Raw genomic sequence first — 113,701 nt, forward strand, 5'->3', positions numbered from 1 at the left:
GCGCGCCGGCAACGGCATGCCGGTCATGGGCAACGGTGGCCCGATTGCCGTGCCGCCCGAGCAGAAAATCGAAGTCGGTCAGGACGGCACCATCAGCATTCGGTCAATGGGTGAAGGTCCGCGCGTCATCGCAGAAATCGACCGCATCAAGCTGGTCAACCCGGACATCAAGAACATGACCAAGGGGCTGGACGGTTCGATCAACACCGCAGACGGCAAGCCGGCACCGGTCGATGCCAACGTGCAGCTGGTGTCGGGCTTCCTTGAATCGAGCAACGTCAACGCCGTTGAAGAGATGACCTCGGTGTTGGCCTTGTCCAAGCAATTCGAGCTGCACATCAAGATGATGAACACCGCCAAAGACGACGACCAGGCCATGGCTCGGGTCTTGCAGATCAGCTAATTATCAGAACGTCGCGCCGTAAAACAGGCGCACGAGGAGAATTGAATGCTTCCGGCTCTATGGGTTGCCAAAACAGGTCTGTCCGCCCAGGACACCAACCTGACGACTATTTCCAACAACCTGGCAAACGTATCGACCACGGGTTTCAAGCGTGACCGTGCCGAGTTCCAGGACTTGTTGTACCAGATCAAGCGTCAGCCAGGCGCCCAGTCGACCCAGGACAGCGCGCTGCCGTCGGGTCTGCAATTGGGTACCGGTGTGCGTATTGTCGGCACTCAGAAAAACTTCACCGCCGGCAGCCTGCAAACTACCGACCAACCGCTGGACATGGCGGTCGACGGTCGCGGTTTCTTCCAGATCCTGCAGCCGGATGGCACTACCGCTTACACCCGTGACGGTACATTCCACCTGGACTCCAATGGCCAGATCGTCAACGCCAGCGGCTTTGCCCTGGAGCCGGCCATCGTCATTCCGAACAACGCACAGACTTTCACGGTCGGTCGTGACGGCACAGTATCGATCACCATTCCAGGCGCCGCTGCTGCGCAGGTAATCGGCAACCTGCAAACCGCCGACTTCATCAACCCAGCCGGTCTGCAAGCCATGGGTAACAACCTGTTCCAGGAAACCGCCGCCAGTGGTGCGCCGCAAATCGGTACTCCGGGCCTGAACGGTTTTGGTACCACGCTGCAGAACACCCTGGAAACGTCCAACGTCAGCACCGTTGAAGAGATGGTCAACATGATCACCACTCAACGCGCTTACGAGATGAACTCCAAGGTGATTTCCACCGCCGACCAGATGCTCTCGTTCGTAACGCAGAATCTGTAATCAAGTCTATGAGGTGGCGTGAAGCTGCCTGCAACACCGTGAGGTAGGGTCATGAATCGCTTTGTATCTGTTCTCGCACTGAGTGGGATCGCCGTGCTCGCGGGCTGTGTCGGCCCGACGCCGAAGCCCAATGACCCGTACTACGCGCCCGTGTTGCCTCGTACACCGCTGCCGGCAGCGGCAAACAACGGCTCGATCTATCAGGCCGGTTTCGAGCAGAACCTGTACGGCGACCGCAAGGCATTCCGGGTCGGTGACATCATCACCATCACCCTGAACGAGAAGACCCAAGCCAGTAAAAACGCCAACTCCCAGGTGGACAAAACCAGTAAGACCGGACTCGGTCTGACCTCGTTGTTCGGTGGCAGCCCGGCCACCAATAGTCCTCTGAGTCTGGGTGCCAATTACAGCGGTGACCGCGCAACCAAGGGTGACAGCAAGGCAGGGCAGGGCAACAGCCTGACCGGTTCGATCACCGTCACCGTTGCTGACGTGCTGCCTAACGGCATCATTGCCGTGCGTGGCGAGAAGTGGATGACCCTCAACACCGGTGATGAGCTGGTGCGCATTGCCGGACTGGTCCGGGCGGACGATATCGCTACCGATAACACGGTGTCGTCGACTCGTATCGCTGATGCGCGCATCACCTATTCGGGCACCGGTTCGTTTGCCGACGCGAGTCAGCCAGGCTGGTTCGACCGTTTCTTCTTAAGCCCGTTGTTCCCTTTCTAGGTGATGAAACGACTCATGTTTAATTTCAAGCACCTGATGGCGGCCATGTTATTGCTGTCAACCTCCCTCGGCGTTCAGGCCGAGCGGTTGAAGGACATCGCCAGTATTTCGGGCGTGCGTTCCAACCAATTGATCGGCTACGGCCTGGTCGTCGGGCTTAACGGTACGGGTGACCAGACCACGCAAACCCCGTTCACCCTGCAGACCTTCAACAACATGCTCTCGCAGTTCGGCATCAAGGTGCCGGCCGGCTCCGGCAACGTGCAGTTGAAGAACGTCGCGGCGGTCTCGGTCAGTGCCGACTTGCCGGCGTTCGCCAAGCCGGGTCAGCAGGTCGACATCACCGTGTCCTCGATCGGTAACTCCAAGAGCCTGCGTGGCGGCACCTTGCTGCTGACGCCGCTCAAGGGTATCGACGGTAACGTCTATGCGATCGCCCAGGGCAACCTGGTGGTCGGTGGTTTTGATGCTGAAGGTCGCGACGGTTCGAAGATCACCGTCAACGTTCCGTCGGCCGGTCGCATCCCGGGTGGTGCTTCGGTCGAGCGTTCGGTGCCGAGCGGTTTCAATCAGGGCAACAGCCTGACCCTGAACCTCAATCGCTCCGACTTCACCACCGCCAAGCGCGTCGTCGACAAGATCAACAACATGCTCGGCCCTGGTGTTGCACAGGCGATTGATGGCGGTTCGATCCGCGTTACCGCGCCGCTCGATCCGAGCCAGCGCGTCGACTACTTGTCGATCCTGGAAAACCTCGAAGTCGATCCGGGTCAGGCGGTGGCCAAGGTCATCATCAACTCGCGGACCGGCACTATCGTGATCGGCCAGAACGTCAAGGTTTCACCAGCCGCCGTGACTCACGGCAGCCTGACCGTGACCATCACCGAAGACCCGATCGTCAGTCAGCCAGGACCTTTGTCCAACGGTCAGACGGCCGTCGTGCCGCGTTCCCGGGTCAACGCTCAGCAAGAAGCCAAGCCGATGTTCAAGTTTGGCCCTGGCACCACGCTGGACGAGATTGTCCGTGCGGTGAATCAGGTTGGCGCGGCGCCGGGTGACTTGATGGCGATCCTTGAAGCGTTAAAGCAGGCTGGTGCACTGCAAGCCGACCTGATCGTGATTTGATATGGCGAACATGGATCTTCACAAGAGCGGGTTGGTCAGCAGCGGCGATTCGGGTTCGTACTCGGACCTGAACCGGCTTAACCAGCTCAAGGTCGGTGACAAGAACAGCGATGCGAACATGCGCAAGGTGGCGCAGGAGTTCGAGTCGCTGTTCCTCAGCGAGATGCTCAAGTCCATGCGCTCGGCCACTGAAACACTGGGCAAGGACAATCCGCTCAACACGCCTGCGGCCAAGCAGTACCAGGAAATGTACGACCAGCAGCTGGCGGTTTCCATGTCCCGTCAGGGTCATGGTATCGGTCTGGCCGACGTGCTGATGCGCCAGATGTCGAAGAACAAGCCGCTGGCACCGGGCGAGGCGGCGGCAATGTCTGCGGCCAAGCAGGAAGCGGCGAAAGCGGCAGTATCAACGCCGGTGGCTGCTGGTACGGTGGGTACCGATGGGCCGTTGTCGCGGCTTAATGGTCAGCGGCCGTTGTGGGCGTCGCGCGCGGTCAATCCGCCGCAGCAATCGCTCGATGGTCACCGCAATGACGTGGCGATGCTCAATCAGCGTCGTCTGGCGTTGCCACCGAAACTTGCGGATCGCTTGCTCGCCGGTCTGGTGCCGTCGGCATCGACGACCGCTGCGACCGCCTCGACGGCGCTCAACAAAACTCAATTGCCTCAGGGCGCGAAGAGCGCTTCCGATCCGTTGTTCAATGGTGATTGGCTGGCCTCGCAAACGGATTCGGCATCGAGCGGGCGGATGCAGATTTATGGTCGTGCCATGGCGCAAATTCCGCTGGCGCCGGCGAAGAAAGCCTTCAGCTCTGCCGACGAATTCGTCAATACGATGATGCCGATGGCCAAGGAAGCCGCCGACCGCATTGGCGTCGACCCGCGTTATCTGGTGGCCCAGGCAGCCCTGGAAACCGGTTGGGGTAAATCGGTCATGCGTGCCCAGGATGGCAGCAGCAGTCACAACCTGTTCGGCATCAAGGCCGGCAGCAGTTGGACGGGCGATTCGGCGCGGGCGATCACCAGCGAATTCAGGAATGGCGAGATGGTCAAGGAGACGGCCGAGTTCCGTTCCTACGCCTCTTACAAGGACAGCTTCCATGACCTTGTGACATTGCTGCAAACCAATAATCGCTATCAAGATGTTGTGAAGTCGGCCGATAACCCAGAACAGTTTGTACGCGAGTTGCAAAAGGCCGGGTATGCAACCGACCCGGGCTACGCCAGCAAGATTTCGCAGATAGCCAAGCAGATGAAGAGTTACCAGAACTACGCTGCGGCGGGCTCTTCCACGACGCCTTTATAGGCATAAGGTATAAGGTCTGAATCATGAGTTTGCTCAATATCGGGATGTCGGGGTTGAATGCGGCCTCATCGTCGTTGGCGGTGACCGGCAACAACATTGCCAACGTTGATACGGCCGGCTATTCGCGCCAGCAAACCGTGCAGACCAGCAAGTCCTCGATTCAGTACGGTAACAACGTCTTCATCGGCACGGGCACGACCCTGGCCGACGTGCGTCGAGTGTATAGCTCCTATCTCGACACCCAGTTGCAGACCAGCACTTCGCTCAACGGCCAGGCATCGTCCTACCTGGGGCAAGTCACGCCGGTTGACACGCTGCTGTCTGACAGCAACACCGGCCTCAGTGGCTCACTGCAGAAGTTCTTCACGTCCCTGCAGGCTGTAGCGACCACGCCTAGCGATGATGCGTCCCGCCAATCGGTGATGACCAATGCCAAGGCCCTGAGCGATCGCTTCAACTCGATTTCCAAGCAGTTGAGCGACCAAAACACCGGCATCAATTCCAACCTGTCGGACATGGCGTCCCAGGTGAATAAGCTGGCGAGCTCGATCGCCCAGTACAACCAGCAGATCTCGCAAACAGCGGGTAGCAACACCAGTAACAGCAGTGGGCCGAGCGACCTGCTCGACAAGCGTAACGAGGCGGTCCGCCAGCTTTCAGATCTGGTTGGTGCCCAGGTTGTCGAGCGCGGCACCAACTACGATGTCTACATCGGCAGCGGTCAGCCGCTGGTGATGGGCAGCACCACTAACACCCTGGAAACCGTACCGGGCAAGACTGATCCGACTCAGTCGACGCTCCAGTTGAATCGCGGTTCGAGCGTCATCGATATTACGTCGGTGGTGACGACCGGGCAGATGGGTGGCTTGCTGAGTTATCGCAGCGAAGTGCTCAACCCGGCAATGAACGAGCTGGGGCGAGTGGCACTGGTTGTCGCCGATCAGATGAACCAGCAGCAGGCCCAGGGCATCGACAGGAACGGTAACTTCGGTTCGGCGATCTTCAGCAACATCAACAGTGCCACGTTGATCTCGCAGCGCAGCATTGCCCAGGCAGGTAACAGCGCCGGTTCCGGTAACCTCAATGTCACCATCAATGACACGGGCAAGCTGACCACCAACGATTATCAGGTGACTTTCAGCAGCGCCACGAACTACAGCGTTACGCGCTCCGACGGCACCAACATGGGAGCCTTCAGCACCACCACCACACCGGCTCCGGTGATTGACGGCTTCAGCATGACGCTCAATGGCGGCGCGATGAGCGCCGGCGACACCTTCAAGGTGACGCCGACCCGCAGCGGTGCCAGTGATATCCAGACCGTGATCACCGATCCGAAAACGCTCGCCGCGGCCGCACCTCTGAGCGGTGTCGCCAGTGCCAACAACAAAGGCACCTACAGCCAGCCAACGTTGACCAGTACCCTGGATATCTACAACCCGGCGGCCAATGCCGACCTGCAAACCGGGCTCCAGTATTCGACACCGGTCAAAGTGGTGTTCGACCCCGCGGCTGCCGGGACCCAGGGTTATAAGCTTTACGATGCCAAGGGCGTCAGCATGGGGACGGGCAGCATCGTTCCCGGTCAAAGCAATACCCTGAACCTGCAAGTGAATATGGTCGATGGCACGGGTGCCCCGATCCTGGACGGCGCGGGCGTACAGAAGACGTTCTCGATTCAAACCACCGTCAGTGGTTCGCCTGCTTCGGGTGAAAGCTTCAGTATTTCGTTGACCGGTGCCAACTCTTCGGACAACCGCAACGGGACCGCGCTGGTCGGCTTGCAGAGCAAGCAGACGGTGGAAACCGGCTCGGCGAGCAAAGGCGTCAGCATCTCGGATGCTTACGGCAAACTGATTTCCAATGTCGGTGCCCAGGCTGCTCAGGCCAAGTCTGACGGCGACGCCGCCTCGGTGATTCTGACCGGCGCCAAGAGCGCGCGCGATGCCCTGTCAGGTGTCAACCTCGATGAAGAGTCCGGCAACCTGGTGAAATACCAGCAGTACTACACAGCCTCGTCGCAGATCATCAAGGCAGCGCAGGAAACCTTCAGCACGCTGATCAACAGTCTTTAAGGAGTCGTAATTCATGCGCATTTCTACCGCCCAGTATTACGAAACGACCGCTGCCAACTATCAGCGTAACTACAGCAACGCACTGCAGACCAGCGCCGAAGCGAGCAGTCTGACCAAGGTCAACACCGCAGCTGATGATCCGATTGGTGCTGCGCGTTTGATTCAGCTTGGGCAACAGAGTTCGATGCTGGATCAGTACGCCGGCAACATCAGCAACCTCAAGGGTTCGTACAGTCAGGCCGAAACCGCCTTGAGCGCCATTGGTACCGCCTTGCAGCGGGCCAAGGAGCTGACGTTGGGTGCCAGCAACGGCACGCAGACTGATGCCGATCGTGGGGCTGCGGCCCAGGAGTTGGGGCAGATCCAGGACCAGGTGTTGGGTCTCATGAACAGTCAGGACGCCAATGGCAACTACCTGTTCGGCGGCTCCAAAACCAGCACGCCTCCGTACACTGCAAACTCCGATGGCACCTACAGCTACAATGGTGATCAGTCCGATGTGAGCCTGGCCATAGGCGACTCCATGTCGGTTGCCAGCAACATCACCGGTTGGGATGCCTTCCAGAAGGCGGCCAACACCACTCGCTCTCTGACCACCATGACCGCACCTGCGGTGGATGACGGTCGCGTAACGCTGTCCGACGGTCAGATCAGCAATAGCGCAACGTTCGATTCCAAATTCGCCGCAGGTCAGCCTTACACCGTGAGCTTTGTCAGCAGCACACAGCTGAAGATCACTGATGCGCTGGGTACCGATGTCACCGCCGAGGCCAGCCAGAATGGTGTGATCAGCAATAAAGATGCGTCTAACCAGACGGTCAGTTTCCGCGGTGTGGACCTGACGCTGAACATCAATCTGAAGCCTGGCGATACCGTTCCGGACGCAGTCATTGCCGGCCATAGCTTCCAGTTGGCGGTCAAGCCGGACACTATCAACACTTCGCGCAGCCCGGGCAACCCGTCCGTGGCAGTGATCTCCGGTGCCACCCAGACCAACTCGACCGCCTATAACAGCACCTTCCCGACGGGTGGGGCGATCCTCAAGTTCACCAGCGCCACCGCTTACGATCTGTATGCATCACCGATCACGGCTACCAGCAAACCGGTTTCCTCGGGCGTCATGGCGGGCGCTACGGCGACAGCGGCCGGGGTCACTTTCACGCTCGCCGGTACTCCGGCTGCCGGCGATCAGTTTGTTGTCCAGCCCAATGATCACCAGACCCAGAACGTTCTGGACACCCTGAGCCAGTTGCGTACGGCGTTGAATACCCCGGCAGATAACAACGCAGTGGCCTTGCAAAAAATGCAGGCAGCTGTCGCGTCGGGCATTGGTAACCTGGACACTGCGCAGGCGCAGCTGGGTTCCGCCATCACTGCCGTGGGCGTGCGTGGTCAGGCCCTGGATGATCAGACGGCAACCAACCAGAGTCTGAGCCTTGCGAACACGGCCAGCCAGTCGGCTATCCGCGACTCTGACCCGGCGGCGGTCATGACCCGTCTGACGCTGCAGCAAACCATGTTGCAGGCCGCGCAACTGGCGTTCAGCAAAATCAGTCAGCTGGGTCTGTTTAACAAGATCTAAAGGGGCCTGGCGCGAAAGCGCCCGGCCGTAAACCGCCGAATACCAATCGCCTTTTTTCAGCGGTTTCAGGGGCTCACCCGACCGGGTGAGCGTCCGCCGCTTGAGAGCCCCGCCGTGAATCCAGTCCCGTTAGTCAGCCTCGTCATTCCCGCCTTCAATCCACGCTTCTTTGCTCAGGCCCTGCGCAGTGCCCTGATCCAGCATTACGCCAACCTTGAAATCATTGTGTGCGACGACAGTCGCGGTGATGAGATCCGGCAGGTTGTCGAGTCGCTGACGGGCGATGCAGCAGAACGCGTGCGGTATGTACGAAACCCGCAGACGCTGGGGTTTGTCGGCAATCTGCTGGCGTGCCTGGGCGAGGCGAAGGGCGAGTACATCAAGTTTCTCTGTGATGACGATCAGCTATCGCCTGCGTGTATCGAGCGCCAGGCGCAGGTCCTGACCGAGCAGGCGGACATCAATCTGGTGCTGGCCCAGCGCGTGTTCTGGGATGCGGACGATCACCCGCTGCCATCACGCCTGGAGAACAGCACGCTGTCGCCGGTGTGCGGGATATTCAAGGGCGATGACCTGCTGGCGATTTTCGAGAGCTTCCCGGTCAACTTCCTCGGTGGCTTCAGCAGTGCGCTGTTGCGCCGCAAGGATGTGCAGGAACTGATGCCGGCCTTGACTCAACCTGGCCATTGCTTTGTCGCGTCGCTCGATCTGGCCTTGTACATCTGCCTGATGCGCCGGGGCAACATGGCTCAGCTCAACTACGTGTTGAGCGTCGAGCGCTTGCATCCGGAGCGTTTGATTCGTCAGCAGCCGATGAAAGATGCGGCGCAGCTGGAAAAACACTGGCTGGTGCAAATGCTCAAGGTTCGTGGTGGCGAGGGTGCTCCGGCGGGCGGCTGGGTTCGTTTCCTGCCACTGAGCCGGGCCGAAGAGGCGCCGCGAGTCTGGGAGGAGTTGCCCCTGAGTCGGACGCTGGGGAATCGCCAGGCCAGCCAGGAATATCGGGTGGGTATCGCCAGCGAGAGTTTTTCCCAGCTGTACACGCAATGGCTGGCGTGTCGCACACTCAGTGAGACTCAGCGACATCTGTTGCCGGAAACCGTCGCCGGTTGGTCGCGACAACCGAAAATCGTCCCGATCATCATCGATGATCAGTCCAGTCGTGCCAGCCTGGATCTGACCCTTAAAAGCCTTGCCGGACAGCTCTATGCGCCAGAACTGATCCTGGTGTTGTCCAGCGCCTGTACCGAAGCGCAGCTCGATGAGCGGGTGTTCAACCTGCCGTTGCAGGAGGACTGGTGCGCGCAGCTCAACGCATTGCTGGCGCAACTCGACGGGGTTGACTGGTTCTATATGCTGCGTGCCGGCGATCGTCTGGTGGAGCCGGCGCTGTTGCTGCTGGCCGAGCGCGTCAGTGCGTCACCGAGCGCATTGTGTGTGTATGGCGACGAAGGCGGATTGCGCGACGGTGAGTCGTCAGACCCGGTCTTCAAGCCGGATTTCAACCTGGACCTGATGCGCAGTTATCCCTACGTCGGGCGATCCCTGGCGTTCCAGCGTGAGCGATTCCTGGCGCTGGGTGGATTCAATTCAAGCTATGGCGAGCTGGCGCCTCACGATGTGCTGTGGCGCATGGTCGAGGACGGTGGCGTGGAGGTCGTCGAACATATTGCCGAGGTGATGCTGGAGTCGACACTCGGCCTGGCACAGTGGCTGGCGCTGCCCGACGTCATTGAGCTCAATCCGCAAGTGTTGGAGGCGCATCTTCAGCGATTGGGCGTTGCCCATGAGATTCGCCAGGGCAGTTTTACCTTGCTCAATCGTGTCGATTACCTGCACGCCGAGCGGCCGCTGGTGTCGATCATCATTGTCTGCAAGGACCAGTTGGCAGTGCTGCAACGGTGTGTCGAAAGCCTGTTGGAGAAAACCGCCTACAGCGAGTACGAGTTGCTGCTGGTCGACAACGGCAGTGAGTCTGCGCAGACGCTTGAGTGGCTGAGTGCCATGGCCCAGTTGGGCAGTGACCGGTTGCGGGTGCTGACGTATCCACAGCAGGGGAATGTCGCGGCGACGCGCAATTTTGCGGCGCAACAGGCTCGCGGTGAATACCTGCTGATGCTCGACCCGTATGTGGTGGTCACCCGTGCGGACTGGCTGGGTGAGTTGCTCAATCATGCGCAGCGTCCGGAAGTCGGTGTCGTCGGGGCCAAGCTGTTCAATCCTGATGGTTGCGTGCTGCATGCCGGCTTGATACTCGGGCTGCAAGGGCCGGCCGGTTCGCCGTTTTTCGCTGACTCGCTGAACGCGGCGGGCTACATGCACCGCTTGCAGGTGGTTCAGGACCTAAGCGCTGTCGGTGCCGATTGCCTGATGGTGCGCAAGGCAATATTCGAGAGTGTCGGCGGGCTGCAGGCGCAGGATTTTGCCTTGACCCTCAACGAGGTGGACCTGTGTTTGCGGGTCCGTCAGAACGGCTATCTGGTGGTGTGGACGCCGTACGCCCAGTTGGCCCTCGGGACACAGCCTGCTGTCGTCCCGGACAAGGCCGAGTTGGCGCAACGCACGCAAGAGCAGGAAACCTTCTACCGGCGCTGGTTGCCCATTGTTGCTCGCGACCCGGCGTACAACCCGAACCTGATGCTCAATACGCTAGGGGGTTCCAGTTACAGCCTGGAGCCAGGCTTGCGCACCGGCTGGAGCCCGTTTTCCGTTCGCCAGTTACCGAACATCATGGCGCTGCCGGTCAACTCCTCGGCAGTCGGTCACTATCGGGCGATTCAGCCGCTGGTCGAACTGCAGAAGGCGGGTCGTGCGACCGGGCGGATCTACTACGACCTGCCGTCGATCATCGAGATCGAGCGTGAGTCGCCGGACGTCATCATCCTGCAAGGGCGTTACAGTGAAGGGCCGATCAACGAGGTTGCTGCCTTCAAGCCCTTTACCAACGCCCGACTGATTTACGAACTTGATGACTATGTCATCAAAGCGCCGAAGAAGAACGCGCACATTCGCAATATGCCGGACAACGTCGAGATGGAGCGTCTGGTCCGTCGCGGTATCGGCCTGTGCGATCGGGTGGTGGTTTCGACTCAACCACTGGCCGATGCGTTGTCGTCGATGCATCACGACATTCGGGTCGTGCCGAACATGCTCGCCACTCATCTTTGGGATGGCCTGCGCAGTCAGCGCCGAACCTCGAAAAAGCCACGGGTAGGCTGGGGTGGCGGTACCAGTCACTCGGGCGACCTGGCGATCATCGCCGACGTCGTTCGCGAGTTGGCCAACGAGGTGGATTGGGTGTTCTTCGGTATGTGTCCCGAAGAATTGCTGCCTTACATGCATGAGTTCCATGGCGTGATCGACCTCAGTGTCTACCCGGCGAAACTGGCCAGCCTGAACCTCGACCTGGCACTGGCACCGCTGGAGTTTCATATTTTCAACGACTGCAAGAGCAATCTGCGTCTGCTGGAATACGGCGCCTGCGGCTACCCGGTGGTGTGTACCGATACCGAGGCGTATCGGGGTTATCTGCCGTGCACTCGGGTTGTCAGCAACAGCACCGATGAGTGGTTGCAAGCCATCCGCATGCACCTGGCCGACCCGGACGCCAGCTACCGCATGGGTGATGAACTGCGCGAAGCGGTGCTGCGCGACTACATGCTGCGCGGAGATAACGTGCGGTACTGGGAAAATGGCTGGTTGGGCGACTGACACCCCCTGCCTTCGAAGCTGCCGAAGGCTGCGATCTTTTCAATAGCACAATCAAAAGATCGCAGCCTGCGGCAGCTCCTACGCCCGTTTCTGTTTCCGTTTTTGTGTCAGCGCTAGCTGGCGCGTTTCCTGCAAGTCCCCCTCAAAATCGCCATAAATCGAGCATGTGCGGTGCAGCCAGATAGTGATGGGTGCAGCCTCATACGATTTATCCAGACGGTCGCAAAGCCTTGCAGGGCTTGGGCTGGCCCTGTGACGAACAAGAGGGGACAAGATGAAGGCAGTTATTCTGGCGGGTGGCCTGGGCACGCGGATCAGCGAAGAGTCGCACCTCAAGCCCAAGCCGATGATCGAGATCGGCGGCAAGCCAATTCTCTGGCACATCATGAAGCAGTATTCCGCACACGGAATTCACGACTTCGTGATTTGCCTGGGCTACAAGGGCTACGCGATCAAGGACTTTTTCGCCAACTACTTTCTGCATACCTCTGACGTCACGTTCGACATGTCGAACAACCGCATGGACGTTCACCAGAACTACAGCGAGCCTTGGCGTGTCACCTTGATCGACACCGGCGAAGAGACCATGACCGGTGGCCGTTTGCGGCGTGCCAGCCGCTATCTGGAAGATCAGGAAGCGTTCTGCTTTACCTATGGCGACGGTGTTTCGGACCTGAATATTGGCGCGCTGGTGGATTTCCACTTGAGCAGCGGCAAGCTGGCCACGGTCACGGCGGTACAGCCACCCGGACGCTACGGCGCGCTGGAGCGCGACGGTGATCTGGTGCGCGGCTTCATCGAAAAACCTCGTGGCGATGGCGGCTGGATCAACGGCGGCTTCTTTGTCTTGTCGCCCAAGGTGCTGTCGCTGATCAAAGCCGACGAGACAGTTTGGGAATCCGAACCGCTGATGACCCTGGCGGCCGAGGGACAACTGAACGCCTTCCAGCACGATGGTTTCTGGCACCCGATGGATACCCTGCGTGACAAGAATCATCTGGAACACCTGTGGCAGAGCGGGGAGGCCCCATGGAAGCTGTGGGACTGAGCCCGCAATTCTGGCGCGGCAAGCGGGTACTGGTCACCGGGCACACAGGTTTCAAAGGCAGTTGGTTGACGCTGTGGCTGCAAAGCCTGGGGGCTGAGGTCACGGGCTTTGCCCTGGACCCGTCCACCGAACCAAGTCTGTTCGAACTGGCGCGCGTTGCTGAAGGCATCAATGACCAGCGCGGTGACTTGCGTGACTTGGGTGCGTTGCTGGAACTGATCGCCGAGGTTCAGCCAGAAATCGTCCTGCATCTGGCAGCGCAACCATTGGTGCGCGAAGGCTACCGTGACCCGCTCGGGACTTACTCGAGCAACGTCATGGGCACGCTCAATCTGCTGGAAGCGATTCGTCAGATCGGCGGGGTGCGCGCGTGCGTGCTGGTGACCACTGACAAGGTCTACGCCAATCAGGAATGGCTGTGGCCCTATCGCGAGAACGAAGCCCTTGGCGGCCATGATCCTTACAGCAGCAGCAAGGCCTGTTGCGAGTTGTTGGCGCAGTCTTACGCAGCCTCGTTTTTCCCTGCCGAGCGGCATGCCGAGCACGGTCTGGCATTGGCCACGGCGCGTGCCGGGAATGTGCTCGGTGGCGGTGATTTCGCCCCGGAACGGTTGATTCCCGATGTGCTCAAGGCGTGGTCGGCGAATGAGCCGGTGACCCTGCGTTATCCACAAGCCGTTCGCCCGTGGCAGCACGCGCTGGAACCGCTGGCCGGTTACCTGCAACTGGCGGCGGGTCTGTATGAGCACGGTCCGAAATTCGCCGGTGCGTGGAACTTCGGGCCGAGTGAAAGCGATATGTGCAGCGTCGGTGAAGTGGTCGAACTGCTCTCCAGGCGTTGGCCGCACGCGCGAGGTTTGCGCGTCGAACCGAGCGAGTTGCATGAGGCCGGCCTGTTGCGCCTGGACAGCAGTCGCGCCCGTCAGTTGTTGGCATGGCAGCCGCGCTGGTCGCTGCAAGACTGTCTGACGCACACTCTGGATTGGCACCTGGCCTGGGAAAATGGCGATGACATGCGTGCCATCACGCTGCACCAGCTGAACCTGTATCGGGGGCCGCTGTGAGTGAGTTTTGCATCAGTGCGTTGCCTCTCCAGGGCTTGTTCAGTGTTCAGCACAAGCGTCATGAAGATCAGCGCGGGCACTTCGCCCGGCTGTTCTGCGAGGGCAGCCTGAACGCCTTTGGCGAGCCGTTCCATATTCGTCAGATCAACCAGTCCTGCACCCGTGAGCGCGGCAGCGTGCGCGGTTTGCATTATCAGAATGCCCAGGCCCCGGAAGCCAAACTGATCACCTGCCTGCGCGGTGAAGTCTGGGATGTTGCGGTCGATCTGCGACCGGACTCGGCGACCTTTTTGCAATGGCACGCCGAGCACTTGCGCGCCGGTGATGGTCGCAGCCTGTTGATTCCAGCAGGTTTCGCCCATGGCTTTCAGACCTTGAGCGATGATGCCGAGCTGCTCTATTTGCACAGCGCCGATTACGCCCCGGATCACGAGGGCGGCCTGTCGGTACTCGATCCGCGTCTGGCGATTGCCTGGCCCGAGCCTGTCAAAAATCTGTCGACCCGGGATGCCGCCCATCCCTGGCTTGATGACCATTTCCCTGGAGTGCGTCTATGAATTGCCGAGGTTGCGGCACCCCGTTGGCGTTGCCATTGATCGACCTGGGCACTTCGCCGCCGTCCAACGCGTACCTTCGGGCCGAGCAGTTGGAGCAGGCCGAGCAATGGGTCCCGTTGAAAGTTGCGGTCTGCCAGGAATGCTGGCTGGTGCAGACCGAGGACTACACCAGTGCTGACAGTCTGTTCGATGCGGACTATGCGTATTTCAGTTCGTTTTCCAGCACCTGGCTGGCCCATGCCGATCGATATGTGGCCGAGATGGTCGAGCGTTTCGGGCTGACCGCTGACAGTCGTGTCGTGGAAATTGCCGCCAACGATGGCTACTTGCTGCAGTACGTTGCACAACGCGGTATCCATTGCCTCGGCGTCGAGCCGACCCGCAGCACGGCACAGGCCGCGCGGGAAAAAGGCCTGGACATACGCGAGCTGTTCTTCGGTCGCGACAGCGCCTCGCAGTTGCTGAGCGAAGGCTGGGGCGCGGACCTGATGGCCGCCAACAATGTGCTGGCGCATGTGCCGGACATCAATGATTTCCTCAGCGGTTTCGCGACGCTGCTCAAGCCCTCGGGCGTGGCGACGTTCGAGTTTCCGCAGTTGCTGACGCTGATGGCCGGGCAGCAGTTCGACACCCTTTACCACGAGCACTATTCCTATCTGTCGCTGACCGCCGTGCAGCGTTTGTGCGAGCGCAATGGCCTGGAAGTTTTCGATGTCAGCGAGCTGCCGACCCATGGCGGCTCACTGCGGGTGTTCGTGCAGCGTGCCGATGGTGTGCGCCGTGAAGTAACGCCTGCCGTGCAACAGCAGTTGCAGGTCGAGCAGGCGGCCGGGGTGAAAACCGCTGCCTACTACGCGACCCTGGCCCCGGCCGCGGAACAGATCAAACACGGACTGCTGCGTTTCCTGTTGCAGGCCAAGGCCGAGGGCAAGCGCGTAGTCGGCTATGGCGCCGCCGCCAAAGGCAACACCTTGCTCAACTATGCCGGGGTCAAGCCAGACCTCCTGGCCTGGGTGGCGGATGCCAGCCCGCACAAGCAAGGCAAGTTCTTGCCGGGCAGTCGCATTCCGGTGGTGTCTCCCGAGCGGATTGAAATCGAGAAGCCGGACTATGTCCTGGTGCTGCCATGGAACCTGTTGGACGAGATCACCCAGCAATACGCAGTTGTCCGCAGTTGGGGCGGGCGTTTTGTCGTTGCCATTCCGGAGTTGAGCTTCAGATGAGCCGAATTCACTACACCAAGCCCAGTGTGGGCGAGCTGGAAGCCAAGTACGTGCTGGACGCTGTGCAGCATGGCTGGGGCGAGCGTTGCTACGAATACATCACGCGTTTCGAGAAGTCCTTTGCACAGCACATGGGCGTGCCCTATGCCATCGCGACGTCCAGTTGCACTGGTGCCTTGCACATGGGCATGGCGGCACTGGGGATCGGCCCGGGCGATGAAGTGATCCTGGCCAACACCAACTGGATCGCCTCGGCGGCACCCATCGATTACCTGGGCGCGACGCCGGTTTTTGTCGATGTGTTGCCGGACAGCTGGTGTCTGGACCCGGAGCTGGTCCGGCAAGCCATTACGCCACGGACCAAAGCCATCGTGGCGGTGCATTTGTACGGCAACCTGTGCGATCTGGACGCGTTGCTTGCGATCGGCCGCGAGCACGGGATTGCGGTCATCGAAGACGCCGCCGAAGCCATCGGCTCGCAATGGCGTGGTAAAGCCGCGGGTTCGTTAGGGGCCTTCGGCGCTTTCTCCTTTCATGGCACCAAGACCATGACCACCGGGGAAGGCGGGATTTTCGTGACCTCGGACAAGGCGCTGTATGAACGAGTGCTGACACTCTCCAACCACGGTCGGGTCAGTGGTAGCACGCGTCAGTTCTGGCCGGATTTCATCGGCTTCAAATACAAGATGAGTAACCTGCAGGCCGCCGTCGGTTGTGCGCAGATCGAACGTGTCGATGAGCTGATCGCCCGCAAACGCGCGATCTTCGATCGGTATGCCCAAGGGCTGCTGGATATCCCGTTGCTGTCCATGAACCCGCAACCGGAGCATTCCAGGAACGGTTACTGGATGCCCACCGTGGTGTTCCATGAAAGCACCGGTATTACCCGAGAGCTGTTGATCGAAGCCTTTCAAGCGGCGGATATCGATGCCCGGGTATTTTTCTGGCCGTTGTCGGCGTTGCCGATGTTTGCCGATAAACCGGTGCACACGCCGACGGCTTTCTCGCTGTCGGAACGGGCGATCAATCTGCCGAGTTACCACGACATGACCGACGCCGATCAACAGCGGGTGATCGCGGTGATTCGCACGGTCTGCCAGCAAAGGAATGTGCTGTGAAGGTCTACCTGTTGGGCGCGGCGAACCCTGAAGCAGTGCGCATGATCGGCTCCGCCAAACGGGCCAACCCGGCTGTGGAGTTTGCCTTTCTCGACAACGATGCAGCCAAGCACGGCACGCTGTTTTACGGCGTGCCGGTGATCGGTGGGGTAGAACGTGTGGCCGACTTGAAAGGCCCCGACGCGCACTTCGTGAACCTGATCACCCGCGACACCAGAACCCGTTACGAGACGACGCGGCAGATCATCGAGGCCGGCGGAACGCTGGGCAACTTCCTGCACCCCGGTATCGATCTGAGCATGACGCGCATGGGCACCGGCAACTATCTCCAGGAAGGCGTGATCATTCAGGCCGAAGTGTCCCTGGGCGATAACAGCAGTATCAGTTACGGCAGCCTGATCGGGCACGAAGGCCGGATCGGGCACTCCGTGTTCATGGCGCCCGGCGTAGCCATCGCCGGCTGCGTCGAAGTGGGGGACGGGGCTTTCATCGGCACCAACGCCACCATTCTTCCGCGTTTGCGGATTGGCCGCTGGGCAACGGTCGGTGCCGGCGCCGTGGTCACCCGGGACGTTCCCGACTATGCAGTTGTCGTGGGCAATCCCGCACGAATTATCAAGACTCAGGCCGTCCCTTATCAGGACGGTCGGGTTTTCAACTAACAACACCCCGTATCGGAGCGTTTGCATGAATCCTCATGAGCAGTTTCGCGAAGAAGTAAGCCAGAACATCGAAGGCTTGCAGCAAGACAAAAAACTTCAGTCCGAGTCGCTGGACTGGGTCGGTGTCACGGCCAAACACAAATACACCTACAACTTCAGCTGGATGGGCCGGCCGATCATTCAGTTTCCTCAGGACATGGTTGCCATGCAGGAAATCATCTGGGACCTGCGCCCGGATGTGATCGTCGAAACGGGCATCGCTCACGGCGGCTCCCTGGTGTTTTACGCCTCGATGCTGGAACTGATCGGCCACGGCGAAGTGCTGGGCGTGGACATCGACATTCGCCAACACAACCGCGAAGCCATTGAAGCCCACCCGATGGCGCGCCGGATCAGCATGATCCAGGGTTCGAGCATCGATCCGGCCATCGTTGATGAAGTGCGTGCGCGGGTTGCCGGCAAGAAAGTGCTGGTAGTTCTGGACTCCAACCATACTCATGAACACGTGCTTGAAGAGTTACGCCTGTACGCGCCGCTGGTTTCGCTCGGCAGCTACTGCGTGGTGATGGACACCGTGGTCGAAGACATGCCGGAAGACGCTTTCCCGGATCGTCCGTGGGGCAAGGGCGATAACCCGAAAACTGCTGTCTGGGCCTACCTGGAAGAAAACCGCGACTTTGAAATCGATGCGCGGATTCACAGCAAGCTGCTGATCACCGTCGCGCCGGACGGCTATCTGCGTCGGGTTCGTTAAGCAACGACATCATTGTTGAGTTCATCGGGCGATACGCCGGTTGTGGGGAAAAATTATGCAAGGCAAGTGCGGTTCTGAAAGCGGATTACCATTGAACGAGTTGTTGACGGTGGTACTCATCACCCACAACCGACCGGCCTTTGCGCGCCGGGCGGTGAAGTTTTACAGCGCCTTGCCTTGCAGGATTCTGGTGCTGGACTCTTCGACCCAGGTCACCGATGGCATCGACGGCGTGTACCCCTCGGTCGACTATCAGCACCTGCCGCAGTACGGTTATTGGGGCATTCGGGCCAAGCTCGACTACGGCGTGCAGCAAGTCACCACGCCCTACATGGTGTTTGCCGCCGACGATGACTTCATCGTGCATGACGCCCTCGACGCTTCGGTGTCGTTCCTGGAAGCCAATCCGGATTACGGCATGTGCCATGGCTATTGCCTGATGTACCTGACCCTGGCCAACAGCGTGAGCTACTACCGTCGGGACAAGAAGGTCTGTGAAGACTATTCATCCGAGCGTGCGCAGGATCGGGTCATCGACTTCATGCATCAGTACATCCCGCCGTTCTATGCGGTTCACCGCACCGAGCTGTTGCGTGACTGGTACGCGGTCATGCCGGAGGACACCATCTTCGAATGGCAGGAAATCGGCCATGCGTACTACATGCTGGCAATGGCCAAGGCGCGAATTCTGCCGATCCCGTATGTGGTGCGAGAGGTCAATTACCTTGAGTCGGAGCACAACACCGAGATCTACAGCACCCTGACCCTCGCCGATGCTAAATCGGTAGCGGATCGTGAAACGTTCGCCCAATTGCTGGCGACGTTGCCAAGTACCCGCACCGGTCTTGATACGGAGCAGGCCAGGCAATTGGCACTGGACAGTTTCGAGGCGATGGCCGACAGCCTGCGCAACCGTCGGGCGTTGACTGCCGAGCCGATTTTCGAGTCGCGCTGGAACAATGTGCAGAAGGGGCCAGACCGCCAATTCGGGCTTTTGCAATACGTCGAAATGCCTTTCTACAATCAAAAGTTCTTCGACCTGTTGAGCCAGTTTGAATTTCTGCTGCATGCCATGCCGGCTGGCCGCGTTCAGCTTCAGGGGCTCGAAGGTATCTGGACGATGCAGGCTGACATGATGCGGCCCCGCAACAACGACACCCCAGAAAGCGTCGTCGAGCGCCTGGGGTACGCGTACGGCAGCAACCCGTTCAACCGTCAGGTGGTCAAGCGTCTGGCGCAGCAGTTGGAGCTTCTGGGCGAAGCGGACGATGCGCGGGACATGTTTGCCTGGGCCGAGCGTCTGGACGCGGTATCGACTCAAGGCAATGACGAGGTGTTCGGTGCCATGCGCTCCGGTCGCCTGCTCAAATGGCTGGCGGCGCGCAGCCCGGACGCTGACGAAATCGCTGCGACGTCGCGTTATCTGGTGGCCCACAATGGTGGTCCACAGTTCGGCATTCTGGTGCTGGATCTGGACAACGACGCGGCCAAGCTACAGATCACCCTCGACAGCCTGCTGGAAGGTCACAACCACGCCTTCAAGATCGTGGTGTTCACCACGGGCGAGCCGCTGGCGGCAACGACGGTGCACAACACCTTGCACTTCGTTTGCGTAACGCAGGCCAACTATGTCGACAAGCTTAATCAGATCGCGCGTCAATCGCCGTGCGACTGGTTGCTGCTGACCGAGGCGGGGGACGAGTTCACTGCTGGTGGCTTGTTGCGCGCAGGTCTGGAACTGCACGCCGCGCCTGACTGTCGAGCAGTGGCAGCGGACGAGATTCAGCGTGATACCAGTGGCGCGCTGATCGATGTGTTCCGCCCAGGCTTCAACCTCGACCTGCTGCAAAGCCTGCCAGCGCTGATGGCGCGGCATTGGCTGATCCGCAAGGATGTGTTGTTGGAAGCGGGCGGTTACCAGGCCGACTTCAGCAAGGCGCTGGAGTTCGACCTGCTGCTGCGCATCATCGAGCAGGGCGGCCTGGCCTGGCTGGCCCATCTGGACGAACCGTTGCTGATCACTCGCGCGCCAGTACTGGAAGACAATGCCCACGAACGTCAGGCGTTGATCCGTCACCTTGCGACCCGTGGCTACAAGGCGCAAGTCAGCTCGGCCGAGCCAGGCACGTATCAAATCGATTACCGTCACACCGAGCGTCCACTGGTGTCGATCATCCTGGCCAGCCAGGACAATCTGGAGCAGCTGCAACGGTGCCTGACCGGCATTGTGCAACGAACCCGCTACACCCGTTACGAGGTGCTGATCGCCGACAACGCGAGCCAGTCACCGGACATCCAGCAATGGCTGGACGGCCTCGGGCAGCCGGGCGACAAGGTCCGTGTCCTGCGGGCGCACGAGCGTCTCAGCCAGTCGGCGTTGTATAACGAGGCCAGCCAGCAGGCCCAGGGTGAATACCTGGTGCTGCTGGCGGCGGACAGTGAAGTGGTCAACCCGAACTGGCTCGAGTCCCTGCTCAACCAGGCCCAGCGCCCGGAAGTCGGTGTGGTCGGCGTCAAGCTGCTGGATCGCGACGGCAAAGTGACTCAGGCCGGGTTGATCCTGGGCATGAACGACGGTGTCGGTTCGGCGTTCGTCGGTGAGCCGAAGGATGCCAAGGGCTATCTGAATCGTCTGGTGCTGGAGCAGAACTACTCAGCCGTCTCGGCGGTGTGCCTGATGATTCGCAAGGCGCTGTTCGACGAGGTTGGCGGGCTGGACGAACACGCGTTTGCCAATGCCTACGGTGATGTCGACCTGTGCCTCAAGGCCGGTCAGGCTGGTTATCTGGTGGTGTGGACGCCGCAAGTACAGGTCATCCATCCAGGCACCTTGCCCGATGCACCGCAGGCGCTTGCGGCCTTGCGTGAAAAATGGGCCGGGCCGTTCCAGCACGATCTGGCGTACAACAAGAACCTCGCCCTGACCGGCAAGGGTTTCACCCTTGGCAATCCGACCAGCGTGAATTGGGCGCGGTTGCTGGTTTAAGTCTGGCGTAACGGTAGAGGGGCACTACACATGTTCAATGGCAAATTGATTTCCAGCTCCGGCAACCGTCGAGCATGCCTGGATAGGGTATGGATGATCGGGTTCCGGTCATGCTGACCTATCAGATTCCTTATGGTTGCCAGAGCATCGAACAAGCGGATATCGATGCGGTGGTACAGGTGCTCCAATCGCCCTGGCTGACCCAAGGGCCAACCATCGCGCGTTTCGAGAACGCGATGGCCGAGCATTGCCAGGCTGAATTCGCGGTCGCCGTGTGCAACGCCACGGCGGCGTTGCACATTGCCTGCCTGGCGGCAGGGTTGGGGCCGGGGGATCGGTTGTGGACCAGTCCGAATACCTTCGTCGCGTCTGCTAACTGTGGGCGCTACTGTGGAGCCGAGGTGGACTTTGTCGACATCGATCCGTTGACCTTGAACCTCGACGCCCGGTTGCTGGCAGTGAAACTTGAAGTTGCCGAGGCCACTGGACAATTACCCAAGGTCGTTGTGGCGGTGGCTTTTGCCGGTCAGAGCTGCGACATGCACACCCTGGCTGCGCTGGCCGAGCGTTATGCTTTCACCTTGATTGAGGATGCTTCCCATGCGGTGGGCGCGTCGTATCTCGGGCGGCCTGTGGGTTGTGGCGAGTTTGCGGCGATGACGATTTTCAGCTTTCATCCGGTGAAGATCATCACCTCGGCCGAAGGCGGCATGGTGCTGACCAATCGCCCGGAGCTTGCCGAGCGCATGCGGCGCTTGCGCAGTCACGGGATCACCGGCGATCAGGCGCAGATGGAGGTGCCCGATCATGGCCTGTGGTATTACCAGCAACTGGAGTTGGGCTTCAATTACCGAATGACCGACCTGCATGCGGCGCTGGGGCTGTCGCAGATGGCCAGGCTTGACAGTTTTGTCGCCAAGCGGCGTCAATTGGCCGCCCGTTATGATCGTTTGCTGGCGGATTTGCCGCTGGTATTGCCGGTCGCCCAGGCGGGTGCTGAATCAGCGTGGCATCTGTACGTGGTGCGTTTGCGGCTTGACGAGATCAGCGTCACGCAACGCGAAGTATTCGATACGCTGAGGGCTACCGGGATCGGTGTGAACCTGCACTATATTCCCGTGCACCTGCAGCCGTATTACCGCAAATTGGGCTTTGAAGAAGGTGATTTCCCAGAAGCCGAACGTTATTTCAGTGAGGCCGTCAGCTTGCCGTTGTTCCCGCTTCTGAGCGATGAGCAGCAGGATTATGTGGTTGAACAACTTCGAAGTATCGTCGGTTAAACGACGTTCTGTGACCCGATGATGAGTGAGAAACATGCGTGAGTTAAGCGAGCAAGAAGTCTTCTGGCAGGGCGAGTTTGGCGATGAGTACGTGGCTCGCAACCAGGGACAGGCATTGATCGCTGCCAACCTGACGTTGTTTTCCAAGGCGCTGGCGAGAACCACGCGCCTCGACAGTCTGCTGGAGTTGGGCACCAATACCGGCAACAACCTGCGCGCCTTGCATCAGCTGTTGCCTGGCTGTGCCTTGCAGGGCGTCGAGATCAACGCCAAGGCCTGCGAGCAGGCACGGGCCTTGGGAATTGCGGAAGTCTGGCAGGGGTCGCTGTTCGACTTTCCTCGCGAGCAGTCTTTCGAGTTGACCTTGAGCAAAGGCGTGTTGATTCATCTGGCGCCGGAGTTATTGCCGGCGGCCTATGCACAGCTCTATGAGCTGAGTCGGCGGTATATCCTGATTGCCGAGTATTACAACCCGGTACCGGTTGAAGTGTCGTATCGCGGTAATAGCGGCAAGTTGTTCAAGCGCGATTTTGCCGGTGAAATGCTTGATCGCTATGATGACTTGCAACTGGTGGATTACGGGTTTGGATACCACCGCGACCCGCAATTCCCGGTGGACGACATCACCTGGTTTCTTCTGGAAAAACGCCGTTGAGCAACGTCGCCATCATCCCGGCCCGCGGTGGCAGCAAACGCATACCGCGCAAGAACCTCAAGCCGTTCGACGGCGTGCCGATGATTGTCCGTTCGATTAAAACCGCTCTCGATTCGGGGTTGTTCGCCCAGGTGGTGGTCAGCACCGACGATGACGAAATTGCCGACCTGGCCCGCGCCAGTGGTGCGCAGGTGCCGTTCGTGCGCCCGGCGGCGCTGGCCGACGACTTCACCGGCACGGCGGCGGTGATTGTCCATGCACTGGAAGAACTGCATCGACAGGGCCGCGACTTTGATTACGCCTGTTGCATTTACGCCACCGCGCCACTGCTGCAAACGCGGTTTCTGCAACAGGGTTTGCAGCGACTGGAACTGCACCCGGACAAGTCGTTCGCGTTCTCGGTGTGCGACTTCGGTTTTCCGGTGCAACGTGCCCTGACCCTTGACGATCAGGGCGCCTTGAGCGCGCTGTACCCGGAGTTTGGTAATACTCGCTCCCAGGATTTGCCGCCGGCCTATCAGGACGCCGGGCAGTTCTATTGGGGCCGCAGCAGTGCCTGGTTGCGCGGCGATGTGTTGTATTCAACCCGGAGTCTGCCGGTGATCCTGCCGCGCTATCTGGTGCAAGACATCGACACCCTCGAAGACTGGAAGCGCGCCGAGTACCTGTACGCCGCACTGAAGGCTGGCGGTGAATTGCAATGAGAGTGCTGATCCGCGCCGATGCCTCGCCGACCATTGGTAGCGGCCACATCGCCCGCTGCCTGACCTTGGCCAGAGCCTTGCGCCGGATGGGCGCGCACGTGGCGTTCGCCTGTCGCCGGTTGCCGGGGCATCGGCTCGACAGTCTCGCCGCTGAAGGCTTTGAAACCTTTGCGCTGCCAGACGGCTATCCCGACGAAGACCCGCTGCAAGCCATCGAGAGCCTGCTGCCATGGCAGGCGGACATCGCCGCGCTGGGACAAGCGCTGGAGCAGCAGGCGGCTTTCGACTGGATCATTGCCGATCATTACGGGCTTGATCACCACTGGCAGACCGCCGCCCGTCGCTGGGCACCACGGATCGGCGCAGTGGATGATCTGGCGACGCGCACCTACAGTGTCGATCTGCTGCTCAACCAGAATCTTTCCGGCACGCCAGAGGCCTATGCTTCGCTGCTTGCCCCCGGATGCCAGACTTTGCTTGGCCCGCGTTTCGCCATGTTGCGCGATGAATTCTGCTGCCCGGCGATTGAAATCAAACCCCGGGCCAAACGCGTATTGGTGAACTTCGGGGGCTTCGATGCGGCGAAGCAGACTCACCATGCAATGCTCGCGTTGAGCGATTTCCCTGAGCTGGAAGTCGACTTCGTCGCCGGTGCCGACAACCCGGCGTGGGAGCAGATGCAGGCGCTGGCGAGCAGTCGCCCGAACTGGCGTTTACAGCGTTTTGTCAGCGATTTTTACCGGCTGATGACCGAAGCCGACCTGTTCATCGGTGCCGGTGGCGGTACCAGTTGGGAGCGGGCGGCCATGGGGCTGCCGACGATTTGTATTGCGGTGTCGAATAATCAGCAGGCCAATGGCGAGGTCATGGCGACTTCGGGCGCCCATGTGTTCCTGGGCGCGCGGGAGCAGGTCAGCGTCGAGCAACTGCGCCAGGCCATCGGTTTTGTCGCAGGTAATCAGGGTTTGCGCCAGAGTCTGGCCGAACGCTCCCGGCAATTGGTCGATGGCCGTGGCGCGCAGCGGGTCGCGGCAGCGCTGGTCGGTGCCGTGCTGCCGGTGCGCAAGGCGACGCAAAATGATGCGCGCCTGTTGTTTGATGGACGTAATGCCGAGGCGGTACGGCGCTGGTCGCTGGACAACCGCAGCATCGACTGGCAAGCACACCAGGCCTGGCTGGCCGCGAGTTTGAGCAATGAGCAGCGCTTGCTATTGATTGCCGAGGCCGGTGACGGCCCGGTTGGCGTGTTGCGCTACGACCTTCATGGGGTGAACGCCGAAGTCTCGATTTATTTGTTCGAAGGCCGTTTCGGTCTGGGCTGGGGCAGGGCGCTGCTGGCCCGCGGCGAAGCCTTTGTGACGGCCCATTGGCCGCAAGTACGCACCATCACCGCGCAGGTGTTGCCTGCCAACCGGCCGTCGCTGAGCCTGTTTCGCGAAGCCGGTTTTATCCAGAGCGCTTGCGCGTTCACGCGCGTATTGAAGGACCACAGAGATGACTAGCTTCAAGATTGGCGACCGCATGATCGGTGCCGAAGCGCCGCCATTCATCATCGCGGAGATGAGCGGCAACCATAATCAGTCGCTGGAAGTCGCATTGCAGATCGTCGAGGCGGCAGCCAGGGCCGGCGCGCATGCCTTGAAATTGCAAACCTATACCGCCGAGACCATGACCCTGGACCTGGATGAAGGCGAGTTCTTTATCAAGGACCCCAATAGCCTTTGGGCCGGCTCTTCGTTGTATGCACTGTATGAGAAGGCGCATACGCCGTGGGAATGGCATGCGCCGATCTTTGCCCGAGCCAAGGCGTTGGGCATGCTGGCGTTCTCGACGCCGTTCGATGACACCGCCGTGGACTTTCTCGAAAGTCTCGACGTGCCGGCCTACAAGATCGCCAGTTTCGAGAACACTGACCTGCCGTTGATTCGTCGGGTCGCCGCCACTGGCAAGCCGCTGATCATTTCCACCGGCATGGCCAGCATCGCCGAGCTGGATGAGACCGTGCGTGCGGCACGTGCGGCCGGCTGCAAGGACCTGGTGCTGCTCAAATGCACCAGCACCTACCCGGCTACGCCTGCCAACAGTAATGTGCGAACCATTCCACACCTGCGCGAGCTGTTCGGTTGCGAAGTGGGGCTGTCCGATCATTCGATGGGCGTCGGGGTTTCGGTGGCGGCCGTGGCCCTTGGGGCGACGGTGGTGGAAAAACACTTCACCCTGGAGCGGGCAGCCGGAGGCGTCGACGCGAGTTTTTCGCTGGAGCCGGCCGAACTGGCCAGCCTGGTGGTCGAGACCGAGCGCGCCTGGCAGGCCATGGGCCAGGTGCGTTATGGCGTCACGGATGCCGAGCAGAAGTCGCTGGTGTATCGTCGTTCGCTGTACGTTGCCCAGGACATGGCCGCCGGTGAGGTGTTCACGTCACAGAACCTGCGAGCCATTCGCCCGGGGCTGGGACTGGCCCCTAAACACGCTGAAAGCATTATCGGACGACGTGCACGCGGGCCTTTAAAGCGCGGCACAGCGCTGGCCTGGTCGCTGATCGAATGAGCGCTTGTGTGGCTGATTGCGCAAAATAGCGTGACCTGCGAGTCATAACGGGCATCTTCACTGTATTGTATTGATCGGGAAGATGGCGCCTGGCCGGTAATCGGTTCAGTGATAGTCCTTTAGGCTTTCCGTGGTTGCCCGTCGCGGGCAACGCAAAATCTATGTGTCGGCGCCCCTCGATTCGTGCGAACGGGGGTATTCAGCTGTTTATTATTGGGAAGCCGTAATGATTGGCATAAAGAGCATTGCGAGCTACGTACCTGTAGCCGGCGTGGACAATTACGCACAAGGTGCAAAATTCGAAAAGGATGAGGAATTCATCCTGGGCAAGATCGGTTCCGCTTTCCTGCCGCGTAAAGACGCCGGGCAGGAAACCTCGGACCTGTGTGTCGAAGCGGTCAATACGTTGTTTGCCAACAACCCGGCGCTCAAGCGCGAATCGATCGACGTGCTGATCGTCGTTACCCAGAACGGCGACGAAGAAGGTCTGCCGCACACCGCAGCGATCGTTCAGGACAAGCTCGGCCTGCCCACTACCGTTGCCGCCTTCGATATCTCCCTGGGCTGCTCTGGCTACGTGTACGGCATCTACGCGATCAAGGGTTTCATGGAAGCCGCGGGCCTGAAGAACGGCCTGTTGGTGACCGCCGACCCTTACTCGAAAATCGTCGACCCCGAAGACCGCAACACCACCATGCTGTTCGGTGATGCCGCCACCGCGACCTGGATGGGCGAAGATGCTCCGTGGCAGTTGGGCAAGGCCAAGTTCGGCACCGACGGTTCTGGTGCACCACATCTGAAAGTCACTGACGGGGTGTTCTTCATGAACGGTCGTCAAGTGTTCAACTTTGCATTGCTGAAAGTCCCGGCGCATTTGCACGAGTTGCTCGACGAGTCCGGTCTGCACGCCGACGATATCGATGCTTTCTGCATTCACCAAGGCAGTGCGGCGATTGTTGACGCCGTGGCGCGGCGTTTTGAAGGTGATCCGCAGAAATTCATCAAGGACATGGTCGAGACCGGTAATACCGTGTCGTCGAGCATTCCGTTGTTGCTGGAAAAACACGTACTTGATGCCAAATGGAAGCGCGTTGCGCTGAGCGGTTTTGGTGTGGGGCTCTCGTGGGGTTCGGCGATTATTTATCGTCCTTGAGCTAAATCCTGTGGCATAAAAATAGCGTCCAAGGTGTAACCTTGGACGCTATTTTTTTTGCCTGAATGACAGCCGAGGCAGCATGAGCGACAGCGTTGAAGACAATTTCCAGGTGATAGAGCGTCGCTGGCCGGCGTTGCATGTACGGTTGATGACTGAAGACAGTGCGGCGGTTCAGGCTGAGCTGGTGGAAGGTTTGGGGTCGACCCTGAGCATTGCCGGTATCCAGCTCACCAGTCGCCATGACCGTACGCGTGAAGCGCGGTTGCAAGCGGCCAGTCTGCCGCCGGCAAGCGAGGTGGTGCATGTCTACGGTACAGGGCTGGGTGACTTGCAGTCAGTACTGCTTGAAAACGCCGAGCTTCAGCGTTTGTACGTGCATATCCTCAATGGCGCGATTTTCTCGTTGACGTTGCAGTTGCTCGATCAGCGGCACTGGCTCAGTGATTCACGGGTCGAGTTGATCTATGCCGGCGACTTGCCGGACATCCACCTGCCGTTTTTTGCATTACCGTCCGAGATGCTGCTGGCAGATGATTTCAATGCCAAGATTCGGGATCGGCTGATCAGCGAAGTGCACCTTACCTTCAATAATCGTGAGTTCGATCCGCAGTCTCCAGCGATCATTGAGCGGCTGGAGGAGAGTCGTGAGCTCGTCAGCAGTGATCGCGATGTGGCCGAGTTGTTCGCGACGTGTCCCGGTCGGGAAGTCTATGTGATCGGCACAGGGCCAAGCCTCGAGCTGCATTTCGATCAGCTCCGGGCGATACGCGAGCGTGATCAGCGGCCGTTGTTCATCAGTGTCGATACGGCGTACCGCCCATTGCGCGAGCACGGCATCCGGCCGGATCTGGTGGTCAGTATCGACCGACGCATCAGCTTCAGGCACTTGCCGTCCGAGGATACCGGCAACATCCCTTTGGTGTACCTGCCAATGAGCGACCCACAGGTGTTGAAAGCCTGGCAGGGCACGCGTTACGTCGGGTATTCCGCCAGCCCGGTCTATGCCGCTATTCGCCAGGAGATCAGCAAGGCTGAACTGTATGTCGGTGGCAGCGTGATTCATCCTGCCGTGGATCTGGCGGTGAAGATGGGGGCGGACCGGATTACCCTGTTCGGTGCCGACTTTGCGTTCCCGATGAACAAAACCCACGCCGGCTGGAACGATGGTGATCTGGGGCCGGGGGTGAGCCAGGCCAAGCACTGGGTGCTTGATGGGCATGGGGTGCGAGTCAGGACGCAGTTGAACTTCCGCAGTTATCTGTGTGAACTGGAGCGCTACATCGCCGGGCATCCGCAGGTGCGCTTTTTTAACAGCAGCCGGGCAGGGGCGATGATCGTGGGGACGACGTTCAATCAGGAGTTCGTGCAATGAGCGAGCTTGCACAATGTGTCATCGATTCTCGGCAGTGCGCCGGGTTGTTTCGTCTCGGGCGCGACGTCGAGGCTGCGCTGACCATGGTCGATGTGTTCGATAAGGTGCAGGACCTGTTTTGTCAGGCCCCTGAAGATGTCCAGTTGCAGTGGGCGCAATTGCTCATGTCGATGCTGGCCTCTCAGGAAGCGCAGGACTGGCTGGGGTTGGCCGACACCATGGAGTATGAATTGATCGACTTGCTGGAGGCGAGTCACGCTCACTTCTGAACAGTACGCTGCTGGCCAAGGCGACCCTCTCGCTTCTCTGTTTTCGGCAATTTCCTGGCGTCATTTTTCTCTCGCGGGTCTTGTGCAGGCCTTTGTTTTCGCGGGGGTGGCAGTGTGATGGCAATTTTTTTCAAAAAAGCCCTCAAGCAACCTGCAATCGCGACGATAACTACTACGAAGGTTCTCTAGGCCACACCCGGCGGTTGCCAGGGCCGGAAGCCGCAGTACCCAACCAACGAGGAACTCACCATGTCTTTAGGCGTAAACACTAACGTCGCTTCTCTGTCTGTTCAGAAAAACCTGAACAATGCCGCTAACGCGCTGCAGACCTCCATGACTCGCCTGTCTTCCGGCCTGAAAATCAACAGCGCCAAAGACGACGCTGCCGGCCTGCAGATCGCTACTCGTATGAGCAGCCAGATCCGCGGTCAGACCGTCGCTATCAAAAACGCCAACGACGGTATCTCGATGGCTCAGACTGCTGAAGGCGCTCTGCAAGAGACCACCAACATTCTGCAACGTATGCGTGAACTGGCTGTCCAGGCACGTAACGGCACCAACGGCACAGCTGACCAGGCCGCGACCAACGCGGAATTCACTCAGATGTCCGACGAGCTGACCCGTATTTCCCAGGCCACCAACCTGAACGGCAAAAACCTGCTGGACGGTTCCGCTGGCAGCATGACCCTGCAAGTGGGCTCCAACACCGGTACTGCCAACCAGATCACCCTGACGCTGAGCACCAAGTTCGACGCCGTCAGCCTGTCGGTAGGTAGCGGTACTACTGTTCTGACCGGTGCTACCAGCGCTGCTGCCGGTTCCGCCATCGACGGCGCGATCACTGCAATCGACGCGGCAATCGCCTCCGTTGGTGCCGTTCGTGCAAACCTCGGTGCTGCACAGAACCGTCTGACCAGCACCATCTCCAACCTGCAGAACGTCAACGAAAACGCCACCGCTGCACTGGGTCGCGTACAAGACACCGACTTCGCAGCAGAAACTGCTCAACTGACCAAGCAGCAAACCCTGCAGCAAGCTTCCACCTCGGTTCTGGCTCAAGCCAACCAACTGCCTTCCGCTGTACTGAAGCTGCTTCAGTAATTTCGGAATGAGTTTTGGCGGGGGAGTGTGCTGGTCGCGCTCTCTCGCCTTTTTACGTTAAGAGGTGATGGATATGGACATGAGCGTGAAGCTGAACTTGTCTTACCCGACTGCTCAGCCGGCAAGTACGACGGTCGATAAAACGGCTGCAGCACCTCGTAGCAGTAATGACAGCGTTCAGGCTGTGGCTGGAAGCAAGGACGCGGACGCGGACGCGCAGAAGCTGAAACTGGCCGTGCAAGAGATCGAGAAGTTCGTACAGTCGATCAAGCGCAACCTGGAATTCTCTATCGATGAGGCTTCCGGCAGGGTGGTCGTGAAGGTGATTGCCACCGAATCAGGTGAAGTGGTGCGACAAATCCCTTCCGAAGAGGCGTTGAAGCTGGCGGACAGTTTGAATACGGCGAGCAACGTACTGTTCGACGCAAAAGCCTGACAACTGGCATGAATAGTGGTTGCACGTTCATTTGACGGCGTGAGTGGTCAAAAGACTGGCGACAGACAGAAAGGGAGATGCACATGGCAAGTCCAATTTTACCGGGGACAGGTCTGGGTTCCGGCCTGGATATCGGTTCGATCGTTACAGCGTTGGTCAACAGTGACAAGTCGGCCAAGCAGACTCAGATCACCACTCAAGGCACGCTCAATACCTCGAAAATTTCCGGTGTGGGTTCGCTCAAAAGTGCTTTGGCCGCTTATCAGGCTGCCATGGACAAACTGAACAGCTCGACAAGTCCGGCGTTTTCGGGTTTTTCGGCAACCTCGTCGACTCCGGCGACCTTGACCGTGACCTCTGATAACACTGCGGTCAACGGTACTTACAACATTAAAGTCAACAACCTGGCGACCGGTTCCAAAGTGGCCAGTGCTTCATTTGCAGGCGGTGCTACCAGTGCCATTCCGAGTGGTACTTTGAATATCAGTCAAAATGGCACTGCCTATAACGTCACTATCCCGTCTGGTGCGACGCTGCAGTCCACTCGCGATGCGATCAACACCACGCTGACAGCCCAGGGCATCACCGCCAACATCGTCACTGACAGTAGCGGTTCGCGTCTGGTGATCGGGTCGACCACAACGGGCGCAGGCTCGGATCTGACGGTCAGTGGTATTGCCGGTCTGGCAATCGACGGCACCCAGGTGATGGGCGCGAACCCTGGTCCGACCAGTTCCGGTACGATCAATGCGCTGGCTACTGATGCAAGCCTGACTGTTGATGGTCTGGCAGTGACCAGCAAAACCAACACCGTCAGCCAGGCTGTGGGCGGCTTGAGCATGACGCTGGTTGCAGCGGGCACCTCGACGGTGACTGTGGCGACCAACACCAGCGGTTTGCAGACGTCGATACAGTCATTCGTCGACGCCTATAACACGCTGGTGAAAACGGTCACCTCGCTGACCCAGGCCTCGGCCGATGCCAATGGCAAGCTGACCGTCTCTGCGGCACTGACCGGTGATTCGATGCCTCGTTCACTGATTGCCGATATTCGCAGTCAGTTGGTGACTCCCGGGCCTGGGGGGCAATTGGCGGTGTTGTCGCAATTGGGCATCACGACCGATCAGAAACTCGGTACGCTGAACTTTGACTCCACCAAGTTCACTGCTGCGATGACTACCCAGGGATTGAGTAGTCAGGTTCAGACGCTGTTCACCGGCACCAACAGCACCAATGGTCTGCTGGCCCGAATGGGTACGGCGATCAAGCCTTACTTGCAGACCGGTGGCATTCTTGATCAGCGCACCACCAGCCTGAACAAGCAGAAAAGCGATCTGACCAATCAGCAGGCGGCGCTGGATTTGCGGGTTACCACTCTGACCGCGACGTTGACTGCCAAGTACAACGCAATGGATCTGTTGGTCGGGCAGATGAAGGCGACGTCGACCAGTATCACCTCGTTCTTCACGTCCTTGAACGCGCAGAAGTCTGGCTAGTTTTTGAGCAGGCGCCAAAAACCCGGCTGTGTTTTTAACACGCCGGGTTTTTGCCTTTTGAATTTAAAGTTTTTTGACTCGTAGACGATACATTGGTTATACGAGCCCTTGAGTTGTGATGAGGTAGAGCATGAATCCGATGTTAGCCCTTCGGCAATATCAGAAAATTGGAGCACAGGCCCAAACCTCCGAAGCCAGTCCGCACCGGTTGGTGCAGATGTTGATGGAGGGTGGGCTGGATCGTATTGCTCAGGCCAAAGGCGCCATGGAGCGCAAGGATATTCCGGGCAAAGGTGTATTCATCAGCAAGGCCATCGGCATCATCGGCGGCCTGCGTGAAGGTCTGGACCTTGAGAACAAGGCGGATGAAGTAGGGGAGCTGGATAATCTCTACGTCTACATGATGAAGCGTCTGGCGGAGGCTAATATCAACAGCGATCCGAAGATCCTCGACGAAGTCGCCAGTTTGCTGGGGACGGTCAAGGAAGGCTGGGACGCCATCGCAGCGCCAGGTCCGCAGTTTTAAGGAGATCACCATGAGTCTTGTACTGCAGCGTATCGAACAAACCCGTGAAGCCCTGGTCGATGCACTGGCCGAGCGTAACTGGGAAGCTATCGGTCAACTTGACCTGGATTGCCGTTCCTGCATGGAAGACGTCTTGAGTGAGGCTTCGCTGGATGAGGTGGCGTTACGCGATAACCTCGAGGAACTGCTGGGGGTTTATCGGCAGTTGCTGGAGGCGGCGACGGGAGAGCGTCAGGCAATATTCGATGAGATGTCGCAGATCCATCAAGCACAGAGCGCGGCAAAGGTTTACCATCTGTTCGGTTAATCCTCAGTTAATCCGACCGTGATGCGTCATAAATTTGACTGTGCACGGTTTTTTGACTTAACTAGTGGCTGTTTGAAGATTTCAGGCGTCTATCAGGCTTAACGTGCCTGCAAGCGTCTAGCTTGCCCACTCATTTCGGGCATTGAGTTGACTAGGGAAGTTGCTATTGCATGTGGCGTGAAACCAAAATTCTGCTGATTGATGACGATAGCGTCCGCCGCCGCGATTTGGCGGTGATTTTAAATTTTCTTGGCGAAGAAAATTTACCCTGCGGTAGCCATGACTGGCAGCAGGCTGTCGGCTCTTTGTCATCAAGTCGTGAAGTCATTTGTGTCCTTATCGGGACAGTAAATGCACCTGGCTCTCTTCCGGGCCTGTTAAAGACACTCGCTACCTGGGATGAGTTCCTTCCGGTTTTGTTAATGGGCGATAATTCTTCCATTGACCTGCCGGAAGACCAGCGTCGCCGGGTGCTTTCCACACTGGAAATGCCGCCCAGCTACAGCAAGTTGCTCGACTCCCTGCATCGCGCCCAGGTTTATCGCGAGATGTACGACCAGGCCCGTGAGCGCGGTCGTCACCGTGAACCCAATCTTTTCCGTAGCCTTGTCGGCACCAGTCGGGCGATTCAGCATGTTCGCCAGATGATGCAGCAAGTGGCCGACACCGATGCCAGCGTGCTGATCCTCGGTGAGTCCGGTACGGGCAAGGAAGTGGTCGCGCGCAACCTGCACTATCACTCCAAGCGGCGCGACGCGCCGTTCGTTCCGGTCAACTGCGGTGCGATCCCGGCCGAGCTGCTGGAAAGCGAACTGTTCGGCCATGAGAAGGGCGCCTTTACCGGGGCCATCACCAGCCGTGCCGGGCGTTTTGAGCTGGCCAACGGCGGTACGCTGTTTCTCGACGAGATCGGCGACATGCCACTGCCGATGCAGGTCAAGCTGTTGCGAGTATTGCAGGAGCGCACCTTCGAGCGCGTGGGGAGCAACAAGACCCAGAGCGTCGACGTGCGAATCATTGCCGCGACCCACAAAAATCTCGAAAGCATGATCGAGGTCGGCAGCTTCCGTGAGGATCTGTACTACCGCCTCAATGTTTTCCCGATCGAGATGGCGCCGCTGCGTGAGCGTGTTGAAGATATTCCGTTGCTGATGAACGAGTTGATCTCGCGCATGGAGCACGAGAAGCGCGGTTCCATTCGCTTCAACTCGGCAGCGATCATGTCGCTGTGCCGTCATGGCTGGCCGGGCAACGTCCGTGAGCTGGCCAACCTGGTCGAGCGCATGGCGATCATGCACCCGTACGGCGTGATCGGTGTGGTCGAGTTGCCGAAGAAATTCCGTTATGTCGATGACGAAGACGAGCAACTGGTCGATAGCTTGCGCAGCGATCTTGAAGAACGGGTAGCCATCAATGGCCATACCCCGGACTTCAGCGCTAACGCCATGCTGCCGCCAGAAGGGCTGGATCTCAAAGACTACCTCGGTGGTCTGGAGCAGGGCCTGATTCAGCAGGCGCTGGATGATGCCAATGGCATCGTGGCGCGTGCTGCCGAACGCCTGCGCATTCGCCGTACCACCCTGGTCGAGAAGATGCGCAAGTACGGCATGAGCCGTCGCGAAGGTGATGAGCAGGCGGATGATTGACGCCTGTTTTTCAACTCGCTGAATAATGGGCGGTTTTTTTTAGGCACGGGTATTGCTACGTCCCTCGCAACGTTCCGTTTAACTGACGGTCAGCCAAGCGAGAGAGCACGATGCCCCACGCCGCCCAAATGTCTCCTGTCTCCGAAGTTTCGGGGCAATCGTTCTCTGTAGAGCAGGCAAGTCGGCTCGGCCTTGAGCAGGCGTTCGCGCTGTTCAGTCAGATGTCGAGCCAACTGACCGATTCCTACAGCATGCTTGAAGCCCGGGTCACCGAGCTCAAGGGCGAACTGGCGGTGGTCAGTGCTCAGCGCATGCAAGAGCTGGCTGAAAAAGAACGCCTGGCCAACCGGCTGCAGAACCTTCTCGACTTGTTGCCTGGTGGCGTCATCGTCATCGATGCCCAGGGGATTGTACGCGAAGCCAATCCGGCGGCCAGCGAGCTGCTGGGTCTGCCGCTCGAAGGCGAGTTGTGGCGTCATGTGATTGCCCGCTGCTTTGCTCCACGTGAAGACGACGGTCATGAAATTTCCCTGAAGGATGGTCGACGCCTGTCGATTGCCACGCGCTCGCTGGATGCCGAACCGGGCCAGTTGGTGCTGCTTAACGACCTGACCGAAACCCGGCACTTGCAGGACCAATTGGCTCGCCATGAGCGCTTGTCGTCCCTAGGCCGGATGGTCGCTTCCCTGGCGCATCAGATTCGCACGCCGCTGTCCGCGGCATTGCTGTACGCCAGTCATTTGACTGAGCAAGAGTTGCCGGTCGCTACCCAGCAACGGTTTGCCGGGCGTTTGAAAGAGCGCCTGCATGAGCTCGAACATCAGGTGCGGGACATGCTGGTGTTCGCTCGCGGCGAACTGCCGTTGACTGATCGCGTGACACCCGGGGCACTCCTGCAATCGCTGCAAGCGGCGGCATTGACGCATGTTCAGGATTATCCGGTGCGTTGGCAGTGCGACAGTCATGCCGGGGAATTGCTGTGTAATCGCGACACGCTGGTCGGCGCGCTGCTGAACCTGATTGAAAATGCGATTCAGGCAAGTGCTGGCGATGTCCGTCTGAAGGTCCATCTATACACCCGTGAAAACACCCTTCGGCTGTGCGTCAGCGATAACGGCGGCGGTATCGACCCCACTGTGCTGGCGCGCCTGGGTGAGCCGTTTTTTACGACTAAAACCACCGGCACCGGCCTTGGCCTGACCGTAGTCAAGGCGGTGGCCCGTGCTCATCAGGGAGAATTGCAGCTGCGCTCGCGGCCGGGCCGCGGCACGTGTGCGGTGGTGGTCTTGCCGTTGTTCTCCAGCGCTCAAGGAGTGGAAAGAGGCTGATGGCAATCAAGGTTTTACTGGTCGAAGATGACCGCTCGCTGCGCGAAGCATTGACGGATACGCTGCTGCTGGCCGGTCACGACTACACCGCAGTGGGCTCTGCCGAAGATGCGCTGGAAGCCGTGGCGAGCGAGTCATTCAATCTGGTGATCAGTGACGTCAACATGCCGGGCATGGATGGTCATCAGTTGTTGGGCTTGTTGCGAATTCGTCAGCCGCAGTTGCCGGTGTTACTGATGACCGCCCATGGCGCGGTCGAGCGCGCCGTCGATGCGATGCGTCAGGGGGCGGCAGACTATCTGGTCAAGCCGTTCGAGCCCAAGGCGTTGCTGGATCTGGTGTCGCGCCATGCCTTGGGTTGTCTCGGCGCCGCAGAGGGCGAAGGCCCGGTAGCGTTCGAGCCGGCCAGTGCGCAGCTGCTTGCGCTGGCAGCCCGTGTGGCGCGCAGTGATTCGACGGTGTTGATCTCGGGCGAGTCGGGCACCGGCAAAGAGGTGTTGGCGCGTTACATCCACCAGCACTCGCATCGCGCCAGTCAGCCGTTCATTGCGATCAATTGTGCGGCGATCCCGGACAACATGCTCGAGGCGACCTTGTTCGGCCATGAGAAGGGCTCATTCACCGGCGCTATTGCGGCTCAGGCCGGCAAGTTCGAGCAGGCCGATGGCGGGACCATTCTGCTCGACGAAATTTCCGAAATGCCCTTGGGGCTTCAGGCCAAACTGTTGCGCGTGTTGCAGGAGCGTGAAGTCGAGCGCGTGGGCGCACGCAAGCCGATTGTGCTGGATATCCGGGTGGTTGCGACCACTAACCGCGATCTGGCAGGTGAAGTGGCGGCGGGGCGTTTTCGCGAAGATCTTTACTATCGCCTGTCGGTGTTTCCGCTGGCCTGGCGTCCGTTGCGTGAACGCACTGCCGATATCTTGCCGCTGGCCGAGCGTCTGCTGGCCAAGCACGTCAATAAAATGAAGCATGCCGCTGCCAGGCTGTCGCCGGAAGCCCAGGCTTGCCTGATCGGTTATCCGTGGCCGGGCAACGTGCGTGAGCTGGACAACGCCATTCAGCGGGCGCTGATTTTGCAGCAGGGTGGTTTGATTCAGCCGCAGGACTTTTGCCTTGCGGGGCCGGTCGCTTGCGCGCCACTGCCGGCATTGGCGCCGGTTCCAATGCCGTCACGCATGCTCGAAGTCGAGGCACCACAAGGCGATTCAGCGGGCGCGCTGGGTGATGACCTGCGGCGTCGCGAGTTTCAGATGATCATCGATACCTTGCGTTCCGAGCGCGGGCGGCGCAAGGAAGCGGCCGAGCGCCTGGGTATCAGCCCGCGGACCTTGCGCTACAAGCTGGCGCAAATGCGCGATGCGGGAATGGACGTTGAAGGGTGCCTGTTCGCGACCTGAGCTCCTATACGCCGCATACCGTAGGAGCTGCCGCAGGCTGCGATCTTTTGATCTTCGGTGTCCTTGAATGCGCCAAAAGATCGCAGGCTTCGCCAGCTCCTACAGGTAAGGCGCCACCCAAGACTTTTATGAAAGGTCGCCATGGAGCTGGCACCCTTGTTGCTAACACCACTCTATCCGCCGAGTGAGTGTCAAAAAATTGCGGGTCGTCAGAGAGAGTAGACCATGAGCCAAGGTATTGAATTTAATCGGTTGATGTTAGACATGCGGTCCATGCAAATGGACGCCATGGCTCAGCCGAAAGCGGCAGTCGCGGTGCCGGAAATGGGCGGTAGCAGCTTTTCCGACATGCTCGGTCAGGCCGTCAACAAGGTCAATGACACCCAGCAGGCTTCGAACCAACTGGCCAATGCTTTCGAAATTGGCAAAAGCGGTGTCGACCTGACAGATGTAATGATTTCCTCGCAGAAGGCCAGCGTGTCTTTCCAGGCGTTGACCCAAGTGCGTAACAAGCTGGTTCAGGCATACCAAGACATCATGCAGATGCCGGTTTAAGGACGAGATTGAGTCATGGCAGAAGCAGTCGCCGATAACGTTCCGGCCAAGGTCACACCAGCAGACGGCAAACCGCCGTTGTTTGGTCTGTCCTTTCTGGAAAACCTCTCCGAGATGACCATGCTGCGTCAGGTGGGCCTGTTGGTTGGCCTGGCTGCGAGCGTGGCAATTGGTTTTGCCGTGGTGCTGTGGTCGCAGCAACCCGACTATCGGCCGCTGTACGGCAGCCTTGCCGGTATGGACGCCAAGCAGGTCATGGAAACCCTGGCCGCTGCCGACATTCCCTACACCGTTGAACCCAACTCCGGAGCCTTGCTGGTCAAGGCCGATGATGTGGCGCGTGCGCGGCTCAAGCTCGCCGCTGCTGGTGTCACTCCCAGCGACGGCAACATCGGTTTTGAAATCCTCGACAAGGACCAGGGTCTGGGGACCAGTCAGTTCATGGAGGCGACCCGTTACCGTCGCGGCCTTGAGGGTGAACTGGCGCGGACCATTTCCAGCCTGAACAACGTCAAGGGTGCCCGTGTGCACCTGGCCATTCCGAAAAGCTCGGTATTCGTGCGTGACGAACGCAAGCCCAGCGCATCGGTACTGGTCGAGCTTTATTCAGGTCGTTCGCTGGAACCAGGTCAGGTCATGGCCATCATCAACCTGGTGTCGACCGCCGTTCCTGAATTGAGCAAGTCGCAGATCACTGTCGTCGACCAGAAAGGTACCTTGCTCTCCGATCAGGCGGAAAACTCCGAGCTGACCATGGCCGGCAAGCAATTCGATTACAGCCGCCGCATGGAAAGCATGCTTACTCAGCGTGTGCACAATATTCTGCAGCCGGTGCTGGGTAACGATCGCTACAAGGCTGAAGTCTCCGCCGACGTGGACTTCAGTGCAGTCGAGTCGACTTCGGAGCAGTTCAACCCGGATCAGCCGGCCCTGCGCAGTGAGCAATCGACTACCGAGCAGCGCACGGCCAGCAACGGCCCGCAAGGCGTTCCCGGTGCTCTGAGCAATCAGCCGCCATCGCCGGCTTCAGCGCCACAAACCACCGGTGGCTCGAGCGCTTCCGCTGGCATGGTGCAGCCAGGTCAGCCGCTGCTGGATGCCAACGGCCAGCAAATCATGGACCCGGCAACTGGTCAGCCGATGCTGGCACCGTACCCGGCGGACAAGCGTCAACAATCCACCAAGAACTTCGAACTCGACCGTTCCATCAGTCACACCAAGCAACAGCAGGGCCGTTTGAATCGCCTGTCGGTTGCGGTCGTTGTGGATGATCAGGTCAAGGTCAATGCGGCCAACGGTGAAACTACCCGTGCGCCGTGGAGCGCCGATGAATTGGCGCGCTTCACGCGTCTGGTGCAGGACGCCGTCGGTTTTGACGCCAGCCGTGGCGACAGCGTCAGCGTGATCAACGTGCCGTTCTCGGCCGAGCGTGGCGAAGTCATCGCAGACATTCCGTTCTACTCGCAGCCCTGGTTCTGGGATGTGGTGAAACAGGTTCTCGGCGTGTTGTTCATTCTGGTGCTGGTGTTCGGCGTGCTGCGTCCGGTGCTCAACAACATCACCGGTGGCGGCAAAGGCAAGCAGTTGGCGGGTCTTGGCAGCGATGTCGAACTCGGTGGCATGGGCGGCCTGGACGGCGAACTGGCCAACGACCGCGTCAGCCTCGGTGGTCCGCAAAGTATTCTGCTGCCTAGCCCCAGCGAAGGCTATGACGCACAGTTGAACGCAATCAAGAGCCTGGTGGCCGAAGACCCGGGTCGTGTGGCTCAGGTCGTGAAAGAGTGGATTAACGCAGATGAGTGATAACCGAGCCGCTATCGCCAAACTCAGCCGGGTCGACAAAGCCGCGATTCTGCTGCTGTCCCTGGGTTCAACCGATGCTGCGCAAGTGCTGCGCCACATGGGGCCCAAAGAGGTCCAGCGTGTGGGTGTGGCCATGGCGCAAATGGGCAACGTGCACCGCGAGCAGGTCGAGCAGGTGATGAGCGAGTTCGTCGACATCGTCGGCGATCAGACCAGCCTCGGCGTCGGCTCCGATGACTATGTGCGCAAGATGCTCACCCAGGCGCTGGGCGAAGACAAGGCCAACGGCCTGATCGACCGTATTCTGCTGGGTGGCAATACCAGCGGTCTGGACAGCCTGAAATGGATGGAGCCGCGTGCGGTGGCGGACGTGATCCGTTACGAGCACCCGCAGATCCAGGCCATCGTCGTGGCGTATCTCGACCCGGATCAGGCCGGCGAAGTACTCGGTAACTTCGACCATAAAGTACGCCTTGATATTATTTTGCGCGTGTCTTCGCTGAACACCGTACAGCCTGCCGCGCTGAAAGAGCTGAACCAGATTCTCGAGAAGCAATTCTCCGGCAACTCCAACGCCGCACGCACCACCCTGGGTGGTATCAAGCGTGCAGCCGACATCATGAACTTCCTCGACAGCTCGATCGAAGGCCAGCTGATGGACTCGATCCGCGAAGTCGACGAAGACCTGTCCGGTCAGATCGAAGACCTCATGTTCGTGTTCAACAACCTGTCCGACGTCGACGATCGCGGAATTCAGGCGTTGCTGCGCGAAGTCTCCTCGGACGTGCTGGTGCTGGCCCTCAAGGGCTCGGACGAAGGCGTCAAGGAAAAGATCTTCAAGAACATGTCCAAGCGTGCGGCCGAATTGCTCCGCGACGACCTGGAGGCCAAGGGCCCGGTACGCGTCAGCGACGTCGAAACCGCACAAAAAGAAATCCTCACCATTGCCCGCCGTATGGCCGAAGCCGGAGAAATCGTTCTCGGCGGCAAGGGCGGCGAGGAAATGATTTAACGCCATGGCATCCAAGAGTGATGAGTCGCCCACCGACCTGATCCGTGCGCGTGATGTCAGGGGTTTTGATATCTGGTCGCTGCCCAGCTTCGACCCGCACGTCCCGGAGCCTGAACCCGAGCCTGAGCCCGAGCCGCCGGAGATGGAAGAAGTGCCGCTGGAGGAAGTCCAGCCACTGACCCTCGAAGAGCTCGAAAGCATTCGTCAGGAAGCCTACAACGAAGGCTTCGCTACCGGTGAGCGAGAAGGTTTTCACAGCACCACGCTCAAGGTTCGTCAGGAAGCTGACGTGGCCCTTAGCGCGAAGCTCGCCAGCCTTGAATTGCTGATGGGCAATCTGTTCGAACCGATTGTCGAGCAAGATACGCAGATCGAGAAATCTCTGGTCGGGCTGGTCCAGCACATTGCCAGGCAGGTGATTCAGCGCGAGCTGGCCATCGACTCGACGCAAATCGAACACGTCATGCGCGAAGCCCTGAAATTGCTGCCGCTAGGCGTCGGGAATGTGCGTCTGTACATCAATCCGCAGGACTTCGAGCAGGTCAAGGCATTGCGCGAGCGCCATGAAGAGACCTGGCGCATTGTTGAAGACGAAGTCATGTTGCCGGGTGGATGCCGGGTCGAGACCGAGCACAGCCGTATCGACGCGACTGTAGAAACCCGTATCACGCAAATCATGGCCAAGCTGTTCGATCAATTGCATGATCAGACCTTGCATCCGGCTGAGGCGGATTTGACGCTGGAGCTTCCCGTCAGCGAAAAACCGTCTGCCCCACTGCTTGAACCAGAGCCGGAAATCGCTGATGCGCCTTGATCGCACCAGCTTCGGCAAGCGCCTGAGCACTTATGCACAGGCCACCGAGTTGCCCGGCCAACCGATCCTTGAAGGGCGCTTGCTGCGCATGGTCGGCCTGACGCTTGAAGCTGAGGGCCTGCGCGCCGCCATGGGCAGCCGTTGCATGGTGATCAACGACGACAGTTATCACCCGGTACAGGTCGAAGCCGAAGTCATGGGCTTCTCTGGCGGCAAGGTGTTTTTGATGCCGGTGGGCAGTGTCGCCGGCATCGCCCCGGGCGCCAGGGTTGTGCCCTTGGCCGATGCCGGGCGCTTGCCGATGGGCATGAGCATGCTCGGGCGGGTGCTGGATGGCGCCGGCCGTGCGCTGGACGGCAAGGGCGGAATGAAAGCCGAAGACTGGGTGCCGATGGATGGTCCGACCATCAACCCGCTCAAGCGCGACCCCATCTGCCAGCCGCTGGACGTGGGCATTCGCTCCATCAACGGATTATTGACAGTCGGTCGCGGTCAGCGCCTCGGCCTCTTCGCCGGCACCGGCGTCGGCAAGAGTGTGCTGCTGGGCATGATGACGCGCTTTACCGAGGCCGACATCATCGTGGTCGGGCTGATTGGCGAACGGGGCCGCGAGGTCAAGGAATTCATCGAGCACATACTCGGTGAGGAGGGGCTCAAGCGCTCCGTGGTGGTGGCGTCGCCTGCGGACGATGCGCCGCTGATGCGTCTGCGCGCCGCGATGTATTGCACGCGAATCGCCGAGTACTTCCGCGACAAGGGCAAGAACGTCCTGTTGCTGATGGATTCGCTGACCCGTTTTGCCCAGGCGCAACGGGAAATTGCTCTGGCCATCGGCGAGCCGCCTGCGACCAAGGGTTATCCTCCATCGGTATTCGCCAAACTGCCGAAACTGGTGGAGCGTGCCGGTAATGCCGAGGCGGGCGGCGGTTCGATCACCGCGTTTTATACGGTGTTGTCCGAAGGCGACGACCAGCAGGATCCGATCGCCGATGCCGCACGGGGCGTGCTCGACGGGCACATCGTCCTGTCGCGACGCCTGGCGGAAGAGGGGCATTACCCGGCGATCGATATCGAAGCGTCCATCAGTCGGGTCATGCCGTCGGTGGTCAGCCCAGACCACATGACCCGCGCGCAGTACTTCAAGCAGTTGTGGTCGCGTTATCAGCAAAGTCGCGACCTGATCAGTGTCGGCGCCTACGTAGCGGGCGGCGATCGGGAAACCGATCTGGCGATCTCGTTGCAGCCGCAATTGGCCAAGTACCTGCGTCAGGGTCTGAACGACAGCATCAGCCTGGGTGAGAGCGAGGCGTACCTTGCCTCGATCTTCGCCCCGGCGGCTGGCGGCTAACACCTCATGGCCCAGAGCCGGTCGGCGCGCCTGGCGCCCGTGGTCGATATGGCTGAAAAGGCCGAAAAGACCGCCGCCCAGCGCCTGGGACACTTCCAGGGCCAGGTGCGATTGGCCGAAAGCAAGCTCGCCGACCTCGAAAGCTTCCGCCTCGAGTACCAGGAACAATGGATCGTACGCGGCAGCCATGGTGTCTCGGGGCAATGGTTGCTGGGGTATCAGGGCTTTCTCGCGCAATTGGGCACCGCGATCGATCAGCAGCGCCAAAGCCTGGCCTGGCACCAGAACAACCTGAACAAGGCGCGTGACACCTGGCAGCAGGCGTTTGCCCGGGTTGAAGGACTGCGCAAACTGGTGCAGCGTTACGTGGATGAAGCCCGCCAACTCGAAGACCGGCGCGAGCAGAGGCTGCTCGACGAGCTTTCCCAGCGTTTGCCGCGCCACGACCCCTATTGAGCGTTGGTTTGAAAAGATCGCATGTAAACGCGATCTCGTAGGAACTGCCGAAGGCTGCGATCTTTTGACCTTGCTCATGCCCCCTGCAAGTGCTAAACCTTCTACACGTTGCCAATGACAGGGAAGCCGCAGCATGTCAGTCGTTACAGAAGTATCGCCGGATGGGCAAAAACTCACGATTTCGGTCAAGGGGCGGTTCGATTTCGCCAAGCATCAGGAATTTCGTGAGTCCTACGAGCGCCCTGACGGGCAGATGCCAAGCTCGGTGGTGGTCGACTTGAAAGAAGCGACCTACCTCGATAGCTCGGCGTTGGGTATGTTGCTGCTGCTGCGTGATCACGCTGGTGGAGACAACTCCGATATTCGTGTGGTCAACAGCAGTACCGATGTGAAGAAAATCCTCGCCATCTCCAATTTCGACAAGTTGTTCGACATCAGTTGATCGTCATGTCGACGCTGCCCGAACCGCTGATCGTGCTGATCGCTGAAGACAGCGCGGCCGATCGCTTGCTGCTATCGAGTATTGTCCGTCGTCAGGGGCATGAGGTGTTGGCTGCGGCCAACGGCGCCGAGGCGGTTGAGCTGTACCAGCAGCAGCGCCCGCAACTGGTGTTGATGGATGCGATGATGCCGGTGATGGATGGTTTCGAAGCGGCACGACAGATCAAGCTGCTGGCTGGCGAAACGCTGGTGCCGATCATCTTCCTGACCTCGCTGACGGAAAGCGAGGCCCTGGCGCGTTGCCTGGAGGCGGGTGGCGACGATTTTCTGGCAAAACCTTATAACCAGGTGATCCTCGGCGCCAAGATCAAGGCGATGGATCGTTTGCGGCGCTTGCAGGCGACGGTCCTGGAGCAGCGTGATCTGATCGCCAGGCACCATGAGTACCTGCTCAATGAGCAGCGGGTGGCCAAGGCGGTATTCGACAAGGTTGCTCACTCCGGTTGCCTGAGCGCTCCCAATATCCGTTATTCACAATCCCCCTATGCACTGTTCAATGGCGACCTGTTGCTGGCGGCATTTACGCCTGCCGGTGACATGCATGTACTGCTGGGAGATTTCACCGGTCATGGCCTGCCGGCAGCGGTTGGCGCCATGCCGCTGGCGGAAGTGTTCTACGGCATGACCGCCAAGGGTTACGGTCTGGCGGAAATGCTGTGCGAGATGAACGCCAAGCTCAAACGTATCCTGCCGGTGGATATGTTCTGTTGCGCGACCCTGTTGTGCCTGAGTTTTCAGCGTCGTTCGGTGGAGGTCTGGAACGGCGGTATGCCGGATGGTTATCTGCATGATATCGCCAACGACAAGCGCACCGTATTGCCGGCGCGGCATCTGCCGCTGGGAGTGTTGAGTTCGCAAGCCTTTGATGATCGCACCGAGGTGTTCCCGATGGCCCTCGGCGATCGGGTGTTCCTGTTGTCAGACGGCGTGATCGATACCTGTGATGCCAACGACCAGTTGTTTGGTGTCGAGCGGTTGCAGCAGGTGTTTGCCGACAATCGCCAGCCAGACCGACTGTTCGAGGAGATCGAGCAGGCGCTGCAGGATTTCCGTGGCGAGGCGCGTGACGATGTCAGCATGCTGGAGGTTCGCCTGCTCGAGGCCTCGCAACTCACGCCTCCGGCCATGGTGTATTCCGACAGCAGTGTGTCTTGCCCACTGGATTGGTCGGTGAGTTTTGAGTTTCGTGCAGACTCGCTCAGGCGCTTCAATCCGTTGCCTTATCTGATGCAATTGTTGCTTGAGGTGCATGGGTTGCGGGCGCAAAGCGGGGCGCTTTACAGTGTGCTGGCCGAGCTCTATTCCAATGCACTGGAGCATGGTGTGCTGGGCCTGGATTCGAGTATCAAGCGCGATGCCTCCGGGTTTTCGCGGTATTACGAGCAGCGCAATGCGCGTCTGGAGGCGCTTGAGGATGGCTACCTGCGGGTGCATATGCAGCTGTCGCCGCAAGGTGCGGGAGGCTGTCTGGTGGTGGAAGTCGAAGACAGTGGCGCGGGGTTCGACGTGCAACGGGTCATGGCTCGGCCTGTCGACAGCGGCCGCTTGTCGGGTCGTGGTGTGAGTCTGATTCGTCAGTTGAGCCACAACGCCAGTTGGTCGGACAATGGTCGACGTGCCCGCGTGGAGTTTTCCTGGGAGGCTCAGGCATAATCCGCACATTCTTGATCAAGGAGCGAACAAGTGACTGACATTCATCTGGATCACGACGTGTTGAGTGCGCTGCAAGAAGTCATGGAGGATGAGTACCCGATACTTCTGGATACTTTTCTTCAGGACTCTGAAGAGCGTTTGACTCAGCTGCGTAAAACCCACGACCCTGATCAACTGCTCAGTACCGCCCACAGCTTCAAGGGCAGTAGCAGCAACATGGGCGCCACGCGCCTGGCCGAGTTGTGCAGTGAGCTGGAGCTGCGGGCCAAACAAAAAAGCCTCGCGGGAATCGAAGAGCTGGTCGGAGAAATCGATGGCGAATTCGCTATTATCCGGCCGCTTTACGAAGCAGAGCGCCAGCGTTCCGTCGGTGGCAACACGACCGCCCGGCGTTATTAGTCGCTGTCGAGCAAACCTGGCTCGACCTTTGCATTTCAGTTGATCAACTGTACCTACGATCCCAGTGCAGCGGAGACCGTTATGCCCCTTGCCCCGAATTCGCTTCTTCAGGCCGCCTCGCAGGCCAAGACACAGTCCGTGTCTGCCAGCGTGCCTGTCAATGCGCCGGCAGCGCCTGCAGAGCCCCGGGATAAGGCCGCAAGCTTTTCTCAGGTCTATGCCAAACAGGCGCAAGCTGCCCCGGCGTCTAGTGCTACCGCGGCCGGTAAAAGCGTGCGTGACAAAGTGGCGGACAGCACCGGCAAAAAAGTGGCGCCTGACAACAAGTCTGCCGCCCCGCAGGCGACCGTTGCCGATAGCGGCAAGTCCTTGCCCGCCGACAAGCCGGCGGATACCAGCGATAAGGCCGCTAGCGACACAAGCGCTGCAAGCGACACAAGCGATTCTGCAGCGGCCAAGAATGCCCCGGTAGCTGATAGTGCTCCGCTCGACCCTGCTCTCGATCCGGCACTGGCGCAGGCGGTGCAATCGGCTCCAGCGCCAGTGCCGGTACCCGATCCACAAACACCGCCAGTGGTTGCTCAGGATCAGGTTCAGACCCTGCCTCAGGTCGATGCGGCTCTTGTGGCGACGGTGGCGCCTGCGCCGGCTCAGCCTGCGGTCGCGACGGATCCCTCGTTCGATCCTGCATCCGATCCTTTGGACGCGATGCCGGCCTTGCGTCTGGCACTGGAGCAAAGTGGTCACGTGTCGGCCTCCAGCCAGTCCCCGACAAAAGCGACACCGGATCAGACCGATAGCGAGCCCACCGCGGCGCAGAACTTTGCCAATGGCATGGCGAGCATGCTTGACGTGCAAATCAGCAAGGACAGCACTAGCCAGGGGGGCGAAAAGTCCTTCAGTGGGTTGATCGACGACGGGCTCAAGGACTTGAAATCGGCGACCAGTGACACGCGCGTTGACGATTTTGCCAATCGCCTGGCAGCGCTGACCCAGGCCGCCACGCCAAAGACCGCGAATGCGTTGCCGGTGAATCAACCGATCGCCATGCATCAGAGCGGCTGGACCGAGGAAGTGGTCAATCGGGTCATGTACCTGTCGAGTGCCAACCTCAAGGCGGCCGATATACAGCTTCAGCCGGCAGAATTGGGTCGCCTGGATATCCGGGTGAACATGGTTCCCGATCAGCAGACTCAAGTGACCTTCATGAGTGCTCACGTTGGTGTGCGTGAGGCGTTGGACAGCCAGATGCATCGTCTGCGCGACATGTTTGCCCAGCAAGGCATGGGGCAAGTCGATGTCAACGTGTCCGACCAGTCTCGCGGCTGGCAAGGGCACGGGCAGCAGCAGGCCCAGCAAGGCCAGGGCGCAGGCACGACTGCCAGCGGTGGTCGTCTGGGCTCGGCGGATGAAGAGCTGCCGGCAAGCGTGGCTGAAGCAGCCGCCAGCACGACCAGCGTCGTAGGCTCCAGCGCGGTCGACTATTACGCCTGATTGCCGCTGATCGTTCCCACGCTCCCGCGTGGGAATGCATCCCGAGACGCTCTGCGTCTCAAGATCGGACGCCGAGCGTCCGTGGCGACATTCCCACGCAGAGCGTGGGAACGATCGTAAATTCAGATCCCCCTCACTACCGACACTTCTGGCATAACACTTGCTCTTGCCTTGCCGTGCACCTGTGAAAACTCGAATAGTGACGGATTATTGGCATGGCGAAGAGCGAAGCAGCAGTGAAAGACCCTGCCGGGAAAGGCAAACTCAAGCTTATTCTCGTGATAGTGCTGGCTGTGCTGCTGGCGATCGGTCTGTCCGTGGGGGCGACCTGGTACTTCATGCACAGCGCTCAGAGCAAGCCTGCGCCTGCGGCCGAAGCCGCCAGTAACACCAAGCCAGCGGCAATTTATGAACCCATGGCTCCGGCCTTCGTGGCCAACTACAACCAGAATGGCCGTCAGCGCTACATGCAGGTGAGCATTACCCTGCAGGCGCGTAACCAGGCCGACCTGGATGCGCTGAAAGTGCATATGCCGGTGATCCGCAACAATCTGGTCATGCTGTTCTCCGGGCAGAATTTCGACACCCTGGCGACTCCGGTCGGTCAGGAAATGCTGCGCCAGAAAGCCACTGCCAGTGTGCAGGAAGTGGCGCAAAAAGAAGTCGGCAAAGTCGTTATCGACCAGTTGCTGTTCACCAATTTCGTACTGCAGTAGGAACACGACATGGCCGTGCAGGACCTGCTGTCCCAGGATGAGATCGATGCGCTGTTGCATGGCGTCGACGACGGTCTGGTACAGACCGACAATGCTGCTGAACCGGGCGGAGCTAAAAGCTACGACCTGACCAGCCAGGATCGCATCGTTCGCGGACGCATGCCGACCCTGGAAATGATCAACGAGCGTTTTGCCCGCTACACGCGCATCAGCATGTTCAACATGTTGCGTCGCTCGGCAGACGTTGCCGTCGGTGGTGTACAGGTGATGAAGTTCGGCGAGTACGTGCACTCACTGTATGTACCGACCAGCCTCAACCTGGTCAAGATCAAGCCGTTGCGCGGCACTGGGCTGTTCATTCTGGATGCCAAGCTGGTGTTCAAGCTCGTGGACAATTTTTTTGGCGGTGACGGTCGTCACGCCAAGATCGAAGGTCGTGAATTCACCCCGACCGAATTGCGCGTCGTGCGCATGGTGCTGGAGCAGGCCTTCATCGATCTGAAGGAAGCCTGGCAAGCGATCATGGAAGTCAACTTCGAGTACATCAACTCGGAAGTGAACCCGGCCATGGCCAACATCGTCGGGCCGAGCGAAGCGGTGGTGGTCTCGACCTTCCACATCGAACTCGATGGCGGTGGCGGCGATCTGCACGTGACCATGCCGTACTCGATGATCGAGCCGGTCCGCGAAATGCTCGATGCCGGCTTCCAGTCGGACCTCGACGATCAGGACGAGCGCTGGGTCAATGCCTTGCGCCAGGACTTGCTCGACGTCGACGTACCGATCGGTGCCACGGTTGCCCGTCGCCAATTGCGCCTGCGGGACATCCTGCACATGCAGCCGGGCGATGTGATCCCGGTGGAACTACCGGAAGAAATGGTCATGCGCGCCAACGGCGTGCCGGCCTTCAAGGTCAAGATGGGCTCCCATAGGGGCAACCTGGCGTTGCAAGTGATCGAGCCGATCGAGCGACGCTGATCTGCGTTCGCACACATTCGCTTTTAATTGACGGCGTCCAATTGATTGGTTGCCCGCTGAGGACAAATGATGGCTGACGAAATGAATACCCAGGACGACCAGGCGCTGGCCGATGAATGGGCTGCGGCGCTCGAAGAAACGGGTGATGCCGGGCAGGACGATATTGACGCCTTGCTGGCCGCTGATGCGGCGAGTTCGTCGTCCTCCAGTCGTATGGCAATGGAAGAGTTCGGCAGCGTGCCGAAGAACAACGAGCCAGTGACCCTCGACGGTCCTAACCTGGACGTGATTCTGGACATCCCGGTGTCGATTTCCATGGAAGTCGGCAGCACCGATATCAACATTCGTAACCTGCTGCAGCTCAACCAGGGCTCGGTGATCGAACTTGACCGTTTGGCCGGCGAACCGCTGGACGTGCTGGTCAATGGCACGCTCATCGCTCACGGCGAAGTGGTGGTGGTCAACGAGAAGTTCGGCATCCGCCTGACCGACGTGATCAGCCCAAGCGAACGCATCAAGAAGCTGCGCTGAGTGAAGGCGTTTCTCGGCGTATTGCTGGCCTTGCCGCTCAGTGCATGGGCGGCGGAACCGGTAGCGGCGGTCGCGACCCCAGCGATCGGCAGCGGCGTGGCCGGGCAGTTGACTCAGTTGGTGCTGGGTTTGCTGCTGGTGCTGGGCCTGATCTTCTTCCTCGCCTGGTTGTTGCGCCGCGTCCAGCAGGCGGGTCCTGCCGGCAAAGGGCAGGTGATCGAGCTGATCGGCTCGCGCGCCCTCGGGCCGCGTGATCGCCTGGTGCTGGTGCAAGTCGGTAACGAGCAGATTCTGCTTGGGCTGACCCCGGGCACCATTACCCCGTTGCATGTGCTCAAGGAGCCGGTGCAAGTACCGAGCACCGAGCAGGCGACCCCCGAGTTTGCCCAGCGCCTGATGGAGTTGCTGGGTAAAGATAAGGATAAGAAGTAATGCCGTTGCGCATCCTGTTGGCACTGGTCCTGATGCTGGCCGCGCCGTTGGTGTTCGCTGCCGACCCGTTGTCGATCCCGGCGATCACCCTGGGCACGAACGCCAATGGCGCTCAGGAATACTCGGTCAGTCTGCAAATCCTGCTGATCATGACCGCGCTGAGCTTCATTCCGGCGTTCGTCATGCTGATGACCAGCTTCACCCGGATCATCATCGTGTTCTCGATCCTGCGTCAGGCCCTGGGTTTGCAGCAGACGCCGTCGAACCAGATCCTCACCGGCATGGCGCTGTTTCTGACCATGTTCATCATGGCGCCAGTCTTTGATCGGGTGAATCAGGATGCCTTGCAGCCTTATCTGGCCGAGAAGCTGACGGCTCAGGATGCGGTGGCCAAGGCGCAAGTACCGATCAAGGACTTCATGCTGGCGCAGACCCGCAGCAGCGACCTTGAGTTGTTCATGCGACTGTCCAAGCGCACCGACATCGCGACGCCGGACCAGGCGCCGCTGACCATTCTGGTGCCGGCCTTCGTGACCTCGGAACTGAAAACCGCGTTCCAGATCGGCTTCATGATCTTCATTCCGTTCCTGATCATCGACCTGGTCGTTGCCAGTGTGCTGATGGCCATGGGCATGATGATGCTCTCGCCACTGATCATTTCGCTGCCGTTCAAGATCATGCTGTTTGTGCTGGTGGATGGCTGGGCGTTGATCATCGGTACGCTGGCGAGCAGTTTCGGCGGTGTTTAGACAGAGTGGGCGGGTAGAGCGATATGACTCCTGAAGTTGCGGTAGACCTGTTTCGTGAAGCGCTCTGGCTGACCACCATGATGGTCGCCATATTGGTCGTTCCGAGTTTGCTGGTGGGGCTGCTGGTGGCGATGTTTCAGGCGGCCACGCAGATCAACGAACAGACCCTGAGTTTTCTGCCGCGTTTGCTGGTGATGCTGATCACGCTGATCGTTGCCGGTCCGTGGCTGATACAAACCTTCATGGAATACATACTGCGCTTGTACACCAGTATTCCGCAGTTGATCGGCTAAACCATGTCATTGCTGGCGCTGACCGATGCGCAAATCAGTACCTGGGTGGCCAGCTTCATGCTGCCGCTATTTCGGGTTGGCGCGGTGCTGACAACCATGCCGGTCTTCGGCACGACCCTGGTGCCCAGGCGTATCCGACTGTATTTCGCAGTGGCGATAACGGTGGTTATCGCGCCAGGACTGCCGCCGATGCCGCAGGTCAATCCGCTGGACTTGAGTGGTCTGCTGCTGATTGCCGAACAGATACTGATTGGCGCGTTGCTGGGGTTCTCCTTGCAGCTGTTCTTTCAGGCGTTCGTGGTGGCCGGGCAGATTATTTCGATTCAGATGGGCATGGGCTTCGCGTCCATGGTCGACCCCACCAACGGCGTGTCGGCGGCCGTCATCGGGCAGTTTTTGACGATGCTGGTGACGTTGCTGTTTCTGGGCATGAATGGCCATCTGGTGGTGTTTGAAGTCCTCACGGAAAGCTTCACGACCCTACCGGTAGGCAGCGGCATGCTGGTCAATCATTTCTGGGAAATGGCCGGCAAGATGGGCTGGGTGCTGGGAGCGGCCATGCTGCTGGTATTGCCGGCAATCACCGCATTGCTGGTCGTCAACATTGCCTTCGGGGTCATGACCCGCGCGGCGCCGCAACTGAATATCTTCTCTATCGGTTTTCCGCTGACCCTGGTGCTGGGCCTGGTGATTTTCTGGGTCAGCCTGGGGGACATTCTCAACCAGTATCAACCGTTGGCTGTCGAGGCCTTGCAGTTGTTGCGTGATATGGCACAGGCGCGCTGAATCATGGCTGAAAGCGAGAGTGGTCAGGACAAGACAGAAGACCCCACGGACAAGCGCAAGAAAGACTCCCGTGAAAAGGGTGAGATCGCTCGCTCCAAAGAGCTCAATACCCTGGTGGTGATGCTGGCCGGGGCGGGTGGGTTGTTGATCTACGGCGGCGGTCTGGCGCTGGACCTGCTGGAAATCATGCGCCTGAACTTCTCCTTGCCGCGTGAAGTGGTGCTGACTCCGGACGCCATGGGCCTGTACTTGCTGAAGTCGGGCAAGATCGCGATTATCGCGGTGCAACCGGTGCTGCTGACCTTGTTGTTGGCGGCGATCATTGGTCCGATTTCCCTGGGTGGCTGGTTGTTCGCCGGCAGTAGCCTGGCACCCAAGTTCAGTCGAATGAATCCGGCCAACGGCCTCAAGCGGATGTTTTCGTCCACGGCGTTGATCGAGCTGCTCAAGGCCCTGGCAAAATTCCTGCTGGTGCTGTTCGTCGCGCTGAGCGTGCTGCGCTCGGACATCGACGACTTTTTGCGAATCGCCCATGAGCCGCTGGAGCAGGCGATTATTCACAGTGTGCAACTGGTGGGCTGGAGCACTTTGTGGATGGCGTGCGGGTTGATTCTGATCGCGGCAGTCGATGTGCCAGTTCAGCTCTACCAGAGTCACAAAAAACTGCTGATGACCAAGCAGGAAGTGCGCGACGAGCACAAGGATCAAGAAGGTCGCCCCGAGGTCAAACAGCGGATTCGCCAGTTGCAGCGCGAGATGTCCCAGCGGCGGATGATGGCGGCCATTCCCGAGGCCGATGTGGTCATTACCAACCCGACCCACTACGCGGTGGCGCTCAAGTACGATCCGGAGAAGGGCGGGGCGCCGATGCTGGTCGCCAAGGGCAGCGACTTCCTGGCGCTGAAGATTCGTGAAATCGCGGTGGCCAATGAGGTCTTGTTGCTCGAGTCGCCGGCCCTGGCGCGTTCGATCTATTACTCCACCGAGCTCGATCAGGAAATTCCTGGTGGGCTTTATCTGGCGGTTGCTCAGGTGCTGGCTTACGTTTATCAGATCCGCCAGTACCGCGCCGGCAAGGGCAAGCGTCCGGATCCGCTCAAGGACGATTTGCCGATTCCACCGGATCTGCGCCGCGATTCCTGACCGGTTCATCTCTTGGCGGTGTACGCCGATCAAAAATGTGGGAGCTGGCTTGCCTGCGAAGGCGGCCTGACAGCCGGCCAATCTCCCGCAGGTGTACATATCCATTCCTGCGGTAACGGCCACTTATGGTTCCGCTCTTACAGCGTGTCACTTTGGCAAACGCCCCAAAGTAACCAAAGGTCTCGCCCCAAGCGTACGGCGCCTCGCCTAGGCTCGGCGTTCCCTCGCTCCGGCATTCATCAGGGGGCATCGCCTACGGTCGGCTTCGCTTCGACCTCCTCTCGATGTGTTCGACTGCGTCGAACGGCGCTGCGCGCCTTCCCCCTGATGAACGCCTCCACTCGGCCTCCCGACGGGGCGGGTGGATCAAGATCAAGAGCTGCAGGCGAGCTAACGCTCGGCCTGTTGAGTGGGGTGGTGGTGGTGATCGTTCCCGCGCAGGCGCGTGGGAGCGATCCGTGGTGGGTGAGTTAATGCTCGGCTTTTTGATGGTTGTTCGATGCGGCTATGACTTTCACCACGTCATCGATGACGGCTTTGCTCATCTCCTGCAAATAGTGGGAGGCCCAGGCATAGCGGTCGGTTTTGCGCTCCATCGCTGCATCTTCGGCCAGCATCCTGGAGAGGTGGAGCAGGTCGGAGACGTGGGACAAGGCAGTGAGCAGAGGGACGCCACTGTTGACGCGGAACAGGGCTTGATCGTTGTGGATGGAGAAGGGGGTGAGGCCGGCGGTTTTCAGGTCTTGAGTGGAGATGGCTTTGTGCATGGCGTAGCTCCTCGATTACAGGCTGGAGCTGTCCCATTCGTTTCCAGGCGAAGGGTGGCAGCTGTGAGCGGGCTGGAAAACCGAGGAGGAAACCAAAACTCGGCAGACCCGAAGGTCTCCCGCACACAGCCGCCATAACAAAGAACTGCTGGAGAAAAAGCGCTCGGCAGTATGTCATGTGGCACATCGTTAGGTCTTACTCAATCGGGTTTCCAGGCCCGGTCGCTGATTTGGCAGCGACCACCGAAGACTAGTGATGCGATTTCCGAGGGGCAACCTTGAAAACCTGTCGGACGTTTCCCGCTGTTTTGCAGGTTTGTGGTCGCATTCTTAGGACGGGCGTTGAATATTCCGGCCTCTTCGCGGGTAAGCCTGCTCCCACAGGTTGAACACCATCACTGGCCTCTATTACCTGTCCCCGCAAAAGTTGGAAGGCTTCTTGCAATAGCCGGCCTGCGCCTGCTTCAGGCGTCAAAAGTTTGCTTCAAGGAACGGGGAATACCGGTGGATCGCTCTCAGTTAATCAACAGTGCCCGCAGCAACCTGGCAGACCTCAGTCGAGGCAATCTGGGTGTGCCGCTGTTGCTGTTGGTCATGCTGGCGATGATGATGTTGCCGGTCCCGCCGTTCCTGCTCGATGTGTTCTTCACCTTCAACATTGCGCTGTCGATTGTTGTGCTGCTGGTTTGCGTCTACGCCTTGCGGCCGCTGGATTTTGCGGTGTTTCCGACCATTCTGCTGGTCGCCACGTTGTTGCGACTGGCGTTGAACGTGGCCTCGACCCGGGTGGTAATGCTCCACGGTCAGGACGGCCATGCCGCCGCCGGCAGGGTGATCCAGGCCTTCGGCGAGGTGGTGATCGGCGGTAACTACGTGGTCGGTATCGTGGTCTTCGCGATTTTGATGATCATCAACTTCGTCGTGGTGACCAAAGGTGCCGGACGGATTTCCGAGGTCAGTGCACGTTTCACCCTCGATGCGATGCCGGGCAAGCAGATGGCCATCGACGCCGACCTGAACGCCGGCCTGATCGACCAGCCCGCAGCCAAGCTGCGCCGTATGGAGGTGGCTCAAGAGGCCGAGTTCTACGGTTCGATGGACGGTGCCAGCAAATTCGTGCGCGGTGACGCCATCGCCGGTCTGCTGATTCTGTTCATCAACCTGATTGGTGGCATGGCGGTCGGGATCTTCCAGCATGGCATGAGCTTCGGCGATGCTGGCAAAGTCTACGCATTGTTGACCATCGGTGACGGTTTGGTGGCGCAATTGCCATCACTGCTGCTGTCCACCGCGGCGGCGATCATGGTGACCCGTGCTTCCGGTTCGGAAGACATGGGCAAGCAGATCAATCGGCAGATGTTCGCGTCACCCAAGGCGTTGGCGGTGGCGGCCGGTTTGATGGCGGTCATGGGCCTGGTGCCAGGCATGCCGCACTTCTCCTTTCTCAGCATGGCAGCCGTCGCAGCAGGCGGCGCGTATCTGTTCTGGAAAAAACAGAACATCGTCAAGGTTCAGGCTCTGGAGGAGGTCAAGCGCCAGCAGGACCTGCTGCCGTCGCCGGCGCGGGCCATGGAAACCAAAGAGCTGGGCTGGGATGACGTGACCCCGATCGACATGATTGGTCTGGAAGTCGGCTACCGGCTGATTCCGCTGGTGGATCGCAACCAGGGTGGTCAGTTGCTGGCGCGGATCAAGGGCGTGCGCAAAAAGCTTTCCCAGGATCTGGGCTTCCTGATGCCGACCGTGCACATTCGCGACAACCTCGACCTGGCGCCAAGTGCCTACCGCCTGACCCTGATGGGGGTGATCCTTGCCGAGGCGGAGATTTATCCGGATCGCGAACTGGCGATCAACCCCGGGCAGGTCTACGGCACGCTCAATGGCATCACCGCCAAAGATCCGGCCTTTGGTCTGGAGGCGGTCTGGATCGAAATCAGTCAGCGTCCGCAGGCGCAGTCCCTGGGGTACACCGTGGTCGATGCCAGTACGGTGGTGGCGACTCACCTCAACCAGATTTTGTACAAACACTCCAGCGAGCTGATCGGCCACGAAGAAGTTCAGCAGCTCATGCAATTGCTGGCCAAAAGCTCGCCAAAACTGGCCGAGGAGCTGGTGCCGGGCGTCGTTTCGCTGTCGCAGCTGCTCAAAGTGCTGCAAGCCTTGTTGGCCGAACAGGTTCCGGTTCGCGACATTCGCAGCATTGCCGAGGCCATCGCGAACAATGCCTCCAAGAGTCAAGATACTGCCGCTCTGGTGGCGGCCGTCCGGGTTGGTGTATCGCGCGCTATCGTCCAAAGCATTGTAGGCACTGAGTCCGAGCTGCCTGTGATCACCTTGGAGCCAAGGTTGGAACAAATATTGCTCAATAGTCTTCAGAAGGCAGGACAAGGCTCGGAAGAGGGCGTTCTGCTGGAGCCAAGCATGGCAGAGAAGCTGCAGCGTTCGTTGATCGACGCCGCGCAGCGTCAGGAAATGCAAGGTCAACCAGTGATTCTGCTGGTAGCAGGTCCGGTACGCGCGATGCTCTCGCGGTTCGGACGTTTGGCAGTGCCGGGGTTGCATGTGTTGGCGTATCAGGAAATCCCTGACAACAAGCAAGTGACCATCGTTGCGACAGTAGGGCCCAACGGCTGAGGTAGTGGTTTATGCAAGTTAAGCGTTTTTTCGCCGCCGATATGCGTCAGGCCATGAAGCTGGTTCGCGATGAGCTGGGCGCTGATGCCGCCATTATCGGTAATCGCCGGATCGCCGGTGGTGTCGAGCTGACGGCGGCCCTGGATTACAAGCTGTCGGCGCTGGCCCCGCGTGTACCGAACATTGAACTCGAAGACGAGTTGCGCAAGACCCAGTCGCGGATCGTCACGGCTCAGGCTGAATTGAGCCTGCGTGGCGATGGTGAAGGTGATGCGAGCGCCAGCACCAATCGCCAGTTGTTTGCCGGCCTGCCGCTGACCGCTGCGGAACCGTTGATCGAGCCGACCTATGCTGAGCGGCCGCGTCCTGCTCCAGCGTCTGCACCGTCTGCCGGGGTTGACCCGCGGGCTTTCGACTCGATGCGTTTCGAACTCAATGGCCTGCGTGAATTACTCGAAGTGCAGTTGGGTTCGCTGGCCTGGAACCAGCTGCAAGGCAGTCGCCCGCAGCAAGCCAACCTGTGGCGTCGCCTGCAACGCATTGGCCTGTCCGGTCCGCTGTCGCGCGATCTGCTGGAACTGATTACTGAAATTGAAGAACCCCGTCAGGCCTGGCGCATGCTGTTGGCGCACCTGGCGCGGATGATCGTGACTCCGGAGATCGAGCCACTGGAAGAGGGTGGCGTGATCGCCATGGTCGGCCCTGCCGGCATGGGCAAAACCACGACGCTGGCCAAGCTGGCCGCGCGTTACGTGCTCAAGTACGGCGCGCAGAACATCGCGCTGGTCAGCATGGACAGCTTTCGCATTGGAGCCCAGGAACAGCTCAAGACCCTGGGGCGTATCCTCAATGTCTCGGTGACTCACGTCGATCCGGGCCAGTCGCTGGCGCAAGCCCTTGATCCACTGTTGCGCAAGCGTGTGGTGTTGATCGACACCGCCGGTCTGCAGGCCAGTGATCCGGCGTTGCGCATGCAGCTGGAAAGCCTGGCCGGTCGCGGGATCAAGTCGAAGAATTATCTGGTGCTGGCCACTACCAGCCAGAAGCAGGTGCTGACTGCCGCTTATCACAGTTACAAGCGGTGCGGGCTGGCAGGCTGCATCCTGACTAAACTGGATGAAACAGCGAGTCTGGGCGAGGTGTTGAGCCTGGCAATCAGCCACGAATTACCTGTCGCTTATCTGACTGACGGGCCAAGGATCCCGGATGATCTACATTTACCGCGCCGGCATCAGTTGGTCAGTCGCGCTGTAAGCGTGCAGATGCAGGAAGAACCCAGCGAAGAAGCCATGGCTGATATGTTCGCTGACCTCTACCACAGCCCGGCCAAGCGCGTCGGCTGAGGTAATAATGAATAGATTTGTATCTACATCGATGGCCTGCCATGCATTGTTCCCAAGTGAGCGCGCAGCCAGTCATGTAGTCCGCGTCTAAGCAAGACAAGGTAAAGAACGAACATGGGCAGCATGCATCCCGTACAGGTGATCGCAGTGACCGGCGGCAAAGGTGGCGTCGGGAAGACTAATGTGTCAGTGAACTTGTCCCTGGCTCTTGCTGAGCTCGGCCGGCGCGTCATGCTGCTGGACGCCGATCTGGGACTGGCGAACGTCGACGTCCTGCTGGGGCTCACGCCCAAGCGTACGCTGGCCGACGTCATCGAAGGCCGCTGTGAACTGCGCGATGTATTACTTCAGGGGCCGGGCGGAATTCGTATTGTTCCAGCAGCGTCCGGTACCCAGAGCATGGTTCACCTGAGCCCGGCCCAGCATGCTGGCCTGATTCAGGCATTCAGCGACATTGGCGACAACCTCGACGTATTGGTGATCGACACGGCGGCGGGTATTGGTGAGTCGGTCGTCAGTTTTGTTCGCGCCGCCCAGGAAGTGTTGCTGGTGGTTTGCGACGAGCCGACGTCGATCACTGACGCCTACGCGCTGATCAAGCTGCTCAACCGCGATTACGGCATGAACCGCTTCCGCGTGCTGGCCAACATGGCACAAAGCCCGCAGGAAGGACGAAATCTGTTCGCCAAGTTGACCAAGGTCACGGATCGCTTCCTCGACGTCGCCTTACAATACGTCGGTGCGGTGCCTTACGACGAATGCGTGCGCAAGGCCGTGCAGAAGCAGCGCGCCGTGTATGAAGCGTTTCCTCGCTCCAAGTGTGCGCTGGCATTCAAGGCCATCGCGCAGAAAGTCGATACCTGGCCGTTGCCTGCCAACCCGCGTGGGCACCTGGAGTTTTTCGTCGAGCGTCTGGTGCAGCAAACTGCGGGTCCGGTTCTATGACAGCCAGCGGTTACAACCTGTACAAGAAGTCGGCGCGTGACGCGCAGTACGAACTGATCGAGCGTTACGCGCCACTGGTAAAACGTATTGCCTATCACCTGTTGGCGCGCTTGCCGGCCAGTGTTCAGGTCGAAGACCTGATCCAGGCAGGCATGATCGGCTTGCTTGAAGTGTCGACCAAATATGACGCGAGCAAAGGCGCGAGTTTCGAGACGTACGCGGGGATCCGTATCCGTGGTGCGATGCTCGATGAAGTCCGCAAGGGTGACTGGGCGCCACGCTCGGTACACCGCAATACCCGGATGGTGAGTGACGCGATTCGCTCAATTGAAGCTAAAACCGGGCGTGACGCTAAAGATCACGAGGTTGCGGCCGAACTCCAATTGAGTCTCGACGATTATTACGGGATTTTGAATGACACCTTGGGCAGTCGCCTGTTCAGCTTCGACGATCTGTTGCAGGACGGCGAGCATGAAGGGCTGCACGAGGATGGCGCGAGTGCTCATCTCGAACCGTCGCGCGACCTGGAAGATGAACGCTTCCAGGCTGCACTGGCGGATGCGATTGCCAATTTGCCGGAGCGTGAGCGACTGGTGTTGGCGCTGTACTACGACGAAGAGCTGAATCTCAAGGAAATCGGTGAGGTCCTGGGGGTCAGTGAATCGCGGGTCAGCCAGTTACACAGCCAGTGCGCGGCCCGTTTGCGGGGGCGTTTGGGGGAGTGGCGAGCGCGCTGACAGCAGTGTGGGGACACTGCGAACGAAACAGGCAGGGCGTAACGCTGTGCCGGTCTTCATCCGTTGTGCTCCAGACAGTCGTCGAGTGCTCTGCCTGATTGATTGAATGGCGTGTTCAGGTGCTGAACGCGTTTAAGACTGCTTGGAGGTCGAATTGGACAAGAACATGAAAATCCTCATCGTTGATGACTTCTCAACGATGCGGCGGATCATAAAAAACCTGTTGCGTGACCTTGGGTTCACCAACACGGTCGAGGCGGACGACGGTATTACCGCCATTCCCGTCCTCAACAGCGGGAGCATCGACTTTCTGGTAACGGACTGGAACATGCCTGGCATGACCGGTATCGATTTGCTGCGCCACGTGCGCGCCGATGAAAAGCTCAAGCACCTGCCGGTGCTGATGGTCACTGCCGAAGCCAAGCGCGAGCAGATCATCGAAGCCGCTCAAGCCGGTGTAAACGGCTATGTGGTCAAACCCTTCACGGCCCAGGCGTTGAAAGAGAAGATCGAAAAAATATTCGAACGCATCGGTTGATGTGCAGAGCCACTGCGCCACGGGGGGAGCTATGGAGCAAAGAGAATCTTCACAGGGCGATTTCGAGTCGACCCTGAAAAAACACGCTAACGAACTGGTCGAAAGCCTTGAAAAGGGCAGGTTCGGTGACGCTGTGCAACTGATCCATGAGCTCAATCAGACCCGTGATCGCGGCCTGTACCGGGAGGTGGGCAAGCTCACTCGCGAGCTGCATAGCGCGATCGTCAATTTTCAGATTGACCCGAACATGCCGCAAGCCGAGGAAGTCTCACAGATTACGGACGCCACCGAGCGCCTGTCCTATGTGGTCAAACTGACCGAAGCGGCCGCGAACCGCACCATGGATCTGGTCGAGAACAGTACTCCGCTGGTCAATGGCCTGAGCACTGACGCCCAGGCCTTGAGCGCGGACTGGGGGCGTTTCATGCGCCGCGAAGTCGGTGCCGAAGAGTTCCGCGAACTGGCCCGGCGTGTCGACGGTTTCCTGACGCGTAGCGTCGAGCAGAGCCAGGTCGTCTCGGGCAACCTCAACGATATTCTGCTGGCACAGGATTACCAGGATCTAACCGGTCAGGTGATCAAGCGCGTGACTCAACTGGTCACCGAAGTCGAAAGCAACCTGCTCAAGCTCGTGCTCATGGCCAGTCAGGTAGACCGCTTTGCGGGCATCGAACATGACCATGAAGCGATGCTGGCTGAAAAAGATCCGCAAAAACATCTCTCTCAGGGTGAAGGTCCGCAGATTCATGCCGATAAAAGAGAAGACGTTGTGTCCGGTCAGGACGATGTGGACGATTTGTTATCCAGCCTAGGATTTTAGAGTTTTAGCATTTTAGGTTTTTTAGGTTTTTAGACCTCAGGAGCACCCCCTTAATGAGCTTCGGCGCCGATGAAGAGATCCTTCAGGATTTCCTGGTTGAGGCCGGCGAGATTCTAGAGCAACTGTCCGAACAGCTGGTCGAGCTGGAAAGCCGACCAGATGATGCGGATTTGCTCAATGCAATTTTTCGCGGTTTTCACACTGTAAAAGGGGGCGCCGGCTTCCTCCAGCTCAACGAGCTGGTGGAGTGCTGTCACATCGCCGAGAACGTGTTCGACATCCTGCGCAAGGGTGAGCGTCGCGTCGACTCGGAACTGATGGACGTGGTTCTCGAAGCGCTGGACGCGGTGAACGGCATGTTCAGCGAAGTCCGCGAGCGTGCACCGATCACTGCGGCTACACCGGAACTGCTGGCGGCTCTGGCCCGTCTGGCCGAGCCTCAAACGGCCGATGTGGCGCAACCGGTTGCTGAAGTGGTCGAAACACCTGCCGCTGAAAGCGAATCGGGCGACATCACCGACAATGAATTCGAACTGCTGCTGGATTCGCTGAACGCGGTCAAGGCGCAAGCCGAAGCGGGGACGCCTGTCGCCCCGGCACCTGAAGTGGCTGCCGGCAGCGATGAAATTACCGATGCCGAGTTCGAGTCGTTGCTCGATCAATTGCACGGCAAGGGTCAGTTCGCTGTCGATGCGGTGGCAGCGCCAGCCGCGCCGGCTGCCCCGAAAGCGGCAGGCGACAGCTCCGACATTACCGACGACGAATTCGAAGCACTGCTCGATCAGTTGCATGGCAAAGGCAACTTCGCCGTTGATGCTCTGGAATCGGCAATTGCTGCCGTTCCGGCACCTGCGGCACCTACGGCTGCAGCCGCAGGTAGCGATCTGATCTCCGATCACGAGTTCGAATCGCTGCTCGACGAACTGCATGGCAAAGGCAAGTTCACGGAGGTCGGCACAGGTTCTGCTGCTTCGGTGGCGGCGCCAGTTGCCAAGGCTGCAGCGCCAGCACCTGTGGCTAAAGCGCCCGAGCCAAAAGCCGAAGCGCCGAAGCCTGCTGCCGCTGCTGCACCGGCTCCAGCTCGTGCACCGGCTTCACCGCCACCGGAAAAACCGGCCAGTGAAGCCGAGACCACCGTACGGGTGGATACCGCACGTCTCGACGAAATCATGAACATGGTCGGCGAACTGGTACTGGTGCGTAACCGTCTGGTTCGTCTGGGGCTCAACAGCGGCGACGAAGCCATGTCCAAGGCCGTGTCGAACCTCGACGTGGTCACGGCCGACTTGCAGACCGCGGTGATGAAGACCCGGATGCAGCCGATCAAGAAAGTCTTCGGGCGCTTCCCGCGTCTGGTTCGCGACCTCGCGCGCCAGCTCAAGAAAGAGATCAACCTGGAACTGGTCGGCGAAGAAACCGACCTCGACAAGAACCTCGTCGAGGCCCTGGCCGACCCGCTGGTCCACTTGGTGCGTAACTCGGTCGACCACGGTATCGAAGAACCGACTGATCGTGAGGCGATGGGCAAGCCTCGCAGCGGCAAAGTGATTCTGTCCGCAGAACAGGAAGGCGATCACATCCTGCTGTCCATCTCTGATGACGGCAAGGGCATGGACGCTGATGTCTTGCGCAGTATCGCCGTGAAGAAAGGGCTGATGGACAAGGATGCGGCGGACCGTCTCAGCGAGTCCGACTGCTTCAACCTGATCTTTGCGCCGGGTTTCTCGACCAAAACCGAGATCTCCGACGTGTCCGGTCGTGGCGTGGGCATGGACGTGGTGAAAACCAAGATCGCCCAGCTCAACGGCACCATCAATATCTACTCGACCAAGGGCAAAGGCTCGAAGATCGTCATCAAGGTCCCGTTGACCCTGGCGATCATGCCGACGCTGATGGTCATGCTCGGCAACCAGGCCTTTGCTTTCCCGCTGGTCAACGTCAACGAGATTTTCCATCTCGACCTGTCGCGCACCAACGTGGTCGACGGTCAGGAAGTGGTGATCGTGCGGGACAAGGCGCTGCCACTGTTCTACCTCAAACGCTGGCTGGTCAGCTCCGCCGCTCACGAAGAGCAGCGTGAAGGCCACGTGGTGATCCTTTCGGTGGGCACTCAGCGGATCGGCTTTGTCGTCGATCAGCTGGTGGGCCAGGAAGAAGTGGTCATCAAGCCATTGGGCAAAATGCTTCAGGGAACCCCGGGCATGTCCGGCGCCACCATTACCGGTGACGGCCGCATCGCCCTGATTCTCGATGTTCCGAGCATGCTCAAGCGTTACGCCGCACGGCGTATTTGATTCTGGCGGAGCGGGGCGACTGAGCCTCGCTCCGTCTAACGGAGTGTTTATGGCAGTCAAAGTCCTGGTGGTGGATGATTCTGGTTTTTTCCGCCGCCGCGTCTCGGAAATTCTTTCAGCGGATCCGAGTATCCAGGTTGTCGGTACGGCGACCAACGGTAAAGAGGCGATCGATCAGGCCCTGGCCCTCAAGCCAGACGTGATCACCATGGACTACGAGATGCCGATGATGGATGGCATCACGGCGGTGCGGCACATCATGCAGCGCTGTCCTACCCCGGTTTTGATGTTCTCCTCGCTGACGCACGAAGGCGCTCGGGTCACTCTCGATGCACTGGATGCCGGCGCGGTGGACTTCCTGCCGAAGAATTTCGAAGACATCTCGCGCAACCCCGAGAAGGTCAAGCAACTGCTGTGCGAAAAGGTCCACAGCATTTCGCGCAGTAACCGTCGTTTCAGCGCCTACAGCGCCCCGGCTCCAGCCGCCGCGCCAGCCCCGACACCGGCACCTTCGAGTTTCGGCAGCAGTGCAGCTGCGCCCGCGCGTCCGGCCCCGACGCCGACTCCCGCGCGTGCGCCGGTTGCCAGCGCCTCGTCGCCGGCCCCGAAACGCAAAGCCTACAAACTGGTTGCCATTGGTACGTCAACCGGCGGCCCGGTTGCGTTGCAACGGGTGCTGACACAGCTGCCGGCAAACTTCCCGGCGCCGATCGTGCTGATCCAGCACATGCCGGCGGCCTTCACCAAGGCTTTCGCCGAGCGTTTGGACAAGCTCTGCCGGATCAGCGTCAAGGAAGCTGAGGATGGTGACATCCTGCGTCCGGGCCTGGCCTTGCTGGCGCCGGGTGGCAAGCAAATGATGATCGACGGCCGTGGTGCGGTGAAAATCCTCCCGGGCGACGAGCGTCTGAACTACAAACCGTGCGTGGACATCACCTTCGGTTCAGCGGCCAAGTCCTACGGCGACAAAGTTCTGGCGGTAGTCCTTACCGGCATGGGCGCCGACGGTCGCGAAGGTGCGCGTCTGCTCAAGCAGGGCGGCAGTGCGGTCTGGGCTCAGGATGAAGCCAGTTGCGTGATCTACGGCATGCCGATGGCGATCGTCAAAGCCGATCTGGCAGACGCGATCTACGGCCTCGACGATATCGGCAAGCACCTGGCCGAGGCGTGCATCTGATGGATGTTTTAAGCCTCATCGGGATCATCATGGCGTTCATCGCCATTATTGGTGGCAACTACCTGGAAGGTGGGCATCTCGGTGCCTTGGCCAACGGCCCGGCGGCATTGATCGTGCTCGGCGGGACCATTGGTGCTGCGTTGTTACAGTCGCCGATGAGTGCCTTCAAGCGCGCCATGCAGATTCTTCGCTGGATCCTCTTTCCGCCTCGCGTCGACCTCGCCGGTGGTATCGACCGTGTGGTCAACTGGAGCCTCACCGCGCGCAAGGAAGGTTTGCTCGGGCTCGAAGGGGTAGCGGACAGCGAACCCGACAGCTACTCGCGCAAAGGCTTGCAACTGCTGGTCGACGGCGCCGAGCCCGAGTCGATTCGCAGCATCCTCGAAGTGGATTTCTACACCCAGGAAAGCCGTGACATCGAAGCCGCCAAAGTCTTTGAAAGCATGGGCGGCTATGCGCCGACCATCGGTATCATCGGTGCGGTCATGGGCCTGATTCATGTCATGGGCAACCTGGGTGATCCGTCGCAGCTGGGCAGCGGCATTGCCGTGGCCTTCGTCGCGACCATCTACGGCGTGGCCAGCGCCAACCTGGTGCTGTTGCCGATTGCCAGCAAGCTCAAGTCCATCGCGTTGCGGCAGTCGCGTTATCGCGAAATGTTGCTGGAAGGCATTCTGTCGATTGCCGAAGGTGAAAACCCTCGCTCCATCGAGTTGAAGCTTCAGGGCTTCATGGACTGATGGGGGTAATGGACTATGGCACGCCGCCGTCAGCACGATGAACACGTCAACCACGAGCGCTGGCTGGTGTCCTACGCGGACTTCATCACACTGCTGTTCGCCTTTTTCGTGGTGATGTACTCCATCTCTTCGATCAACGAAGGCAAGTACAAGGAAATTTCCGAAGCGCTGGTCGGGGTCTTTACCAACTCTGACCGTGCCCTCAAGCCGATCCCCATCGGCGAAGAGCGTCCGAAGACGGTTACCCCGGCCAAGCCGCTGGTCAAGGACAGCGAGCAGATCGATGCCGGCATTGCCCAGGCCAGCAAGGATCCGCTCAAGAGTATTGCCGATGACATCAGTGCGGCGTTTGGCGATTTGATCAGTTCCAATCAGATGACCGTGCGTGGCAACGAGTTGTGGGTCGAGATCGAACTCAACTCGAGCCTGTTGTTCGGCAGCGGCGATGCCATGCCCAGCGATATCGCATTCAACATCATCGACAAGGTCGCGGCGATTCTGAAGCCGTTCGACAACCCGATTCACGTTGAAGGCTTCACCGACGATCAACCGATCCGCACGGCGCAGTACCCGACCAACTGGGAACTGTCCTCGGCCCGCTCGGCGAGCATTGTGCGCATGCTCGCCATGCAAGGTGTCAACCCCGGGCGTCTGGCCTCGGTGGGTTACGGCGAGTTCCAGCCTGTGGCCAATAACGCGACTGCCGAAGGGCGTGCACGTAACCGGCGCGTGGTGTTGGTGGTGTCGCGCAATCTCGATGTACGTCGCAGCCTGACCGGTACCGGAACCGCTAATGCAAAACCGGACGCCGCGTTGAAGCGTGCTGGCACACAAACTGCACCGACGACTGTCAAGTCGCCGGGACACGTGAGTGCCGTCAATTCTCCGTCACCCGGCTTATAACGTTGAGCTATTTCTCGGTTGTATTGATTCGACCGGGAGGAACAATCTGAATGAGAGTCTGGGCAGTCGCCAATCAAAAGGGTGGTGTCGGTAAAACCACTTCCTCCATCGCTTTAGCCGGTTTGCTGGCTGAGGCGGGCAAGCGCGTGGTTGTGGTCGATCTCGACCCGCACGGCTCCATGACCAGCTACTTCGGTTACGACCCCGACAGCCTGGAACACAGCAGCTACGACCTGTTTCTGCACAAGGGCAGCGTGCCACAAGGCTTGCCCGGGCAGCTGTTGCTGCCGACCAGCGACGAACGTATTTCCCTGTTGCCGTCGAGCACCGCGCTCGCCACCCTCGAGCGCCAGTCGCCGGGGCAGAGTGGCCTGGGCCTGGTGATCGCCAAGAGCCTGGCGCAATTGTGGCAGGACTTCGATTACGCGTTGATCGACAGCCCACCGTTGCTGGGTGTGTTGATGGTCAATGCCTTGGCGGCCAGCCAGCAGTTGGTGATTCCGGTGCAGACCGAGCATCTTGCAGTGAAAGGTCTGGAGCGCATGGTCAACACCTTGGCGATGATCAACCGTTCGCGTAAACAAGCACTGCCGTTCAGCATCGTACCGACCCTGTTCGACCGTCGCACCCAAGCCTCGCTGGGAACCTTGCGGGTGCTGCGCGACATGTACCCGGAAGAGATCTGGCAAGGCTACATCCCGGTCGATACCCGACTGCGTGATGCCAGCCGTGCCGGCCTGACCCCTTCGCAGTTCGACGGCAAGAGCCGTGGTGTGCTGGCGTACCGCGCACTGCTCAAGCATTTGCTGGCGCAGCAACTTGTTCCGCAGGTGGCTTGAGATGAAGCCGATTTCTGCCGGGGGAGTGTGCCAATGAACCGGCCAGTAAAAATCACCAGTCGACCACAACTGGCGTTGCAGTCCTATCTGGATGCGTTGTTGCAAGACGCGACCGAGGAGTGGCCGTCAGAAGTCGAGGTATTACCCGAGGTTGTAGAAGTCGCCGAGGTCGTCGAAGCCATTGAGGCTGAAGCCTCACTGGACGAGTTCCAGGCTGCGGTGCTCGAAGAGCAGGCTCGCGATGCACAAAAGCCAGTGGTTGCGCCTCCCGTTGTAGCTCCGGTTGCCGAGGCGCCCGTTGTCGTGCCGGTACTGGAAGCACCTGCACCCATTCTGGCGCCGGTTTCAACGGTCGCTCCCTTGCTCAAAGCGCTGGTCGAGCCGGTCGTCGACATCCATCTGCCGCCGAGCAACACCCCACCGCCGGTGGTTGGTGATGACCGGCCAAGCTGGGCTGCCGAACCGTTTGAATGCCTGTTGTTCGACGTCGCCGGTTTGACTCTGGCCGTGCCGCTGGTGTGCCTCGGTTCGATTTACTCGTTGGCCGGTCATGAGCTGACGCCATTGTTCGGTCAGCCGGAATGGTTTCTCGGGATTCTGCCAAGCCAGGCCGGCAACCTGAAGGTGCTGGATACCGCGCGCTGGGTCATGCCTGATCGTTATCGCGATGACTTCCGCCAGGGCCTGCAATACGTGATCTCGGTTCAGGGCTATGAGTGGGGGCTGGCAGTGCATCAGGTCAGCCGCTCGTTGCGCCTGGACCCGAACGAAATCAAATGGCGCAGCCATCGGGGTCAACGGCCATGGCTGGCCGGGACGGTGATCGAGCACATGTGTGCGTTGCTGGATGTCTCGGAGCTGGCGGAGTTGATCGCCAGCGGTGGTGCCAAGCACATGGGTGGCGCTAAGCCGGCCCACAAACCTACATAACAAGCAGCTGGCCGCATACACAGTGCGGCCGGGCAGAACACACACCGCCACAGGCGGTTTTTCGAGGGGTCAGGGTATGAATGATAAGGCGTCGTCTGCAAAGGGTTCCGAAGATCCGATCCTGCAATGGGTAACCTTCAAACTGGACAATGAAACCTACGGCATCAACGTGATGCGCGTTCAGGAAGTCCTGCGCTACACCGAAATCGCTCCGGTTCCGGGTGCGCCAAGCTACGTGCTGGGCATCATCAACCTGCGCGGCAACGTGGTGACCGTGATCGACACCCGTCAGCGCTTCGGCCTGGGCACTGTCGAAGTCAGCGACAACACCCGTATCGTGATCATCGAAGCCGACAAGCAAGTGGTCGGGATCATGGTCGACAGCGTGGCTGAAGTGGTTTACCTGCGTCAGTCCGAGATCGAAACCGCGCCTAACGTCGGTAACGAAGAATCGGCCAAGTTCATCCAGGGCGTGTGCAACAAGAACAACGAGTTGCTGATCCTGGTCGAGCTGGACAAAATGATGAGCGAAGAAGAGTGGTCGGAACTGGAGAGTATCTGATTGATTCTCGAGGTTGCTGTCATAGTACTGGGGCTCCTGTGGGTAGGGACCCTGGCGATGTTCCTGGCTTACACGCGTAAACAGCGAGAGCTGGCAGCGCTGCAAGCCCAGGGCGATGCGTTGCGAGATCAGCGCATCAAGGACCTGGCCAAGCGTGTCGACGACTACCAGAACGGTAACGTGCGCATGGGTGAAGACCTGCATGAACTGCGTGCGGTGGTCGGCCCCTTGCCGGACAAGCTGGCCCAGCTTGAGCAGCGCGACCCGTCGAGCCTGTCATTCGCTCAGGCAGCCCGCCTGGTGGGGATGGGCGCCAGCGTCGACGAATTGACCCAGTCCTGCGGCCTGACCCAGGCAGAGGCGGAGTTGATGAGCAAGTTGCACAAGAACTGATTGCTGCATGGGATCGTTCCCACGCTCCGCGTGGGAATGCCTCTCTGGACGCTCTGCGTCCGCCCTTGAATGTGACGCAGAGCGTCACGGGCTTCGTTACCACGCAGAGCGTGGGAACGATCAACTTCAGTAATCCTCTCCTCGATCTGTCACATCCCGCTCCACCATTGCTGCCTCTGAACCGTGCCCTTGCGGAAACTTGCCCTTGAGTTTCCAGGCAAACGCAATGATCTCGGCAATCGTGCGGTAGAGCTCTTCAGGGATGCTTTCACCCAGCTCCATCCTCGCCAGCAACTTCACGAGTTCGGCGTTCTCATAAATCGGCACTTGATAGTCGCGGGCGATCTTCAGAATCGCTTCGGCCAGTTCGTCATCGCCTTTGGCGGTGAGCGTCGGGGCGTGGCTGCCGTCGTACTTGAGGGCGATAGCTTGGCGCGGTGGCGTGGGGTTGTTCATGCGGTTTCGTCGACCCAGCGTTGTTCGAGGCGGGTTTGATTGCCTTGGGGTGGTGTGCCGAGGTGGCAATTCAGGTCGCCAACATTCAGGCCCGATGCCAGCAACTGCGCGCGCAAGCCATCCAGGTTGCTTTCGATCAGGCTGGCGGTATAAGGCCGCTCGGCCCAGAGCTGGCTGGAGAGTTTGCCTTGGGCTAACTGCGCCTGGATCTGCAGTGGCCCGAGCGGTTCCATGTCGAACGCCAGCTCGACTCGCCAGAGCCGTTGTTTCGGCTCGCGCTCGACAGGTTTTTCGTGTTGTTCCTTTTCGGGGGTGTCCTCGCGTTGAAACTTGACCTGCAACGGCACGATGTCTTGCAGGTTACGCATGGGGATTTCCAACTGCCAGGTGGTTTGCAGCTTGCCATCCTCGGTCATGCCGGTCTGTTCCAGGCTCGACAGTTGATGGCTCTGCAGGCGGGAAACGGCCGCTGCGGCTAAGCGCAGCAAGTGTTCCAGGTCGCCTTCACCCTCCAGGCTTTGCAGCAGACGCGAGGGCAGGGGGAAGCTGCTTGGCTGGGGTTTGGCGCTGACCTGCCCGAGGGTGCCGAGGGCGCTGCGGACAAAGCTTGGAAGCGCCTGCGCCAAGGTGTTGGCAGCGATGACCGCGTTGAAACTGGTATTGGCCGGCAGGCCGGGGGCCAATTGTGCGATCAATCGCAGCAAGTTGCCTTTCATGTCCGGCGTCAGTGCCGGGTTCTGTCCGGCGAGCAGTTTGCTTTCCAGAAACAACCCACTGTTGGCCAGCGTCTGCGCCAAGCCTTTGGGGGTGCTCAGTTGCTGAACGTCTGGCAGGTCGGCGAGCAGTTTGTCGACGGCGGCGCGCAGGTCGTCGGAGGTGGTGTCGGAGTCTGGCAGGTTTTGCAGGGCATCGATCAGCCCGCTCAACGAACCTTGGCGACTTTGCTGGGTCAGCAGCTGCTGGGTTACTGCCAGTTGATCCTGACGGCTGGCCAGTGGCACGAAACTCAGGCTTTGCGCGCCCTGGACCAAGGCGCTGAGCAGGCTGCCGATGCGCAATGGTTGTGGGCTGTCGATACTCAAGGTGCTGCCGCTGAGCGCGGTATTGAGCAAACTCACCAACGAGCGATACACCGCCGGCTGCCCCGGTGTTTGCGGCATTAGCTGGGTGGTCAGGACTTTACCTTGCAGCAAGGTGCCGACCGGCAGTTGTGAGGTGTCGAGACGGGTGAGGGTGGCGATGTTGGACGCGATGGCCTGTTGCACCGTGATCGCCAGGCTCCCGGCCGAAGGTTGGCTGACCGTCAGGTTGGTGCCTTGAGGCAGGGGCTGGTTGCTGGTGGCTTGCACGGTGGTCTGACGGCCACCGTCCAGAGTGACCTTGAGCAGCAGCTGAAAAGTCTGGTCGTTCTGTTTGAGCGACAGCACTTCAGCGCTTGCGCTCTGGCCAGCGGCGATTAAGCCTTCCACCGGGGTCTGCAGCTTGAGCAACTCACCACCGACCACGAGCGGGCGCGAGGTGGCCGGCGTCATAGCGGGCAGTGGAAGGATGTTCATGTCGCCGGTCATCAGGTCACACCCTGTCGAAATTGCCCTCTTTGGAGTAGGACATGACATGTATAATGCCGCCCCGTTGTTGTCGGGGTGCGGAAAACATCGCAAATGTTTGACGCAGCTCTCTAGAACAGGCCGTCAATGCATCTATGCTGCATCACTTTAACGGCCGCTCCATTGCCGACTTGAACCGTAAAGGCCCGCGATCTCTTGACCAGCCCTCTACTAGAAGCCGTAGCGCTCGCCTGTGAGCGAGACTGGCGGATGCTCTTCGAAAACCTCGAGTTGCGTCTGGGCCGCGGTGACATGTTGCAGATCAGCGGCCCTAACGGTAGCGGCAAGACCAGCCTGCTGCGCCTGCTCGCCGGCTTGATGCAGCCGACCAGTGGCCAGGTATTGCTCAACGGCCAGCCCTTGAACACGCAACGCCCGGAACTGGCCCACAACCTGTTATGGATCGGCCATGCCGCCGGAATCAAGGACCTGCTGACTCCCGAAGAGAATCTCAGCTGGCTGTGCGCGTTGCACCAGCCCGCCACTCATGAGGCGATCTGGCAGGCGCTGGCAGCGGTAGGACTGCGCGGTTTCGAAGATGTTCCTTGTCACACCCTGTCCGCCGGCCAGCAACGCCGCGTGGCTCTGGCCCGCTTGTATCTGGACAGTCCGGCGTTGTGGATTCTCGACGAGCCGTTTACCGCACTGGATAAACAAGGCGTCGCCCAGCTGGAAGAACACCTGGCCGTACACTGCGAGCGAGGTGGCATGGTGATTCTGACCACTCACCACACGTTGACCCGGATGCCGGCCGGTTACCGCGACATCGATTTGGGGCAGTGGGCCGTATGAGTGTTTTTGCACTGTTGGTCGCCCGTGAGGCGCGTTTGCTGTGTCGTCGTCCTGCCGAGCTGGCCAACCCCCTCGTATTCTTCGCCATTGTTGTCTCAATGTTTCCATTGGCGGTCGGACCTGAGACACAATTGTTGCAAACCTTGTCACCGGGGCTGGTCTGGGTAGCGGCCCTTTTATCGGTTTTGCTCTCGCTGGACGGGCTTTTCCGCAGTGATTTCGAGGACGGATCCCTTGAACAGTGGGTCCTTTCGTCGCACCCCCTGCCTCTTCTGGTTTTGGCAAAGGTGCTGGCACACTGGGCGTTTTCCGGCTTGGCACTGGTGTTGCTTGCCCCGTTACTGGCGTTGATGCTCGGTTTGCCTGCCGCCTGTCTGCCGGTTTTGCTCTTGTCGCTATTGCTCGGTACACCGGTACTGAGCTTGCTCGGTGCGGTGGGCGCGGCGCTGACGGTCGGATTGAAGCGCGGCGGCTTGCTGCTGGCATTATTGATTCTGCCGCTTTACATCCCGGTGTTGATTCTCGGCAGTGGCGCTTTACAGGCTGCCTTGCAGGGCATGCCGGCAACCGGTTATTTGCTGTGGCTTGGTAGCCTGACCGCCCTGGCGATAACCCTGACACCCTTTGCAATAGCTGCTGGCCTGAAGATCAGCGTCGGCGAATAATAATGAGGTCTGGTTGTTTTTTGACCGCTTTTTTTAAAAAAGGCAGACCCTGACTTTTCGTGACAACGGAAAGCAACCGTGATGGAAACAGCAATGAACTGGACCTGGTTTCATAAGCTCGGCTCGCCCAAATGGTTTTACGGCATCAGCGGCAAGCTGCTGCCCTGGCTGAGCGTCGCGGCGTTGCTGCTGATCGGCGTCGGCGTGGTCTGGGGCCTGGCCTTCGCGCCACCGGACTACCAGCAAGGCAACAGCTTTCGAATCATCTACATTCATGTACCGGCCGCCATGCTGGCGCAGTCCTGCTACGTGATGCTGGCGGTCTGCGGCATTGTCGGGCTGGTGTGGAAGATGAAACTGGCGGACGTCGCCCTGCAATGCGCAGCGCCGATCGGTGCCTGGATGACCGCCGTGGCGCTGGTCACCGGGGCAATCTGGGGCAAACCGACCTGGGGCTCGTGGTGGGTCTGGGATGCACGACTTACGTCCATGTTGATTCTGCTGTTTCTGTACTTCGGTCTCATTGCGCTGGGCAACGCCATCAGCAATCGTGACAGCGCGGCCAAGGCCTGCGCGGTGCTGGCGATTGTCGGCGTGATCAATATCCCGATCATCAAGTACTCGGTGGAGTGGTGGAACACCCTGCACCAGGGCGCAACCTTCACCCTCACCGAAAAACCGGCAATGCCGGCCGAAATGTGGCTGCCGTTGCTGCTGACGGTGCTGGGTTTCTACTGTTTCTTCGGCGCCGTGCTGTTGCTGCGCATGCGCCTTGAAGTGCTCAAGCGCGAAGCCCGTGCAAGCTGGGTCAAGGCCGAAGTGCAAAACAGCCTGGAGGCCGCGTAATGAGTTTTGCTTCATTCGGCGACTTCCTCGCCATGGGCCATCACGGTCTTTATGTCTGGTCGGCTTATGGCATCTGCCTGGCGGTACTGGCTCTCAACGTGGCTGCGCCGATCCTGGCCCGCAAGCGTTACCTGCAACAAGAGGCGCGTCGTCTGCGCCGGGAGAACAGCAAGTGAATCCGCTGCGTAAAAAGCGTCTTGTCATTATTTTCGCGATTCTGGTGGGTGTTGGTGCAGCTGTCGGCCTGGCCCTTAGTGCCTTGCAACAGAACATCAACCTCTTTTACACACCGACCCAAATCGCCAGTGGCGAAGCCCCGCAAGACACGCGCATTCGTGCTGGCGGCATGGTCGAGAAGGGCTCGCTGCAACGCTCCGGCGATTCGCTGGACGTGAAATTCATCGTCACCGACTTCAACAAATCCGTGACCATCACCTACCGCGGCATCCTCCCGGACCTGTTCCGCGAAGGGCAGGGCATCGTTGCACTGGGCAAACTGAATGCGGACGGCGTGGTGGTGGCTGATGAAGTGCTGGCCAAGCACGACGAGAAATACATGCCGCCAGAAGTGACAAAAGCGCTCAAAGACAGTGGTCAATCTGCTCCAACACCCGCGAAGGAGGGTTGATCCATGACCTCAGGCATCTTCATTCCCGAGTTGGGCCATCTGGCGATGATTCTCGCCCTGTGCTTTGCCATCGTTCAGGCCACCGTGCCATTGCTCGGTGCCTGGCGCGGTGACCGCATGTGGATGGGCCTGGCCCAGCCAGCGGCATGGGGCCAGTTCACTTTTCTGCTGTTCGCCTTCGGCTGCCTGACCTACGCCTTCATGACCGATGACTTTTCGGTGGGTTATGTCGCCAACAACTCCAACAGCGCCTTGCCGTGGTACTACAAGTTCAGCGCGGTGTGGGGTGCCCACGAAGGTTCCTTGCTGCTCTGGGCGTTGATTCTCGGCGGCTGGACCTTCGCCGTGTCGATCTTTTCCCGGCAGTTGCCGCAGGTCATGCTGGCTCGCGTGCTGGCGGTGATGGGCATGATCAGCACCGGTTTCCTGCTGTTTCTGATTCTCACCTCGAACCCGTTCGCACGGATTCTGCCGCAGATTCCCACTGACGGTCATGACCTCAACCCGTTGCTGCAAGACATTGGCCTGATCGTTCACCCACCGATGCTCTATATGGGTTATGTCGGTTTCTCGGTGGCCTTCGCCTTCGCGATTGCTGCCTTGCTCGGCGGTCGTCTGGATGCGGCATGGGCACGTTGGTCGCGACCTTGGACGATCGTCGCCTGGGCGTTCCTGGGTATCGGCATCACGCTTGGCTCCTGGTGGGCCTACTACGAACTCGGCTGGGGCGGCTGGTGGTTCTGGGACCCGGTGGAAAACGCCTCGTTCATGCCATGGCTGGTCGGTACGGCGCTGATTCACTCGTTGGCGGTGACTGAAAAACGCGGTGTGTTCAAAAGCTGGACCGTGTTGCTGGCCATTGCCGCGTTCTCGCTGAGCCTGCTGGGAACCTTCCTGGTACGTTCCGGCGTGCTGACCTCGGTGCACGCGTTTGCCTCGGACCCCGCGCGGGGCGTGTTCATCCTGATCTTCCTGTTGTTTGTGGTCGGCGGTTCGCTGACGCTGTTCGCCCTGCGCGCGCCGGTGGTCAAGAGCCATGTCGGCTTCAACCTGTGGTCGCGTGAAACCCTGCTGCTGGGCAACAACCTGGTGCTGGTGGTCGCGGCTTCGATGATTCTGCTCGGCACCTTGTATCCGCTGGTGCTCGATGCCCTGAGCGGCGCCAAGATGTCGGTCGGCCCGCCGTATTTCAACGCGTTATTCATTCCGTTGATGGCGTTGCTGATGGTGGTGATGGCCGTCGGTGTGCTGGTGCGCTGGAAAGACACACCGGTGAAATGGCTGATGAACATGCTGACCCCGGTGTTGCTCGGCAGCACTGCTTTGGCGGTCGTGGCCGGGATCGCTTATGGCGACTTCAACTGGGCCGTGCTGGCGACCTTCATGCTCGCGGCCTGGGTATTGCTGGCCGGTGTGCGTGACATTTTCGACAAGACGCGCAACAAGGGCCTGATCAAAGGCCTGCCGAGCCTGACCCGCAGCTATTGGGGCATGCAGGTTGCGCACCTGGGTATCGCCGTGTGCGCCTTGGGCGTGGTGCTTTCGAGCCAGAACAGCGCCGAGCGCGATCTGCGCCTGGCACCGGGCGAGTCGATGGATCTTGCCGGTTATCACTTCATTTTCGAAGGCGCCAAGCACTTCGAAGGACCGAACTTCACCTCCGACAAAGGCACTATCCGGGTGATCCGGTCGGGCAAGGAAGTCGCGGTGCTGCACCCGGAAAAACGTCTATACACCGTACAAAACTCAATGATGACCGAAGCCGGCATCGACGCCGGTTTCACCCGCGACCTCTACGTGGCGCTCGGCGAGCCGCTGGAGAATGGTGCCTGGGCCGTACGCGTGCACGTCAAGCCGTTCGTGCGCTGGATCTGGTTCGGCGGTTTGCTGACAGGTTTCGGTGGGTTGCTGGCGGCGCTGGATCGTCGTTATCGGGTCAAGGTGAAAAGTCGCGTGCGTGAAGCGCTGGGCATGACGGGAGCCACTGCATGAGACGTTGGTTAATGGTGTTGCCACTGGCGCTGTTTCTGGTGGTGGCGGTGTTTCTTTACCGGGGTCTCTACCTGGACCCGGCCGAGCTGCCCTCGGCGATGATTGGCAAGCCGTTCCCCGAGTTTTCCCTGCCGGCTGTGCAAGGCGACAAGACCTTGACCCGCGCTGATCTGCTGGGCAAACCGGCACTGGTCAATGTCTGGGGCACCTGGTGCATTTCCTGCCGGGTCGAGCATCCGGTGCTGAACAAACTGGCCCAGCAGGGCGTGGTGATTTATGGCGTCAACTACAAGGACATCAACACCGATGCCTTGAAGTGGCTGGTCGAGTTCCACAACCCGTACCTGCTGGACATCCGTGACGAGGCCGGTTCCCTGGGCTTGAATCTCGGCGTTTACGGCGCTCCGGAAACCTTTTTCATCGACGCCAAAGGCATCATCCGCGACAAGTACGTCGGGGTGATCGATGAAGTGGTCTGGCGCGAAAAACTGGCGGCCAAGTATCAGGCGCTGGTCGATGAGGCCAAGCTATGAAGCGCTGGATTGCTGCCGCCGTACTCGGCCTGAGTATTGCCGGTGTCGCTCACGCGGCGATCGACACTTACGTGTTCGCCAATGACGCCGAGCGCGAGCGTTTTCACGAACTGACCAAGGAACTGCGTTGCCCCAAGTGCCAGAATCAGGACATTGCCGATTCCAACGCACCGATCGCCGCTGACCTGCGCAAAGAGATTTTCCGCATGCTCGGCGAGGGCAAGGACAACCAGCAGATCATCGACTTCATGGTCGACCGCTATGGCGATTTCGTGCGCTACAAGCCAGCCCTGAACAGCAAGACGGCATTGCTGTGGTTTGGCCCGGCCGGGTTGTTGCTCGGTGGCGTGCTGGTGATCGCCGTAATCGTCCGTCGCCGTCGTGCCGAGCGCACGGCAGGTACAGACACGCTTTCTGTTGATGAGCGCAAGCGCCTCGACCAACTGTTGGATAACACCAAGAATGATTGATTTCTGGCTCGCTGCAGGTCTGCTTCTACTGGTTGCCCTGAGTTTTTTGTTGATTCCGATTCTGCGTGGCCGTCGCGCCCAGCGTGAAGAGGATCGTACCGCGCTGAACGTGGCGCTTTACCAGGAGCGCGTGGCTGAGTTACAGGCTCAACAGGCCGAAGGCGTGCTTGATGCGACGCAAATGAGCGCCGGCCGTGACGAAGCGGCTCGTGAGCTTCTGGCCGATACCGAAGGTGCCGACACGGGCCGGGTTTCCCGTCTGGGCAAGCCATTGCCACTGCTCGCAGCGATCCTGGTGCCGGTGTTGGGCCTGGGGCTGTACCTGAATTTCGGCGCCAGCGACAAGGTTGAACTGACCCGCGAATTCGCCCAGGCACCGCAATCGATGGAAGAGATGACCCGTCGTCTTGAACGCGCTGTTGCGGCTCAACCGGATTCGGCCGAAGGCCTGTATTTCCTGGGTCGTACCTACATGGCTCAGGACCGTCCAGCTGATGCAGCGAAGATCTTCGAACGCACCGTGGCGTTGGCTGGCCGTCAGCCTGAATTGCTCGGCCAGTGGGCCCAGGCGCAGTACTTTGCCGACAACAAAAAGTGGTCGGACAAGATCCAGGCGCTGACCGACGAAGCACTGAAAGCCGATCCTAAAGAAGTCACCAGCCTTGGACTGTTGGGCATCGCGGCTTTCGAAGGCGAGCGTTATCAGGAGGCCATCGACTACTGGAGTCGTCTGCTGGCGCAACTGCCGCCAGAGGATAACTCGCGCAGCGCACTGGAAGGTGGTATTGCACGGGCAACCGAAAAACTGCAAGCGAACGGTGGTACTGTCGCCAAGGCGCCAGTCGTAGCGGCCAAGCCAGCAGCGCTGCTGAAAGTGACGGTTGATCTGGCGGCAAACGTGAAAGCCAAGGTACAGCCAGGTGACAGCGTGTTCATCTTCGCTCGCGCAACCTCAGGTCCTCCGGCTCCGTTGGCGGCCAAGCGCCTGACCGTTGCCGACCTGCCTGTGACCGTCGAGCTGGGCGATGCCGACGCAATGATGCCGCAATTGAAACTGTCGAACTTTCCTGAAGTCCAACTGGTCGCGCGCGTATCCCGTGCCGGCCAGCCGACTGCCGGTGAGTGGGTCGGTCGCAGCGAGCCTTTGGCCAGCAGCACTACCGCGCCGCAACAATTGACCATCGACAGCCCAGACAAATAATCAGGAATCCGCTATGACCGCCATCGCTCGTATCACCCTGCTCGGTCTTGTCTTGGGGTTAAGTGCATGTGCGGTCCAGCCGCCGTCACATGAAGAGCGGTTGCCGCCGATTCCGTCATCGTACCCGGGCAGCAAACCGACGACCGCCCCTGGCAAACCGGTGACCCCAAACAAGCCCGGCAAGCCACAGCCGCGTACCTCGGCAAGCTTCGCACCACCACCGGGCGGCAACAGCCACTGGGATGCGAAACTCGGTGTTTACGTCCTCGACAACCAGACCGACACCTTCTACCGCCAGCGCACCTACTACCGCTGGAACAACGGCTGGAGTCGTTCGATCAGCCCGAACGGGCCGTGGGAAGAGATCGATATCCATGGTGTACCACCGGGATTGGGCAAACAATACAGTCAGTAACGAAAACGGCGACCCAAGGGTCGCCGTTTTGCATTGCGCGCCAGGCATGGCGTGCAGGTTGAAACTGGCATGAATAGTGACTACTCATTGACTGACGATTGTTGAACAATCCTGAGGCGATGAGTATGAGTAGCGGACTGTCCCTGGCTGACCACATCACACTGGAGTTGCGCGCCGACATCATTGGCGGTCGTTTGCTGCCGGGGCGGGCGTTGGTGGAAGGCGATCTGGTGGTTGCCTACAACGCCTCGCGCAATACCATCCGCGAAGCGCTGCACCGCTTGGGGCAGGAGGGCCTGACCCTTTATGTCCGAAATAAAGGCGTGATGGTTCGTCAGCTCGGCGCCGATCAGCTGCGCGACCTGTTCCAGGTCAGACGCACGCTCGAGTTACAGGCCATCAGTGCCAGCCGACCGCTGCGCGAATACCAATCCGATCACATGATCGAAGCCATTGAAGCCGCGCAACTGGCCCGCGAGCGTGAAGACTGGCGGGCTGTCGGCACCCACAGCCTGCGTTTTCATCAACACATTGTCGGTTTGTTACGCAGCCCGCTGTTCGATGAATTCTTTACCAATGTCGTTGCGCAACTGCGTCTGGTGTTCAGTGCGGCGCCTGACGAGTCCCGCTTCCAGGCACCCTGGCTTGAGCGCGACCGGCTCATTCACGCTTTGCTGGTCGAAGGCGACAAGCCCGGCGCTTACGACGCCTTGAGCGATTATCTCGACGACTCCGAACAGCAACTGCTTGAGTTGTTCAACCATCCTTCCCGTCACTGATCGAGGACTCATGCCATGTACAAAGACTATCCCGCGGCTTATCAGGTCAGTAAGGGTTCGGCGTTGCAGGTCGATAAAGCCTTCTACGAGCGGATCCGCGATACACCGGCCGGGCGCACGCTGATCGAGCAATTCGAAGTGCCGATCCGCACCGGCCGCGCCTGGCACGTTCCGGCGGGGCATGTGTTCCGTGTGACCACACCGGTGGGCCCGCAAGTGGGGGACTTCAACGTCTGGAATGCCAACGACCCGCGCGAACGGCTGTGGGCTGCACGGACCCGGCAATTGCAGGGGGCTCACGTCAGCACCCATGATCGGCTCTGGTCGAACCTGCCCTTTCTGCGCCCGCTGGTGACCATCACTGACGACAGCCTGGCCAACTATGGCATCGACGAACACGGCGGACGTTTGCACGATCTGCTGGGCACGCGCTGTGATCCCTATGTGAACAAAATGCTCACCGGCGAGGATTTCCATCACCACTGCCATTCGAACCTGACCCGCGCCGTGTTACCTCACGGTCTGACCGAGTTCGACGTGCATGACGTGCTGAACATCTTTCAGTGCACGGGGCTCAACCACGACGATATGTACTTCATGAAGGCCTGTCCGGCGCAGAAGGGCGACTACCTGGAGTTCTTCGCCGAGATCGATCTGCTGTGTGCATTGTCGACCTGCCCGGGGGGCGATTTGTCGCTGCCGATGTGGGGGCCGAATGCGCAGGACCCGTTAAGTGTCTGCCGGCCGCTGGGAGTAGAGATTTACCGGTTGGAGGATTCATTACTTGAGGGCTGGAGCCAGCCGGAGCGTGCGGCTTATAAAGGACTGCACGGATTGCACATCGCCAAGGCGGCTTGGGAAAAATAAGAGCAAAAGCAAAAAGATCGCAGCCTTTGGCAGCTCCTACAGGGGAAACGCATATTCCGCGTAGGAGCTGCCGAAGGCTGCGATCTTTTGATCTTTTGATCTTTTGATCTTTTGATCTAACGGTCCTGCGCATCCTTGGAGTCCGCTTCGGCGTTGCGCTCAGCGACGCGTTTACGTTGCTCATCGGTCAATTCCACTTTGTTCGCGGTGTCGCGCAGCATCATCAAGCCACCGACGATCGATCCGATAGCAACCACCAGAATCAACCAGGCATACCAAGGCATAGGGTTCTCCTTAAGGACAGGTGTTGGCGCGAATGGTTTCGCGTCAACGCCGTGCCTATCCATTTTGAGTCACGGCGTTTCTCTATGGTTCCATTCTAGGCCTGTTCTGCCTGGGGCACCTCATCAAAGACCGGTCAGCATTGCATCGGCAGGGGCGTCGGCACGCAGCTGCGCGGTGAGCAGGAAGTAGACAAAACCGACCGCCATGAAACCGAGGAAGATCGCCCCGATCAGCGCGTTGAACCAGGCCATCGCCACCAGGCAGACCACCGCCAATACCAGGGCAGTCGCCGGTACCAGTGGGTAGCCGGGCGCACGGAAAGTCCGTTCCAGGTTCGGTTCGGTTTTACGCAGTTTGAACAGGCTCAGCATGCTCATGATGTACATCACGATAGCGCCGAATACCGCCATGGTGATCATCGCGGCGGTCAGGGTCATGCCGCCGAGGTTGATCAGCCCGTCGCTGTAAATAGCCGCGATGCCGATCAGGCCGCCTGCGATGATTGCCCGATGCGGCGTCTGGAAGCGTGACAGTTTGGCCAGATAGGTCGGCAGGTATCCTGCGCGGGCAAGGGCGAAGAACTGTCGTGAGTAGCCGAGGATGATCCCGTGGAAACTCGCCACCAGCCCGAACAGCCCAATCCACACAAGCATGTGCAGCCAGCCGGAGCTTTCACCGACCACGGCTTTCATCGCTTGCGGCAATGGGTCGTTGATGTTCGACAGGTTCCGCCAGTCTCCGACGCCGCCAGCAAAGAACATCACGCCCATGGCCAGCAATGCCAGGGTCAGAATGCCGCTGATATAGGCTTTGGGAATCGTCCGTTTCGGGTCCTTGGCTTCTTCGGCGGCCATGGCCGCGCCTTCGATGGCGAGGAAGAACCAGATTGCGAAGGGGATCGCCGCAAACATCCCGGCGATGGCCGGTGCACCGAACGCATCTGAGCCGGCCCAACCATTGAGGGCGAAATTGCTGAAGCTGAACGCCGGGGCGACCACGCCCATGAATACCAGCAACTCGATGACTGCCAGCACACACACCACCAGTTCGAAGGTCGCCGCCAGTTTTACGCCGAGGATGTTCAGGCCCATGAATACGATGTACGCGCCGACCGCTGCATGTTTCGGGTCGAGGGCGGGGAACTGCACGTTGAGATAAGCGCCAATGGCCAGGGCGATGGCTGGAGGTGCGAAGACGAACTCGATCAACGTCGCCAGGCCGGCGATCAGTCCGCCTTTTTCACCGAAGGCGCGGCGACTGTAGGCGAAAGGCCCGCCTGCGTGCGGAATCGCCGTAGTCAGTTCGGTGAAACTGAAAATGAAGCAGGTGTACATGGTCGCGACCATGAACGAGGTCACCAGAAAGCCGAGCGTTCCGGCTACGCCCCAGCCGTAACTCCAGCCGAAGTACTCGCCGGAAATCACCAGCCCGACCGCGATCCCCCACAAATGCAGCGTGCCCAACGTCGGTTTGAGTTGTGTGTTCATGCGTTTCTCCCGCTGCGAATTGGAAAAGCCCGGGAGGGCGTGTGCAGTGGGCGTGCCATGTCGGTTCGTTACGTCGTAAAGCGCAGAAAGCTGTCGTATCGAGGATGTTCGCTGCGGAATGTACGCTTTTTGTGCGCCAGTTGAGGGCGGTGGTGATTCATATGACGCCATCGCGGGCAAGCCACGCTCCCACAAGGATTGTGTGAAACCTGTGGGAGCAAGGCTTGCCCGCGATGGGGCCGTTCCTGACACCACTGAAATCTGGCCTGTAACCCCCACGTAAAGCCACTCTTTACGCTTTCTTTATGCCACACCCAACCCCTCGGTCTCGTTCCTTTACAGCCTTCCTGCGGACAATTGCGCCACACGCGGCAGTTGCCGTACGACGGAGAAATTCCATGAGTGTTCTGGACGGGGTGTCCCTGCTGTTGGCGGTGGGACTGTTCATTTATCTACTGGTTGCGCTGTTGCGCGCGGATCAGCACTAGGAGCGGCTATGCACAGTTATGACTATTGGCTGATCCTCGCGTTCTTCGCCGTGGTGCTGATTCCGGCACCGTTCCTGGGACGGTTCTACTACAAGGTGATGGAAGGCCAGCGCACCTGGCTGACGCCGATCCTCGGGCCCGTTGAGCGCGGTTGTTATCGCGTGGCCGGGGTCGATCCGCAGAGTGAACAGAGTTGGCAGAAATACACCCTGGCGTTGCTCGCGTTTAACCTCGCGGGCTTTTTGCTGTTGTTCGCGATCCTGTTGTTTCAGGACTACTTGCCACTCAACCCGCAGAACCTGCCGGGGCAGGAGTGGACGCAGGCGTTCAACACCGCCGTCAGCTTCATGACCAACACCAACTGGCAGTCCTACAGCGGTGAAGCGTCCCTGAGCTACCTGAGCCAGATGATCGGCCTCACGGTGCAGAACTTCGTCAGCGCCGCCACCGGCCTGGCTGTTCTGGTTGCCTTGTGTCGCGGCATCGGTCGCAAATCGGCGCAAACCCTCGGTAACTTCTGGGTCGACATGACCCGCGCCACCCTCTACGGACTGCTGCCGCTGTGCCTGCTGCTGGCGCTGTTCCTGGTCTGGCAGGGCGTGCCGCAAACCTTCGCGCACTATGTGAATGCGCTGACGATGCAGGGCGTGGATCAAGTGATCCCACTGGGTCCTGCCGCCAGCCAGATTGCGATCAAGCAATTGGGCACCAACGGCGGTGGCTTCTTCGGCGTCAACTCGGCGCACCCGTTCGAGAATCCGACGGCCTGGAGCAACCTGTTCGAAGTCACGTCGATCATCCTGATCCCGGTGGCACTGGTGTTTACCTTCGGCCATTACGTCAAGGACCTGCGTCAGAGCCGGGCGATCATCGCCTGCATGCTCGCGCTGTTCCTGATCGGTGGTGCGGTATCGCTGTGGGCTGAGTACCAGCCGAACCCGACCTTGAACAACGTCGCGGTCGAACAGGCAGCACCGCTGGAAGGCAAGGAAGCACGTTTCGGCACCACGGCGACCGTACTCTGGTCGGTGACCACCACCGCGGCCTCCAACGGCTCGGTCAACGGTATGCACGACAGCCTCAACCCGCTGAGCGGCATGGTCGCGCTGATCAACATGATGGTCGGCGAAGTGATCTTCGGCGGCGTCGGCGCCGGCCTCTACGGCATGTTGCTCAACGTGCTGATCGCGGTGTTCCTCGCCGGTCTGATGATCGGACGTACACCGGAATACCTCGGCAAGAAACTGCAAGCCAAGGAAGTACAACTGTTGGTCGTCACCTTGCTGGTGATGCCGGTCGGCGTACTGGTGCTGGGTGCCATTGCGGCGAGCCTGCCTGGCCCTGCGGGAACGATCAGCAACCCCGGCCCCCACGGTTTCAGCCAGTTGCTGTACGCCTACACCTCCGCCAGCGCCAACAACGGCTCGGCATTCGGCGGCCTGAACGCCAACACGCCATTCCATAACCTGATGCTGGGCCTGGGCATGCTGATCGGGCGCTTCGGCTACATCCTCCCGGTATTGGCCCTGGCCGGCAGCCTGGCGATGAAGAAAACCGCACCGATAGGCCAGAACAGCTTCCCGACCCATGGCCCGCTGTTCGTCACTTTGCTGACCGTGACCATTTTGCTGGTGGGTGGCCTGACCTTCCTGCCGACCCTGGCGTTGGGTCCTATCGCTGAACACTTGAGCATAGGCTTCTGAGGGATTTGATGATGAATATGCCCGTTCGTGTATCGAAAAAAGCCGCACCACACGTTGTGCCGGCGCAACCTGTCGAGCAACCGAAAACCGCGATCTCGGCCCTGTGGCGGCCGGCGCTGGTGCAAGCCTTCGTCAAGCTCGACCCACGGCAGTTGAAGCGCTCGCCGGTGATGCTGGTGGTCGAGCTGACTGCGATCCTCACCACTGTGTTGTGCGTGATTCCAGATCCGGCAGTGCCGACGTTTGTCGCGGCGCAAATCGCCCTGTGGCTGTGGTTCACCGTGTTGTTCGCGAACTTCGCCGAAGCCCTGGCCGAAGGTCGCGGCAAGGCCCGCGCCGACAGCCTCAAGGCCGGCAGCGAAGGCTTGAGCGCTCGGCGTAAAAAAGCCGATGGCAGCTTTCAGGTAGTGCCAGCGGTCAGCCTGCGCAAAGGCGATGTGGTTCGCGTTGAAGCCGGCGAGATGATTCCCGGTGACGGCGAGGTGATCGAAGGTATTGCCGCGGTCAACGAAGCGGCGATTACCGGTGAGTCCGCGCCAGTGATTCGCGAATCCGGCGGTGACCGCTCAGCGGTCACCGGCAACACTCGACTGGTGTCCGACTGGTTGCTGGTACGCATTACCGCCAACCCCGGTGAGTCGACGCTGGATCGCATGATTGCACTGGTTGAAGGTGCCAAACGCCAGAAAACCCCGAACGAAGTGGCGCTGGATATTCTGCTGATCGGCCTGACCATGATCTTCCTGGTGGTGGTCGTGACCTTGCAGCCGTTCGCCCACTTCGCCAACGGCAACCTGCCACTGGTGTTCCTGGTGGCGCTGTTGGTAACGCTGATCCCCACCACCATTGGCGGTTTGTTGTCGGCCATCGGTATCGCTGGCATGGACCGTCTGGTGCGGCTGAACGTGATCGCCAAATCCGGCCGTGCGGTAGAAGCGGCGGGTGACGTGCATGTGTTGCTGCTGGACAAGACCGGCACCATCACCTTCGGTAACCGTCGCTGCACCGCGATTTATGCAGCACCCGGCGTCAGTGCCAAGGAGCTGGCCGAAGGTGCGCTGTTCGCTTCGCTGGCCGACGACACCGCCGAAGGCAAGTCGATCGTCGAGTACCTGCGTGGACTTTATCCACAGGCTGAACCGTCCGCCGAGGTGCTGACGGTTGTACCGTTCAGTGCTGAAACCCGCTTGTCCGGCGTTGACTATCAGGGCCGTGTCTACCGCAAGGGTGCGGTCGACTCGGTGTTGGCCTTCATCGGTCTGACTCGTGCCGAGATAATGCCGGCGATGTCCCGGGAAATCGACAAGATCGCCCAAAGCGGCGGTACGCCATTGCTGGTGTGTGCCGAGGGCAAGTTGCTCGGGGCGATCCACCTCAAGGATGTGGTCAAACCGGGTATTCGTGAGCGTTTCGCCGAGCTGCGCAAGCTGGGGATTCGCACCGTCATGGTGACCGGCGATAACCCGCTGACCGCGGCGGCGATTGCCGCTGAAGCCGGTGTCGATGACGTGTTGGCCGAAGCGACGCCGGAGAAAAAACTCGCCCGCATTCGCCATGAGCAGAACGACGGTCGTCTGGTCGCCATGTGTGGTGATGGCGCCAACGACGCGCCAGCACTGGCTCAGGCTGACGTCGGCATGGCAATGAACGACGGGACGCAGGCCGCGCGCGAAGCGGCGAACATGGTCGACCTCGACAGCGATCCGACCAAGCTGCTGGACGTGGTGCAGATCGGTAAAGAGTTGCTGGTGACTCGCGGTGCGTTGACGACGTTTTCCATCGCCAACGACGTGGCCAAGTACTTCGCCATCCTGCCGGCGCTGTTTGCCTCGATCTACCCGCAACTGGGCGTGCTGAACATCATGCACCTGACCAGTCCGCAGAGCGCGATTCTCTCGGCCATCGTCTTCAACGCCTTGATCATCGTCGGGCTGATTCCGCTGGCGTTGCGCGGGGTACGCGTCCAGGCCGCGAGCGCTGCACACCTGCTGCGTCGCAACCTGTTGATCTACGGCGTGGGCGGCATCGTGGTGCCGTTCGTGGGTATCAAGCTGATCGACATGCTGCTGACTGCGCTGCACTTGGTGTAACTGCTGCACGCCGCGCCCTGGGCGCGGCGTTTTACCTGAATTGAGGATTTGATGATGTCCACAATGATTCGTCCGGCGTTGAGCCTGCTTGTTCTGATGACCCTGATCACCGGCGTCGCTTATCCACTGGTGGTCACCGGTGTCGCCCAGGTTGCGTTCCCTGATCAGGCCAATGGCAGCCTGGTGCGTGACGCCGATGGCAAGGTGCGCGGTTCGTCCCTGATTGCCCAGGATTTTGTCGGTGATGCGTGGTTCCATCCACGGCCATCGGCGGGCGCATTTGCAACCGTATCGAGCAGTGCGAGCAACCTGGCACCGAGTAATCCGGCACTCGCGACCCGGGTGATCGACGATGCCAATAAACTGCTGGTGCCAGGCCAGGGGCCGGTGCCCTTGGCGTTACTGACCACCTCTGGCAGCGGCCTCGATCCACACTTGCCTCCGGCGGCAATTGCCTATCAACTGTCGCGGGTTGCGGCGGCGCGTAACCTGCCGATATCGACGGTCGAGCAGTTGATGAATGCACACATCGAGCAGCCGCTAGTAGGACCGCCGGTGGTGAATGTTCTGGAGCTGAACATCGCGCTGGAAAAGCTGTAGAAACACAAGATCGTTCCCACGCTCTGCGTGGGAATGTATCACTGGACGCTCTGCGTCCGCTTTGGCTGGGACGCGGAGCGTCCCGGGCTGCATTCCCACGCAGAGCGTGGGAACGATCAATCTGAAAAAAGAGGCCCCAATGAGCGACTCCGGCCGCGCCGACGCACTGTTAGCTGATTTACCCCGCGATGGTCGTGGCCGGCTCAAGGTTTTTCTCGGCGCCGCTCCTGGCGTCGGTAAAACCTACGCCATGTTGCAAGCCGCCCACACCCAGCTACGCCAAGGCGTGAAAGTCATCGCCGGGGTGGTGGAAACCCATGGTCGGGCGGAAACCGAAGCGCTGCTCGGCGGATTGCCGCAGCAGCCGTTGGTGCGCTCGGAATACCGTGGCGTGATGCTTGAGGAAATGGACCTCGATGGCCTGCTCAAGGCCAAGCCAAAACTGGTGCTGGTCGATGAACTAGCTCACAGCAATGCCCCCGGCAGCCGCCACGCCAAGCGCTGGCAGGATATCCAGGAGTTGTTGTCAGCAGGCATCGACGTGTTCACCACGGTCAACGTCCAGCATCTGGAAAGTCTTAACGATCAGGTGCGCGGGATTACCGGCGTGCAAGTGCGCGAAACCCTGCCAGACTGGGTGCTGCAAGAAGCCTACGAGCTGCTGTTGATCGACCTGCCGCCGCGCGAGCTGCTCGAGCGGCTGCGTGATGGCAAGGTTTATGTGCCAGAGCAAGCGCGAGCGGCGATCGATGCGTTCTTCACCCAAACCAACCTCACGGCACTGCGCGAACTGGCGATGCAAACCGCGGCGGCGCAGGTCGATGATGACCTGAGCCGCGGCTATCGACAGTTGGGGCAGGCGGCACCGGCCGTGCGCGGTCGCTTGCTGGTGGGCGTCGATGGCGACGCCCAGGCTGAGCGTCTGGTACGGCATGCCAGTCGGGTCGCGCAGCGTCGGCATTTGCCGTGGAGCCTGGTGCATGTGGACAACGGCAGCGTGCGCGACGAGCAATCGCGTTTGCGCCTGCAAAGTGCTCAGCAATTGGCTGAACGGCTGGGCGGCGAAGTGGTGCTGCTGCGCGCTGGCGAAGTAGCGAAAACCCTGATTCAACACGCCACCGAACGCCGTGCCAGCCTGGTGCTGGTCGGTCAGTCGCGTCAGCGCTGGCGTCGTCGACTGTTCGGCGGCGGGTTGGCCTCACGCTTGTTGCGCAATGCCCGAGGGCTGGAAATCAACGTTCTCGACAGCGATGAACAGCAACATCAACCGCGTCAGCGTTCGGTGCATTCGTTGATCTGGTTCGACTATGCGCTGGCGCTGTTGGCGACGGTGCTGGCCAGCGCTTTGGCGTGGGCGGTGTCGAGTATTTTGCCGCTGCCGAATATCTCGCTGGTGTTCCTCGCGGCGGTGCTGCTGGTGGCGGTACGCAGTAGCCTCGGGCCGGCGCTGGCGTGTGCGGCGTTGTCATTTCTGACCTACGATTTCCTGTTCATTCCGCCGACCTTCTCCTTTGCGATTCAGCGTGAGGAGGACGTGTTGACGCTGCTGTTTTTCCTGCTGATGGCTGCGCTCACCGGCAACCTCGCGGCGCGTCAGCGGCGACAGCTGGAAGCCTTGCGCGACACTCAGCAAGAGACCAGCGAACTGCTCGACCTGTCGCGAAAACTCACCGCCGCCACCGACCGGCAAGCAGTGATCAGCGCGGCGGCGGCGCATCTGGTCGGCTGGAACGATCTGCAATTGTGTCTGGTTAACCGTGACGGGCAGGGGGGCTGGAAGGTCGAAACCGGTGGCCCGCTGCAGTTTTCCGAAGCCGAGCGCGCTGCCGCCGACTGGGCCTGGCAGCACGATCAACCGGCCGGCATGGGCACCGGCACGTTACCGTTCGGTCGCTGGTGGTGGTGGCCGTTGTCGGTCGATGATGGGCCGTTGGGCTTGCTCGGCGTTTGCCCGAAAGAGGGTCAGCAGCTCAGTGGTCAGCGGCGGCGCTTACTGACTGCATTGAGTCAGCCACTGGCTCAAGCGCTGGCCCGTGCGCAGTTGGCCGACGACCTTGAGGCGGCACGTTTGCACGGTGAAACCGAACAATTGCGCAGCGCTTTGCTGGCGTCGGTGTCCCATGATTTGCGTACACCGCTGACGTCAATGCGCGGCAGCATCGACAGTTTGCTGGCGCTGGGCGAGGCGATCCCGCTGGAGGATCGCCGTGAGTTGCTGGAAGGCACCCGCGATGAAGCCGAACGGCTCGACCGCTATATTCAGAACCTGCTGGACATGACGCGCCTGGGCCACGGCGCCTTGAAGCTGGCGCGCGATTGGGTGTCGCCGGCGGATATCGTCGGCAGTTCGCTCAACCGTTTGCGTGCAGTGCTGGCGCCGTTGCAGGTGAGCACCGATGTGCCGGGCGAGTTGCCGTTGCTCTATGTGCACGCCGCATTGATCGAGCAGGCGCTGGTGAATGTGCTGGAAAACGCCGCACGCTTTTCGCCGGCCCATGGCCGTTTGCAGCTGAGTGCCGGCGCCAATGATAGCGAGCTGTTTTTTTCCGTGAGTGACGAGGGGCCGGGCATTCCCGAAGAAGAACGGGCGAAGATCTTCGACATGTTCTACACCGCCGCCCGTGGTGATCGGGGCGGGCAGGGCACCGGGCTGGGGCTGGCGATCTGTCAGGGCATGGTCGGCGCCCATGGCGGACGGATCAGCGTCGCTGATGGCATCGAAGGGCGCGGCACCTGCATCACCATTCACTTACCATTGCAGGAGCAGCCGGGGTTTGAAAGTGAAGCCTGACGCTGCCTGCGCTACTCTTCTGCCACCTCCTTTGCCTGATTTGAAGCCATGAGCCAGACCACGACCATTTTGGTCATTGACGATGAACCGCAGATCCGCAAATTCCTGCGCATCAGCCTGGCCTCCCAGGGCTACAAAGTGCTTGAGGCCGGCACCGGCACCGAAGGCCTGGCCCAGGCCGCGCTGAACAAGCCGGACTTGCTGGTGCTCGACCTCGGCCTGCCTGACATGGACGGCCAGCAAGTGCTGCGCGAATTCCGTGAATGGTCGACAGTGCCGGTGCTGGTCCTGTCAGTGCGAGCCAGCGAAGGGCAGAAAGTCGAAGCGCTGGATGGCGGCGCCAATGACTACGTGACCAAGCCGTTCGGCATTCAGGAGTTTTTGGCGCGGATCCGCGCCTTGTTGCGGCAGGCTCCAGTCGGGGAAGCCCAGGAAGCGGCGCTCAAGTTCGGCCCGTTGACGGTCGATCTGGCATACCGGCGGGTATTGCTGGACGGTACTGAAGTGGCGCTGACCCGCAAGGAGTACTCGGTGCTGGCGCAACTGGCGCGCCACGCCGGGCGGGTCATCACCCAGCAGCAGTTACTCAAGGACATCTGGGGCCCGACCCACACCGAAGACAGTCACTACCTGCGGATTGTGGTCGGGCATTTGCGCCAGAAACTGGCGGATGACCCGACCCGGCCGAGGTTTATCCTGACCGAGGCTGGGGTGGGGTATCGGTTGCTTGATGCCTGATCGTTCCCACGCTCTGCGTGGGAATGCCGCTATGGCCGCTCTGCGGCGGCTGTTGATGTCGTGACGCGGAGCGTCACTGGATGCATTCCCACGCGGAGCATGGGAACGAGAAGGGTGTTCAATCCCGCTCATTCTCATACCGATCCAGCGTATCCCGGGCAATCTCCTGTCCCAGCGCGATCAGCTCCGGCGCCTTGTAGAACTCGAAAAACCGGCAAACCCGCTTTGGCACGTTGATCAGGATGTCCGGTGGATAACCGGCGATCTTGTACTGCGCCAATGACGTTTGCATCACTTCGAAGCTCTGGTTGATCAAGTCCAGCAACGAGGCTGGGCCAACGTTGTCGATGATGAATGAGCCCGTGGCGGATTTCGGCGCCCCGTCGCCTTCCGGGGCGGCAGCGGGTTGTTGCGCTTCGGGCTCGGCGGATTCGATCCAGGGGTTGATTTCGGCGGCTTCACTGCGCAGTGCCTCCTGTTCCAGAAGCAGCAATTGTTCGGCCTGTTTGCGGCGGAACGGCAGGCGTGAACCGAGCGAGTTGATCAGGTTGTCGAAGCGGCTTTTGAATGCGGCGGGACGCTGGATCACCGGCAACTGATAGTGCCGCTGGTTGGTCGAGTTGAGGTTGACCGCAATGATCAGGTCGCAATGGCTCGAGACCACCGGAACAATCGGCAGAGGATTGAGCAGGCCGCCGTCGACCAGCATGCGATTGCCTTGCATGACCGGTGTGAACAGGCTGGGGATCGCCGCCGAGGCGCGCATCGCCTGGTGCAGGCAGCCTTCCTGGAACCAGATTTCCTGCTGGTTGGTCAGGTCGGTGGCGACGGCCGTGTAGGGGATGCGCAGGTCTTCGATGTTGACCTCGCCAACGATCTTGCGAATCTGCCCGAACACTTTCTCACCGCGTATCGCCCCAAGACGAAAGCTCACGTCCACCAGACGCAGCACATCAAGGTAATCCAGGCTCTCGATCCAGTCGCGGTAATCGTTGAGTTTGCCGGCGGCGTAGATACCGCCGACCACGGCGCCCATGGAGCAACCGGCGATACAGGCAATGTCATAACCGCGTCTTTCGATTTCCTGGATAACTCCGATATGGGCATAGCCTCGGGCGCCACCTGAGCCCAGTACCAATGCGACACGCTTTTTCATGACTCGCCCCTTCATCAATCAGGCTTCAACAATGCACCCAATGAGGGGCGTGCTTCAATCATGTTGACTCTGAGTCAAGCCGTTAGCGTCGTTTTTTCGATACTCAATAACGGCACATGAGTATTCTTGCGGGCGCTATAGTTTCCATGGGTGGACCAAGGCACTTTTTGCGGCATTGGCCGTCTTACCTGCACGATTGTTTTTTATACCTTGAGGAATCATTGATGAAAGCCTGGATCTGTCTGCCATTGATCGCGTTGGTGCTTGCCGGTTGCGCAGGAAAATCTGCTTACCGCGACAGTTGCGGTAGTCAACTGGACGCCGCCTGGCAGGAGCTGGACATAGCCAAGGCCGAAGGTTTCGCGGGTACCGTGAGTTACTCCAAGGCGCTTTCGCTGCTGACCGGGGCCAAGACCCAGCAGCAGTTCGAGGCCTATGAGGGCTGCACTAAAAAAGCCGAGAAGGCACGCTTCTATATTCGCGAATCCCGCGCAGGGCGTTGAATCCACCTTGACCTCGCGCAATGTCGGCACCCGGTTTTACCGACAGCATGGGCGTAAACTTGCGATCTGATGTTGGTTGTCGACTTGGGAGAGAGCGATGTCTGCGTTGGTGAATCGGTTGGTGGCCAAGGTATTGGGGCTGGAAGTGCGTTTGCTGGCCTGCCAGGCGCGCTTGAGCGCCAGCACCGACGCGGAAGCGCTGCATGACTTGCGCACGACGGTTCGCCGTCTGCGCAGCTTGTTGCGGCCACTGCGCGGTTTGCCCGGTGTCGAACAACTCGAAGCGGCAGCGGCGGGTGTCGGAAGCCTGACCACGCCGCTGCGCGACCGTGAAGTGCTGGCGGCGTATTTGCTGGCGCACGGTCAAGCAGACGCGGCCAAACGCCGGATGGTGCAAATGGCGCAGGCCTATCCGGCTGTGGCCGACAGCCCGGAATTGGCGCAACTATTGATGATTCTCGACGCATTTCCACGCTTTTTGCGTGCCTCCCAGCGTCAAGACTTGCTCAAGGGTTTGTGTACGCGCATCGAAAAACGCCTGGCCAAACAATGGAAAGCACTGGATGTGGCCCTGCATGATCCCGCGCATGACCGCCATCGCCTGCGGCTGTTGATCAAACGTGTGCGCTATGCGATCGAAGCCTACCCGGAACTGGATCGCTTGCCCAAAGCTGCCATACCGCGTCTTAAATCGGCACAGGAAGCGCTCGGCGACTGGCACGATTGCTGGCAATGGTTGGCCCGTGCCGAGCACGAGCCCGACTTGCTGCCTTGCGTGGCCGTCTGGCGGGCAACCATGACCAAGGCTGAAGGTCGCGCCGATAGGGTGCTCGACAAACTCATATCGGCTTGCTTCAAAGCCTGACGCGGATCGCCTTTCGTCGCCGTTGGCGGCCTATCTGTCAGCCTCTTTGGCCGGAATAGGCGCTGTACAGGCGCTGCTGGCTGGTTAAGATCCTTCAATCCTTTCCCGGCCTTGAGGTTTCCATGCGTTTTTCCGATTTGCTCGACGCTGTGCGCAGTTCGCCGAATGAGCTGTCTATTCCGGCGGAGTGGGCTCAGGGTCGCGCCAGTTTCGGCGGCCTGGTCGCTGCTTTGCAGTACGAAGCCATGCGCGCCAAAGTCCCGGCGGATCGCCCGGTGCGTTCATTGGCGATCACCTTTGTCGGTCCGGTCGAGCCCGGTGTGCCCGTGAGTTTTGAAGTGGATGTATTGCGCGAAGGCAAAGCGGTCAGCCAGGTGCTGGGGCGAGCCGTGCAGAACGGCCAGGTGGTGACCCTGGTTCAGGGCAGCTTTGGCGCTTCGCGTCCCTCCGAAGTCGAGGTGGTGGCTGCGCCTGCACCCGAGATGAAACACTGGGACGATTGCCAGGAACTGCCCTACATCAAAGGCGTAACGCCTGAGTTCATGCGCCACCTGGCGATGCGTTGGAGTGTCGGCGGTTTGCCGTTCACCGGTAATAAATCCCGGGAGATGGGCGGCTGGGTTCGCTTGCGTGGCGACGTCAAGGACGAGCCGGTTACCGAGGCGCACATTCTGGCGCTGGTGGATGCCTGGCCTCCGGCATTGTTGCCGCACCTGAAGAAGCCGGCGGCGGGCAGCACCCTGACCTGGACCATCGAATTCATTCAGCCGTTGCTGGCGTTGAGCACGCTGGACTGGTGCAAATATCTCGTGGAAATCGAACATGCCCGTGACGGATATGGCCACGCCGCCGCAGCGCTGTGGAGCGCTGAAGGGCAATTGATTGCGTTGAGCCGGCAGACGGTGACTATTTTCGCGTAAGACTTTTAGCGGTGATGGCGTTTACGCCATGCGCGCCACCAGCCACCGCTGAGTACAAAGCGTGGGAACGTCAGGAATTGCTCGACCAGTAAGCGCGACACAGCATCTTTGCGGTCACTGAACGGCTCGGAAGCTTTCGCTTCCAGGCTGTGACCGTGGCGTTGCAAGCCAAGTGCGGCGAGCAGGCCGACGACTCCAATGGCAACGTTCAGAACACTCAGGCCGAACACCCCGGAAACGATCAGCAGAAACGCCACGATGAACAGCGGCACGGCAATCAGGTGCAACACCAGATTGGTCGGGTGCTGGTGGTTTTGCGGGTATGCACGCCATTGCCAGGCGGGAAGGTTGGGGTGACGTTTGCCCATGTGGGTAATCCTCTATCCGTGTTGAACACATGATTGAAGGATAGGTGGGGCAATTGCAGGCGGCGAATCAAGGTTGGCTATCGGTGCGATAGGTGTCATGGCCAACATTGATGTTGACTGGTCTGGCGCTATCGCGAGCAGGCTCGCTCCTACATTCGATCGCATTCCTCTGTGGGAGCGAGCCTGCTCGCGATGGGGCCCTCAAAGCTTCAATTGCCCGATCGCCTTGCTCAACTCTCCAGCCAGCGTCGCCAGTTCATTGCTGGTGGTGGCCGAATCCACGGTCTGCTGCACGGTGTTCACGGTGACGTCACGGATGCTCACCACTGCGCGATTCATCTCTTCTGCCACCTGGCTCTGCTGTTCCGCCGCCACGGCAATCTGGGTGTTGCTTTCGCGCATCTGCGCCACTGCGCCGGTGATCTCTGCCAGTGCGGCGCCAGCTTCTTGAGCCTGCTGCACACAGTCATCGGCCTTGAATGAGCTTTCCTGCATGAAGTCCACCGCATCCCGTGTACCGGCTTGCAGCGCCGAGATCATGCTGGTGATTTCATCAGTAGAAGTCTGGACCCGCTTGGCCAGATTGCGCACTTCATCGGCGACCACCGCAAAGCCCCGGCCCATTTCCCCGGCGCGTGCGGCTTCAATGGCGGCGTTCAGGGCTAGCAAGTTGGTTTGCTCGGCGATACTGTGAATCACACTGACCACGCCGTTGATTTTCTGGCTGTCTTCGGCGAGACGCTGAATCATTTCGGCGGTTTGCTGTACCCCGGTGGACAGTCCGGCGATGGATTGTTGTACCCGGCTGACCACTTCCTGGCCACTGCCGGCGAGGGTGTCGGCGGTTTGCGAGAGGTCGCGAGTGGCGCCGGCATGTTGGGCGATGTGATAGACCGTGGCTGACATCTCATTGATCGCGGTGGCGGCCTGATCGGTTTCGCTTTGTTGGCCGAGCATGCCGTGGCGTACGTCGTTCATGCTGGCGGCCAGACGCGCCGCGCCGAGATCCAGTTGGCGGGCAGTATTGGCCACGGTGTTGACTACGCGCTGGTAGCCGGCCTGCATGGCGTTGAAGGCGCTGGCCATCTGCCCCACCTCATCGGTACAGGACAGTGGCACGCGAGCCGACAGGTCGCCGGTTTTTTCGACGTGCAGCATCACGTCCTTGAGGGTGTTGAGTTGGGCGAGCAGAAAACGGATCAACAGTTGCGAGGCACCGAGCATCGCCAACATCAGGATGAACACGGCTGCCGCGTAGTTGGCGAATCGTTCGCCGAACACCTGACTCAAACTCGGGCCATAGGCCAGAATGGCGATCTGCTCGCCGTTGGCGCGCGAAAGCACCTCGGCACCGATCAACGGGTTCTCGCCAAACAGAGGCATGTCATTGATTTCAACCCAGCCGTTGGCGTTGTTCAACTCGGGCAATGGCTGTTGGTTCAGCAGGGGAATCTGGCCTTTGCCGAAGCTCAGGAAATGCTCGGCTTCAGGCAAGGCCTGGCCGACCGGCCAGCCGCTGATCAGCCGCGCTTGAGCGACGGCCGACTGCTGTGAAGCCTGGCTGCGCGCTTGTTGCTCCAGTTGCACGGCATACAGCACCAGCAGCAGGGTGGTGACGAAGGCGACCGCGTTGACCGCCCAGAATTTGTATTTCAGCGAAATGTTGCTAAGCCAGGCACCCATGGAGGTCTTCTCTGATAGCGGAAACAGTTTTGGCAAGGTGCCAGCATTGTGCCGCTACTCAGCGAAAGGACTTTTGATGTGGATCAATGGGGAGCAGGGTGTAGCGGGTTCAATCAACCGACGGCAAGCCAAAAAACGCTCGCGCACACGCGGTGCTGTGAGCCGCTACGTCTTCCAGGCTTTCGCCGCGATGTAACGCCACTTCACGCAGCACTTCGGTCAGATACGCCGGTTCATTGCGCCCGTTCTTGGGTTTGGGCCGCAGGCTGCGGGGCAACAGATAGGGTGCGTCGCTTTCGAGCATCAAGCGCCCACGCGGGATCTCGCGGACCAGCGGGTGCAGGTGAGTGCCGCGGCGTTCGTCACAGATCCAGCCCGTGATGCCGATATGCAGGTCGAGGTCCAGGTAGCTGAACAGCGCCCGCTGCTCACCCGTGAAGCAATGCACCACGGCGGCCGGCAACTGGTCGCGAAAGTCACGCAGGATTTCCAGCAGGCGCTGGCTGGCGTCGCGCTCATGGAGAAACACCGGCAGTTGCAACTCGACTGCCATTGCCAAATGCTCTTCGAGCACTTTTTCCTGTTGCGGACGGGGCGAGAAATCGCGATTGAAATCCAGTCCGCATTCGCCGACTGCACGCACGTTTGGCTCTTTAAGCAAACTGCGTAAACGCTGAGCACTGTCGGCATTCCAGTCACTGGCCGAATGCGGGTGAATACCGGCGGTGGAGAACAATCGCTGCCCGGTTTCGTCCAGTTGCTGGCACAGTTCCAGGGCCTGTTCGCTGCCCTCGACACTGGTACCGGTCAACACCAATTGGCAGACGCCAGCAGCATAGGCACGGTCAAGTACCGCCTGGTGTTTGTCAGCGAAACTGGGGTTGGTCAGGTTGACGCCGATGTCGATGAGTTGCATGGTGTGACCCTAGCCTTTGGCCGGAAAGCATACCAGAGCTGTAGATTTATAATAAAAATCAAGAACTACAAAGAGTTAAAGCTGTCTTTTGATGCCGGAAGAGAGCTTCGACGAGCCAGATGGCCGTCGCGGCTGCACTCTTTCGCACTCTGCCAGCGCTCCAGGCGCTCTGTTTCTGTCGACCCACGGCTCGAAATATCGAGACGTTGGACAGTATTCTTTCCGGAGAACGGATGACACGACTCCAGGTTTTGCTAGTGCTGTGCTTGTCGATGCTGCTGCCGATGCCGGCCGTTGCACGGTTGGCGGGTCCTTTGGAAGCTGTTCAGTCGGGCAAGGTCCGCGATCTGGCTGAAATCCGCGGCAGCCGCGTGCTGCGGGTGCTGGTCAATCAGAGCCGCAACAGCTCCGGCGAGGTCCAGGGCCAGACCATCGGCGTTGAATACCATCGCCTGCGAGCCTTCGAACAGTACCTCAATGGCCATGCCCGTGACGGCCAGGAAATCTCCCTCAAGATCATCCCCAAAGCCAAGGATCAATTGCTCGGCGCGTTACAGCGCGGCGAGGGTGACCTGGTAGCACCGGGGGAGTTGCTCGATTCGCAGCCCGCACACGCGGTCAGTACCAGCGAGCCGATTGGCGGTAACGTGCCGTTGCTGCTGGTGGGGATCAAGGGCGAGCGCCGCTATACCCGGCTTGAACAACTTTCCGGTAAAACCCTGGCGCTGCCCGCCGGTAGCGCGGCCGGTGAGGCGATCAACCAGATCAATCAGAAGCTGGCGCTGCACAAACTGCCACCGGTCAAGGTCGAATGGGTCGACCCGAGCCTGGCGGTCGAAGACGTGCTGGAGATGGTGCAGGGCGGGATTTTTCACCTGACCATCGTCGAGCAACCGATTGCCGAGCGCTGGGGCAAGATCCTGCCCAAGCTGCGTTTCGATCGGCAGGTGGTCATCAGCGAGCCGGGCAAGGAATACTGGTTCGTCCGTCGTGATGCATCGATGTTGCGAGCGAGCATTGATCGCTTCCTGCAAGCCTATAAAACCCCGTCCGATGAGGATGTGGCTTTCCTGCGCATTTACCGACGCTTGTACCAGGTTCACTACCCGTTGGCTCGCGCCGACCGCCAACGTCTTGAGAAGCTGCGCCCGGTGTTGCAAAAGCACGCCCGAGAACAGGGCATGGACTGGTTGAACCTGGCAGCGCTGGCGTTCAAGGAGTCGGCGCTGGAGCCAAGTACCCGCAGCGGCAGTGGCCCGACCGGGTTGATGCAAATTACCTCGTCGGCGGCGCAACGGGTCGGGATCAATAACATTCAGTCCGTGGACAGCAATGTGCAGGCCGGGGCCAAGTACCTGGCGCTGATTCGTCGCAAGTTTTTCGCCAGCCCCAAGCTCAATGAGCGTGAGCGCATGGCTTTCGTTCTGGCGGCCTACAACATTGGGCCGGAACGTGTTCAGGGGATGCGTGCCGAGGCCCGGCGCCGCGGCTTGAACCCCAATCAGTGGTTTTTCCAGGTCGAGCGCATTGCCATGGAGCAGGTGGGAATGGGTCCTGTCAGCTATGTTAATAGTGTGAATAAATACTTTTTGGCATATGACCGGGAGCGGGAGTCGTTGGAGCCTCAAGGGCAGAAAGTTGCTTCACGCAAATGATCGACTAAACTGATTGTTATGGCGGGTTTTTTGCGCTTTTAACATTATGTTTACTGATTAATATAGCGGTCAACCAACACACACTCACACTGGATGACATAGCATGAGCACACTGATCAACAAGGTACTGTCCACCCGCGCTGGCTACGGCCTGACCGTTTTGCGGATCTTCGTCGGTATCATCTTTGCTGCCCACGGCTCACAGAAACTCTTCGGCCTGTTCGGCGGTTATGGCATTGCCGGCACCGCGCAGTACATGGAAAGCATCGGCCTGGCGCCGGGTCACCTGATGGCTATCCTGGCTGGTGGTACCGAGTTCTTCGCCGGTCTGGCGCTGGTCATCGGTCTGCTGGCACGCCCGGCAGCGCTAGGGCTGGCCTTCCTCTCACTGGTCGCCATTTTCTCGGTGCATATTCACAATGGTCTGTTCATGGCCAACAACGGCTATGAATATGCCCTGACCCTGCTCGGCGTCAGCATCGCCGTACTGATCGAAGGCGCAGGCAAGTTGTCGGTAGATCGTGCCATCAGCGGCTGACCGTTCTGACTCAACGAAAAGACCTGCATTGTGCGGGTCTTTTTTTGTTGCGCGAGATTCTTGACACTGTCCTGTCGGCTTCTCTAGGATGCTTGCCATGCGCCGATTTAAACAGCTACTTGCGGGGCGCCAGGTAACTCATCCAGTTGCCGATAGAAGCTTGAAACAGGCTTCGAAATACCGCTAAAGCGCTGGTTCGGTGTTGCCTCTCACCTGCCACGCAGACTTTTGAGGCAGAGACGCGACACGATGAATGCACTACGCCCTCCAGTACGTCCTGCGCCGATCACGGCACACCCGACCCAGCGCAATCCAAAAATCCTCCTTGGCGGTAATCATCAGCCGACATTGCTGCGTTATCTCGATGGTTGGCCACATCGTACCGGTGGCCCGGCAGCGTTCCTGATCCAGTTTGTCGAAGACGGCGAATCGCTGGCGCGCTTTGCCAGCGACAGCTTCGATCTGGCGGTGATCCAGTCACCCAACGCCGAAGACGCGCCCGAAGTGATCAGGCAGCTGACGCGCGTTGCTCGCCAAGGGTTGATTACCCGTCGCTAGGGTCTGTACGAAAACTCGTCGAGCGGCGATCAGGCAAGGCAAAAACAGGCGAGGAACGGCTGGGGTCGCAGGCGACTTTAGGCCCCTAAATGAGCATTCAGAGCCTGTTTTTAACGCAGCCTGGTCGACGCGCAGACAGTTTTCGTACAGAGCCTAGGGATAGTCGATTGCGACGATGTACACGAACTGCTCGCCGGTAGGCGTCTGCACCTGGACTTCGGCATCCAGCGCCTTGCCGATCAAGGCCCGCGCCAGCGGTGAGTCGATGCTGATCAGGCCTAGTTTGAGATCAAGCTCATCCGGGCCAACGATGCGATAGCGCGACTCTTTGCCGTGTTCATCTTCGATGGTCACCCAGGCCCCGAAGTAGACCTTGTTGGGATCACTGGGTTTTTCGCTGACAACCTTGAGCGCTTCCAACCGCTTGGTGAGAAACCGCACGCGGCTGTCGATCTCGCGCAGCATCTTTTTGCCGTAGGTGTACTCGGCGTTTTCAGAGCGGTCGCCCTGCGCAGCAGCCTCGCTGACGGATTGGGTCACCTGGGGGCGGCGTACATGCCAGAGTTCATGGAACTCGGCACGCATCCGCGCTTCGCCCTCGGGCGTGATGAGGGCGGTGCCGGCGGTGCGAGGTGGGCGGTAGCGGCTCATTGCAGTTTCTTTTGGTCAGGAGGCATCAAGTTTATCAACCCTCGCGCAAGACTGTCAGTGGGCTGGCATTCAGCGCCCGACGAGTACCGAACACGCCCGCACCGCCGATCAGCAATGCGCCAATCACCGGCAGCCACAGCAGCCACGGATGCGGATGCCAGACAAGGTCGAACGCATAGCGGTAAAGCACCAGGCTTACCAGTTCCGAGCCCAGCGCCGCGAGTAAACCGCTGACCGCACCGAGCAAACCGAATTCGATCCGCCGCGCCTTGACCAGCAACTGCCGTTCGGCGCCCAGCGCACGTAGCAATGCACCTTGGCGAATACGCTCATCGAGTGTCGCCTGCAAGCCGGAAAACAGCACTGCCATGCCGGCCGCCAGCACGAACAACAACACGTACTCGACCGCCAGCGTGACTTGCTCAAGGATGCTGCGCAGCTGCGCCAGCAAGGCTTCGACCTGCAGAATGGTCACCGCCGGGAACGCTCGCGCCAGGTCGATGATCTGTTGGTCGTGACCTGCCGCCAGGTAAAAACTGGTCAGGTAAGTAGCCGGCAGGTCTTTCAAGGTGCCGGGCTGGAAGATCATGAAGAAGTTCGGCTGGAAGTTGTCCCAGTTGATCTTGCGCAAGCTGGTGACCTGCACCTCGCGGTTGACCCCGCCGATGGTGAAAACCAGATGATCGCCGAGCTTGAGCTTCAGGCTCTCGGCCACTTTGCCTTCCACCGAAACACCGGGTACATCGCCTGTCGGCTGCGCAGACCACCAGCTACCGGCCGTGATGCTGTTGCCGGCGGGCAGGTCGGAAGCCCAGGTCAGGCTCAGATCGCGCTGGATGGCCCGATCGCCTTCGGTGTCCTTGCTGACGATGCCTTGCACCGGTTCGCCGTTGATGCTGATCAGCCGTCCTGGCACCACCGGGTACAGTGGCGCCGATTGTGCTGAGAGTTCGATCAGCCGATCGGTGAAGGCCTGTTTGTCGGCGGGCAAAATATTCAGTGCGAAGTAGTTAGGGGCGTTTTTTGGCAACTGGTTTTGCCAGGTGTCCAGCAATTCACCGCGCAGCAGGGCGATCAGCGCCATCGACAATAGAATCAAGCCGAAGGCCAGCGATTGTCCCGCCGCCGCCAATGGGTGACGCAGCAATTGGCCCAGACCCAGCCGCCACGGCAAGGACGCACGGGCCAGCAGTCGTCGCAGGCTGTTGAGTAGCAGCAGCAACAGGCCGCCGAGGACCAGTGCGGCGATGACACCGCCACCAAGCAGGGCGAAGGTCAGCAGCAGGTCCAGGCTCAAGCGCCACATGATCAGCCCCAAGGCTGCCAGCGCGGTACCGTAAACCATCCAGGTGCTGGAAGGGATTGGCAGTATGTCGCGGCGCAGTACCCGCAGCGGCGGTACGCGACCCAGTGCCGCCAGTGGCGGCAGGGCGAATCCGGCGAGGGCGACCAGTCCGGTGCCGATCCCGGCGATTGCCGGCAGCAGCCCGCCCGGTGGTACATCGCTGGGCAGCAATTCACCCAGCAAGGCGAACAACCCCAACTGCGCGAGCCAGCCGAGGAGGGCGCCGCTGAGGCTGGCCAGCAGGCCGAGCACGGTCAGTTGTACGCTGAACAGCAGCAGGGTTTCCCGACGCGATAAACCCAGGCAGCGCAGCAGCGCGCTGGCGTCGAAGCGGCGGATGGCAAAACGGGTTGCCGAGAGCGCCACGGCAACGCCGGACAGCAGCACGGCGACCAGGCTGGCCATGTTCAGGTAACGTTCGGCTTTGCCCAGGGCTCCGCCGATTTGCCGGTTGCCGTCGCGGGCATCCTGCAGGCGCTGGTTGGCGGCCAGCCCCGGTTTGATCAGTTGTCGATAGGTTTCCAGGGCCGGCGCGGTGCCGCGCCAGAGATCGTGGTAACTGACCCGGCTGCCGGGCTGGACCACGCCGGTGGCGGTCAGGTCGGCAAGATTGATCATTACCCGCGGCGTGAGGCTGTAGAAATTCCCGGCACGGTCCGGTTCATAGGTCAGCACGCGAGTCAGGTGCAGGGTTTTCATGCCGACGTCGATGGTGTCACCGACCTTCAGATTCAGTGCCGTCAGCAGGCGCGCCTCGGCCCAGGCTTCGCCCGGTTTCGGACTTCCACCGGCCTCTTCGGGAGCGAACGGCGCGGGTGCGCTTTTCAGTTGGCCGCGTAATGGATAGACCCCGTCCACCGCTTTGATGCTCGACAGCTGAATGCCGTTGTCGGTGGCGATGACGCTGGAAAACTCCACCACTTGAGCGTGTTGCAGCCCCAGCTCCTTGCCGGATTGTATTTGTTCCGGGCGGGCGGGCGAGCTGCCTTCCAGCAGCATATCCGCACCCAGAAACTCGGTGGCGCGCAGCAGCATGGCGCCGTTCAGGCGGGCACCGAAATAGCCGATGGCGGTACTCGCCGCCACGGCGACCAGCAGGGCGAAGAACAACACCCGCAGCTCTCCGGCGCGGGCATCGCGCAGCAATTGGCGAATGGCGAGGCTGAACAGGCGCAACAGCGGCAAACGTGCCATCAAGGCTCCAGAGGGGCGACGACCAACAGGCCGGCTTCAAGGCGGATCAGACGGTGGCAGCGGTGTGCCAGGCGCTCGTCATGGGTAACCAGGACCAGGGTCGTGCCGCTTTCTTTATTGAGTTCGAAGAGCAGGTCGCTGATGTGCTCGCCGGTGTGCGTGTCGAGGTTGCCGGTGGGTTCATCGGCAAACAGCACATCGGGTTCGGCGGCAAATGCCCGGGCGATCGCCACGCGCTGCTGTTCGCCACCGGAAAGCTGGCGTGGCGAATGGCTCAGGCGTTGGCCCAGGCCAACGCGGCGTAGCAGTTCGGTGGCGCGTTCGCGGGCGTCTTTGCGACCGTCCAGTTCGAGCGGCAACATGACGTTTTCCAGGGCGTTGAGGCTGTCGAGCAACTGGAACGACTGGAACACGAAGCCGACATGCTCGGCGCGTATCCGCGCGCGCTGGTCTTCATCCAGATTGCTCAGGGCTTGCCCGGCAAGGGTGACTTCGCCGCTGCTGGGCAGGTCGAGGCCGGCCAGCAGGCCGAGCAGGGTGGATTTGCCGGAACCGGAACTGCCGACGATCGCCAGGCTGTCGCCCTTGTTCAGTTCCAGGTTGAGTTCGTGCAGGATGGTCAGTTCACCTTCCGCGCTGGGAACCACTTTGCTAAGGTTCCGCGCAGTGAGAATGCTTGCGCCCATGGAGAGTCCGATGCGTGTGTGGTTTTTGAGTGCTGGCCTGGCCTTGATGTGCATGGCCCAGAACGCAGCGGCGGGTACAGTCCTGATCGTTGGCGATAGTATCAGCGCAGCTTTCGGCCTGGATACCCGGCAAGGGTGGGTGTCGTTGCTCGAACAGCGGCTCAAGCGCGAAGGTTTCACCGAAACGGTGGTCAATGCGTCCGTCAGTGGCGACACCAGTGCCGGTGGCCAGGCACGCCTGCCGGCGCTGCTTGTGGAGCATAAGCCTGAGGTGGTGATTCTCGAGTTGGGGGGCAACGACGGGCTGCGTGGATTGCTGCCAACGCAATTGCAACAAAATCTTGCGTCGATGATCGACAACGCCAGGGCCAGCGGTGCCAGGGTGCTGCTGCTGGGTATGCAATTGCCACCCAATTATGGGGTGCGCTACACCGAGGCTTTCGCGAAGGTCTACAGCGATCTGGCCGAGGAGAAAAAAGTCCCGCTGGTACCGTTTTTTCTTCAGGGAATCGGCGGGAACCCCGAGCTGATGCAGGCAGATGGCATTCATCCGGCGGTCGCGGCGCAGGGCAAGTTGCTGGAAAATGTCTGGCCTACGCTAAAACCGCTGCTATGACGCTTTTCTAGCGGCAGTCTTTCGGCTAATGTGGCGCCCCCCTGATTTGGAGCCCCCGATGCCGCGTCCTGCCTGGTCCCTGTTTGCCTACCAACTGATCGAGCCTGACGAACAGCTGGATCTGTTCGCCTGCCAGGAAGTCCGGGTGCATCTGGTGACGCGTCAACTGGAGTTGGGCGGCTCGGCTGACCGTACCCTGTGCGGCACTTTGCTGCCGGCGCAGCCGCGCTGGTCGAGTGTCGACCGGACGGTGTTTCAGGACCAGCGACTGTGCTCGCTGTGCCGGGCGATTCTGGAGTCGCAAAAGCGCGGTACATCGCCGATCTGGCCTGAGTTGCGCTTCGAGCTGTAAAGCCCCCGAAAGGGCAGTCCATCGACCCGACTCCCCGAATTCGGGGGCTTCGGTGTACAATCTTGCCCCCATACCCTCTGTTGATCATACGAAGGATGTTCCGGATGTTGCCGCGCTTTCCTGCCGTCACCCGCTACTTGTCTCTTGCCGCCTTGTGTGTAGCGGGTCCCGTTGCAGCATTGGAGCTGCCTTTACCGCCGCCGGGCGAAGATATCGTCGGCCAGGTGCAAACAGTCAAAGCCAAGTACGAAGACACCTTTGCCGATCTGGGCACCACCTACGATCTGGGCTACCTGGAAATGGTCGCCGCCAACCCGGGCGTCGATCCGTGGTTGCCGGGTGCTGGTACCGAAGTCGTACTGCCAACGCGCTTCATCCTGCCACCAGGCCCGCGTGAAGGCATCGTGATCAACCTGGCCGAGTATCGCCTCTACTACTACCCCAAAGGCCGGAACGTGGTGTACACCTTCCCGCTGGGTATCGGTCGTGAAGGCTGGGGCTCGCCAATCGCCCACACCAGCATCACTGCCAAAACTCCGAACCCGACCTGGACTCCTCCAGCCTCGATCAAAGCCGAGCACGCCGCCGATGGCGATCCGCTGCCAAACGTCGTGCCGGCCGGCCCGGACAACCCTCTGGGGCCGTTCAAGTTCACGTTGGGCACACCGGGCTATCTGATTCACGGTTCGAACAAGAAGTTCGGCATCGGCATGCGTACCAGCCATGGCTGCTTCCGCATGTTCAACAACAATGTGCTGGAAATGGCCGGCATGGTGCCGGTGGGAACGTCGGTGCGGATCCTCAACGACCCGTACAAGTTCGGCATGAGTGGCGGCAAGGTTTACCTGGAAGCGCATACGCCGCTGGACGACACTGGCAACCCGTCGGTGGTCGACAAGCACACCGCGGTGATCAATGCCTTGCTCAAGCGTGAAGATCTGGCCAAGAACCTGCGCATGAACTGGGATGTGGTGCGCGACGTGGTCGCCGCTGAAGATGGCATGCCGGTGGAAATCGCCGTACCGAATACCTCCACGCCTGTGGCGTCGGCTGTACCGATCGACCTGCAGTAAGCGCTTCAAACGACCCGTCGGGGCTTCACAGCGTCGGCGGGTTTTTTATTGCCTTCGGCAAAATCGGGGCAATAAAAAAGCCGACCCAAAAAATGGATCGGCTTGATAACAATCCCGAGGGACTATTACTTGCGGCTAGCTTTGTCCAGCATGCGCAGAGCACGCTCGTTAGCTTCGTCAGCAGTCTGTTGTGCTTTTTGAGCAGCAGCCAGAGCTTCATCAGCTTTACGGTAGGCTTCGTCTGCACGAGCCTGGGAGCGAGCTGCTGCGTCTTCAGTAGCAGTCAGACGTGCTTCGGTTTCTTTCGATACGCTGCTGCAACCGGTAGCCAGAACTGCGGCCAGAGCCAGAGCAGAGAATTTCAGAACGTTGTTCATCGTGTTCCCCTTCAAGGACTTTCTATTAAGTAGCTGTCTCCTCAGAGTGAGGAAATAGCCGGCGTACATACTACCCATTACTTGTAGTAAGTAAACTGACGTAGCGCAAGAAGCAAAAAAAATTGTAGGCGCGGAATCTTTTTCGAGCAACTTTTAATCGTGTTGTATAAAAATTAGTCAGCTGGGAGGCCCGTCCTGAGCGACCTGCCTGTATAGCTGACAGACGTATACGACTGTTTCACGCTCTAGAGCCAAAGTCGCTCTATATCGATCCGTCTACACTTTTGTTCAGATTTTGCGGAGCGGCTCATGCCTCTTTGTGCATCTAGAGGTGACTTTAACAAGCCCGGTTCGTCTCAAGTCTCAACATCCGGCAATGTTCAGGCTATCGACCAGGGGTGATGTTCGGTCGAGCCGCCACTACGTGCTCTGTGCTGAACTGACGCAATCGACGTGATGACAAGTGCGCCTTGAGCATTTCAGCTTTTAGTGCCTACTATTCGAAATGTGTCCGGTTGCGCGAGATGGGTGCAGTTCCTCTCGGTGTCCAAACAGACACGGGGTGGCGTAGAGGTTCCTTCGCCGGGAAAACATCGGTAAGGTAGGGGTCAGTTCAAGACCCGCGAGGAGTAGTGATGAGCGAGGCGTTGTCCATCCACCATGACCAGGCTGGTCATCAGTTCGAGACCAATGTGGACGGTCATCGTGCCTACCTGACCTATATGGATCTGGGGAAACAGACCTTGGATATCTATCGTACTTTCGTGCCCAACGCGCTGCGTGGTCGCGGTATTGCGGCGGCGTTGACCGAACAGGCGCTGCAGTACGCTGAGGAAATGGGCTACACAGTCATTCCGTCATGCTCCTACGTGGAGCGCTACATGGAGCGTCACCAGCGGCATGCGGCCAAGCTCTGAGCAGGATCACCGAATAAAAAAAACGCCGGGCTTAGCCCGGCGTTTTTGTGTGCGCTGAATGCAGTCAGGTGCGCTGACGTTTCGGCAGCACATCCTTGAGCTTGGCATGCATGCTGCGCAAGGTGTTTTCAGTGGCTGTCCAATCGATGCAAGCGTCGGTGATCGACACGCCGTATTGCAACTCGGCGAGGTCTTTCGGAATCGCCTGGCAACCCCAGTTCAAATGGCTTTCGACCATCAGGCCGATGATCGACTGGTTGCCTTCAAGGATCTGGTTGGCCACGTTCTCCATCACCAGCGGTTGCAGCGCCGGATCCTTATTGGAGTTGGCGTGGCTGCAGTCGACCATGATGTTCGGCTTGATCTTCGCCTTGTTCAGCGCTTGCTCGCAGAGTGCGACGCTGACCGAATCGTAGTTCGGCTTGCCGTTGCCGCCGCGCAGTACTACATGACCGTAGGCATTGCCCTTGGTGGTGACGATCGACACGCCACCTTCCTGGTTGATCCCCAGGAAGCGGTGTGGGCTGGAAACCGATTGCAGGGCGTTGATGGCAACCGTCAGGCCACCGTCGGTGCCATTCTTGAAGCCGACTGCCGAAGAAAGGCCAGAAGCCATTTCACGGTGCGTCTGGGATTCGGTGGTGCGTGCGCCAATCGCCGACCAGCTGATCAGGTCCTGCAGGTACTGTGGCGAGATCGGGTCAAGGGCTTCGGTCGCCGTCGGCAGGCCCATTTCGGCCAGGTCCAGCAGCAACTGACGACCAATGTGCAAGCCGTCCTGAATCTTGAACGAGTCATCCAGGTACGGGTCGTTGATCAGGCCTTTCCAGCCGACAGTGGTACGAGGCTTCTCGAAATAGACCCGCATGACCAGATACAGGGTATCGGACACTTCAGCGGCGAGTACCTTGAGGCGCTCGGCATATTCGTGTGCAGCCTTGATGTCGTGGATCGAGCAAGGCCCGATGACGACGAACAGGCGGTGGTCGGTGCCATCCAGGATATTGCGAATCACTTCGCGGCCCTTGGTCACGGTGCGCAGGGCAGCATCACTCAGGGGGATATCACGCTTGAGCTGGTCAGGAGTGATCAGCGTCTCGTTGGAGGCGACGTTTAGGTCATTGATCGGTAAATCAGCCATCGTGTTACTCGTCAGGTCACGGGTGCCGGCCGCCAGCGATCCCCGCGCGGCGGAGCACAGCATGATTTAAGCGCAGCGGGGAGCCGAACCTTAGCGCGTTACGCGGTGGCTCGACAATGGGCAGGCGCGGGTTTATCCAGCGCTTACTGCGCAAAGGCCTGTCGAACAGTCTCGTGGGAGTACTCGGTGGCATGCTGGTCGAGCCATTTGAGGGCCAGCGCCTCGACGCCTTGCTGTTCGACCTGAGGCATTTGCTGACGGCAAAAACGTTCAATCTGGCAGACCTGCTCGCCCATCCGCGCTTTGAACAGGGTCTGCTCGTCGATGAACGCGATGCCGACCAGATAACCGTGCTTTCGTCGCAGGCACCAGGCTACATAGCCCAGATAACAGACATTTTCGCTCAGGGTCGGCATTCGCACTTCCAGTGCCGTTCCTTTGCGCCAGGCGCGGTGGTAATTGCAAGCCACGCCTCCGAGACTGATAGTGTGCAGTTCTTGCCGAGAAATACACTGATGCTTGCGCAACGTTAACTCGACAGGCACATCGTCAGGATGAGGAATAAAGCGCCCCATGAACACAGACTCCAAGTGTCGGTCATTCGACAGTGCTTCTCCCAGTATAGTGGTCGAATGCGAGCTGACCGATTTCGATGCCGACCAGCGGCTGTTGGCGATGAGTGGTGTGTCTCTGGTGGTTTTCACCAGCGTCGGCTGTTCCAGTTGCCGCTGGGCCCGTCAGCAGTTACCGGGGCTTGACCTTGAAGTCGATCAGTTGTGCTGGATCGATGCGGGGAACAACGGTGGCGTGGTAGAGCGTTATCAGGTCTTTCATTTGCCCGCGCTGTTTGTCGTGCGCGATGGCGAGTTTTATGGGGCGCTACAATCGCGTCTGGCCCGCACCGAACTGAATGCTGCGCTGGGGCAGGCGCTGAGTCGAAATCCAGAGGAGTTGCCATGACGGGCACAGCAGTTGAAAAACCGAGAATCGGCATTATCGGCTCCGGGGCAATCGGTGGCTTTTACGGCGTGATGCTGGCGCGGGCCGGGTTCGATGTGCACTTTCTGTTGCGCAGCGAGTTTTCAGCGGTCGCCGAACGCGGCCTGCAACTCAACAGCGCGCCCTATGGCGCATTGACCTTGAATCCGGTTCAGGCGTATTCGTCGGCCGACGATATGCCGCTGTGCGACTGGTTGCTGGTCGGTGCGAAAACCACCAGCAACGCCGAGCTTGCACCGGCGATCATCAGAGCTGCGGCGCCGGGGGCGAAGATCCTGTTGCTGCAAAATGGTCTGGATGTCGAAGACAGCCTGCGCGATCTGTTACCCGACTCACTGCACTTGTTGGGCGGATTGTGCTTTATCTGCGTGCATCGCTCGGGTCCCGGAGTGATTGAACATCAGGCGTTCGGTGCGGTAAACGTGGGTTATCACAGTGGTCCGGCGCTTGATGACGAGGCGGCCCGTCAGGCGATTATCGAGCAGGGGGCGGGGCTGTTTCGTACCGCCGGTCTTGAATCGCAGGCGATGGCCAACCTTCAGCAGGCGCGCTGGCAAAAACTGGTCTGGAATATCCCGTACAACGGTTTATCGGTCTCGCTCGGCGCGAGCACGACACCACTGATGACTGATGACAGCAGCCGTGAACTGATTCAGGCATTGATGGCGGAAGTGGTGAAGGGCGCACTTGCCTGTGGCCACAGCATGCCGCCGGGGTATGCCGAGCAGTTGTTCAAGGTTACCGAAAAAATGCCCGACTACTGGCCGAGCATGTACCACGACTACCAGCATAAACGGCCACTGGAGCTGGCAGCGATTTATGCGCGGCCATTGGCAGCCGCCAAGGCCGCCGGTTGCGAGTTGCCGAAAATCGAGGCCTTGTATCAGGCCTTGAGTTTTGTCGATCGGCATAACGGTTAAGTCGTTTCACCTGGGGGGAGCAGCATGGCAAAAGGGATAGGCGAAAAATTAGTGCTGGCGATTTCTTCGCGGGCGCTGTTCGACCTGAGCGAAAGCCACAAGCTCTATCTGGCGAGCGGCGTCGAGGCTTATCGGCAGTACCAGATCGAGCACGAAGACGAGATCCTCGAACCGGGCGATGCGTTCCCTCTGGTGCAAAAACTGTTGAACCTCAATACCAGCCTCGGTCGGGCGCGGGTCGAGGTGGTGCTGGTGTCGCGCAATAGCGCAGACACCGGTTTGCGAGTCTTCAACTCGATTCATCATTACGGCCTGACGATTTCCCGCGCGGCGTTTGTCGGCGGGCGCAGTCCGTATCCGTACCTGAAGGCTTTTGGCTGCGATCTGTTTCTCTCCACTCACGCCGATGATGTGCGCAGTGCGCTCGACGCCGGTTTCGCGGCGGCGACGATCCTGTCGGGTGGTGCGAGCCGCGCCGCCAACGAAGAGTTGCGTATTGCCTTCGATGGCGACGCTGTGTTGTTTTCCGATGAATCGGAGCGGGTTTATCAGTCGGGTGGTCTCGAAGCCTTTCAGGCCAACGAACGCGAAGCCGCTCGCGAGCCATTGCGCGGTGGTCCCTTCAAAGGCTTTCTGGCAGCGCTCAATCTGTTGCAGCGAGAGTTTCCTGATGACAGTTGCCCGATCCGCACTGCACTGGTGACCGCGCGTTCGGCGCCGGCTCACGAGCGGGTAATCCGTACCTTGCGCGAGTGGGATATTCGACTCGACGAGTCGCTGTTTCTCGGTGGGCTGCCCAAGTCTGCATTTCTCGAAGCGTTCGCCGCCGACGTATTTTTCGACGACCAGGCAGGTCACTGCGAGTTGGCCCGTGAGGTAGTCGCCACCGGGCACGTCCCTCACGGAATCAGCAATGAACTGAAGGTTTAAGCCCAACGTTCAATGCCTTGTGCGGGACGTCGTACTCGCTGTGGCACTGCTAAGCTGAATCAATTGCCGCCATCTCGGCATTCGAGGAGGTCACATGATTCATTCGATGCTGTATGCCACTGACCTCGGCCTCTACGCACCTTTTGTGATGCAGCATGCGTTGGCATTGGCACGAACATTCAAAGCCGATTTGTATGTGGTGCACGCAGTTGAGCCCATGGGGCTTTTTGCCGAATCGGTGTTGCAGAGCTATCTCGATGAGCAAGCCTTGAATGAATTTCACAACCAGGGTTTGAACACGGTGATGGCCAATATCGAGCAGCGGGTATTCGACAGCTTCCGTGAAGAGTTGGGGGAGGGGCAGCAGGATCTGGCGCTGATTCAATCGGTCAGAGTGTTTCAGGGCGATCCATCGCAGGTCATTCTTGATCAGGCGCAGAAACTCTCGGTGGATTTGTTGATCCTAGGAAGTCACAGCCATGGGGCCGGTAGTGAAACACCGTTGGGGCGGACTGCTGCGCGCGTGTTGCAGTTGTCGCAGGTGCCGGTTTACCTGGTGCCATTGTCGCAGCGTCGGCGTCACGGCGATATTTAAGGCGAGAATGCTGGCCTTTTGATGAAAAAGTTCTAGATTTATTCTTCAAACCATTAATATAGTTATATACCGTCGCTGATGCCCGTGGCGTCTATCTGCTTTGAGGGATTCATATGAAGCTTCAACAATTGCGCTACATCTGGGAAGTGGCGCACCACGACCTCAACGTTTCCGCTACCGCCCAAAGCCTGTACACCTCGCAGCCGGGCATCAGCAAGCAGATCCGTCTGCTGGAAGACGAATTGGGTGTCGAGGTTTTCGCGCGCAGCGGCAAACACCTGACTCGCGTCACCCCGGCCGGTGAGAGAATCATCACCACCGCCGGCGAAATTCTGCGCAAGGTCGAAAGCATCAAGCAGATCGCTCAGGAGTTCTCCAACGAGAAGAAAGGCACCCTGTCGATTGCCACCACCCACACCCAGGCGCGTTATGCATTGCCGCCGGTGATCAGTAATTTTATCAAGCAATACCCGGACGTTGCCCTGCACATGCACCAGGGCTCGCCGATGCAGATCGCTGAAATGGCCGCTGACGGCACCGTGGATTTTGCTATCGCCACCGAAGCGCTGGAGCTGTTCGGTGACCTGGTGATGATGCCGTGCTACCGCTGGAACCGTTGCGTAGTCGTGCCGCAAGGTCACCCGCTGACCAAGCTGCCGAAGCTGACCCTCGAAGCCCTGGCTGAATACCCGATCGTGACGTACGTGTTCGGTTTCACCGGTCGTTCGAAACTCGACGAAGCCTTCAGCCATCGCGGCCTGACCCCGAAAGTGGTGTTCACCGCCGCCGACGCCGACGTGATCAAGACTTACGTTCGCTTGGGGCTGGGTGTCGGGATTGTGGCAAAAATGGCCGTCGATACCAAACTCGACAACGACCTGGTGGTGCTCGACGCCAGCGAACTGTTCGAGTCCAGCGTGACCAAAATCGGTTTCCGTCGCGGGACGTTCCTGCGTGGCTTCATGTGCGACTTCATCGAGAAGTTCGCCCCGCACCTGACTCGCGAAGTCATGGCCAAAGCCATCCAGTGCCACAACAAGCAGGAGCTGGAAGAGCTGTTCGACGGCGTTGAACTACCCGTTCATTGAGCTGACTAGACAACCTCGGTGACAGCGAATTGTTGCCGAGTGCCTGCCACCACGATCTCCACCTCATCCCCCTCGAACTTGCCCAGCAAACTTTTGCCCAGCGGTGAGCGCGGGGTGATGACGGTAATCAGTTGCCCCACCAGATCAATCTTCAAACCGGCCGCATCAGGGGCCAGGAACAGCCACTGTTCGCGTCCCTTTTCGTCTTCCAGGCCCAGCAGCGAACCGACTTCAATCCCGCGCTGATCGTCATAAGAGCGCAATGTCAGGTTCTGGCACAGCACCAGCGACTGGCGGATTTCCTCCACCCGTTTGGCTTGACCGGCGGCCAGATAAGACGCTTCCAGCCCCAAGGTGTCGTACTTGTTCTCGGCGATGTTTTCTTCGTGGGTCGCGGTTTCATACGCGGTTTGCGCTGCGCGCTCGGCGATGTCGAGATCGACCGCAAGCTTTTCCAGGATCAGTTGGTGGACCGTGTGTTTGTTCATGATCAATCGCAGAATTGCTGGACGTTGGTGCGGCTTTTTTCGCTGGGTGCGGTTTGGTCTTGCTGCATCCAGAACTGGCATTTCGGGTTGGACAGGTTACGGGTATTGCTGCGTGCCTGATCGAGCGTTTGCTGTTGCGCCTGTTTGCGCAGGTTTTCCTTGTACTGCTCGAACATCGGATTCTCGGGTGCAGGTTCAACCGCCGCAGGCTTGGGTTGAGTCAGTTGGTGCGCCGCCTCGGCAAGCGGGGCGAGTTGTTCGCTGAACAGCAGTTTCGACGCCAGCCAGCAGGTCAGCGCGATGGCTAAAAAACCCAGCCACAAACCCACCGCAATGCTGGCAATCAGTTGCAGTGGACTGAGTGTGATAGACACCGTACGGCGAACGTGTGGGCGGTAGGGCATGACTGCCTCCTGGCGAGGGTGGTGGGCTGGCGCGATTGTCGCACGAAGATTAATCGGCGTCGGCTCTTCTGCGCGCAACGATTTATGCGGACAATTGAGGTCTTTGCCCCACGGAGCCTGGAATGAAAGTCGACTGGGATATTTTCTGTACGGTCGTCGACAACTACGGCGACATCGGCGTGACCTGGCGTCTGGCCCGACAATTGGTGGCCGAACATCACTGCGCGGTACGACTGTGGGTCGATGACCTGCGGGCGTTCGAACGCTTGTGCCCGGAACTCGACATCAGTGCTGCCCGACAGTGGCAGCAAGACGTCGAGGTCTGTCATTGGCCGGCCGACTGGGCGCCGACAGAGGCCGCCGATGTGGTGATCGCGGCGTTTGCCTGTCAGTTGCCGCATGCCTATATGGAGTCAATGGCCGCACGCGAAAAGGCTCCGCTGTGGATGAATCTCGATTATTTGAGTGCCGAAGACTGGATCGTCGGCTGCCATGGCTTGCCGTCGGTGAAGTACCAACAGGTGCAGAAGTACTTCTTCTTCCCGGGGTTTCAGGCGGGTACCGGCGGCTTGCTGCGTGAGCGCGGGTTGCTGGAGCGGCGTGATCAGTTTCAACACAGCGCTGAGGCGCAGCGCGAATTCCTCC

The 113,701-nt window shown here is 59.8% G+C and carries 115 protein-coding genes (2 of these 115 only partly in view); 98 read left to right on the forward strand and 17 right to left on the reverse strand.

What is annotated here, in order from left to right:
• The 50 genes from BK658_RS20865 to flhB all read left to right on the forward strand — a co-directional run.
• Positions 1-403, forward strand: the 3' portion of a protein-coding gene (locus tag BK658_RS20865; RefSeq protein WP_123583969.1) for a flagellar basal body rod protein FlgF. It extends 338 nt beyond the left edge of the window; 403 of the gene's 741 nt are visible here — the last part of the coding sequence; the start codon falls outside the window, past its left edge; it ends in the stop codon at positions 401-403.
• 45 nt (positions 404-448) lie between these two features.
• Positions 449-1,234 (forward strand): flagellar basal-body rod protein FlgG, encoded by a 786-nt coding sequence (flgG, locus tag BK658_RS20870; RefSeq protein ID WP_019692406.1) that lies wholly within the window; start codon positions 449-451, stop codon positions 1,232-1,234.
• A gap of 51 nt (positions 1,235-1,285) precedes the next feature.
• Complete coding sequence (flgH, locus tag BK658_RS20875; protein WP_123583970.1) at positions 1,286-1,966, forward strand: flagellar basal body L-ring protein FlgH; 681 nt, start codon at positions 1,286-1,288, stop codon at positions 1,964-1,966.
• Between the two features lie 15 nt (positions 1,967-1,981).
• Positions 1,982-3,091 carry a flagellar basal body P-ring protein FlgI gene (locus BK658_RS20880; protein WP_019692404.1) on the forward strand — a complete coding sequence of 370 codons (1,110 nt, stop codon included), beginning with the start codon at positions 1,982-1,984 and terminating at the stop codon, positions 3,089-3,091.
• A 10-nt stretch (positions 3,092-3,101) separates the two neighbouring features.
• Positions 3,102-4,397, forward strand: coding sequence for a flagellar assembly peptidoglycan hydrolase FlgJ (gene flgJ / locus BK658_RS20885; RefSeq protein WP_123584123.1), 1,296 nt, complete (start codon positions 3,102-3,104; stop codon positions 4,395-4,397).
• 23 nt (positions 4,398-4,420) lie between these two features.
• On the forward strand, positions 4,421-6,472 hold the full coding sequence (gene flgK / locus BK658_RS20890; RefSeq protein ID WP_123583971.1) for a flagellar hook-associated protein FlgK: 2,052 nt from the start codon (positions 4,421-4,423) through the stop codon (positions 6,470-6,472).
• Between the two features lie 13 nt (positions 6,473-6,485).
• On the forward strand, positions 6,486-8,054 hold the full coding sequence (locus BK658_RS20895; protein ID WP_123583972.1) for a flagellar hook-associated protein 3: 1,569 nt from the start codon (positions 6,486-6,488) through the stop codon (positions 8,052-8,054).
• A 114-nt stretch (positions 8,055-8,168) separates the two neighbouring features.
• A complete protein-coding gene (locus BK658_RS20900) occupies positions 8,169-11,765 on the forward strand; it encodes a glycosyltransferase (RefSeq protein WP_123583973.1) in 3,597 nt (1,198 codons plus the stop codon).
• Between the two features lie 274 nt (positions 11,766-12,039).
• On the forward strand, positions 12,040-12,813 hold the full coding sequence (rfbF, locus tag BK658_RS20905) for a glucose-1-phosphate cytidylyltransferase (protein ID WP_123583974.1): 774 nt from the start codon (positions 12,040-12,042) through the stop codon (positions 12,811-12,813).
• Positions 12,795-13,877 carry a CDP-glucose 4,6-dehydratase gene (gene rfbG, locus BK658_RS20910; protein ID WP_123583975.1) on the forward strand — a complete coding sequence of 361 codons (1,083 nt, stop codon included), beginning with the start codon at positions 12,795-12,797 and terminating at the stop codon, positions 13,875-13,877. Before rfbF ends, rfbG begins: the two co-directional genes overlap by 19 nt.
• Positions 13,874-14,434 carry a dTDP-4-dehydrorhamnose 3,5-epimerase family protein gene (locus tag BK658_RS20915; RefSeq protein ID WP_123583976.1) on the forward strand — a complete coding sequence of 187 codons (561 nt, stop codon included), beginning with the start codon at positions 13,874-13,876 and terminating at the stop codon, positions 14,432-14,434. Before rfbG ends, BK658_RS20915 begins: the two co-directional genes overlap by 4 nt.
• Positions 14,431-15,657, forward strand: coding sequence for a class I SAM-dependent methyltransferase (locus BK658_RS20920; protein ID WP_123583977.1), 1,227 nt, complete (start codon positions 14,431-14,433; stop codon positions 15,655-15,657). Before BK658_RS20915 ends, BK658_RS20920 begins: the two co-directional genes overlap by 4 nt.
• A complete protein-coding gene (locus tag BK658_RS20925; protein ID WP_123583978.1) occupies positions 15,654-16,775 on the forward strand; it encodes a DegT/DnrJ/EryC1/StrS family aminotransferase in 1,122 nt (373 codons plus the stop codon). The genes BK658_RS20920 and BK658_RS20925 overlap by 4 nt, the downstream gene beginning before the upstream one ends.
• Positions 16,772-17,437 carry an acetyltransferase gene (locus BK658_RS20930; protein WP_123583979.1) on the forward strand — a complete coding sequence of 222 codons (666 nt, stop codon included), beginning with the start codon at positions 16,772-16,774 and terminating at the stop codon, positions 17,435-17,437. The genes BK658_RS20925 and BK658_RS20930 overlap by 4 nt, the downstream gene beginning before the upstream one ends.
• Before the next feature lie 25 nt (positions 17,438-17,462).
• Positions 17,463-18,191 (forward strand): cephalosporin hydroxylase family protein, encoded by a 729-nt coding sequence (locus BK658_RS20935; RefSeq protein ID WP_123583980.1) that lies wholly within the window; start codon positions 17,463-17,465, stop codon positions 18,189-18,191.
• Positions 18,192-18,246: 55 nt separating this feature from the next.
• Positions 18,247-21,177, forward strand: coding sequence for a TIGR00180 family glycosyltransferase (locus BK658_RS20940; RefSeq protein ID WP_123583981.1), 2,931 nt, complete (start codon positions 18,247-18,249; stop codon positions 21,175-21,177).
• Positions 21,178-21,287: 110 nt separating this feature from the next.
• Positions 21,288-22,457, forward strand: coding sequence for a UDP-4-amino-4,6-dideoxy-N-acetyl-beta-L-altrosamine transaminase (gene pseC, locus BK658_RS20945; RefSeq protein ID WP_123584124.1), 1,170 nt, complete (start codon positions 21,288-21,290; stop codon positions 22,455-22,457).
• Positions 22,458-22,491: 34 nt separating this feature from the next.
• Positions 22,492-23,112 (forward strand): pseudaminic acid biosynthesis-associated methylase, encoded by a 621-nt coding sequence (locus tag BK658_RS20950; RefSeq protein ID WP_123583982.1) that lies wholly within the window; start codon positions 22,492-22,494, stop codon positions 23,110-23,112.
• Entirely contained in the window at positions 23,109-23,816 is a 708-nt protein-coding gene (pseF, locus tag BK658_RS20955; RefSeq protein ID WP_123583983.1) for a pseudaminic acid cytidylyltransferase, read from the forward strand. The genes BK658_RS20950 and pseF overlap by 4 nt, the downstream gene beginning before the upstream one ends.
• On the forward strand, positions 23,813-25,318 hold the full coding sequence (pseG, locus tag BK658_RS20960; RefSeq protein ID WP_123583984.1) for a UDP-2,4-diacetamido-2,4,6-trideoxy-beta-L-altropyranose hydrolase: 1,506 nt from the start codon (positions 23,813-23,815) through the stop codon (positions 25,316-25,318). Before pseF ends, pseG begins: the two co-directional genes overlap by 4 nt.
• The gene (gene pseI / locus BK658_RS20965) at positions 25,311-26,363 is read left to right on the forward strand and encodes a pseudaminic acid synthase (RefSeq protein ID WP_123583985.1); all 1,053 of its coding nucleotides are present in this window, start codon (positions 25,311-25,313) and stop codon (positions 26,361-26,363) included. The genes pseG and pseI overlap by 8 nt, the downstream gene beginning before the upstream one ends.
• 226 nt (positions 26,364-26,589) lie before the next feature.
• A complete protein-coding gene (locus BK658_RS20970) occupies positions 26,590-27,516 on the forward strand; it encodes a ketoacyl-ACP synthase III (RefSeq protein WP_123583986.1) in 927 nt (308 codons plus the stop codon).
• A gap of 82 nt (positions 27,517-27,598) precedes the next feature.
• Positions 27,599-28,891, forward strand: a complete 1,293-nt coding sequence (locus tag BK658_RS20975) for a motility associated factor glycosyltransferase family protein (protein ID WP_123583987.1) — start codon at positions 27,599-27,601, stop codon at positions 28,889-28,891.
• Entirely contained in the window at positions 28,888-29,160 is a 273-nt protein-coding gene (locus tag BK658_RS20980) for a hypothetical protein (RefSeq protein WP_123583988.1), read from the forward strand. Before BK658_RS20975 ends, BK658_RS20980 begins: the two co-directional genes overlap by 4 nt.
• 249 nt (positions 29,161-29,409) lie before the next feature.
• Positions 29,410-30,261 carry a flagellin domain-containing protein gene (locus BK658_RS20985; protein ID WP_123583989.1) on the forward strand — a complete coding sequence of 284 codons (852 nt, stop codon included), beginning with the start codon at positions 29,410-29,412 and terminating at the stop codon, positions 30,259-30,261.
• Positions 30,262-30,334: 73 nt separating this feature from the next.
• The gene (locus BK658_RS20990) at positions 30,335-30,697 is read left to right on the forward strand and encodes a flagellar protein FlaG (RefSeq protein ID WP_123583990.1); all 363 of its coding nucleotides are present in this window, start codon (positions 30,335-30,337) and stop codon (positions 30,695-30,697) included.
• Positions 30,698-30,780: 83 nt separating this feature from the next.
• Positions 30,781-32,193, forward strand: a complete 1,413-nt coding sequence (fliD, locus tag BK658_RS20995) for a flagellar filament capping protein FliD (RefSeq protein WP_123583991.1) — start codon at positions 30,781-30,783, stop codon at positions 32,191-32,193.
• 130 nt (positions 32,194-32,323) lie between these two features.
• The gene (gene fliS / locus BK658_RS21000; RefSeq protein ID WP_123583992.1) at positions 32,324-32,719 is read left to right on the forward strand and encodes a flagellar export chaperone FliS; all 396 of its coding nucleotides are present in this window, start codon (positions 32,324-32,326) and stop codon (positions 32,717-32,719) included.
• Between the two features lie 10 nt (positions 32,720-32,729).
• Positions 32,730-33,026, forward strand: a complete 297-nt coding sequence (gene fliT, locus BK658_RS21005) for a flagellar protein FliT (protein ID WP_103315609.1) — start codon at positions 32,730-32,732, stop codon at positions 33,024-33,026.
• 170 nt (positions 33,027-33,196) lie between these two features.
• On the forward strand, positions 33,197-34,672 hold the full coding sequence (locus BK658_RS21010; RefSeq protein WP_103315610.1) for a sigma-54 dependent transcriptional regulator: 1,476 nt from the start codon (positions 33,197-33,199) through the stop codon (positions 34,670-34,672).
• Between the two features lie 110 nt (positions 34,673-34,782).
• Positions 34,783-36,000 (forward strand): sensor histidine kinase, encoded by a 1,218-nt coding sequence (locus BK658_RS21015; protein ID WP_123583993.1) that lies wholly within the window; start codon positions 34,783-34,785, stop codon positions 35,998-36,000.
• Positions 36,000-37,400 (forward strand): sigma-54-dependent transcriptional regulator, encoded by a 1,401-nt coding sequence (locus BK658_RS21020; RefSeq protein WP_123583994.1) that lies wholly within the window; start codon positions 36,000-36,002, stop codon positions 37,398-37,400. The genes BK658_RS21015 and BK658_RS21020 overlap by 1 nt, the downstream gene beginning before the upstream one ends.
• Before the next feature lie 225 nt (positions 37,401-37,625).
• Positions 37,626-37,955, forward strand: coding sequence for a flagellar hook-basal body complex protein FliE (gene fliE, locus BK658_RS21025; RefSeq protein WP_019692392.1), 330 nt, complete (start codon positions 37,626-37,628; stop codon positions 37,953-37,955).
• 15 nt (positions 37,956-37,970) lie between these two features.
• Positions 37,971-39,758 carry a flagellar basal-body MS-ring/collar protein FliF gene (gene fliF / locus BK658_RS21030; protein ID WP_123583995.1) on the forward strand — a complete coding sequence of 596 codons (1,788 nt, stop codon included), beginning with the start codon at positions 37,971-37,973 and terminating at the stop codon, positions 39,756-39,758.
• Positions 39,751-40,770 (forward strand): flagellar motor switch protein FliG, encoded by a 1,020-nt coding sequence (gene fliG / locus BK658_RS21035; RefSeq protein WP_019692390.1) that lies wholly within the window; start codon positions 39,751-39,753, stop codon positions 40,768-40,770. Before fliF ends, fliG begins: the two co-directional genes overlap by 8 nt.
• 4 nt (positions 40,771-40,774) lie before the next feature.
• The gene (gene fliH, locus BK658_RS21040) at positions 40,775-41,584 is read left to right on the forward strand and encodes a flagellar assembly protein FliH (RefSeq protein ID WP_123583996.1); all 810 of its coding nucleotides are present in this window, start codon (positions 40,775-40,777) and stop codon (positions 41,582-41,584) included.
• The gene (fliI, locus tag BK658_RS21045; RefSeq protein WP_123583997.1) at positions 41,574-42,932 is read left to right on the forward strand and encodes a flagellar protein export ATPase FliI; all 1,359 of its coding nucleotides are present in this window, start codon (positions 41,574-41,576) and stop codon (positions 42,930-42,932) included. The genes fliH and fliI overlap by 11 nt, the downstream gene beginning before the upstream one ends.
• A gap of 6 nt (positions 42,933-42,938) precedes the next feature.
• Positions 42,939-43,388 (forward strand): flagellar export protein FliJ, encoded by a 450-nt coding sequence (gene fliJ, locus BK658_RS21050; RefSeq protein ID WP_123583998.1) that lies wholly within the window; start codon positions 42,939-42,941, stop codon positions 43,386-43,388.
• A 133-nt stretch (positions 43,389-43,521) separates the two neighbouring features.
• On the forward strand, positions 43,522-43,830 hold the full coding sequence (locus BK658_RS21055; protein ID WP_123583999.1) for an STAS domain-containing protein: 309 nt from the start codon (positions 43,522-43,524) through the stop codon (positions 43,828-43,830).
• A 5-nt stretch (positions 43,831-43,835) separates the two neighbouring features.
• Positions 43,836-45,542: a fused response regulator/phosphatase gene (locus BK658_RS21060; protein ID WP_123584000.1), complete on the forward strand. Its 1,707-nt coding sequence runs from the start codon at positions 43,836-43,838 to the stop codon at positions 45,540-45,542.
• A gap of 30 nt (positions 45,543-45,572) precedes the next feature.
• On the forward strand, positions 45,573-45,941 hold the full coding sequence (locus BK658_RS21065; protein WP_123584001.1) for an Hpt domain-containing protein: 369 nt from the start codon (positions 45,573-45,575) through the stop codon (positions 45,939-45,941).
• 81 nt (positions 45,942-46,022) lie between these two features.
• On the forward strand, positions 46,023-47,435 hold the full coding sequence (locus tag BK658_RS21070) for a flagellar hook-length control protein FliK (RefSeq protein ID WP_123584002.1): 1,413 nt from the start codon (positions 46,023-46,025) through the stop codon (positions 47,433-47,435).
• A 215-nt stretch (positions 47,436-47,650) separates the two neighbouring features.
• Positions 47,651-48,151, forward strand: a complete 501-nt coding sequence (fliL, locus tag BK658_RS21075; RefSeq protein WP_123584003.1) for a flagellar basal body-associated protein FliL — start codon at positions 47,651-47,653, stop codon at positions 48,149-48,151.
• A 9-nt stretch (positions 48,152-48,160) separates the two neighbouring features.
• Positions 48,161-49,129: a flagellar motor switch protein FliM gene (gene fliM / locus BK658_RS21080; protein WP_123584004.1), complete on the forward strand. Its 969-nt coding sequence runs from the start codon at positions 48,161-48,163 to the stop codon at positions 49,127-49,129.
• 69 nt (positions 49,130-49,198) lie between these two features.
• A complete protein-coding gene (gene fliN, locus BK658_RS21085) occupies positions 49,199-49,660 on the forward strand; it encodes a flagellar motor switch protein FliN (RefSeq protein ID WP_123584125.1) in 462 nt (153 codons plus the stop codon).
• Positions 49,661-50,092, forward strand: coding sequence for a flagellar biosynthetic protein FliO (fliO, locus tag BK658_RS21090; RefSeq protein WP_123584005.1), 432 nt, complete (start codon positions 49,661-49,663; stop codon positions 50,090-50,092).
• Positions 50,092-50,841: a flagellar type III secretion system pore protein FliP gene (fliP, locus tag BK658_RS21095; RefSeq protein WP_123584006.1), complete on the forward strand. Its 750-nt coding sequence runs from the start codon at positions 50,092-50,094 to the stop codon at positions 50,839-50,841. Before fliO ends, fliP begins: the two co-directional genes overlap by 1 nt.
• Before the next feature lie 23 nt (positions 50,842-50,864).
• Positions 50,865-51,134: a flagellar biosynthesis protein FliQ gene (gene fliQ, locus BK658_RS21100; protein WP_054596295.1), complete on the forward strand. Its 270-nt coding sequence runs from the start codon at positions 50,865-50,867 to the stop codon at positions 51,132-51,134.
• Positions 51,135-51,137: 3 nt separating this feature from the next.
• The gene (fliR, locus tag BK658_RS21105; RefSeq protein WP_123584007.1) at positions 51,138-51,920 is read left to right on the forward strand and encodes a flagellar biosynthetic protein FliR; all 783 of its coding nucleotides are present in this window, start codon (positions 51,138-51,140) and stop codon (positions 51,918-51,920) included.
• A 3-nt stretch (positions 51,921-51,923) separates the two neighbouring features.
• Positions 51,924-53,063 (forward strand): flagellar biosynthesis protein FlhB, encoded by a 1,140-nt coding sequence (gene flhB, locus BK658_RS21110; RefSeq protein ID WP_123584008.1) that lies wholly within the window; start codon positions 51,924-51,926, stop codon positions 53,061-53,063.
• A gap of 470 nt (positions 53,064-53,533) precedes the next feature.
• On the opposite strand, the gene BK658_RS21115 is transcribed toward flhB, so the two are convergent.
• Complete coding sequence (locus BK658_RS21115) at positions 53,534-53,830, reverse strand: DUF3077 domain-containing protein (RefSeq protein ID WP_123584009.1); 297 nt, start codon at positions 53,828-53,830, stop codon at positions 53,534-53,536.
• A gap of 504 nt (positions 53,831-54,334) precedes the next feature.
• Here BK658_RS21115 and flhA point away from each other — a divergent pair.
• The 14 genes from flhA to BK658_RS21185 all read left to right on the forward strand — a co-directional run bounded on the left by flhA (position 54,335) and on the right by BK658_RS21185 (position 68,685).
• The gene (flhA, locus tag BK658_RS21120; protein WP_123584010.1) at positions 54,335-56,464 is read left to right on the forward strand and encodes a flagellar biosynthesis protein FlhA; all 2,130 of its coding nucleotides are present in this window, start codon (positions 54,335-54,337) and stop codon (positions 56,462-56,464) included.
• Positions 56,465-56,475: 11 nt separating this feature from the next.
• The gene (gene flhF / locus BK658_RS21125) at positions 56,476-57,807 is read left to right on the forward strand and encodes a flagellar biosynthesis GTPase FlhF (RefSeq protein WP_123584011.1); all 1,332 of its coding nucleotides are present in this window, start codon (positions 56,476-56,478) and stop codon (positions 57,805-57,807) included.
• A gap of 114 nt (positions 57,808-57,921) precedes the next feature.
• Positions 57,922-58,752, forward strand: coding sequence for a flagellar synthesis regulator FleN (gene fleN, locus BK658_RS21130; RefSeq protein ID WP_019692370.1), 831 nt, complete (start codon positions 57,922-57,924; stop codon positions 58,750-58,752).
• Entirely contained in the window at positions 58,749-59,489 is a 741-nt protein-coding gene (fliA, locus tag BK658_RS21135) for an RNA polymerase sigma factor FliA (RefSeq protein ID WP_007894214.1), read from the forward strand. The genes fleN and fliA overlap by 4 nt, the downstream gene beginning before the upstream one ends.
• Positions 59,490-59,655: 166 nt before the next feature.
• Positions 59,656-60,027 (forward strand): chemotaxis response regulator CheY, encoded by a 372-nt coding sequence (locus BK658_RS21140; protein ID WP_008006721.1) that lies wholly within the window; start codon positions 59,656-59,658, stop codon positions 60,025-60,027.
• Positions 60,028-60,058: 31 nt separating this feature from the next.
• Entirely contained in the window at positions 60,059-60,847 is a 789-nt protein-coding gene (locus BK658_RS21145; RefSeq protein ID WP_123584012.1) for a protein phosphatase CheZ, read from the forward strand.
• Between the two features lie 53 nt (positions 60,848-60,900).
• Positions 60,901-63,141 carry a chemotaxis protein CheA gene (locus tag BK658_RS21150; protein WP_123584013.1) on the forward strand — a complete coding sequence of 747 codons (2,241 nt, stop codon included), beginning with the start codon at positions 60,901-60,903 and terminating at the stop codon, positions 63,139-63,141.
• 49 nt (positions 63,142-63,190) lie between these two features.
• On the forward strand, positions 63,191-64,318 hold the full coding sequence (locus BK658_RS21155; protein WP_123584014.1) for a protein-glutamate methylesterase/protein-glutamine glutaminase: 1,128 nt from the start codon (positions 63,191-63,193) through the stop codon (positions 64,316-64,318).
• The gene (locus BK658_RS21160; protein ID WP_054596304.1) at positions 64,318-65,058 is read left to right on the forward strand and encodes a flagellar motor protein; all 741 of its coding nucleotides are present in this window, start codon (positions 64,318-64,320) and stop codon (positions 65,056-65,058) included. Before BK658_RS21155 ends, BK658_RS21160 begins: the two co-directional genes overlap by 1 nt.
• 15 nt (positions 65,059-65,073) lie before the next feature.
• On the forward strand, positions 65,074-65,961 hold the full coding sequence (gene motD / locus BK658_RS21165; protein ID WP_123584015.1) for a flagellar motor protein MotD: 888 nt from the start codon (positions 65,074-65,076) through the stop codon (positions 65,959-65,961).
• A 50-nt stretch (positions 65,962-66,011) separates the two neighbouring features.
• Entirely contained in the window at positions 66,012-66,800 is a 789-nt protein-coding gene (locus BK658_RS21170; protein WP_054596306.1) for a ParA family protein, read from the forward strand.
• A 33-nt stretch (positions 66,801-66,833) separates the two neighbouring features.
• Entirely contained in the window at positions 66,834-67,730 is an 897-nt protein-coding gene (locus BK658_RS21175) for a CheW domain-containing protein (RefSeq protein WP_123584016.1), read from the forward strand.
• A 76-nt stretch (positions 67,731-67,806) separates the two neighbouring features.
• A complete protein-coding gene (locus BK658_RS21180) occupies positions 67,807-68,292 on the forward strand; it encodes a chemotaxis protein CheW (protein ID WP_019692361.1) in 486 nt (161 codons plus the stop codon).
• Positions 68,293-68,685 carry a DUF2802 domain-containing protein gene (locus tag BK658_RS21185; RefSeq protein ID WP_123584017.1) on the forward strand — a complete coding sequence of 131 codons (393 nt, stop codon included), beginning with the start codon at positions 68,293-68,295 and terminating at the stop codon, positions 68,683-68,685.
• Positions 68,686-68,811: 126 nt separating this feature from the next.
• Here the strand turns inward: BK658_RS21185 and BK658_RS21190 are convergent, their stop codons facing one another.
• Together BK658_RS21190 and fliK are read right to left on the reverse strand one after the other, a co-directional pair.
• Complete coding sequence (locus BK658_RS21190) at positions 68,812-69,141, reverse strand: EscU/YscU/HrcU family type III secretion system export apparatus switch protein (RefSeq protein WP_123584018.1); 330 nt, start codon at positions 69,139-69,141, stop codon at positions 68,812-68,814.
• A complete protein-coding gene (gene fliK, locus BK658_RS21195) occupies positions 69,138-70,709 on the reverse strand; it encodes a flagellar hook-length control protein FliK (RefSeq protein ID WP_123584019.1) in 1,572 nt (523 codons plus the stop codon). The genes BK658_RS21190 and fliK overlap by 4 nt, the downstream gene beginning before the upstream one ends.
• 249 nt (positions 70,710-70,958) lie before the next feature.
• Here fliK and ccmA point away from each other — a divergent pair, with 249 nt between their 5' ends.
• The 12 genes from ccmA to BK658_RS21255 all read left to right on the forward strand — a co-directional run bounded on the left by ccmA (position 70,959) and on the right by BK658_RS21255 (position 79,936).
• A complete protein-coding gene (gene ccmA, locus BK658_RS21200) occupies positions 70,959-71,540 on the forward strand; it encodes a cytochrome c biogenesis heme-transporting ATPase CcmA (protein ID WP_259740123.1) in 582 nt (193 codons plus the stop codon).
• A complete protein-coding gene (ccmB, locus tag BK658_RS21205; protein ID WP_054596311.1) occupies positions 71,537-72,205 on the forward strand; it encodes a heme exporter protein CcmB in 669 nt (222 codons plus the stop codon). The genes ccmA and ccmB overlap by 4 nt, the downstream gene beginning before the upstream one ends.
• Positions 72,206-72,298: 93 nt before the next feature.
• Complete coding sequence (locus BK658_RS21210; protein ID WP_123584021.1) at positions 72,299-73,051, forward strand: heme ABC transporter permease; 753 nt, start codon at positions 72,299-72,301, stop codon at positions 73,049-73,051.
• Complete coding sequence (gene ccmD, locus BK658_RS21215) at positions 73,051-73,227, forward strand: heme exporter protein CcmD (RefSeq protein ID WP_019692354.1); 177 nt, start codon at positions 73,051-73,053, stop codon at positions 73,225-73,227. The genes BK658_RS21210 and ccmD overlap by 1 nt, the downstream gene beginning before the upstream one ends.
• Positions 73,224-73,679, forward strand: a complete 456-nt coding sequence (gene ccmE, locus BK658_RS21220; RefSeq protein ID WP_123584022.1) for a cytochrome c maturation protein CcmE — start codon at positions 73,224-73,226, stop codon at positions 73,677-73,679. The genes ccmD and ccmE overlap by 4 nt, the downstream gene beginning before the upstream one ends.
• A 3-nt stretch (positions 73,680-73,682) precedes the next feature.
• Positions 73,683-75,671, forward strand: a complete 1,989-nt coding sequence (locus tag BK658_RS21225; protein WP_123584023.1) for a heme lyase CcmF/NrfE family subunit — start codon at positions 73,683-73,685, stop codon at positions 75,669-75,671.
• Positions 75,668-76,204 carry a DsbE family thiol:disulfide interchange protein gene (locus BK658_RS21230; protein WP_123584024.1) on the forward strand — a complete coding sequence of 179 codons (537 nt, stop codon included), beginning with the start codon at positions 75,668-75,670 and terminating at the stop codon, positions 76,202-76,204. Before BK658_RS21225 ends, BK658_RS21230 begins: the two co-directional genes overlap by 4 nt.
• Positions 76,201-76,674, forward strand: coding sequence for a cytochrome c-type biogenesis protein (locus tag BK658_RS21235; protein WP_019692350.1), 474 nt, complete (start codon positions 76,201-76,203; stop codon positions 76,672-76,674). The genes BK658_RS21230 and BK658_RS21235 overlap by 4 nt, the downstream gene beginning before the upstream one ends.
• On the forward strand, positions 76,667-77,875 hold the full coding sequence (gene ccmI / locus BK658_RS21240) for a c-type cytochrome biogenesis protein CcmI (protein ID WP_123584025.1): 1,209 nt from the start codon (positions 76,667-76,669) through the stop codon (positions 77,873-77,875). The genes BK658_RS21235 and ccmI overlap by 8 nt, the downstream gene beginning before the upstream one ends.
• A gap of 13 nt (positions 77,876-77,888) precedes the next feature.
• Entirely contained in the window at positions 77,889-78,290 is a 402-nt protein-coding gene (locus tag BK658_RS21245) for a hypothetical protein (RefSeq protein ID WP_123584026.1), read from the forward strand.
• 125 nt (positions 78,291-78,415) lie between these two features.
• Entirely contained in the window at positions 78,416-79,069 is a 654-nt protein-coding gene (locus tag BK658_RS21250) for a GntR family transcriptional regulator (protein ID WP_123584027.1), read from the forward strand.
• Positions 79,070-79,084: 15 nt separating this feature from the next.
• Positions 79,085-79,936, forward strand: coding sequence for an urea carboxylase-associated family protein (locus BK658_RS21255; RefSeq protein ID WP_123584028.1), 852 nt, complete (start codon positions 79,085-79,087; stop codon positions 79,934-79,936).
• Between the two features lie 116 nt (positions 79,937-80,052).
• On the opposite strand, the gene BK658_RS21260 is transcribed toward BK658_RS21255, so the two are convergent.
• Both BK658_RS21260 and eat read right to left on the reverse strand, forming a co-directional pair.
• Positions 80,053-80,220, reverse strand: coding sequence for a DUF2897 family protein (locus tag BK658_RS21260; RefSeq protein WP_123584029.1), 168 nt, complete (start codon positions 80,218-80,220; stop codon positions 80,053-80,055).
• Between the two features lie 123 nt (positions 80,221-80,343).
• Positions 80,344-81,708, reverse strand: a complete 1,365-nt coding sequence (gene eat, locus BK658_RS21265; protein WP_123584030.1) for an ethanolamine permease — start codon at positions 81,706-81,708, stop codon at positions 80,344-80,346.
• A 398-nt stretch (positions 81,709-82,106) separates the two neighbouring features.
• On the opposite strand from eat, the gene kdpF reads away from it, so the two are divergent.
• The 6 genes from kdpF (at position 82,107) to BK658_RS21295 (ending at position 90,118) form a co-directional block, all read left to right on the forward strand.
• The gene (gene kdpF / locus BK658_RS21270; protein WP_019692955.1) at positions 82,107-82,196 is read left to right on the forward strand and encodes a K(+)-transporting ATPase subunit F; all 90 of its coding nucleotides are present in this window, start codon (positions 82,107-82,109) and stop codon (positions 82,194-82,196) included.
• Positions 82,197-82,204: 8 nt separating this feature from the next.
• Complete coding sequence (kdpA, locus tag BK658_RS21275) at positions 82,205-83,899, forward strand: potassium-transporting ATPase subunit KdpA (RefSeq protein WP_123584031.1); 1,695 nt, start codon at positions 82,205-82,207, stop codon at positions 83,897-83,899.
• An 11-nt stretch (positions 83,900-83,910) separates the two neighbouring features.
• Positions 83,911-85,989 carry a potassium-transporting ATPase subunit KdpB gene (kdpB, locus tag BK658_RS21280; protein WP_123584032.1) on the forward strand — a complete coding sequence of 693 codons (2,079 nt, stop codon included), beginning with the start codon at positions 83,911-83,913 and terminating at the stop codon, positions 85,987-85,989.
• A 54-nt stretch (positions 85,990-86,043) separates the two neighbouring features.
• On the forward strand, positions 86,044-86,589 hold the full coding sequence (kdpC, locus tag BK658_RS21285) for a potassium-transporting ATPase subunit KdpC (protein ID WP_123584126.1): 546 nt from the start codon (positions 86,044-86,046) through the stop codon (positions 86,587-86,589).
• 139 nt (positions 86,590-86,728) lie between these two features.
• Positions 86,729-89,380, forward strand: coding sequence for a sensor histidine kinase (locus tag BK658_RS21290; protein ID WP_123584033.1), 2,652 nt, complete (start codon positions 86,729-86,731; stop codon positions 89,378-89,380).
• A 48-nt stretch (positions 89,381-89,428) separates the two neighbouring features.
• Complete coding sequence (locus BK658_RS21295) at positions 89,429-90,118, forward strand: response regulator (RefSeq protein ID WP_123584034.1); 690 nt, start codon at positions 89,429-89,431, stop codon at positions 90,116-90,118.
• A 118-nt stretch (positions 90,119-90,236) separates the two neighbouring features.
• Here BK658_RS21295 and BK658_RS21300 read toward each other — a convergent pair whose 3' ends face one another.
• Complete coding sequence (locus BK658_RS21300; RefSeq protein WP_123584035.1) at positions 90,237-91,274, reverse strand: patatin-like phospholipase family protein; 1,038 nt, start codon at positions 91,272-91,274, stop codon at positions 90,237-90,239.
• 224 nt (positions 91,275-91,498) lie between these two features.
• Between BK658_RS21300 and BK658_RS21305 the strand changes: the two genes are divergently transcribed.
• The 3 genes from BK658_RS21305 to BK658_RS21315 all read left to right on the forward strand — a co-directional run bounded on the left by BK658_RS21305 (position 91,499) and on the right by BK658_RS21315 (position 93,562).
• Positions 91,499-91,777, forward strand: coding sequence for a hypothetical protein (locus tag BK658_RS21305; RefSeq protein ID WP_054596327.1), 279 nt, complete (start codon positions 91,499-91,501; stop codon positions 91,775-91,777).
• A gap of 97 nt (positions 91,778-91,874) precedes the next feature.
• Positions 91,875-92,642, forward strand: coding sequence for a CHAD domain-containing protein (locus BK658_RS21310; protein ID WP_123584036.1), 768 nt, complete (start codon positions 91,875-91,877; stop codon positions 92,640-92,642).
• A 122-nt stretch (positions 92,643-92,764) separates the two neighbouring features.
• Positions 92,765-93,562 carry an acyl-CoA thioesterase gene (locus tag BK658_RS21315; RefSeq protein WP_123584037.1) on the forward strand — a complete coding sequence of 266 codons (798 nt, stop codon included), beginning with the start codon at positions 92,765-92,767 and terminating at the stop codon, positions 93,560-93,562.
• 5 nt (positions 93,563-93,567) lie between these two features.
• On the opposite strand, the gene BK658_RS21320 is transcribed toward BK658_RS21315, so the two are convergent.
• The 3 genes from BK658_RS21320 to BK658_RS21330 form a co-directional block, all read right to left on the reverse strand.
• Complete coding sequence (locus BK658_RS21320; protein ID WP_123584038.1) at positions 93,568-93,930, reverse strand: Mpo1-like protein; 363 nt, start codon at positions 93,928-93,930, stop codon at positions 93,568-93,570.
• 201 nt (positions 93,931-94,131) lie between these two features.
• Positions 94,132-95,613: a methyl-accepting chemotaxis protein gene (locus BK658_RS21325; protein ID WP_123584039.1), complete on the reverse strand. Its 1,482-nt coding sequence runs from the start codon at positions 95,611-95,613 to the stop codon at positions 94,132-94,134.
• A 109-nt stretch (positions 95,614-95,722) separates the two neighbouring features.
• Positions 95,723-96,529, reverse strand: a complete 807-nt coding sequence (locus BK658_RS21330) for a TatD family hydrolase (RefSeq protein WP_123584040.1) — start codon at positions 96,527-96,529, stop codon at positions 95,723-95,725.
• A gap of 233 nt (positions 96,530-96,762) precedes the next feature.
• Between BK658_RS21330 and BK658_RS21335 the strand changes: the two genes are divergently transcribed.
• The 3 genes from BK658_RS21335 (at position 96,763) to BK658_RS21345 (ending at position 99,280) form a co-directional block, all read left to right on the forward strand.
• Positions 96,763-98,184 carry an MltF family protein gene (locus BK658_RS21335; protein WP_123584041.1) on the forward strand — a complete coding sequence of 474 codons (1,422 nt, stop codon included), beginning with the start codon at positions 96,763-96,765 and terminating at the stop codon, positions 98,182-98,184.
• A gap of 103 nt (positions 98,185-98,287) precedes the next feature.
• A complete protein-coding gene (locus BK658_RS21340; RefSeq protein ID WP_123584042.1) occupies positions 98,288-98,722 on the forward strand; it encodes a DoxX family protein in 435 nt (144 codons plus the stop codon).
• A gap of 249 nt (positions 98,723-98,971) precedes the next feature.
• Positions 98,972-99,280 carry a class I SAM-dependent methyltransferase gene (locus BK658_RS21345; RefSeq protein ID WP_123584043.1) on the forward strand — a complete coding sequence of 103 codons (309 nt, stop codon included), beginning with the start codon at positions 98,972-98,974 and terminating at the stop codon, positions 99,278-99,280.
• Between the two features lie 153 nt (positions 99,281-99,433).
• On the opposite strand, the gene greB is transcribed toward BK658_RS21345, so the two are convergent.
• Genes greB through BK658_RS21360 form a run of 3 tightly spaced genes read right to left on the reverse strand, consistent with a single transcriptional unit; the run spans position 99,434 to position 103,156 of the window.
• Positions 99,434-99,931 (reverse strand): transcription elongation factor GreB, encoded by a 498-nt coding sequence (greB, locus tag BK658_RS21350; protein ID WP_054596336.1) that lies wholly within the window; start codon positions 99,929-99,931, stop codon positions 99,434-99,436.
• 34 nt (positions 99,932-99,965) lie between these two features.
• Complete coding sequence (locus tag BK658_RS21355; RefSeq protein ID WP_123584044.1) at positions 99,966-102,470, reverse strand: ABC transporter permease; 2,505 nt, start codon at positions 102,468-102,470, stop codon at positions 99,966-99,968.
• Positions 102,470-103,156 (reverse strand): ABC transporter ATP-binding protein, encoded by a 687-nt coding sequence (locus BK658_RS21360; protein ID WP_103315652.1) that lies wholly within the window; start codon positions 103,154-103,156, stop codon positions 102,470-102,472. The genes BK658_RS21355 and BK658_RS21360 overlap by 1 nt, the downstream gene beginning before the upstream one ends.
• 10 nt (positions 103,157-103,166) lie before the next feature.
• Between BK658_RS21360 and BK658_RS21365 the strand changes: the two genes are divergently transcribed.
• The 3 genes from BK658_RS21365 to BK658_RS21375 all read left to right on the forward strand — a co-directional run bounded on the left by BK658_RS21365 (position 103,167) and on the right by BK658_RS21375 (position 105,197).
• On the forward strand, positions 103,167-103,772 hold the full coding sequence (locus BK658_RS21365) for an arylesterase (protein WP_123584045.1): 606 nt from the start codon (positions 103,167-103,169) through the stop codon (positions 103,770-103,772).
• Positions 103,773-103,830: 58 nt separating this feature from the next.
• On the forward strand, positions 103,831-104,124 hold the full coding sequence (locus BK658_RS21370) for a hypothetical protein (RefSeq protein WP_019692935.1): 294 nt from the start codon (positions 103,831-103,833) through the stop codon (positions 104,122-104,124).
• 104 nt (positions 104,125-104,228) lie between these two features.
• Positions 104,229-105,197, forward strand: coding sequence for a L,D-transpeptidase family protein (locus BK658_RS21375; protein ID WP_019692934.1), 969 nt, complete (start codon positions 104,229-104,231; stop codon positions 105,195-105,197).
• 125 nt (positions 105,198-105,322) lie between these two features.
• Here the strand turns inward: BK658_RS21375 and oprI are convergent, their stop codons facing one another.
• Positions 105,323-105,574, reverse strand: coding sequence for an outer membrane lipoprotei OprI (oprI, locus tag BK658_RS21380; RefSeq protein ID WP_002553018.1), 252 nt, complete (start codon positions 105,572-105,574; stop codon positions 105,323-105,325).
• A gap of 635 nt (positions 105,575-106,209) precedes the next feature.
• On the opposite strand from oprI, the gene BK658_RS21385 reads away from it, so the two are divergent.
• Positions 106,210-106,491: a GNAT family N-acetyltransferase gene (locus BK658_RS21385; RefSeq protein ID WP_019692933.1), complete on the forward strand. Its 282-nt coding sequence runs from the start codon at positions 106,210-106,212 to the stop codon at positions 106,489-106,491.
• A 64-nt stretch (positions 106,492-106,555) separates the two neighbouring features.
• Here the strand turns inward: BK658_RS21385 and BK658_RS21390 are convergent, their stop codons facing one another.
• Both BK658_RS21390 and BK658_RS21395 read right to left on the reverse strand, forming a co-directional pair.
• Positions 106,556-107,632 (reverse strand): 3-deoxy-7-phosphoheptulonate synthase, encoded by a 1,077-nt coding sequence (locus BK658_RS21390; RefSeq protein ID WP_054596341.1) that lies wholly within the window; start codon positions 107,630-107,632, stop codon positions 106,556-106,558.
• Positions 107,633-107,775: 143 nt separating this feature from the next.
• On the reverse strand, positions 107,776-108,207 hold the full coding sequence (locus BK658_RS21395) for a PilZ domain-containing protein (RefSeq protein WP_123584046.1): 432 nt from the start codon (positions 108,205-108,207) through the stop codon (positions 107,776-107,778).
• Between BK658_RS21395 and BK658_RS21400 the strand changes: the two genes are divergently transcribed.
• The 5 genes from BK658_RS21400 to cysB all read left to right on the forward strand — a co-directional run bounded on the left by BK658_RS21400 (position 108,206) and on the right by cysB (position 112,164).
• Positions 108,206-108,592 (forward strand): YbbN family protein, encoded by a 387-nt coding sequence (locus BK658_RS21400; protein WP_123584047.1) that lies wholly within the window; start codon positions 108,206-108,208, stop codon positions 108,590-108,592. The genes BK658_RS21395 and BK658_RS21400 overlap by 2 nt on opposite strands.
• A complete protein-coding gene (locus BK658_RS21405) occupies positions 108,589-109,551 on the forward strand; it encodes a putative 2-dehydropantoate 2-reductase (protein ID WP_123584048.1) in 963 nt (320 codons plus the stop codon). The genes BK658_RS21400 and BK658_RS21405 overlap by 4 nt, the downstream gene beginning before the upstream one ends.
• A 24-nt stretch (positions 109,552-109,575) precedes the next feature.
• Positions 109,576-110,481, forward strand: a complete 906-nt coding sequence (locus BK658_RS21410; protein WP_123584049.1) for a 5'-nucleotidase — start codon at positions 109,576-109,578, stop codon at positions 110,479-110,481.
• A gap of 94 nt (positions 110,482-110,575) precedes the next feature.
• Positions 110,576-111,076 carry a universal stress protein gene (locus tag BK658_RS21415; RefSeq protein WP_123584050.1) on the forward strand — a complete coding sequence of 167 codons (501 nt, stop codon included), beginning with the start codon at positions 110,576-110,578 and terminating at the stop codon, positions 111,074-111,076.
• Positions 111,077-111,189: 113 nt separating this feature from the next.
• The gene (cysB, locus tag BK658_RS21420) at positions 111,190-112,164 is read left to right on the forward strand and encodes an HTH-type transcriptional regulator CysB (protein ID WP_003183769.1); all 975 of its coding nucleotides are present in this window, start codon (positions 111,190-111,192) and stop codon (positions 112,162-112,164) included.
• Between the two features lie 5 nt (positions 112,165-112,169).
• Here the strand turns inward: cysB and BK658_RS21425 are convergent, their stop codons facing one another.
• Positions 112,170-112,652: a GreA/GreB family elongation factor gene (locus BK658_RS21425; RefSeq protein WP_123584051.1), complete on the reverse strand. Its 483-nt coding sequence runs from the start codon at positions 112,650-112,652 to the stop codon at positions 112,170-112,172.
• Positions 112,653-112,654: 2 nt separating this feature from the next.
• Positions 112,655-113,056, reverse strand: a complete 402-nt coding sequence (locus tag BK658_RS21430; RefSeq protein ID WP_123584052.1) for a hypothetical protein — start codon at positions 113,054-113,056, stop codon at positions 112,655-112,657.
• A 122-nt stretch (positions 113,057-113,178) separates the two neighbouring features.
• Here BK658_RS21430 and earP point away from each other — a divergent pair, with 122 nt between their 5' ends.
• Positions 113,179-113,701 carry the 5' portion of an elongation factor P maturation arginine rhamnosyltransferase EarP gene (gene earP / locus BK658_RS21435; RefSeq protein WP_123584053.1) on the forward strand. 611 nt of this gene lie beyond the right edge of the window, so only the first 523 of its 1,134 coding nucleotides appear in the window; the start codon lies at positions 113,179-113,181; the stop codon falls past the right edge of the window.

The organism is Pseudomonas brassicacearum, from assembly GCF_003732175.1.
GTDB classification, from domain to species: domain Bacteria; phylum Pseudomonadota; class Gammaproteobacteria; order Pseudomonadales; family Pseudomonadaceae; genus Aquipseudomonas; species Aquipseudomonas brassicacearum_G.

Coding starts and splice junctions, on each gene's coding strand:
- flgG (WP_019692406.1), top strand. CDS start 449: ATGCTTCCGGCTCTATGGGTTGCCAAAACAGGTCTGTCCGCCCAGGAC.
- flgH (WP_123583970.1), top strand. CDS start 1,286: ATGAATCGCTTTGTATCTGTTCTCGCACTGAGTGGGATCGCCGTGCTC.
- BK658_RS20880 (WP_019692404.1), top strand. CDS start 1,982: ATGTTTAATTTCAAGCACCTGATGGCGGCCATGTTATTGCTGTCAACC.
- flgJ (WP_123584123.1), top strand. CDS start 3,102: ATGGATCTTCACAAGAGCGGGTTGGTCAGCAGCGGCGATTCGGGTTCG.
- flgK (WP_123583971.1), top strand. CDS start 4,421: ATGAGTTTGCTCAATATCGGGATGTCGGGGTTGAATGCGGCCTCATCG.
- BK658_RS20895 (WP_123583972.1), top strand. CDS start 6,486: ATGCGCATTTCTACCGCCCAGTATTACGAAACGACCGCTGCCAACTAT.
- rfbF (WP_123583974.1), top strand. CDS start 12,040: ATGAAGGCAGTTATTCTGGCGGGTGGCCTGGGCACGCGGATCAGCGAA.
- rfbG (WP_123583975.1), top strand. CDS start 12,795: ATGGAAGCTGTGGGACTGAGCCCGCAATTCTGGCGCGGCAAGCGGGTA.
- BK658_RS20920 (WP_123583977.1), top strand. CDS start 14,431: ATGAATTGCCGAGGTTGCGGCACCCCGTTGGCGTTGCCATTGATCGAC.
- BK658_RS20925 (WP_123583978.1), top strand. CDS start 15,654: ATGAGCCGAATTCACTACACCAAGCCCAGTGTGGGCGAGCTGGAAGCC.
- BK658_RS20935 (WP_123583980.1), top strand. CDS start 17,463: ATGAATCCTCATGAGCAGTTTCGCGAAGAAGTAAGCCAGAACATCGAA.
- BK658_RS20940 (WP_123583981.1), top strand. CDS start 18,247: ATGCAAGGCAAGTGCGGTTCTGAAAGCGGATTACCATTGAACGAGTTG.
- pseC (WP_123584124.1), top strand. CDS start 21,288: ATGCTGACCTATCAGATTCCTTATGGTTGCCAGAGCATCGAACAAGCG.
- BK658_RS20950 (WP_123583982.1), top strand. CDS start 22,492: ATGCGTGAGTTAAGCGAGCAAGAAGTCTTCTGGCAGGGCGAGTTTGGC.
- pseG (WP_123583984.1), top strand. CDS start 23,813: ATGAGAGTGCTGATCCGCGCCGATGCCTCGCCGACCATTGGTAGCGGC.
- pseI (WP_123583985.1), top strand. CDS start 25,311: ATGACTAGCTTCAAGATTGGCGACCGCATGATCGGTGCCGAAGCGCCG.
- BK658_RS20970 (WP_123583986.1), top strand. CDS start 26,590: ATGATTGGCATAAAGAGCATTGCGAGCTACGTACCTGTAGCCGGCGTG.
- BK658_RS20975 (WP_123583987.1), top strand. CDS start 27,599: ATGAGCGACAGCGTTGAAGACAATTTCCAGGTGATAGAGCGTCGCTGG.
- BK658_RS20980 (WP_123583988.1), top strand. CDS start 28,888: ATGAGCGAGCTTGCACAATGTGTCATCGATTCTCGGCAGTGCGCCGGG.
- BK658_RS20985 (WP_123583989.1), top strand. CDS start 29,410: ATGTCTTTAGGCGTAAACACTAACGTCGCTTCTCTGTCTGTTCAGAAA.
- BK658_RS20990 (WP_123583990.1), top strand. CDS start 30,335: ATGGACATGAGCGTGAAGCTGAACTTGTCTTACCCGACTGCTCAGCCG.
- fliD (WP_123583991.1), top strand. CDS start 30,781: ATGGCAAGTCCAATTTTACCGGGGACAGGTCTGGGTTCCGGCCTGGAT.
- fliS (WP_123583992.1), top strand. CDS start 32,324: ATGAATCCGATGTTAGCCCTTCGGCAATATCAGAAAATTGGAGCACAG.
- fliT (WP_103315609.1), top strand. CDS start 32,730: ATGAGTCTTGTACTGCAGCGTATCGAACAAACCCGTGAAGCCCTGGTC.
- BK658_RS21010 (WP_103315610.1), top strand. CDS start 33,197: ATGTGGCGTGAAACCAAAATTCTGCTGATTGATGACGATAGCGTCCGC.
- BK658_RS21015 (WP_123583993.1), top strand. CDS start 34,783: ATGCCCCACGCCGCCCAAATGTCTCCTGTCTCCGAAGTTTCGGGGCAA.
- BK658_RS21020 (WP_123583994.1), top strand. CDS start 36,000: ATGGCAATCAAGGTTTTACTGGTCGAAGATGACCGCTCGCTGCGCGAA.
- fliE (WP_019692392.1), top strand. CDS start 37,626: ATGAGCCAAGGTATTGAATTTAATCGGTTGATGTTAGACATGCGGTCC.
- fliF (WP_123583995.1), top strand. CDS start 37,971: ATGGCAGAAGCAGTCGCCGATAACGTTCCGGCCAAGGTCACACCAGCA.
- fliG (WP_019692390.1), top strand. CDS start 39,751: ATGAGTGATAACCGAGCCGCTATCGCCAAACTCAGCCGGGTCGACAAA.
- fliH (WP_123583996.1), top strand. CDS start 40,775: ATGGCATCCAAGAGTGATGAGTCGCCCACCGACCTGATCCGTGCGCGT.
- fliI (WP_123583997.1), top strand. CDS start 41,574: ATGCGCCTTGATCGCACCAGCTTCGGCAAGCGCCTGAGCACTTATGCA.
- fliJ (WP_123583998.1), top strand. CDS start 42,939: ATGGCCCAGAGCCGGTCGGCGCGCCTGGCGCCCGTGGTCGATATGGCT.
- BK658_RS21055 (WP_123583999.1), top strand. CDS start 43,522: ATGTCAGTCGTTACAGAAGTATCGCCGGATGGGCAAAAACTCACGATT.
- BK658_RS21060 (WP_123584000.1), top strand. CDS start 43,836: ATGTCGACGCTGCCCGAACCGCTGATCGTGCTGATCGCTGAAGACAGC.
- BK658_RS21070 (WP_123584002.1), top strand. CDS start 46,023: ATGCCCCTTGCCCCGAATTCGCTTCTTCAGGCCGCCTCGCAGGCCAAG.
- fliL (WP_123584003.1), top strand. CDS start 47,651: ATGGCGAAGAGCGAAGCAGCAGTGAAAGACCCTGCCGGGAAAGGCAAA.
- fliM (WP_123584004.1), top strand. CDS start 48,161: ATGGCCGTGCAGGACCTGCTGTCCCAGGATGAGATCGATGCGCTGTTG.
- fliN (WP_123584125.1), top strand. CDS start 49,199: ATGGCTGACGAAATGAATACCCAGGACGACCAGGCGCTGGCCGATGAA.
- fliP (WP_123584006.1), top strand. CDS start 50,092: ATGCCGTTGCGCATCCTGTTGGCACTGGTCCTGATGCTGGCCGCGCCG.
- fliQ (WP_054596295.1), top strand. CDS start 50,865: ATGACTCCTGAAGTTGCGGTAGACCTGTTTCGTGAAGCGCTCTGGCTG.
- fliR (WP_123584007.1), top strand. CDS start 51,138: ATGTCATTGCTGGCGCTGACCGATGCGCAAATCAGTACCTGGGTGGCC.
- flhB (WP_123584008.1), top strand. CDS start 51,924: ATGGCTGAAAGCGAGAGTGGTCAGGACAAGACAGAAGACCCCACGGAC.
- BK658_RS21115 (WP_123584009.1), bottom strand. CDS start 53,830: ATGCACAAAGCCATCTCCACTCAAGACCTGAAAACCGCCGGCCTCACC.
- flhF (WP_123584011.1), top strand. CDS start 56,476: ATGCAAGTTAAGCGTTTTTTCGCCGCCGATATGCGTCAGGCCATGAAG.
- fleN (WP_019692370.1), top strand. CDS start 57,922: ATGGGCAGCATGCATCCCGTACAGGTGATCGCAGTGACCGGCGGCAAA.
- fliA (WP_007894214.1), top strand. CDS start 58,749: ATGACAGCCAGCGGTTACAACCTGTACAAGAAGTCGGCGCGTGACGCG.
- BK658_RS21140 (WP_008006721.1), top strand. CDS start 59,656: ATGAAAATCCTCATCGTTGATGACTTCTCAACGATGCGGCGGATCATA.
- BK658_RS21145 (WP_123584012.1), top strand. CDS start 60,059: ATGGAGCAAAGAGAATCTTCACAGGGCGATTTCGAGTCGACCCTGAAA.
- BK658_RS21150 (WP_123584013.1), top strand. CDS start 60,901: ATGAGCTTCGGCGCCGATGAAGAGATCCTTCAGGATTTCCTGGTTGAG.
- BK658_RS21155 (WP_123584014.1), top strand. CDS start 63,191: ATGGCAGTCAAAGTCCTGGTGGTGGATGATTCTGGTTTTTTCCGCCGC.
- BK658_RS21160 (WP_054596304.1), top strand. CDS start 64,318: ATGGATGTTTTAAGCCTCATCGGGATCATCATGGCGTTCATCGCCATT.
- motD (WP_123584015.1), top strand. CDS start 65,074: ATGGCACGCCGCCGTCAGCACGATGAACACGTCAACCACGAGCGCTGG.
- BK658_RS21170 (WP_054596306.1), top strand. CDS start 66,012: ATGAGAGTCTGGGCAGTCGCCAATCAAAAGGGTGGTGTCGGTAAAACC.
- BK658_RS21175 (WP_123584016.1), top strand. CDS start 66,834: ATGAACCGGCCAGTAAAAATCACCAGTCGACCACAACTGGCGTTGCAG.
- BK658_RS21180 (WP_019692361.1), top strand. CDS start 67,807: ATGAATGATAAGGCGTCGTCTGCAAAGGGTTCCGAAGATCCGATCCTG.
- BK658_RS21190 (WP_123584018.1), bottom strand. CDS start 69,141: ATGAACAACCCCACGCCACCGCGCCAAGCTATCGCCCTCAAGTACGAC.
- fliK (WP_123584019.1), bottom strand. CDS start 70,709: ATGACCGGCGACATGAACATCCTTCCACTGCCCGCTATGACGCCGGCC.
- ccmA (WP_259740123.1), top strand. CDS start 70,959: ATGCTCTTCGAAAACCTCGAGTTGCGTCTGGGCCGCGGTGACATGTTG.
- ccmB (WP_054596311.1), top strand. CDS start 71,537: ATGAGTGTTTTTGCACTGTTGGTCGCCCGTGAGGCGCGTTTGCTGTGT.
- BK658_RS21210 (WP_123584021.1), top strand. CDS start 72,299: ATGAACTGGACCTGGTTTCATAAGCTCGGCTCGCCCAAATGGTTTTAC.
- ccmD (WP_019692354.1), top strand. CDS start 73,051: ATGAGTTTTGCTTCATTCGGCGACTTCCTCGCCATGGGCCATCACGGT.
- BK658_RS21225 (WP_123584023.1), top strand. CDS start 73,683: ATGACCTCAGGCATCTTCATTCCCGAGTTGGGCCATCTGGCGATGATT.
- BK658_RS21230 (WP_123584024.1), top strand. CDS start 75,668: ATGAGACGTTGGTTAATGGTGTTGCCACTGGCGCTGTTTCTGGTGGTG.
- BK658_RS21235 (WP_019692350.1), top strand. CDS start 76,201: ATGAAGCGCTGGATTGCTGCCGCCGTACTCGGCCTGAGTATTGCCGGT.
- ccmI (WP_123584025.1), top strand. CDS start 76,667: ATGATTGATTTCTGGCTCGCTGCAGGTCTGCTTCTACTGGTTGCCCTG.
- BK658_RS21245 (WP_123584026.1), top strand. CDS start 77,889: ATGACCGCCATCGCTCGTATCACCCTGCTCGGTCTTGTCTTGGGGTTA.
- BK658_RS21250 (WP_123584027.1), top strand. CDS start 78,416: ATGAGTAGCGGACTGTCCCTGGCTGACCACATCACACTGGAGTTGCGC.
- BK658_RS21255 (WP_123584028.1), top strand. CDS start 79,085: ATGTACAAAGACTATCCCGCGGCTTATCAGGTCAGTAAGGGTTCGGCG.
- BK658_RS21260 (WP_123584029.1), bottom strand. CDS start 80,220: ATGCCTTGGTATGCCTGGTTGATTCTGGTGGTTGCTATCGGATCGATC.
- eat (WP_123584030.1), bottom strand. CDS start 81,708: ATGAACACACAACTCAAACCGACGTTGGGCACGCTGCATTTGTGGGGG.
- kdpF (WP_019692955.1), top strand. CDS start 82,107: ATGAGTGTTCTGGACGGGGTGTCCCTGCTGTTGGCGGTGGGACTGTTC.
- kdpA (WP_123584031.1), top strand. CDS start 82,205: ATGCACAGTTATGACTATTGGCTGATCCTCGCGTTCTTCGCCGTGGTG.
- kdpB (WP_123584032.1), top strand. CDS start 83,911: ATGAATATGCCCGTTCGTGTATCGAAAAAAGCCGCACCACACGTTGTG.
- kdpC (WP_123584126.1), top strand. CDS start 86,044: ATGTCCACAATGATTCGTCCGGCGTTGAGCCTGCTTGTTCTGATGACC.
- BK658_RS21290 (WP_123584033.1), top strand. CDS start 86,729: ATGAGCGACTCCGGCCGCGCCGACGCACTGTTAGCTGATTTACCCCGC.
- BK658_RS21295 (WP_123584034.1), top strand. CDS start 89,429: ATGAGCCAGACCACGACCATTTTGGTCATTGACGATGAACCGCAGATC.
- BK658_RS21300 (WP_123584035.1), bottom strand. CDS start 91,274: ATGAAAAAGCGTGTCGCATTGGTACTGGGCTCAGGTGGCGCCCGAGGC.
- BK658_RS21305 (WP_054596327.1), top strand. CDS start 91,499: ATGAAAGCCTGGATCTGTCTGCCATTGATCGCGTTGGTGCTTGCCGGT.
- BK658_RS21310 (WP_123584036.1), top strand. CDS start 91,875: ATGTCTGCGTTGGTGAATCGGTTGGTGGCCAAGGTATTGGGGCTGGAA.
- BK658_RS21315 (WP_123584037.1), top strand. CDS start 92,765: ATGCGTTTTTCCGATTTGCTCGACGCTGTGCGCAGTTCGCCGAATGAG.
- BK658_RS21320 (WP_123584038.1), bottom strand. CDS start 93,930: ATGGGCAAACGTCACCCCAACCTTCCCGCCTGGCAATGGCGTGCATAC.
- BK658_RS21325 (WP_123584039.1), bottom strand. CDS start 95,613: ATGGGTGCCTGGCTTAGCAACATTTCGCTGAAATACAAATTCTGGGCG.
- BK658_RS21330 (WP_123584040.1), bottom strand. CDS start 96,529: ATGCAACTCATCGACATCGGCGTCAACCTGACCAACCCCAGTTTCGCT.
- BK658_RS21335 (WP_123584041.1), top strand. CDS start 96,763: ATGACACGACTCCAGGTTTTGCTAGTGCTGTGCTTGTCGATGCTGCTG.
- BK658_RS21340 (WP_123584042.1), top strand. CDS start 98,288: ATGAGCACACTGATCAACAAGGTACTGTCCACCCGCGCTGGCTACGGC.
- BK658_RS21345 (WP_123584043.1), top strand. CDS start 98,972: ATGAATGCACTACGCCCTCCAGTACGTCCTGCGCCGATCACGGCACAC.
- greB (WP_054596336.1), bottom strand. CDS start 99,931: ATGAGCCGCTACCGCCCACCTCGCACCGCCGGCACCGCCCTCATCACG.
- BK658_RS21355 (WP_123584044.1), bottom strand. CDS start 102,470: ATGGCACGTTTGCCGCTGTTGCGCCTGTTCAGCCTCGCCATTCGCCAA.
- BK658_RS21360 (WP_103315652.1), bottom strand. CDS start 103,156: ATGGGCGCAAGCATTCTCACTGCGCGGAACCTTAGCAAAGTGGTTCCC.
- BK658_RS21365 (WP_123584045.1), top strand. CDS start 103,167: ATGCGTGTGTGGTTTTTGAGTGCTGGCCTGGCCTTGATGTGCATGGCC.
- BK658_RS21370 (WP_019692935.1), top strand. CDS start 103,831: ATGCCGCGTCCTGCCTGGTCCCTGTTTGCCTACCAACTGATCGAGCCT.
- BK658_RS21375 (WP_019692934.1), top strand. CDS start 104,229: ATGTTGCCGCGCTTTCCTGCCGTCACCCGCTACTTGTCTCTTGCCGCC.
- oprI (WP_002553018.1), bottom strand. CDS start 105,574: ATGAACAACGTTCTGAAATTCTCTGCTCTGGCTCTGGCCGCAGTTCTG.
- BK658_RS21385 (WP_019692933.1), top strand. CDS start 106,210: ATGAGCGAGGCGTTGTCCATCCACCATGACCAGGCTGGTCATCAGTTC.
- BK658_RS21390 (WP_054596341.1), bottom strand. CDS start 107,632: ATGGCTGATTTACCGATCAATGACCTAAACGTCGCCTCCAACGAGACG.
- BK658_RS21400 (WP_123584047.1), top strand. CDS start 108,206: ATGAACACAGACTCCAAGTGTCGGTCATTCGACAGTGCTTCTCCCAGT.
- BK658_RS21395 (WP_123584046.1), bottom strand. CDS start 108,207: ATGGGGCGCTTTATTCCTCATCCTGACGATGTGCCTGTCGAGTTAACG.
- BK658_RS21405 (WP_123584048.1), top strand. CDS start 108,589: ATGACGGGCACAGCAGTTGAAAAACCGAGAATCGGCATTATCGGCTCC.
- BK658_RS21410 (WP_123584049.1), top strand. CDS start 109,576: ATGGCAAAAGGGATAGGCGAAAAATTAGTGCTGGCGATTTCTTCGCGG.
- BK658_RS21415 (WP_123584050.1), top strand. CDS start 110,576: ATGATTCATTCGATGCTGTATGCCACTGACCTCGGCCTCTACGCACCT.
- cysB (WP_003183769.1), top strand. CDS start 111,190: ATGAAGCTTCAACAATTGCGCTACATCTGGGAAGTGGCGCACCACGAC.
- BK658_RS21425 (WP_123584051.1), bottom strand. CDS start 112,652: ATGAACAAACACACGGTCCACCAACTGATCCTGGAAAAGCTTGCGGTC.
- BK658_RS21430 (WP_123584052.1), bottom strand. CDS start 113,056: ATGCCCTACCGCCCACACGTTCGCCGTACGGTGTCTATCACACTCAGT.